Genomic DNA, 114,313 nt, shown 5'->3' with positions numbered 1-114,313 from the left:
TGCGCGATTCGCCGCACGCAGCAGGGCCGATATCCAATTGCAAATCATTCGCATTTGCATTAGAGCTGAACTTGTTGTTTCAACAAGCGATTTCTCAAAAGGAAACGAACATGGCCTCCTTCCGCTTCGCACTTGGTGCTGCCGTTGTGTTGGGAGTAGCTTCCGGAGCTGCGCTGGCGGCAGGCGACCTGTCGAGGCAGACGCCGATCGAGGTGACGGTCGATCTCGGCTCGCCCGGAAAACACGAATTCGCGCCGAAGCAACTGAAATTCGAAACCGGCAAGCTCTACAAGCTGATCCTGCGCAACACGAGCAGCGATCCGCATTACTTCACCTCGCATGCGTTCTCGCAGATGGTGTTCACGCGCAAGGTGCAGGTGACGCAGCAGCAGAACGGCAAGGCCGTGACGCTCGCCGAATTCAAGGGCGCGATCCGCGAGATCGAGGTCTATCCGGGACAATCCGCCGAATGGTGGCTGGTGCCGGTCGCGGCCGGCCGTGCCAGCGACCTGCGCTGCGACATCAAGACCAGCGACGGCAAGACCCACGCCGAGCTCGGCATGACCGGCGAGATCGTGATCGAATAGTGATCAGGGGATTTCATACACCACCATTTTGTCGGCGATACCGCGCAGCGCCGCTTCCTTCTGGATCGGCCTGATCGCCTCTTTTTCCAGAATGGTGGCGACCGCCGGCGAGTCGATCACAGGTCCCGTGATGTGAATCTCCTGCGACGTCGACAGGCTCTGCACCCTTGAAGCGATGTTGACGGTCTGACCGAAATAGTCCTGCCGCTCGTTCAGCATCACCGCCAGGCACGGACCTTCGTGGATGCCGATCTTGACGACCAGATCCTCCCTGCCACGCTCGACATTGAGCTGAGCCATCGCCGCGCGCATGCGCAGGCCCGCCACGATCGCATGTTCCGGCCGGATGAAGGTCGCCATCACGGCGTCGCCGATCGTCTTCACGACCGCGCCCTTCTCGGACGCAATGATTTCGAGCAGCGCATGGAAATGCGCTCGCACCAGATCGAAGGCGGCGAGATCGCCGACCCGCTCATAGAGCGCCGTGGAGCCCTTGAGATCGGTGAACAGGAACGTCAGCGAGGTGATCTTCAGGCGCTGATCGACATTGAGATTATCAGCCTTGAAGACGTCGCGAAAAGTCTGGTTCGACAGCATCCGCTTGGCGGTCAGGATTGGCTTGCGCTTGCCGAGCAGCTCATGAAGCGTGTCGTTGGCGATCCAGACCGCGGGCAGCACCCGGTGGTCGGTCTGGTTTTCGAGTGACAGCCGCAGCGGCCCGGGGCGCATCACGGTGGTGCCGGTCGGCGCGTGCAGCTTGTTGAAGACGATGGAAAACTGCTGGCGCTCGCGGGTCGGTTCACCCTGGATATCCAGAAAATGCGCCGAATGCGTCACCGGCTCGAACACGATCACGAACTGATTGGGCAGTTGCAGCGACAGCACTGCCTTCTCGCCCGCCGGCAGCTCGATGGCTTCGAGCGACACCTCATCGATCAGCCGCGCAATCGATTCTTCGCTCAGGTCCATCCCCGAGCTCCAGAACATCTGGCGGTTATATTCCCAGATCGACAACGTATTGGGATCATGCGCCGCGATCCGCCTGACGCGGGGACTGACGGTGAAAGAAACCTCCACGCGGTCGTCGACGGATGCCTCATAACCCTGAGCGCATAACGCGCAATTGTAGTCGTCGTGCCGAAGGGATTTCAGGGTGTTGTGCGCACCGAGCACGCCACCACAGCCGGGACACAGCACATTCCAGCTGAGATCGAACAGCCCGAGCCGCGCCGAATGCAGGAAGGCCGAAATGACCTTTTCCTCGTCGAGCCCGTTCCGCGCGGAAAAATCCAAAAGGTTGATCCGGTTGAGATCGCGATCCTCGCCCTTCGCGATCAGCTGCGAAATGGCATCCACGACCGCGGGATCGGCGGTCTGCCGCAGAACGGAGAACTGGGCCTGGGTATTGCTCATGGTGGAACCCTGGATGAAATTATCGCGGCGTGATCGCAAACATCGGCGAACGGTCAGGCTGCGTCGTCACCACGCCGATCGGCATCACCGGCTCCTTGTCGACCAGCGTGACGCGAAACGCGCCGATCATCTTCGCCAGCGCCAGCGTTGCCTCGACCAGCGCGAAATGCGCGCCGATGCAGACGCGTGCGCCGACGCCGAACGGCAGATAGGCGAAGCGATCGGGCGGCGTGCCGGTCATGAAACGGGACGGGATGAAGGCGTTCGGATCGCGCCAGAGCTTTTCGTGCCGGTGCAGCAGCCACGGCGCGATCAGGATGACATCCTTCTTCCTGACCGGAAGCCCCGCGATCGTATCCGGCCCGCTGGCTGCACGCGCAATCAGGAACGCCGGCGGATAGAGCCGCATGGTTTCGTCGATCACCGCGCGGGTGAATTTCAGCCGCTCGATATCGAGCGTGCCGTCGATGGTTGCGCCCTGTACCTCGTTAGCGACGTCCTGCTGGACGGCAGGATCGAGCGCCAGCAGGTAGAGCGCCCAGAACAGCGCCGTCGCCGTCGTCTCGTGCCCAGCGAGGATCATGGTCGCGATCTGATCGCCAAGCTGCGCATCGGTGAAGGCCTGGCCGGTTTCCGGATCGCGCGCGTCACCCATCAGGTCGAACAGGTCGCGCGCCGGCGCGCCCTCGTTCTTGCCGGCGGCGCGGCGCTCGGCCATCAGCATGCCGACAAAGGCGGTCCAGCGCTTGCGGAAGCGGGCGCGGGCGAAATCCTGCGGGCTCGGCCAGCCCAGCGGCAGCAGCAGATCGAGAAAATTCGGCCGCGCCAGCCGCTCACCATAATCCATCACGAAATCGCGCAACGCAGCGCCATGGCGATCCATCCCGAACGAGAACATGGTGCGGCCGGCGATTTCCAGTGTCATCCGCTGCATGGCTTCGCGCAGGTCGACGGGCGCGTTGCTGGCCGCGCTCAGCTTGGCGACCGTCTCGTCGGTCGCCGCCAGCATGTGCGGAATGAGCGTCATCACCGCGCGTGGCGTGAACGCCGGCGCCAGCGTCCGGCGCTGATGCTTCCACGCGCGTCCTTCGGCAATCAGCAGGCCTTGGCCCAGTATCGGACGTAACACCCGGAAGCTTACCGGCGTGCGCGTATAGTTTTCGAAATTGTCGACCAGCACATGCCGGATCGCATCGGGCGCGTTGAGAATGAAACTGCTGCGCCCAAAAAAGCGGCCCTCGACGATATTTTCCTCATAGGCCCGCTGGCTCCACATACCGATCGGGCTGATGCGGATCGCCTTCATCCGTCCGAACATCGTCATGTCGTCGGGCGCCCGCGGTGGGCTCGGCGGCACCAGCGGCGCTCGTGCGGCCGGCACGTCGTAGGCTTCGGCTATGCTCATGGTGCCACTTTCGTAGCCCGGATGAGCGCAGCGATATCCGGGATCCTGCCAAAGCCCCGCATATCGCTTCGCTCATGCGGGCTACTGCCAAACTATGCCTTTCGATCCGGGCGCCATAAGGGCGCATCCATCCGAAATAGCTAATAAGTCAATTCGGCAATCGCAATGCGGTTTTCCGAGGCCGGCCAGGCCCGCGCCACGATTCGCTCTGTATTGAACATGGCTGCCACCGGGCGGCCAACTTCTTCCGCGGCAAGCCGCAAGGTCGAGATCGAATCGGCCGGCACGCCGGATTTCACGTCCTTCGGCTCCTTGCCGTCGATCAGCACCACATCCCGCGGCAAGCCGAAATAGCCCCGCGGACGCGACATCAGCACCACGGCACCCGCGCCCGCATCGGCCGGCCCGAGCGGGCGTGCGGCGCGCAGATGCACGATTTCGGAGGAGCGCGGAAACGGCGAGCGGTAGAGATGCGTGGTGGGAGTGCCGGCCGATGTCAGCACGATCTCGAGATACCAGCTCGGCTCGACCTGCGCCGGGCCCCAGCGGCCGTCGGCGCCGGTCTGCGACGAATGGATCGGCCCGGCGATGCGTTCGCCAGTCTCGGGAGAGACGCGATAGATTTCGACCGTCGCGCCGGATACCGGACGGTTGGTTTGAACGCCGCCCGGCGTGCCCGTCACAAGCCCGCTCAGTTTGACTTCCGCTTCCGGCACGATCTCGATGCGCGACGGCTCCCTCCCTGCGATGAATTTGTAGATCTCGCGAAATGCGCGTGGATGAAATGCGACCTCGCGATGATCGAGCGCGCCGAGCACGAGATTGTCCGCGCCCTTCAGCGCAGGGCCGTCCGATGTTACGCCGGTCGGCGTGCCCGGCTTGCCGACGAAGCGCCCGTCGGCTTGCGCATATTTGTCGTTGCCGTCGCTGCGCAAGGTGAGAAACGCCGTGCCCGGCGTCACCTCGCTCTCACCCTCGTTCAGGCCGCGCAGGAACGGACCGCGGCCGTTGAACTCACCGCCGAGCCCCTCGTCCCATTCATAGATGCCATGGTTGGGAACGCCGCATAGCACGGCGTGGCTGATGTCGGCCCCGCCGCCATTCCTGATGTAATTGCGGATCGAATAGCCGCCGCGCGAATTGCCGACGAGGGCGATGCGCGACGCGCCGGTGCGACGCTGCAATTCCTTGACGGCGTCGCCGAGCTGCCGGCGCTGGTCTTCGGTCGAGGAACGGTTTGCCTGCTCCACTTTGTCATCGGTGCGCGCCAAGGGATCGATGAAATTGATCGCCAGCATTCGCTCGCGCGGCACGCCGTTCGATTCCATGCGCCATAATGTGGTGATCCAGAGCGCCGCATGATCGCCATTGCCGTGCACGAACAAGACCGGAGGAACCGCGGCCGGCGCCGTCTGCGCTTGCACCCGCAAACCCAAAAGCGGGAGGCCGAACGAGCCAGCCAGTAAAGGCAGAGCTCCGGCACTTTTCAGGATCGACCGCCGCGACAGCCTCATTTCCAAACCTCCCGTTGCTTTTCAATATCTTAGCTGTGCGATAGCACCGTCGAGCGCCGTTCTGCGACTGGACAGGCCAGGGTTTTCGCAGGCATCACTTTAAGTTCGAATGGAATCAAGCCGGTGACAGAAGGCCAACGGAACCTATCATGACCGACCAGCCGAAACGCCGGGGCTTTGCGACTGACGGCATCGCAGCGCCGCTGCGGCATGCCGTGTTCCGGCGCATCTGGCTCGCCAGCCTCGTTTCCAATCTGGGGATCTTGATCCAGGGCGTTGGAGCTGCCTGGGCGATGACGCAGATGACGTCGTCCGCCGACAAGGTCGCGCTGGTGCAGACCGCGCTGATGCTGCCGATCATGCTGATCTCGATGCCGGCCGGGGCCATCGCCGACATGCACGACCGGCGGATCGTCGCCCTTGTCTCGCTCGGTATCGCGCTTGTCGGCGCAACCGTGCTGACCGTCATGGCGTGGCTCGGCTTCGTCACGCCGAATATCCTGCTGGCGCTATGTTTCGTGGTCGGCAGCGGCATGGCGCTGTTCGGGCCGGCCTGGCAAGCCTCGGTCAGCGAGCAGGTGCCGGCGGAAACGCTGCCGGCGGCGGTCGCGCTCAACGGCATCAGCTACAACATCGCGCGCAGTTTCGGGCCGGCGGTCGGCGGCATTGTGGTTGCGACGTCGGGCGCTGTCGCCGCGTTCGCCGTAAATGCCGTGCTGTATCTGCCGCTGATGGTGGTGCTGTTTCTGTGGAACCGCACCCATGAACCGTCGCGCCTGCCGCGCGAACGCCTCAACCGCGCCATCGTCTCGGGCGTGCGCTACATCGCCAACTCGCCGTCGATCCGCATCGTCCTGATCCGCACACTGGTCACCGGCGTGATCGGCGGCTCGATCTCGGCGCTGATGCCGCTGGTCGCCCGCGACCTCCTGCATGGCGGTGCGCAAACCTACGGCATCATGTTGGGGGCGTTCGGCATGGGTGCGGTGTTCGGTGCGCTGAATATCGGCGAGGTGCGCCGGCGCATGAGCGGCGAGGCCGCGGTGCGCGCCTGTGCGCTATCGCTGGCCGGTGCGATCGCTTCGGTTGCCCTGAGCACGAACGCCATCCTGACGGCGATCGCCCTGGTGCTGGCCGGCGCGGTGTGGATGCTGGCGGTCGCGCTGTTCAACATCGGCGTGCAGCTTTCCGCGCCGCGCTGGGTCGCAGGCCGCTCGCTGGCGGCGTTCCAGGCCGCAATTGCAGGCGGCATTGCGATCGGAAGCTGGGGCTGGGGCAACCTCACCGACATCGCCGGCGTCGAAGTGGCGCTGCTGGCCTCCGCCGGTCTGATGCTGCTTTCGCCGCTGCTCGGGATCTGGCTGCGCATGCCGCCGGTCGGCGCGCGCAATGAGCCGCCCGCCGAGGCGCTGGCCGATCCCGAAGTGCGGCTGTCGCTCACCGGACGCAGCGGACCATTGGTGGTCGAGATCGAGTATCGCGTAGCGCAAGACAACGCCCGCGCGTTTCACAATGTGATGCAGGAAGTGCAGCTCAGCCGCCAGCGCAACGGCGCTTATGGCTGGTCGATCGCGCGCGACATCGCCGACCCCGAATTGTGGACCGAGCGCTATCACTGCCCGACCTGGCTGGACTATCTGCGCCAGCGCAGCCGCGCCACCCAGTCCGAGCGCGCGCTGCACCAGCGCGCGATCGACTTTCATCTCGGGCCCGAACCGATCCGCGTCCGCCGCATGCTGGAGCGGCCGTTCGGCTCGGTACGCTGGAAGGAAGATACCCCCGACCGCGCCGCCAACGAGGTCCTGCCGGTGGTCGCGACGGCGGCAGGCAGCACCTGACCTGACGCGTGCGCCGCAGTCGAGCGGCTGCGCCGTTAACCATTTGGAGCGGCCCGGCAGGCCCCGCCGCGCCATGGGTCGCTGCCCATGCCGCGCCGCAGCTTAACGCCGCATTGGTATAACGTATCCTTGCCAAAGCTCGGGCCCGGCCTCTAAAGTTCGCCTCAATCAACAATGGCCGGCCGACCAAGGACCGGTCCCAACCGGGAGGACGCCCATGACCAAGCCAAGCAAGGACAAGACTTCGACGCGCCGCCGCTTCCTGAAGGTGGCCGCAGCGGGGGCTGCCACGGCAGTTGCCGCGCCGACCGTCGTCAGCGCCCAGGGGCCGATCAGCATGCGCTGGCAGAGCACCTGGCCGTCAAAGGACATTTTCCACGAATACGCCCTCGACTACGCCAAGAAGGTCAACGACATGACCGGCGGCGAATTGAAGATCGAAGTGCTGCCGGCAGGCGCCGTGGTGCCCGCCTTTGGCTTGCTCGATGCGGTATCCAAGGGCGTGCTGGACGGCGGCCATGGCGTGCTGGTCTATCACTACGGCAAGCAGACCGCGCTCGCTTTGTGGGGATCGGGTCCGGGCTTTGCCATGGACGCCAACATGCTGCTGGCCTGGCACAAATACGGCGGCGGCAAGGAGCTGCTCGCCAAACTCTATGAATCGATCGGCGCCAACGTCGTCTCGTTCCCCTACGGGCCGATGCCGACCCAGCCGTTCGGCTGGTTCAAGAAGCCGGTCGCGAAGGTCGAGGACGTCAAGGGCCTGAAATTCCGCACCGTCGGAATCTCCATTGACGTGTATTCGGGGATGGGCGCCGCCGTGAACGCGCTGCCCGGCGGCGAAATCGTAGCTGCAATGGACCGCGGCCTGCTGGACGCGGCCGAGTTCAACAACGCCACCTCCGACCGCGTGCTCGGCTTCCCCGACGTCTCCAAGGTCTGCATGCTGCAGAGCTATCACCAGAACGCCGAGCAGCTCGAGATCATGTTCAACAAGGACAAGTACAACGCGTTGCCGGACAAGATGAAGGCGATCATCGCCAACGCGGTGGATGCGGCTTCGGCGGACATGTCCTGGAAGGCGATCGACCGCTACTCCAAGGACTATGTCGAGCTGCAGACCAAGGACAACGTCAAGTTCTACAAGACGCCGGATGCGATCCTGAAGCGTCAGCTCGAGATCTATGACGACGTGGCGAAGAAGAAGTCGGCGGAGAATCCGCTGTTCAAGGAGATCGTGCAGTCGCAGATCGAATTCGCCAAGCGCGCGACGCAGTGGGAGCAGGACACGGTGGTGAACCGCCGCATGGCCTACGATCACTATTTCGGACCGAACGCCGCGGCGAAGAAGATCTAACGGCGAAATAAAACCGGCAGGGCGCCGTCCGGACCACCCTCCGGACGGTGCCTTGTGCTATGTTGGATCATTTCTCGCGGCGAATTGTATCATATGACCGTACAGAGTTTACTGCACACGATCGACGGCATCTCGACCTGGGTCGGTAAGGCGACCGCCTGGCTGATGATCCTCCTGATGAGCGTCGTCTGTATCGAGGTGTTCAAGCGCTATGCCGTGAACATGCCGACGGCATGGATCTTCGACGCCGAGAACATGCTGTACGGGTCGCTGTTCATGCTGGCCGGCGCCTATACGCTGGCGCAGAACGCCCACGTTCGCGGCGACTTCCTGTATTCCTCGATGCGGCCGCGCACGCAGGCCGCGCTCGACCTCGTCCTTTACTTCGTCTTTTTCATTCCGGGCATTGCCGCGCTGATCTATGCCGGCTATTTCTACGCCGCGGATTCCTGGCACATCAACGAGCATTCGAACGTCACGGCGGAAGGCCCGCCGGTCTATCACTTCAAGACCGTCATCCCGATCGCGGGCGCGCTGATCATGCTGCAGGGGATCGGCGAGATCATCCGCTGCATCGTGTGCCTGAAGACCGGCGAATGGCCGAGCCGGCTTGCCGACGTCGCCGAGACCGACGTCATCGAGGAGCAACTCGCGCACAGCGAATTCGTGGACGAGGAATCGCGCAAGCTCGCCATCGAGGGGGCGCAGCGCATCGATGAAATGGCGCGGCAGCGCGGCATGGGCGGGGACCTGAACACATGAGCGATCCCGCACTCGGCCTGTTGATGCTGACGCTCATCGTCGTCGTCATCATGATGGGCTTTGCCACGGCCTTCACGCTGATGGGCCTCGGCATGTTCTTCGGCTTCATCGCCTTCTACGACCCGTCGCAGAACTGGACGCACAACAGGGTTTTCGAGCTGATGGTTCAGCGCACCTACGGCGCGATGACCAATGACGTCCTGATCTCCATCCCGCTGTTCGTGCTGATGGGCTATGTGATGGAGCGCGGCGCGCTGGTCGACAAGATGTTCTATTCGATCCAGCTTGCTTTCCGCCGCCTGCCCGCCTCGCTCGCGGTCGCGACCCTGATCGTCTGCACGTTCTGGGGCATCGCCTCTGGGCTCGTCGGCGCGGTGGTGGTGCTGATGGGCGTGATCGCCTTCAACCCGATGCTGCGCGCCGGCTATGACGTGAAACTCGCCTCCGGCGTCATCACCGCGGGCGGCACGCTCGGCATTCTGATCCCGCCCTCGGTGATGATCATCGTCTATGCCGCGGTCGCCGGCCAATCCGTGGTCAAGCTCTATGCAGCGGCGATGTTTCCCGGCTTCTTCCTGGCGTTCCTCTACCTCGTCTATGTCATAGGCTGGGCGATGATCAACCCGAAGATCGCGCCGCCGCTGCCGGAGGAGCAGACCCGCGTCCCCGTGCCTGAATGGATCAAGAGGTTCGCGACACTGTATTCGCCGAACTTGTTCGTCGGCTTGTTCAAGGCGTTGTTCGCGCCCAAAAAGGCGAAGACGCTCGAGATCGACGGCAAGCCGATGGGCTATGGCGCGATCGTGCAGAACTTCCTCATTTCGCTGGTGCCGTTCCTGCTGACTGCAATCACGCTCGGCACGGTTTGGTGGTATGTCGTGATCCACCAGCAGGTCGGCGCCGCGGCGGAAGCCGTCGAAGGCCTGCAACAGCTCGGCAGCGCGCCGGTAACGAAGGAATTGTCCCCGTCCGAAAAGGGACCGGACACCCAGTTCTATATCTGGTTCGCGATATCGGCAGCCGTGCTGACGGCGTGGACGGCGCGCTCTTACTTGCGCATGGGCGGCGAGCGCTTCGTAGTGCTGAAGCTGCTGACGTCGTCGGTGATGCCGCTCGGCATCCTCACCGTCGTGGTGCTGGGCGTGATCCTGTTCGGCATCACGACCGCGACCGAATCCGCCGGCGTCGGCGCCGCCGGCGCCTTCATCCTCGCCTTCCACGCCCGCACGCTCGACTGGAAGCGCACCAAGGAAGCAGTGTTCCTGACCGCAAAGACGACCGCGATGGTGTGCTGGCTGTTCGTCGGTTCCGCGCTGTTCTCGGCGGTGTTCGCCATCCTCGGTGGCCAGGCGCTGCTGGAGAGCTGGGTGCTCTCGCTCAACATGTCGCCGGTGCAGTTCATGATCCTGTCACAGGCGATCATCTTCATTCTCGGCTGGCCGCTGGAGTGGACCGAGATCATCATCATCTTCGTGCCGATCTTCCTGCCGATGCTGAAGCATTTCGGCATCGACCCGGTCCTGTGGGGCGTGCTGGTGTTCGTGAACCTGCAGGCCGCGTTCCTGTCGCCGCCGGTCGCGATGTCGGCGTTCTATCTCAAGGGCGTCGCGCCGAAGCACGTCACGCTCAACCAGATTTTTGCGGGCATGATGCCCTACATGCTGATCGTGATCCTGTGCATGGTGATCATGTATCTCTGGCCCGGCATGACGCTGTGGCTGCCGAACTATCTCTACGGCGGCGGATAGAGCGTTTTCCGGCGAAAGCCTGCCCCGGAATTAATCCGGGGTGGAGGCGGGTTCGATCAAATCAAAAATGCAGACCTGGACGGGATTTTTACTGCCCGGCGCTCGTCAGCTTCTGCTGGCAGGCCTTGCTGATCCGTGATCGGTTCTGCTTCAGGCAGGCCAGAATGATCTGATCGCCAGCCTGCATCTGCGCCCGGCAATACCGCGAGACGTCGCGCGCGCACTCGTCATGCCCCTCTTTTTTTTGTGTCTGCGCCGACGCGCTGGAGGCCATCAGGATCAGGGGAATGACGAAAAGGATCTTGGTCATTTGCTATGCCTTTACACGAGAACGCAATCCGCGCGTTCTATATCGTTTTCCGGCGAAAGCCAGCCGGACTCCATCCGGCGGGACACCGGTTCGCGTCGAGAAAACGTGTCAGAACGGGAATCCGGGCATCGAAATTCGGCCGGCAACGCATTTGTGAACGGTGAAATCGCGCAACCGTTCGTTTTGTGCCCCCTGAAACGGAAAAAACGCCTGCGTCGCATCGACGCAAGCGTTTCCGAGCCGTCAGAGACCGCGAAGACCGCGCCGTTATTGCGCGGCGAGCTTGCCGGATTTCTGGGCAGCGAACTCGCGATCCATGACGCCGCGGCAGCCAGCGCTCAGGTCGGCGCGATGCTTGACCATGCAGGCCGTGATCTTCGGAATATTCGGGATTTCCGAACTGCAGAGGCGGAACGCGTCGCCCGTGCACTGCTGCTGCGCTTCCGAACTGAAAGCGAAACTCGCGGTCGAGGAAACGGCGGCGAAGGAGGTGGTCAAGGCCAGCACTAAACTAACCTTGCGAACGGTATTGAAGAACACTGCGGTCATTTTCGGCTCCTGTTGGCCCGGCGAAGCGAGCCCGTTGTTGATGGCAGGAGCATGCGCCTAGCCCGTGGACGCGACTGTGACTGACGTCACTCAGGCATAAAGCCCTCATTTTCTTCGTCTAACCGACGCGTGTTCGGGAGACGTTAAGACATTGTTGGCATTAATGCCCCGTTGCGTGTGTACCCCGAGTATCTGGAAAGAGTAGCGATGCGTAATGCGTTGGGCCTGATGCTGGCCAGTGTAGTGACGGCGGTTTTGATCACCGGCGTCTGGTTCTGGACCTCCGCACCGCGCGCCGACGCGGCCGCACCTCAAACCGTCGCCGCCCGCAAGGCAGAGCCGCTGCCGGCGCCCGCCGCGGCCAGGCCCGCGCTGAAGGACGATGTCGAGATCACCGCTTCTCTCTCGAAGCCGGCCCCCGCCCCCGCGCCAGTTCCCGCAGCCCAGCCGGTGCGATCGGCCTGCGCCAATCCCGATGCGCTCGGCGTCAGCCGCACCGTCGTGATCGACACCACGGGCGGTCCCGGTTTCGGCTTCCTGCAATACAAGCAGTTCGACTTCCTTACCGACAAAGAGGTCGTGCTGACGTTCGACGACGGTCCGTGGCCGACCACGCCGGCGGTGCTCAAGGCTCTTGCCGATGAATGCACGAAAGCTCTGTTCTTCCCGGTCGGCAAGCACACCACCTATCATCCGGAGATTCTCAAGCAGGTCGCGGTGGCCGGCCACACGATCGGCTCGCACACCTGGTCGCACGCCCATCTCGACAGCAAGAAGCTGACCGAAGCGCAGGTCAGGGAAGAAATCGAGAAGGGCTTTAGCGCCGTGAAGATGGCGCTGGGGACTGCGCCCGCGCCGTTCTTCCGCTTCCCGGGCCTCGCGCACACGCAAGGAGCCCTCGGCTATCTCGCCTCGCGCAACATCTCGATGTTTTCAGTTGACGTCGATTCTAACGACTTCAAATCGTCGGGTGCCGACCAGGTCATCCAGAACGTCATGACCAAGCTCGACAAGCAGGGCAAGGGCGTAATTCTGATGCACGATCTGCAGAAGAGCACGGCGCAGGCCTTGCCGACGCTGCTGCGTCGCCTCAAGGCCGGCGGCTACAAGGTCGTGCAGATGAAGGCCAAGGAGCAGCTCGAAACCCTGCCGGAATATGATGCGATGCTGGTGAAGGACCAGAAGGTGCCGGCGGTTGCCAGCCGCCCGATCAGCAGCGTGGTGCAGACGGTTTCGCAGTAAGGATTGGCGGGAAGCCGGTCGACGGCTCCAGCCTTATGCAATGAAAAACGCGCCCTTCGGATTTGAACCCGAGAGGCGCGTTTTGCTTTGGCAATGTTACCAATAGATGCCGTGCCGGTGCAGTGCGCCGATGATGCGAGCCCGGATCCCGTAGCGCATGCGGTGCGATCCCGCTCTCGCCGACATGTACGCCGTTCTCCGGGCCACGGGCCTTCCGGGCCCTGCGCTCATGCGTCCGGCAGCGGGCCGATACGCCCTGGCCGCTCTGGCCGCGCTGGGCCTGGCCGTCTCGGTCCTGGCCGTCTCGGCGTTGGTCGTCTCGGCCTTGCTTTCGGGCTTGGGCTCGACGACCGCGGGCCGCTCGACATATTTCGGTGCTTCCGCAGCCTGCGGGGCTTCGGCGCTTTTCGATGCATCCGTAGCTTTGGCCGGCGCCGGAGCCGCCTTCGTCTCGACGCCTCCAAGCGACAAACTTCGATCACCAGCCTGCGCGGCCGCGGAGACCAAAACAAATCCTGCAATGAGAATGAATTTACGCATGTTTGTATCTCCCCTTGAGGTCGAGGCGGAGACTACGGCGGGCTGCCGGTTCTTGATGTGAGACAGGTCACGCACCGCTGCCGAAGCAGCGGAAGGTCGGCGGATATCAGGACCGCGCCTGATCGGCTCGCCGCAAAATCTCGATACCGTTGATATTGTTGACGGGAATATAGGGTTTGAGCAGCGCGGAAAGTTCGGGATCGGCAGCCACCCAATTGCCCCAGTCGCTGTTCTCATTGTCGATCACAACAACATCCGGCGGCTGCTTCTTGAAATCCTCGACGATGCCGGCGCGTTCACGCGCGATGTAGCCTTCGAGGCGGGCCGCCATCGCCGAATCGATCGTCCCGTGCATCCGGGCCCGGCGAACGATCTCCCGCACCCAGAACGCCTCCTGGCGCGAGACCCATGTGCCCTCAAGCTCGCGCACCATCGGGTGACCAATGACGGCCGCCGCGCTCAGCATCAGGATTTTTGGCCGCGGCCCAAGTCGTGCGACCTGATCCTGGACTTGCCGCATGTCGACGCTTGCATTGAACCACAGGCATGCATTGGCAAAGATCAGCGCGACGACGAACATCGCGCTGGCGCGAAGCCGGTGCGAGCCCGCGCGCTCATCGTCGCCGGTCGAGATTGCCCAGCCTGCCGCCAGCAATCCAAGCGCAACCATGGGATAGGCGTGATAACCCCAGCCCTTGCCCTGAACGAAAAACGAGACCGCGAAGCCGAGCGATCCGGCCAGCATCACCAGCGACGTCGCGTCGGGCTTTCGCCGTCGGCTTTGCAACGCCAGCACGACTATGATCGCCGCCAGCCACAACGCCGTCGCAGACATCAGCAAGATGGCAAGGAACGGCACTTTCAGGAGCAGATAGACGTCGCGCACCAGGGGATAGATGAGCGTGAAATACTCCGGATAAAACACGACGATGCAGATGGCGTGGATCACGACCAGCGCTGCGGCGATCCAGTTCTCCGGCGCGAACAGAACCCGCCAGTCTCGCGCTTGCACTGCTGCTGTCACAATGCAAAAGCCGACCCCGAAGACGAAATACGGCTTGAAGTTCATTGTTGTCGCGGCGCACAGGCCGGCGATCAGGATCGCCGACGGCGCAACCCGCTCGCGATTGGCGCGCAGGACGTGGACGGCAAGCGCCGGTAGCAGCACCACCAGCGCCAGGTGTTCGCGCTGGCCGAAATCATACATCGGCAGGATGGCCAGCACCGCGGTCGCCCATGCGGCAGCCGCGCCACCGGCACGTTCGCGCAACGAGGAGAACCGCAAGGCCCGCCACGTCAGCGCCAGCGATCCCGCGATCAATAGAAAGATCAGCCCGTTGGTCACCACTTCCGGCCGCGCGTGGATCGCGCGTGCGAGGACGACCCCGAACATATAGACCGATCCCGCCATCGGCGGATTGGTCTCAAGGATGTCGACATACAGACGCTGACCGTCGAGCATGCGCTCGCAGACAATCAGCCACCAGCTGACATCGACGTTGAAGGGCAGAACCCCTCGCAGCATGATCGCCACCATGAACACGGCGACGACGGCGTGCAGGGGAGTCACGGTCCAGCTTCCCTGGCGGGCGGCCTTGGTCCCGGGAAGGCTCAGGCCGACATCGAGCGACATGCTAAATCCTGCGGGTGAATGTGCAGGCAAGCTAGAAGGGGCCAGTTAACAAGACATTTCGGAGGGGCGGATAGGTGCGCCAGGCACAGAGTTCGGGCACGCGAGCGGCAGAACAAAAGCGTCCGCAAACAGGAGCCCGTCATTACGCTCTAGATGGTCATCACACACTGGATGGTTGGTAATCTATTGAAACTACGGCAGTTTTACGAAATGCCGACAATTCAATACCTGGAGCTTGCCAGCGGTTCTGCAGGAGTTGCAGTCCGGCGCTTTCGCAGCAGATTTTTTCCTGGCACCTCGATCAGGTGATACGTGACCGATGCCAATCCAATCGTTGCGAAGACGAAGCCCACCAGGAAAAAAACGCTGTGGTAGGGCATCTGAAGGAGCAGCACGACAGATGCCAGATGCACTGCCAGCTGAAGCGGAAAGTGCACGAGATAGATGGAGTAGGAGATCGTGCCGAGATAGACCAGCGGGCGAAGTGTCAAAAACCACTTAACCAGCCGGCCATGGATCACACCGATGATCAGGGCCGGAAAGCATATGACCACGATCGCCAGGTCACGCAGCCCGACCAGCTCACCCCTCGCGCAGTAGTAGAGAAATCCGGAAACCGCCACGATGGCAAGTCCATCGGCGACGCCGCGCTCCAGGCTGATCCGCGACAGCCAGCGCGAATTTACATTGTATAGCGCTATTCCGCAGACGAAGCCGACGATCGTCCGAAAGATGTCGTTTCTGATGCCGAACATCGCATCGCCGATCACACCGTTTTGCAGGATCACCGCAAGTGACACGGCGAATAGCCCAAACAATCCCGCGCGCGCAATCCTGCGCGGGAGAGCGATGGCCGCCAGGAACAGAATGTTGACGACGAATTCTGTCGAGATCGACCATGACGGCCCGTTGAATGAAAACCCGCTCTCAAGCCCTGTTCGATTCAGCAGCAGGAGGTTCAATACGAAATCATAGTTGTCGTTGAACACATATACAAACGGCGGCGAGCTCAGACGATTGACCAGGATCCATTGCATGACGGCCACAGCGCATAGCGTCGCGAAGTGCAACGGATACATTCGGGCAATTCGCTCGCGAACGTTGTTCGCGAACGTCGCGCTGCGCTGGTCGTTCCAATACGCGCGAGCGAGCACAAAGCCGGATAACATGAAAAAGAAGTCAACGAGAAGCTCTCCGTGTCGATAGAAGGGCGCCATGAGATATGGAATCGGAGAAGCGCCGAAATGATTTGTGTAGTGCCATACGACAACGCCAATCGCTGCAAGCGCTCGCAGACTATCCAACTCATGCAGACGATTCAGTTCGCGGCCCCTGGAGATCCCTGGCTTGCGGTCCACATGCTCAATCATCCGGGCCAGTCTCAAGTCGGTGAATCCCTCAGCAAGGTTGCGGGGGCCTGCATGTCGATCTGTAGGAAATGGGCCGGTCTCTACGCCGAGTTCTTCGTTGACGTACGTCCGACGCGGTTCGGCGCTGCGAAACGCAGTTGAGATTTTCCGGGTTCTGGAAGTGTCGCGGAGCCAGCACGCTTGCTGATACCGCGATTCGTCATACGGCCATAGAGGAACGTCCGAAAACGGTTTGCTCAGGATTAACCACTCGTCCTCACTGTGTCAGGGCGGCAAGTTGAGGCCCTCGGCAAGAACGCTGATTAGCGGCCGACGCAACGAAGACGCAGCGACCGTCAACGCAGGTCAGGCAAAAGCGAGATGAGCAAAATTCCCGCCACAGCGTTGCGCGGCGATTTCTTTGGTCCAAGACCGATGGCGATGAAGTAAATCGAGCAGGTAAATATGGTGCCGCAAACAGGACTCGAACCTGTGACCCCGTCATTACGAATGACGTGCTCTACCAACTGAGCTATTGCGGCGGACCAAGCGCAGCGTCCGGGCCTGACCCGAAATCGCCCGCACCTGATATCGGGGACGGCCCCGATTGGCAAGAAAAACGCTGGCTCCCTGCAAAGCGTTTTCAAGCGAAGCATGCCCTCGGACCTGATCCGTGGGTGGGCACCGGTTCGCGTCAACAAAACACGCCAAAACTAGAATCTGGAGCCTAGTTGCCGCCCCAGCGAGACAAAAATCCCCGCCAGCCGCCGGCCTGCGCCTTGGGTGGGCCGATTTGTTCCGCGAATTCATCCGCCGGGCCGTCCTCGTCGATCCCGGGGTCATCCGGCGCCCGGATAAGGGGGATCACGGCCGGAATTGGGGTCGGAACCGCCTTCGGGATATCCTGCCGCGAGCGGAACAGGGGAGCCGGCCGGCTTGGTGCCGGTTCGGCCAGCTTGGGCGGGGGTGGCGCTGGCGCAGTGACCGGCTCGGGGCGGGCCGCTTCGGCCGGGGTCGCTTGGGTCGGGGTCGCTTCCACAGGGGCCGCTTCCGCGGCGGCGGCAGGCGGCGGCGCGTTGTCCTGCTCGGCGGGCGGCGCCGGCGTGACGGATACGACGGGCTCGGCGGCCGATTCGCTCACGTCCTTTGGCTTTGGCGGCTCGAGCACGACGGCCCGGCGCGGGGTCGCCAGCATGGCCTCTTCGAACGGCGAAGATTCGATCGCGCCGCCCTTGTCGGATGGCAGCGCCGCGACCGGTGTCTGCCACTGGAAAGCATCGAGCCTGCCGGTGACCGGCGAGACCGGCCGCCATCGATCGCTGACATAGCCGTCCGCGGTCCAGGCCGGATCGTGCAGCGCACGCACCGCGCGCAAGGTCCATGCCCGCGCCCGGCCGCTGTCGCCATGTTCGGTACGCTCGATCTCCGCCATCAACAGCGCGACGCGTTGCGTCGGCGCGGCGATGAAGGGCGCCAGCGCCTCGCGCGCTTTGGTAAATTCGGACGCGTCGATCGCGGCGCGCGCAATCGCCAGCGCACCCTCGATGTGACCGGGCGCTTTCGCCGCGAGCGTCTCGACCCGCACCAGCCGCTGCCGCGCGGAATCGCCGAGCTTCACATGCGAATAGGCGTCCGCAAGATCGGGATGCGGCTGCGCCAGCCACGCGGCCTCGACCAGGCGCATCGAGCGCCGTACCTGATGCGCCTCGCTTTCGAACTTGCTCGCCAGCACCGCAGCCGGCACCAGGGTCGGCGCCAGCTTGACCGCCTCCATCACGCTCTCGCGCGCCAGATCGCGATCGACCTTTTCGAGTTCGAGCGCGCGCGCCGTCAGCAGCACGCCGCGCTGCCGACGATACGCCGCCTTGTCGATCAGTCCGGCCGATTGATTGTTGTCGAGGATTTTCAGCGCGCCGGCCCAGTCGCCCTTGGCGCAGCAGAAGCCGAGCACCGCATGCGACGCCCATGACGAGGACGGCGACAGCTTTAGCGCTTCCTCGGCGACCATCACCGCCGCGACCGGATCGTCGGCGCGCTGCGCCTCGATGAACAGCCCGCGCAGACCCAACAGCCGCGTGTCCTCGCGCTCGGCCATGGCGCGGAAGGCGCGCTGCGCGCCTTCGCGGTCGCCGTCGAGCTGCGCCGACTGTGCATGCAGCAGCAGCGCCAGCGGATCATGCGCCGCGTGTTTCCGCGCCGCCTCGGCATGGATGCGGGCAGCGGAAGAATCGCCGTGGCCGATCGCCAGCAGCCCTTGCGTGATCGCATGCCGGCCGCGGGCCTGACGCCGCTCGCGCCGGCTGCGCCGCATACGCGCCGGCGCGCTCCACACGCCACGCAGGATCGCCCAAATCATCATCGCCGCAACGACGACGATGCCCAACGCCAGCACGAAGACCGGCAGCGTGGTCTGGGCGCGGTAGCCGCCCCATGACAGCACGACATCGCCGGTCTGCTCGGCAATCCAGGCCGCGCCGGCCGCTCCCAGCGCGATCAACAACAGAAACAGAATGATCCGGACCATTGAAATCCTTGACTTGCGAAATCCTTACTGCGCCGGTTTGGCGAGCGCAGCCATGGCGTCGGTCGCAAATTGACGGGAGGCGGCCAGCGCGGCGTCGCGCGCGTCGGCCCGTTCAATCCAGGACTGCGCCGCGGCGCGATCGGCCGGCTCCAGCGTCTTCAATTCCCGCCGCGCCTCGTTGAAATCATTTCGCAGCGCCGCCGCGGTGATCCGCGCCACCACGGCGCCGCGATCATTGCCGACGGTATCGGTGCGTTCGATCTTGACCAGTTTGGCAGCGCCCGCCTGCAGGCGCTCCACAATGCCTGTACCGGTCGTCGTGGCATTGCTCTGTTGCGCGGCCGGCAACAGTTTTGGCACCAACGTCAACAGTTCGCTGCTCAGCCTGCCGGCATTTGGCACGCCCTTTTCCGCAAACTGATCCAGCGGCTTCAAGGCATCCGGATTGGGCGCCAGCGCTTTGGTCGCGGCGAGCGCGGCCGGATAGGGATCGCCGATCCGGACCAGCACATCGAGCAGCGCCGCCGACACCAGTCGGCGCAGCGGCATGTCGTCGGCAGGTTTTGCGTCGGCCTTGGTATCGGCAAGCTTGCTGCCTTGCTGCGCGATCTCGGCGCCCTGCGTCCGCATCTGGCTTTCGATCTTCGCGATGCGTTGATCGATCCCGGAGAGATCGGGCGAGACGGTGCCGTCGCCGCGCGGGGCGGACTTCACATCGTTGATGGCGGACGCCAGCTTCTCGCCTTGCGCGCGCGTCGCGGCGAGTTCAGTGCGCAGCGCCGCGACGGTTTTTTCCAAGGCCTCGGCACGCGCGGCAGCGGCGGGATCGGCCACGGGCTTGCCCGCTTTCGACTCCAGGCCCGCGATGCGCGTGGTCAGACCGTCGATGGCGGCCGTGTTGATCTGCGCTGCCGACGGCGCTGACGCGGGCTGAATCGCAGGCCAACCCAGCATCCAGCCGACGCCAATCACCAGCGCCGCGGCGGCGGCGCCGGACACCGGCGCAACGATCCAGGGCGAAACCGGTCGGGATGGCTGCTCAGCAACCGGCGGTTCTGCCGTTGAAGCCGCGGCGACCTTGGGCGTTGGCTCAGCCGCAGGCTCAGGCGGCGCTTCGCCGGAACTCTTGGTCTCGCTCGACACTTCGGTCGCCTCAAGGTCGATGGTCGGCGGCTCACGCTTCGGCCGACCCTCGCCGGGCAGCGATCCAGTGTCTTCGGGTCTGTCATCGACCATCACGGCGGTTCCCTTGAATGGTTAGGTTCCGGAACTTAGCAGAATCGGGACGTCTTAGAGCATGATCCGGCAGTGGCGGCACCGGTTTTCCGATTAGACCATGCTCAGACTTAAAGATTAGGGCTCGACCGCGGTTGCAACGCCCGGCCCAGCGCCACGAACAGGGCATTTTCGTCGGGCGAAGCCGCCGCCGTGACTTGGGTCGCGCCGGCGTCCCGCAGGACCGCGGCGACGGCCGCTGAAATGCAGCATTGCGGCAGCGCCAGTGCCGAGATTTCGACGCCGCCGGCGCGCGCCGCCTCCAGAAATGCCCGCGCGCTGCGCCGGGAGTAATGCAGCACGGCCTCGATCTCATGCGCCACGAAAGCGTCATATATGTCCCGCGGCAGGCTGGGCGCGGGCACCATCCGGTAGGTGGTCTGCGTCACCACCGTAAAGCCGCTCTCGCCGAGGTCGCCGGCAAGGTCGCGCGCGAGATCGGCGCCGGCAAGGTACAGGATCGGGCTCGTTTTCTTCAGTTGCTTCGACTTCGCACGCGCCAGCACCAGATCGCGCAATGCGCCGGCACCGCCCTTTGACGCGATCACCTCGCCAAACCCGGCGTCGCGCGCCGCAGCCGCGGTATTTTCGCCGACTGCGAACAAAGGCAATTTCAGGAGCCGGCTATCGGCCAGATGGGGCGCGATGGCACGCACGGCGTTGGCGCTGGTGACGATGATCGCGCCATAATTTGCGTCCGCATCGTCCTGGAACGGCACCGGCTCGAACCGCAGCATCGGCGCGCGCAGGACATCGAACCCCCGCGCGCGCAGCGCCTTGGCCGTCGTCTCATCATCCGGATGCGGGCGCGTGACGAGAACGGCCATATTTCAGATCTCCGCCAACATGATTTCGGTGCACCAGCGCGATTGCACGCCGTCACCTCGTAATGCTACCGGGTTACGGAAGCGTTGTTTTTGGCGATAGCGCAAGGGTTCAAAGGGTTCAAATTGGACAACGACACGCCGATGCTGGTGCTGGGTATCGAGACGACCTGCGATGAAACCGCGGCCGCCGTGGTGGAACGCCAGCGCGACGGCAGCGGCAAGATTCTGTCCAATATCGTGCGCTCGCAGACCTCCGAGCATGCCCGTTTCGGCGGCGTGGTTCCGGAAATCGCGGCGCGCGCCCATGTCGACCTGCTCGATGGCATCGTCGGCCAGGCGATGAAGGACGCCAACACCGGCTTTGCGCAATTGTCGGCGGTGGCGGCGGCCGCCGGGCCCGGCCTGATCGGCGGCGTGATCGTCGGCCTCACCACGGCCAAGGCGATCGCCATGGTGCACGATACGCCATTGATTGCGGTCAATCATCTCGAAGCCCACGCGCTGACGCCGCGGCTGACCTGCGCGCTCGCCTTTCCCTATTGCCTGTTCCTGGCGTCCGGCGGGCACACCCAGATCGTCGCCGTGGTCGGCGTCGGCCAGTATGTCCGGCTCGGCACCACCGTCGACGACGCGATGGGTGAGGCTTTCGACAAGGTCGCCAAAATGCTGTCGCTGCCCTATCCCGGCGGACCGGAGGTCGAACGATCCGCGGCGAGCGGCGACGCCAAACGGTTCGCCTTTCCGCGGCCGATGCTCGGGCGGCCGGATGCGAATTTCTCGCTGTCGGGATTGAAGACGGCGGTTCGCAACGAAGCCAGCCGCTTGATGCCGCTGGAACCGCAGGACGTCAGCGACCTCTGTGCGAGTTTTCAGGCCGCGGTGCTGGAATCGACGGCGGACCGGCTGAGCGTCGGCCTGCGCCTGTTTCACGAACAGTTCGGCCCGCCGCGCGCGCTGGTCGCCGCCGGCGGCGTTGCGGCCAATCACGCCATCCGTGGCGCATTGCAGGACGTTGCCGCAAAGGCGGAGACCACGCTGATCATTCCGCCGCCCGCGCTGTGCACTGATAATGGCGCGATGATCGCATGGGCCGGCGCGGAACGGATGGCGCTGGGGCTAACCGATACGATGGACGCGCCGCCCCGCGCGCGCTGGCTGCTCGACGCCAACGCGACCGCGCCGGCCGGCTACACCAACACGCGCGCGGGATTCTGACATGGCGTCCTTTAATTCCGTCGCAGTGATCGGCGCCGGCGCATATGGCAGCGCGCTGGCCTGCGCCGCGGTGCGCGCCGGCCGTGACGTCGTGCTGTATGCGCGAAGCGCCGAAAACGCCGCGCAGATACAGACGACGCGAAGGAATCCAAAGCTGCCCGGCGTGAGTCTTGATGTGGGCATCGGCGTCACGGCTGACATCGTTGCCGCGGCGCAGGCGGACATCATCCTGCTGGCGACGCCCGCGCAGAATTTGCGCGAAGCCGCGACGACGCTTGCGCCGCATCTCGAACCTGCGACACCCGTCGTCGCCTGCGCCAAGGGCATCGAGCGCGGCACGCATCGCTTCATGACCGAGGTCATCGCTGAGACCATCCCGGGTGCCATCCCGGCGATCCTGTCGGGACCGAATTTCGCCGACGATTTGGCGCGAGGCCTTCCGACCGCCGTAACGCTGGCCGCAAGGGATGAAAGGCTGGCGAGCGACCTGGTGCAGGCGCTGGGCTCGGCAACGTTCCGGCCCTATCACACCACGGATGTCCGCGGCGTCGAGATCGGCGGCGCGGCCAAGAACGTGCTGGCGATCGCCGCCGGCATCGTCGTCGGCCGGCAACTCGGCGCCTCGGCGTTGGCGGCGCTCACCACGCGAGGTTTTAGCGAACTGGCAAGGCTTGGGCGGGCCTGCGGCGCGCGCAGCGAGACGCTCGCGGGTCTTTCCGGCCTCGGCGACCTGATCCTGAGCTGCTCAAGCCTGCAATCGCGCAACTTTGCGTTCGGCATCGCGCTCGGCCGCGGCGAAGCGCCGAACCGCGACAAGCTAGCCGAAGGCGAGTTCACCGCGCCGGTCCTGATCGAACTCGCGGCTTCGCAGAACGTCGATATGCCGGTATCAAATGCAGTCGCGGCGATCCTGAGCGGCAAGGTCACGATCGACGCGGCGATCGAGGGCCTGCTGACGCGGCCGTTCAAGGCGGAGGAATGACGATGGCGTACTGGCTGGTGAAATCCGAACCCTCAAGCTGGTCGTGGGACCAGCAGGTTGCAAAGGGCGCCAAAGGCGAAGCCTGGACCGGCGTGCGCAACTTCACTGCGCGGCAGAATCTCGTGGCCATGAAGAAAGGCGACAAGGCCTTCTTCTATCATTCCAACGAGGGCAAGGAGATCGTCGGCATCGCCGAGATCATCAAGGAAGCCTATCCCGATCCCTCCGACAAAACCGGCAAGTTCGTCTGCGTCGACATCAAGGCGGACAAGCCGCTGAAGACACCGGTGACGATGGCCGCGATCAAGGCCGACAAGAAGCTCGCCGACATGGCGCTGGTGAAATATTCGCGGCTGTCGGTGCAGCCGGTGACGGCGGAAGAGTGGAAGATGGTCTGCAAGATGGGCGGGCTTTAGACGACGCGGGCTTTAGAAGGAAGCTGTCGGGCAATGACCGACCAGTACGATCATATCCGTAGCCTTCAAGGCTTAACTTGGTGGCAGTCAGTCTGGACTCGGCCACGCCCGGAATGGGATCACGACCATTGCTCCGCGTGCTGGGCCAAGTTCTCTGACCTCGATGGCCCCGATATCTTGCGCGAAGGCTACACTACCGGCGACGATTACAAGCACGGCGCTCGTTATGAGTGGGTATGTGACGAGTGCTTCGCGAAGTTAAAGGAAGAACTGAGCTGGTCGATTGGGCCTTCGAACTCACAGGCCGCAAAGCCTTAAGCAGCCGCTGCCGTCACCACCTGTGCCAGCAGCGCCTCGCGCTTGGCTTGTGTGCGATAGCCCTTCATCGTCGCGGCAAAACGTTCGAGGATGCCGTCCTCGAACGCGGTGACGATGGTGTCGTGGACATAGCTCTTGCGGCAGATCGCCGGCGTGTTCGACAGCTCATCCGCGGCGGCGCGCACCGCATCCAGCACCTGCTTCTTGCGGCCGCGCTCGCTTGCTGCGGGCGTAATCCGCGACAGCGATTCCAGCACCACGGCTGACGCCATCAGGGTGCGGAAATCCTTCAGCGAAATCTTGATGCCGGCGATCTCGCGCAGGAACGCATTCACGGTCGTGGTCGAGACCGTGCGAACGTTGCCGGAATTGTCGCGATACTGGAACATGCGCTTGCCCGGCACGGTGCGCAGGATGCCGATGGCGCGCACCAGCTTGGCGGCGTCGCATTCCTTGCGCACGGCCTTGCCGCCTTTGGCCTTGAAGGTCAGGACGAAGCAGTCGTTTTCCAGCGTGACGTTGGACTTCAACATCGTGGTGGCGCCGCGGGTGCCGTTGAGGCGGGCATAGGATTCGTTGCCCGGCCGGATCGCGGTGCGGGCGATCAGTTCGATCACCGCCGAAAGCGCGAACTCGCGCGTCGGCTCGTCGCCGGACAGATAGGCCGAGACCTTGCGACGGATCTTCGGCAAAGCCGCCACCAGCCGCGCCAGGCGATGCGCCTTGCGCTGCTCGCGGACCTTTTCCCAATCTACATGGTAGCGGTACTGCAAGCGGCCGGCCGCATCGATGCCGACGGCCTGCAGATGCGAACTCGGATCGGCCGAATAGCGCACGTCGCGATAGGCCGGCGGCACCGCCATCGAATGTAGGCGGCGGATGGTGCCGGCGTGACGGATCTGCGTGCCGTTGGCGCGATGGAATGAATAGCCCTTGCCGCGCTTGACGCGGCGGATGGTCAGCCCGTTTTGGTCGCCGAGCTTGAGGCCAAGTTCCTCGGCCAGATCTGCGACGGAGGTTTTGACAACGATGTGCGGCTTTGCCGCGGGCGCTTTCAGCGTCGGCTTTGGCAGTTGCCCGAGCGCTTCGGCCAATGCAACGGCGGGATCGGCGGAAACGGGCCGCGCAGCCTCGAAACTCTGCTGATCCATCATGACCGTTATCGCCTTGCTCCGCCTGTCTGCCGGCAATGCCCGTTGTTGTGGCTTGGTTCCGGAGGACCGTCCGGCCCCGGGGAGGCCATTTAGGGGGTAATGAACTGCTTTGCGAGTCCCGATTCCGTCATTAACGGTTATTAGATACCGATCATGGGTGCCATTCCGGCGATAACGTTGATTTCGCCCTGAGCCGGCCCGCGCAAAATGATGCGACTTTGATCCGTAGCAAGGCCGGGAACCGGCTGACCGACCAAGGTCGCACACGTTCCGCCTTGTCCGGGCATCGTCCCGCGACGCATAATCGCTGTAACAATCAGGGCGACTTACGGCCGCCCAAATATCCGGCCGTAACGAGTGGGAGGGAAAGATGTCCGACAAGATCTACGACGTATCCGCCGATTGGGCCAAACGTGCTTATGCCGATGACGCCAAGTACCGCGAAATGTATGCCCGCTCGGTCTCGGACCCCAACGGATTCTGGGCCGAACAGGCCAAGCGGATCGACTGGATCAAGCCCTTCCACAAGGTCGAGAACGCCTCCTTCGCCCCCGGCAACATCTCGATCAAATGGTTCGAGGACGGCGTCCTGAACGCGGCCTGGAACTGCATCGACCGCCATCTCGACAAGCGCGGCCACCAGACCGCGATCATCTGGGAGGGCGACGACCCCTCGCAGTCCAAGCACATCACCTACCGCCAGCTGCACGACGAGGTCTGCAAGATGGCCAACATCCTGCGCACGCGGAACGTCAAGAAAGGCGATCGCGTCACGATCTACCTGCCGATGATCCCGGAAGCGGCCTATGCGATGCTGGCCTGCGCGCGGATCGGCGCCATTCATTCCGTGGTGTTCGCCGGCTTCTCGCCGGACAGCCTCGCCCAGCGCATCACCGACTGCCAGTCCAAGGTCATCATCACCGCCGACGAGGGACTGCGCGGCGGCAAGAAGGTGCCGCTGAAGGCCAATGTCGATGCCGCGATTGCGAAAGCCGGCGGCGTCGATTGGGTCGTCGTGGTCAAGCGAACCGGTGCTGCCGTCGATATGAGTCCTTCGCGCGATTTCTGGTACCACGAAGCGGCCGCGATGGTGACGACGGAATGCCCGGCCGAGCATATGCACGCGGAAGATCCGCTGTTCATCCTCTATACGTCGGGCTCCACCGGCCAGCCCAAGGGCGTGCTGCACACGACCGGCGGCTATCTCGTCTACGCGGCGATGACGCATCAATACGTGTTCGACTATCACGACGGCGACATCTTCTGGTGCACCGCCGACGTCGGCTGGGTCACCGGCCACAGCTACATTATCTATGGGCCGCTGGCGAACGGCGCGACCACGCTGATGTTCGAAGGCGTGCCGAACTATCCCGACAATTCCAGGTTCTGGAACGTCATCGACAAGCACAACGTCAACATCTTCTACACCGCGCCGACCGCGATCCGCGCGCTGATGCAGAGCGGCGACGGACCGGTGCAGAAGACCTCGCGGAAAAGCCTCAAGCTGCTCGGTACGGTCGGCGAGCCGATCAATCCGGAAGCCTGGGAATGGTATCACCGCGTGGTCGGCGACGGCCGCTGCCCGATCGTCGATACCTGGTGGCAGACCGAGACCGGCGGCATCCTGATCACGCCGCTGCCCGGCGCAACCAAACTCAAGCCGGGTTCGGCGACGCGGCCGTTCTTCGGCGTGGTGCCCGAAATCGTCGATGCCGACGGCAAGGTGCTGGAGGGCGAAGCCACAGGCAATCTCTGCCTCGCCAAGTCCTGGCCGGGGATGATGCGCACGGTCTATGGTGACCATGCCCGTTTCGAGCAGACCTATTTCTCGACCTACAAGGGCAAGTATTTCACCGGCGACGGCTGCCGCCGGGATGCCGACGGCTATTACTGGATCACCGGCCGTGTCGACGACGTCATCAACGTGTCAGGCCATCGCATGGGCACCGCCGAGGTGGAGAGCTCGCTCGTCGCACATGCAAAAGTGTCGGAAGCCGCCGTGGTCGGCTATCCCCACGACATCAAGGGCCAGGGCATCTATGCCTATGTGACGCTGATGGCCGGTACCGAACCGACCGAGGAGTTGCGGAAAGAGCTGGTCGCCTGGGTGCGCAAGGACATCGGCCCGATCGCTTCGCCCGACCAGATCCAGTTCGCGCCGGGCCTGCCGAAAACCCGTTCCGGCAAGATCATGCGCCGCATCCTGCGCAAGATCGCCGAGGACGAACCCTCCAGCCTCGGCGACACCTCGACGCTCGCCGACCCCGCCGTGGTCGACGATCTCGTGCAGAACCGGCAGAACAAGAAGGGCGCGCCGGCATAGCTGATCTGCGACCGCGATCTTGGTGCTACTACATCTTCGTCGCGGCCACTGCAGCATTCATTGCCGTGTCCGGCGTGACGTGCTGAAGGCCGGACTGCCATTGAAGTGAATGCGAAACCGAAAGAATCGCCGCCGCATATTTCAGCGTCCGATCGAGGCTCTAACCGGCCGTGATCGGACCATGGGACGCCAGATTCCCGACCACTTCCGCGACCAGTTTTCCGGCAGCCTGCGGAGATGTCTCCTGCAGCAGCCGCCGATCACGGAGAAGGGATGGCAGCAAGGGCCGTTCGATTTCTTGCGTTACGATAGGAATTATCTTCTTGTTGCCAGCAACAGCGGCTCCCAGTTCGAATACTGACGACGGGCTGCTGAGGTAATCCTGACTGACCAAAACGGCGATAACGGGCGTCTGGCGCAGAGCCTCCTCGAGCTTCTCGGACCACCGGTCTCCGATTGCAATCTCTGCCTCGTCAAACCATGCATGCACACCGTGCGCCTCAAGCTCGTGGGCGAATTTTGACGCCCACGTCCTATCCTTGTGCGCATACGAGATGAAAACATCGAAGTTCCGGGAGTCAGCCATTATCGCGCCCTCCATCAACGCGCTCGCGCAATTGATCTAGGTACTGGTCGATCTGATTCAAATGCAGCATATCACGCTTTTTCAAAAACACGGGCGTATTGGGCCGGCTCTGGAAATCCGCAGGCGTGAGCCCCAAAAGCACCACAACAATGGGAATTCCGCGAAGCCACGCAGCGCCAATCTCCGCCCAGACATACGGACGGTCAAGAGACCAAGGGGTAAATAGCACGATCAGCTCATGAGCCTGGTCCAGGAAGCTCCGAATATCGTCCTCAAACTCCGCGCCAATATCTATGTCCGCTTGATCGAGGAACGGTCGCCCACCACAATCGGCGACTTCCCGCGCTATTTGCTTGGCGATCCAGGTGTCCTCGCCGGCATGACTTATGAAGACTAGTCTCTCCGGCATTACCCCACCACCCGCAGACCGTGTGCTTCTCGGCGTTATCCCTCTTCGGATGCTATCAGCAAGCTTCCGGAAAGCTAGCGGGTTTGCGCCGATCTCGGACCACTAACAACGTCTCAGACGGGTAGTCCCCTTGACCCGCATCTTCCCCGCCAAGTGTTGTTTTCAGGTCATTTACTTTAATCCGAACTTTTTCTTTGTTCCGCCCAGCGAAACCCGTCTCGAGGCCGGTTGGAAACCATCCGGTTAACGCCCGCGCTTAAAGATGCGCGGGCGAGACGGTGAGGCGCCAAGGTTTAGGTCGAGAGGCGTGAGCCAAGGCTTGAAAGGACATTTGAGGGCCCTGATTGGCCGGGCGGATTGGAGCTGGGCATGTTGATGAGAATTGCGGTGGCGCTGGCCGCCACCATTGGTATGAGCGTTGTGATGTCGTCAGCCGCGCAAGCGCGGCCGGAACTGGTCGGTATCAACGGCGACTACGCGCCGGGCACGATCGTGGTGAAGACCCATGAGCGGCGTCTCTATCTCGTTCTCGAATCCGGCCGCGCCATGCGCTATCCGGTCGGCGTCGGCAAGGCCGGCAAGCAGTGGGCGGGCACCACCCGTATCGACGGCAAGTACCTCAACCCGGCGTGGTCGCCACCGAGCGAAGTCAGGCGCGACAAGCCCGAGATGCCCGACGTCATTCCCGGCGGCTCGCCGCGCAACCCGATGGGCGTGGCGGCGATGACGCTGGCCGGCGGCGAATACGCCATTCACGGCACCAACGTGCCGGGTTCGGTCGGTGGCTTCGTGTCCTACGGTTGCATCCGCATGCTCAACGACGACATCTCCGATCTCTACCAACGCGTACCGGTCGGAACGATGGTGACTGTCACGCGCTGATTGCTCACGGATCTGAATGCAAAGAGCCGCGCGGTTCGCGCGGCTCTTTTATTTCGCAAACGGTTGACTTGCGTTCGCGCACCAACCGTTGCGATGGCCACCATTGTAGCTGCGCGCATGGCCTGACGCGATCATCGCTGTCGAAAGGCTTGCGGTTCGCCTCGTCGCGACATCAGCCACGACACGGCCCGTGTATTTGTCCGGCCCGATATTGAAGATCGCGACATCGCCCTGCCCGAGCAGCGAGCGAAGAGCGCCGGTCGCAGCCTCGGCCAACTGCAATTCCTGCGGGCAGGACGCCTTTAATTCAGGCGCGTCGATGCCGCGCAGACGCACCCGTGTGTTGAGATCGAGACCCGGCTCCAAGTGAACCCGCGCCTCGAACGTGTCTCCATCAATCGTGCGGATGACGTCGACGGCGTGACGCGCGTCCGCCCTTCCGGCCCGCTTCCAGATGGTCTCGGCATCGCGCGCGGCCTGGCTGTCGGCTGAGCTCGGCAACGACCGCCGCACCCAGTCACGCACCGGCAGCATCGTCCCCGCCGCGACGCCGAGGACGAATAGCCACGGCAGGGCCGCCGAAAACCAGCGACGCCAGGAACCCCGGCGCGTGGGCCGATCTGCATTTATTCTCTCGTATGGGGACATATTCCCCGACTAAGGGCTGAGTCGGGGAATCCGGCAAGGGCCCATTGCGCTGCGCTCCCTTGGGCCTCAAAAATCCGACGCGATCCCTTTGTGCTCCCAATCGCCATAGCGGGTCGGTTCCAGGCCCTTCGGACCCTGAAACTCCTTCTGCTGCGGGGTGGCGCTGGCCGCGGCGGCCTTGCGGCGGGCTTCGGCCTCGGCGAGCGCGCGCTCGGCGGCGGGCGTCAGCTTCTTGCGTTCCGCGGTTTGCGCGGGAAATGAGGGACTGTCGGTCATCGCAATTCTCCCTTAGCACAGGGATGGGCGCACAGATGACATCACATTCGCGAAATTGTCTGTGGCGATTCTTACATTTGGCATATTCGCATGCCAAGCAGGCTTTCATTCCAATGGCATGAGCCAGAACCTTTCCGCTTTCCGAGACATTGCTGATTCATGCCACCTTCCCGATTCGCAGTACCTGCCGAAGTGCCCGGTCTCGCGGCGCGCCGGATCGCGGCTGACATACTCGACGGCGTACTGCACAAGCACCGCACCCTCGACGACCAGCTCGACGGCGCCGGCGCGCATCCCGGCCTGAAGACGCTGGCCGATCGCGACCGCGCCCTGATGCGGCGGCTGGTAGCGACGATCCTGCGGCGGCTCGGCACGCTCGGCCATTTGCTTTCGCGCCTGCTCGATCGCGGCATCCCGACGGATGCGCCGCGCGCGCAAAGCGCGCTGCTGATCGGTGCTGCACAGATTCTCTGGATGGATGTACCCGATCACGCCGCCGTCGATCTCTCGGTGCGGCTGGTGCAATCGGACCGACGCGCGGCGAAATATGCCGGCCTCGTCAACGCGGTGCTGCGCCGCTGCGCCCGCGAGGGGCAACCGCTGATCGACGAAGTCAAATCGCAGAATCTCGACATTCCGCCGTGGCTGCTCGCGCGCTGGATCGGCGCGTATGGCGAGTCCACGGCGCGGCAGATGGCGCTGGCCATCGGCTATGAGCCGTCGCTCGACATCACCGTGAAATCAGACGCGGCACAATGGGCGAGCCGCCTGCACGGCGAGACGTTGCCGACCGGCACCGTGCGCACCTTGCTGCAGGGTTCGGTGACCATGCTGCCCGGCTTCACCGAGGGGCAGTGGTGGGTGCAGGACGCCGCCGCCGCGCTGCCGGCACGGTTGTTCGGCGACGTCGGCGGCAAGACCATTGTCGACCTCTGCGCCGCGCCCGGCGGTAAAACCGCGCAACTGGCGCAAGCCGGCGCGCGCGTCACCGCGGTCGACCGCTCGCCGGCGCGTATGGCGCGGCTGCGCGACAATCTGGCGCGGCTTTCGCTGCAGGCCGACGACGTCGTGACCGATGGTGCCGAGTGGCCCGGTGGCGGCAATGGCGGCTTCGACGGCGTGCTGGTGGACGCGCCCTGCACCTCCACCGGCACCATCCGGCGTCACCCCGACGTGGCCTGGCTGCGTCAGGAAGCCGACATTGCCGCATTGACGGCTTTGCAGAAGCGATTGCTGCAAAGGGCGGTCAGCCTGCTCAAGCCGGGCGGAACGCTGGTCTATTGCACCTGTTCGCTGGAGCCGGAGGAAGGTGAACAGGCGATCGCGTCCCTTTTGGCCGCCGAATCCGGCCTGCGCCGGGCCCCGGTCGAGGCGGGCGAGGTCGCGGGGCTGAGCGAAATCGTGACCGCAAACGGCGATTTACGGACCCTGCCCTGCCATTTGCCCCATACCGACCCCCGGCTCGGCGGGTTCGATGGATTTTACGCGGCGCGCCTGGTCAAATCCTGATTTTAAGCTGGAATTTCCTCGCCCTTCGGGGTGATTCGCCGGTTTTCAAGATGGTGTCATCCCGGCGTTTCCGGATTAAAAGGATTCGCCAGAATACCCCTCCCTCCCTAACCAAGGCACGGCGTGTCGGTCGCTCAACGCAGACGCATCTCGACGCTTATCATGAGCCGCTCGGCGCGGACCGTGATCGCGCGGGCGACCGGCGCTACGGTGGCGATGTCGCGGCTGTGGCCCGGCCGCGCCGACCGGCTGACCATCGCGCCGCACGACCTGCGCACCGCCGACGCCACCCGCGCCGCCGAGATCTATGCCGGCCGCTTCGTGTTCGCCGGCAAGATCGTGACCTGCCATGGCCGCTCGATCTTCGATCTCGAACCGCCCTCGGAAGATTGGGAAGTGGCGCTACTCGGCTTCGGCTGGCTGCGCCACCTGCGCGCCGCCGATACCGCGCTGACCCGCGCCAATGCCCGCTCGCTGGTCGACGACTGGATCTCGAACCCGGGGCGCAAGCGGCCGCTCGAACGCCGCCCCGACGTGCTGGCGCGCCGCGTGATCTCGCTGTTGTCGCAGGCGCCGCTGGTGCTCGGCGACACCGACGGAAAATTCTATCGCAAATATCTGCGCGGGCTGACCCGCGAGATCCGCTATTTGCGCTACGCGATGCTCGACATCGCCGACGGCGTGCCGCGGCTGCAGGTGCTGATCGCGCTGTGCTACGCCTCGCTGTGCCTGGCCAATCAGGCGCGGCACATCCGTTCCGCCACGCGACGGCTTTCCGACGAATTGCAGCGGCAGATCCTGCCCGACGGCGGGCACATCTCGCGCAATCCCGGCGCGCTGGTCGAACTGCTGAGCGACTTGCTGCCGCTGCGGCAGACCTTTGCCGCCCGCAACATTGCGCCGCCGCCGGCGCTTTTGAATGCGATCGACCGCATGATGCCGATGCTGCGCTTCTTCCGTCACGGCGACGGCAGCTTTGCGCTGTTCAACGGCATGAGCAACGCGCCTTCGGATCTGGTGGCCACCCTGCTCGCCTATGACGACACCCACGGCGTACCGATGGCGAACATGCCGTATACCGGCTTCCAGCGCCTCGATGCCGGCGCGACGACCGTCATCGTGGACACCGGCCCGCCGCCGTCGCCGAATGTCAGCCAGGAAGCGCATGCCGGTTGCCTCGCGTTCGAATTGTCTTCCGGACCGAGCCGGATCGTCGTCAATTGCGGCATGCCCTCGACCGGCCGAGACAATTGGCGCAGCTTTGCGCGCAGCACCGCGGCGCATTCGACCCTGACCTATCACGATACGTCCTCGTGCCAGTTCATCGAACTGTCGGCGATGAAGCGCCTGCTGCAGGGCGCGCCCGTCGTCAGCGGCCCGGCCAATGTGGAAAGCTACCGCGAGGCGATGGCCGACGGCGATCTGCTGACCACGTCCCATGACGGGTATCTTGCAAAATTCGGCGTCGTGCACCGCCGCGTGCTGATGATCTCTCAGGACGGCGGCAGGCTCGACGGCGAGGATACCATCTCGCCGGCGCCAGGGGCGCGCATCAAGGGCGCCGAGACCGATTTTGCCCTGCGGTTTCACCTGCATCCCGCGGTGAAGGCAAGCCGCCTCAGCGATGCGCGCGGCGTCATGCTGGTATTGCCCAACCGCGACGTCTGGACCTTCGAGGCGCTCGACGACAAGGTCGACCTCGAGGACAGCGTGTTTCTGGCCGGCAATGACGGCCCCCGCCGCACCGCCCAGATCGTGATCCGCCAGGATTCCCGCCACGCCTCCTCGGTCCGCTGGAGTTTTGTCCGCTCGGCGACGACGGCAGCCGGAACGAACGCCCGCCGCAATGCGCGGCGCGAGCCGGAACTGCCGCTTTAGGGCCGCTGTCGGCCGTGAGATTTCCACACGTGGATTTGGCGGGTTTTTTGCCCGGTTTCACGACCGGCAAAACCGTGCTACCGGGCTGGCTTACAGCCTAGGAACCTCCTTATGACCGACCATCCGCGCCGTGTAACCCGCGCCCTGTTGTCCGTTTCCGACAAGACCGGCCTGATCGAATTTGCCAAGGCGCTTGCAGAACATGGCGTCGAGCTCGTCTCCACCGGCGGCACCGCCAAGGCGATCGCGGCGGCCGGGCTACCGGTCAAGGACGTCTCGGAGCTGACGGGCTTCCCCGAAATGATGGACGGCCGGGTCAAGACCCTACATCCCAAGGTGCATGGCGGCCTGCTCGCGATCCGCGACAACAAGGAACATGCCGATGCGATGAAGGCGCATGGCATCGCGCCGATCGACCTGCTGGTGGTCAGCCTCTACCCGTTCGAGGAAACCGTCGACAAAGGCGCCGCTTTCGAAGACTGCATCGAGAACATCGATATCGGCGGTCCCGCGATGATCCGCGCGGCCGCGAAGAACCACGACGATGTCGCCGTCGTCGTCGAGGCGCAGGATTACCAGGCCGTGCTCGACGAACTCACCGCCAACCAGGGTGCAACGACGCTCGCGCTGCGCCGTCGCCTTGCCGCAAAGGCCTATGCGCGCACCGCAGCCTATGACGCCGCGATCTCGAACTGGTTTACGCTCCAGCTCAAGAACGACGCGCCGGATTTCCGCGCGTTCGGCGGCCGGCTGATCCAGTCGCTGCGTTACGGCGAGAACCCGCACCAGACGGCCGCGTTCTATCGCACGCCTGACAAGCGGCCCGGCGTCGCCACCGCGCGGCAATTGCAGGGCAAGGAACTGTCCTACAACAACATCAATGATACCGACGCGGCGTACGAATGCATCGGCGAATTCGATCCCGCCCGTACCGCGGCCTGCGTGATCGTAAAACATGCGAACCCTTGCGGCGTTGCCGAAGGTCCCGATCTGGTCAGCGCCTATCGCAAGGCGTTTGCCTGCGATACGCAGTCGCCCTATGGCGGCATCATCGCCGTCAATCGGTCGCTCGACGCCGAAGCCGCCCGCGTCATCACGGAAATCCTGACCGAAGTGATCATCGCGCCCGACGCGACGGAAGAAGCCATCGCGATCATCGCGAAGCGGAAGAACCTCCGGCTCCTCCTCGCCGGCAGCCTGCCCGATCCGCGCGCGATGGGCTTGACCGCGAAAACCGTTGCTGGCGGCCTGCTGGTGCAGAGCCGTGACAACGCTGTCGTCGACGACCTCATGCTGAAGACGGTGACCAAACGCGCGCCGACCGACGCCGAGCTGCGCGATCTCAAATTCGCGTTCCGCGTCGCCAAGCACGTCAAGTCCAACACCATCATCTACGCCAAGGATCTCGCCACCGTCGGCATCGGCGCCGGCCAGATGAGCCGGGTCGATTCCGCGCGCATCGCCGCCCGCAAGGCGCAGGATGCCGCGGCCGATGCAAAACTCGCCGAGCCGCTCACCAAAGGCTCGGTCGTCGCTTCCGATGCGTTCTTCCCGTTCGCCGATGGCATGCTGGCCTGCATCGAAGCCGGCGCCACCGCCGTGATCCAGCCCGGCGGTTCGATCCGCGATGACGAAGTCATCAAGGCCGCCGACGAGCACGGCATCGCCATGGTGTTCACGGGCGTGCGGCATTTCAGACATTGAGCGACGATGCCGTAGGGTGGGCAAAGGAGCGAAGCGACGTGCCCACCATCTGCCACCGAGCACGCTGCGAGATGGTGGGCACGTTGCGCTCTGCCTACCCTACGAATTCTCCCTCACCTGCGTCAGCAGAGCCAGGCCTGCAAGGAAAAACACCGCCAGCAGCGCCATGCCGGCCTTCTGGCTCGCCGTGACTGCCGTGATCACACCGATCAGCAGCGGGCCGATGAACGACGTCACCTTGCCGGTCAGCGCGAACAATCCGAAATACTGCGTGATGCGATCCTTTGGCGCGAGGCGTATCAGAAGCGTGCGCGACGCCGCCTGCAGCGGACCGCCGGCGGCGCCGATCAGGCATCCGAGCACGAGATACGCGCGCTCGGCGGCGCCCGAGAACAGCGCGCCGCCTGGTGCGGGTGGCGCGACCTTCACGAACAGAATCGAGTCCTTGTCGACCAGCAGAATCGCACCGCACGCGAACAGCAGGATCAGCAGGCTGCCGGCAATGACGCGCTTGGGTCCGAATTTGTCGTCGAGCTTGCCGCCGAACCACGCCCCGAACGTGCCGGCGATGGCCAGCAGAATTCCAAAACTTCCAATCTGGATCGTATGCCAGCCAAAAGTGCCGGCGGCGTAGATGCCCCCGAACGCAAACAACGACACCAGTCCGTCGGTATAGATCATGTTGGCGAGCAAAAATGTCGCCACCGATTTCTGCTTCGGCAATTCGCCGAGCGTCCGCTTCAGCCCGCTCAGTCCTGCGCGCAACGCCTCGCGGATCGGAAGCTTTGCCGGGTAATCCGGCGTCAACAGGAACATCGGGGTCACGAAAATGACGAACCAGATGCCGGTCAAAGGGCCGGTGATCCGATCGCCCTGGTGGCTGACCGGGTCGAGGCCGAACAGCGGCGCCAGGCCGAAAAGCGTGCGCCCGGTTTCGGGGTTCGCAGCCAGAAAGCCGAGCACCAGGATCAGGCTGAGGATGCCGCCGACATAGCCGGTGGCCCACCCGGTGCCGGACAATCGCCCGATTCGATCCGGCGGCACCAGCGCCGGCATCATCGCGTTGTTGAAGACGGTGGCGAATTCGACGCCGACGCTCGCTATCGCATAGGCGAGCAACAGCGCCGGGATGACACTGGGGTCACCAGGCTTTCCGAACCACATCAGCGAGGCGCCGATTACCAGCAGCGAACCGAAGCCGGCGATCCACGGCTTGCGGCGTCCGCTGGCATCGGCAATCGCGCCCAGAACCGGCGACAACAGCGCGATCATCAGGCCGGCGGCCGCGGTGGCAAATCCCCACAGCGCCTGCCCCTGCGCCGGATCCGGCGCAACAAAACCCGCGAAATAAGGCGCAAATACAAAAGTGGTGATCAGCGTGAAATAAGGCTGCGCGGCCCAATCGAAGAATATCCAGCTGATGACGGCGGCGCGGCGCGGATATTCCCGCGGTATCTCGGCGCCGGCTGCCTCGGAAGCGATCACCGTCATGTGAGAAATTTCCTTCAAAAGTCTCGCGAGCCGTTTTGCCCGTTGAATGCGAACTCATATAGCATGCGTCACCGGCGCTGGGGGCTGTTGCCAAGCGTCACACAGGCTCCAACTGCGGCGGATTTTCGATGGCGGTCTTTTCAATCCGGTGGCGCCGAGTAGCTGCCACATTCGTACTTGCGTTTGCCTTCGGGGCGACAGCCTTTGCCCAGGAACGCCGCTCTTACGCGCCCCCCGATCTCTCCACCGTTCGCGCCATCACGGTCGAGCATGGTCTGGTGGTGGCGCAGGAAAGGCTTGCCGCGCAAGTCGGCGCCGACATCCTCAAGCAAGGCGGCAACGCGGTCGATGCCGCGGTCGCCACCGGCTTTGCGCTTGCCGTCACCTATCCGCGCGCCGGAAACATCGGCGGCGGCGGCTTCATGGTGATTCATTCGGCCGGGCGCAACGAAGATGTCGCCATCGATTATCGCGAGACTGCACCATCAGCGATTACGCGCGATATCTTTCTGGGACCGGACGGCAAACCGGATGCCGACAAGTCGCGCAATTCCGCGCTTGGTATCGGCGTGCCCGGCACGGTAGCCGGGCTGGCAGTGGCGCTGGAGAAATACGGCTCCGGCCGTTTCACACTCGCGCAAATCCTCACACCCGCCATCGAACTGGCGCGCGACGGTTTTGTGGTCGCCGACGATATGGCCGACACGCTGTCCGATATGTACCGCCGAATGGGGCGCTGGCCGAATTCAGCGAAGGCGTTCTCCCGCAGCGACGGCACGCGGCTGCAAGAGGGCGACCGGTTGATCCAGTCCGATCTCGCGGCAACGCTGTCGGCGATTGCCGGACAGGGGCCGCGCGGATTTTATGAGGGGCCGGTCGCCGAACGGCTGGCAAAGGCCGTCCGCGACGGCGGCGGTCTCATGACGGTGGACGATCTCAAATCCTATCAGGCTGTCATTCGCAGCCCGGTGCGCGGCAACTACCGCGGCTACGACGTCGTATCGATGCCGCTGCCCTCCTCCGGCGGCACGGTATTGCTGCAGTCGCTGAACATTCTTGAAGGATTTGCGATGGCCGACATGAAGCAGGGCTCCGCGCCTTCGCTGCACGTCATGATCGAGGCCATGAAGCGCGCCTACGCCGACCGCGCGCGCTATCTCGGCGATCCCGCCTTCGTCAACGCGCCGGTCAATGTGCTGATCACCAAGGATTACGCGGCCCGGCAACGCGCCGGCATTGACCTTGCGCGCGCAACGCCGGCGGCCGATGTGCTGGCAGTGAGCCCGCGCGAGGGCAGCAACACCACGCATTACTCTGTGGTCGACTCCAGCGGCAACGCGGTCAGCAACACCTACACGCTGAATTTTCCCTATGGTGTTGGCCTGGTCGCCGAGGGTACCGGCGTGCTGCTCAACAATGAGCTCGACGATTTCACCGCAGCACCCGGCGCGGCGAACGCCTTTGGCCTGGTCGGTTTCGAAGCCAATCTGCCCGGCCCGGGAAAGCGGCCATTATCGTCGATGTCGCCGACCATCGTGCTGAAGGACGGCAAGCCAGTGCTGGTCACGGGCTCGCCGGGCGGCAGCCGTATCATATCGGCGGTGCTGCAGGTCGTGATCGACGTGCTCGACTACAAGATGGACGTCGCCGCCGCGGTGGCGGCCCCGCGGGTCCATCACCAATGGATGCCCGATGAAGTGCGTGTGGAACGCGGCTTTTCCGACGAGGTATTGGCCGAATTGAGGGCGAAAGGCCACAAGGTGATCGAGCCGCTCGGCCAGACCTCGGCCAATTCGATCGCCGTCACGCCGAACGATCTGCTCGGTGCCCCCGATCCGCGCACAAGAGGCGCGGCAGCGGTGGGCCAATGAGGACGTGCACTTGTGAGGGACGCGCCGTAGTATGCGTCCCCTCTCACAGGAGAGTTTCAGATGACATCCCTCAAAGGCAAGACGCTGTTCGTATCCGGCGCCAGCCGCGGCATCGGACTGGCCATCGCACTCCGCGCCGCGCGTGACGGCGCCAATGTTGCTATTGCGGCGAAGACCGCGGAGCCGCATCCGAAACTGAAGGGCACCATCTACACCGCGGCGGAGGAAATTCGCGCCGCCGGCGGCAAGGCGCTGCCGGTGCTGTGCGATATCCGCGACGAGGCGCAGGTGATCGCGGCGATCGAGCAGACCGTCGCCGAATTCGGCGGCATCGATATCTGCGTCAACAACGCCAGCGCCATCAGCCTGACCAACTCGCAAGCAACCGACATGAAGCGGTTCGATCTGATGATGGGCATTAACACCCGGGGCACCTTCATGGTGTCGAAATATTGCATCCCGCATCTGAAGAAGGCGGCCAATCCACACATCTTGATGCTGTCGCCGCCGCTCGACATGAAGGCAAAATGGTTCGAGCATTCCACCGCCTACACGATGGCGAAGTTCGGCATGAGCATGTGCGTGCTGGGGCTGTCAGGCGAATTGAGATCCGCTGGTGTGGCGGTCAACGCGCTGTGGCCGCGCACCACCATCGCGACCGCCGCGGTCGGCAACCTGCTCGGCGGCGAGGCCGTGATGCGCGCCAGCCGCACGCCCGAGATCATGGGCGATGCCGCGCACGCCATTCTGACAAGACCGGCGCGGGAATTCACCGGGCAGTTCTGCATCGACGACAAAGTACTGTACGCCTCTGGCGTCAGGGACTTCGAGCACTACCGTGTCGATCGCTCGGTGCCGCTGATGTCGGATTTCTTCGTGCCAGATGACGACGTGCCGCCACCCGACGTCACCGTGCAGGCGCTGCCCTCGGTGGGTGCGGCGCCGACGTCGCGATAGAAACGAAAGCGGCCGCCGCGCAACGCCGGAGAACTGCGTGACTTCGTGGAAATGGATCCTCGTCGCTACCGTCGCCGTCGTGTTGGCTGCGCTCACCGGGCTGGGCGTGCACTTCCGGCCCGACCGCACTGTTCGCCTCGCCACGGGCTCCGTCGCGCACATGGTTTGCACGAAGGCCTTTGTTTCCGGCCTCGATCCGCAGGCCGTATTCGCCGAAACGATGGATCGGCCGGGCTTCCGCCGCTTGCGTCATGTCATGAAGTTCGAGGTCGATCGCAAGGCGAGAGCCGTCGAGGCCTCGACGCTCGGCCTGTTCAGGGGCCGCGCATCATTCCATGACGGGCTCGGCTGCGTCGAGCAGCACGGCGCGAAAGAGCCGTATCTGCTGAAGAACGATGTCGAGACGCTGAGGGTGTCGAAGACACCGCCGCTCTTGCCGGAGATTGCCGGGCCCGCCGTAGTCGAACCGACCGATCCCGCGCTGAAGGCCGCGCTCGACCATGCTTTCGAAGAACCTGCCACGCCTCCGTTCCGGCGAACCAAGGCCGTCGTGGTGGTGCATGACGGCAAGGTGATTGCCGAGCGTTATGCGCCCGGCATCGGTGTGGAGACGCCGCTGTTCGGCTTTTCCATGACCAAATCGGTAATCAACGCGTTGATCGGCGTATTGACGCAGCAGGGCCTGGTCACGCCGTCGATGCCCGCACCGATCCCGGAATGGCGCGCCAGTGAGGATCCACGCCGCGAGATTGAGGTCGAGCATCTCATGCGCATGACCTCGGGCCTCGATCTCGACGAGACCAATTCCGGCTTCGATCGATCGAGCCGGATGTTTCTGGAAGACGATACTTCCGCTTATGCCGTCAATACACGGCTGATCGCGCCGATCGGCAAGCGATTTCACTATTCCAGCGCCACCACGCAGATCCTCGCGCGTATCATCAGGGATGCCGCCGGGGGACCCGAGCGGACGCTCGCTTTTGCCTGGCGCGAATTGTTCAGTCCGCTCGGCATGCGCACCGTCACACTCGAGTTCGACGGCGTCGGCACGTTGCAGGGTGCAAACTACATGCTCGCGAGCGCGCGCGACTGGGCAAAATTCGGCCTGCTCTATCTGAACGACGGCGTGGTCGGCGGAAAGCGGATCCTTCACGAAGACTGGGTGGACTTCTGCGCCGCAGCTACATTGGACAGCGATTACGCCGCGGGGTTCTACACCAACCGCAGCGATCATCCCGATGCCAGGGGCCGCGTCCATCTAGGCATGCCCGGCGATTCGTTTTTCGCGTCCGGCCTTCTCGGCCAGCGCATCGTGATCATGCCGTCGCAGCGCCTCGTCGTGGTGCGGCTCGGGGACAGCGTCGATCCGACCGGCGACATGCGCGGCGTTGCCCGGCTGGTGAAGGAAGTCATCGCGGCGGTGCAGCCGTGATCCGATATTGCAGGCGATTGACGAGATCGGCCCTTCTTAGCCGGGCTCGATATGATAGTCGAAGTACAATTCTCCGCCAGTTGATCGCGCTTGAAATGCCGCCCATGGGCGCTTACTAGTTCCGTCAAGCGGCACCATCTTCGTAAAATCGGTATCGGTTTGAAAGACTCGGCCTGAACACTTGTCCAGCAGGGCCTCCCTGATCGATTTCAGCGGATGGTCCCAGCCTACAGTCGGCTGGATAGCCCAAGCTCTCACAGCAGTTATCATGGCGGTAAACTCACTCGAGTGGCCGCCCCGTCCCAGCCAGCTCAAGTTTGGAGTGGCCGAAGATGCGTCTCCGCTCAGCGTCGCATTGTGACTTCCGTGATGACCGGTCTTGTAAAGTACCGTTCGGCCGAGAAGATCGCGTACCTCGACCGTTTCGTTGCCATCCTTGAATGATCCGGCGGCCCATGACGCCCAGTTTCCACGTTGTGCATCGGCCGCGAATAGCAGGACCTTGCCGCCCTTTCCCAGTTCGAACGCCAGGACAAGACTCGCATTGTTGGTGTCATTGCCCATAGCAAGGGCAAGGGTCTCCGCCGATTGCAGCCAGTCATGGTCAATCCTGCGAAAATCCGCATTTGCCGGAACTTCATCCTGCTCGGGATTAAAATGGTTCGACGCCGTTCTTTTGAGACCGTAGTTCTTGTCGAACCAGGACTGCAACTCCAGCTCTTTCGAAAGCTTATCGATCGAAACCGCGTGGCGAGCTGAGAACGGTCCCGCCACGACGGAGCCGGGGGCCGCATTGACCGCAGCGCCGAACGACGCCAATGATGCAGCCATGTGTCGGCCTTGCTGCGGAAAACCTTCACCATCATGAGGGTCGAGATCCTTGAGTGCGGTTTCGTCGTAGGGTGGTCCCAGCGCGAACACCCGCACCGATTCCGCCCCCGGCAATTTAATGATCTCTTTGTGAGGATAGAGGCACTTTACTTCGGATTGCGATAAATCGCGGAAAAGCTTCATCGCGTCCTTGTTGGTCCACGAGCCGGCCGCCGAGAAAGCGTTTGGGATACTGGAGCCTGCGGGCTGCTCGCCGCCAACTGCCAGAGCGATGTACTCGTTCATCTTAAGTGCGAGCGACGGGTTGGTTGCAGCAAGCCTGATGCTAGCGGCAACCAATGTCTTGAGGCGATCACCATAATTTTTTCGCAGACGTTTCGCCAGCTTGTCGTCCTCGCTTTCGGTCCACGCGAACCAGGTCTGGCCGATCGTAAAGCCGTCAAACCTCGACTTTGTGATCGCATTGACGTGGTCTTGATGCTCATGGGTAATAACCGCAACATCGATATGGCCACCAGTGACAGCCTTGATATCTGCGACAACTTTATCGGGCGTGGTGACATCGTTGATGAACTTGGGAGAACCGGGCTTGTATCCGCAATCGATCAGCACAAAGATCGGTTTTTCTTTGCCGCTGAAGGCCAGCAAAAAGCAGTCGCCATGACCAATCCGGTACATTCTAATCGCCACGCCTCCTTTGGGAGGCATCAAGTTTGCTTCCGGCCTGTTGTTTGTCGCTGTTTTCTTGGTTGACCGTTTCGGGGATTTTTTTCCAGCAGTCTTCTTTGGTTGACGGGCCATGTCAGCCTCCGTGCCTGTGCAGGATGGCAAAAGGCTCTTTTGAACGCAGCACGCTCACGGCCGGCGAGTAGGCATTGTTGGGCTCCAGTCCTCCATCCACCAAAAACCGCCGTTGCCGTTCGAGTTCGTTATTATCCGCGATCGTTCCGGCTGTCCTGATGACCCGCCGGACGGTCATGCTCGCGGGATCAATCAGCAAAGTGCAGCCGGCGCGGTATCGGAAGTCGCCTTCCTCATCCTTGGGAATGCTGCGGCGACTATCCATTTCCTTTTGTTTTTGAGGATCGAAGTATCCGCGACGTCGCTGCGTTATCTCGACGACCAGGACATTTGCCGTCGCTCCCTTCGCGGTACGCCGAAGGGCAGTCCGGACCGAATGCACCTCCACCTGAGCAGGCCCTTCGGATGCTTCGACGGGGCGAAACACTGTGGCGGGAACAGGACCATCTCTATTATCAAGGATGATGCCGGCCGCCTTCGCAAACCTTTCGCCTTTGCCCTTGACCAGCCATGCCCACAGCACCCGGGCATTTTCGTCGATGCCCTGCCAAGTCTTGAAACGATCGCTGTCCAGGTGCCAGGGCTTGAGGTGGTCCTTGGGGGACCGGGCCTTCCTCCTTTTTCCAGGAGAGTCTGGCGCATCGGTCTCTTGGAGTTCTTCGAAGAGTGATTTCAATTCCGCGGGATCTATTGGGACGTCCTCGTCCTGCATCGCTTCCTCGCCTGTCGGCCACATCAAGCTTTCGATGGACATGCTCCGCATACCGCGCGGATGGATTCCCCATTGCCGAAAGCTTTCCACGAACGCCAGCCGATACCCGAATTCGTCGTCTGGATTCAGGTCGTAGTCAGCCGTAATGATGCCCCGCAGATAATCGCCGAATGTGATGTCGACCGGTGGGCAGTAGTCGATTGCCCGGATGCACATCTGCAGTATGTACGATGCGATTCGGGCCGCCTCTTCGGCGAGGCGTTTCGCCAGATCCGGATGAATATCACCCTCGCGCAACACGCCGGTGCCTTCTGTCGCGATTCTGAAGAGATCCAACGTGCGCGCCCGATAGACCTTCGAGAAGGCGCCGAATACCGCTGCCACGAGCACAGCTCCGCGATCGTGCGGTTCGGAGATTCTTTCTAGTGCGTTGGCATCGGGCGGTAGCGGCTCCCATTTGCCGGTTTTTTCATTCTTTCTGCCGAGCGCGTCACGCAACGCGCCCCCGCGACCTGCGGCGCGTCCGAATTGCTGGGCCAGTTGGGCGAGCATATTCTCATTGGCAAGATTGCCGCGGGTGCGGGATATCTGGTCGCGCAGCACTCCGGGATAAGCGAAATGCTGGAATAGTGCCACGATATCGGCAAATGCTTCGTGGAAGGCAAGCACGTCCACGTTGACGGGTTCGTTGAAGCGCGGGTGCACTCCGTCGAGCAGCGCATGGGTCGTCTCATGCGCAATGATATCGTGTGAGAGGCACGTGAAGATCATGGTGCCGGGTGCGTTGAATTCGTCTTTGATTTCCACTGGAAAATAGCCGAACAACAACGCTTTCTTCTCGGGACTGTAGTAGGCGTTCCGGTCGCGCAGCGCATGCGGATATATGCGCAGTCTCCGGACGAAGTATTCGTCGTAGCCGCCGTCTGGATAGCGCTTGCGGTGGGCGGACCAGAGGGCGACCCTGCCAAGCGCGCGCTCGAAATGTCCGATGGTGGTCATCGCAACTGCGTAGACCATCTGTTGATGAAATTGGGGATTAGACTCGGAGGGCGCTAAGCCATCCTGTGCAAGCAGCTTGGGATCACTGAGATCGACGGGCCGGTACAAAACTCCGCTGGCGTGATCAACGTCGATAACCTCGATGTACTCCCCGATCGGACCGCGCTGCAGTTCTTCCCACGGAACTTTGATCGTAATTTCTCCGATTCCGGCCATATCGTATTGGCTGGCCAGACCGGGATCGAATGAAAAAATTCTAATGCGTCTTGAAATTGGATCTGGAATGAAATTGGGCGCAGTCACTGGACCCCCCGCTATTTAGTTCCTTCGATTATGTCTTCAGACAGTCGCACCAGCCCGACGCGCTCTTCAACTGGTTGCGCGTCACACAACTTGGAATAGCATATCTCCAGTTCAAACAATTTGGCCAGCATTCTTCGCAAGCAGTTCTTGGGCCATAACGACGCAGAATTGGCGAACGCTTCGGGGAACGCAGTCCGTTTAGATAACCAACCCGGGTCAACGTCGACGGTCATTGATCGCGCTCCTTCACCAGCGCGCCTCTGACGTAGCGCAATTCCAGGTGGTTACCGCCCGATCACATACGGCCCGCCCTTTTCCAGCGCGCGCGCATAGGCCGGCCGGGCGTGAATGCGTTCGAGAAACGCCATCGCCTTGGGATGACCCACCTCCAGCCCGCCACGTGCCGCGGCGGCTTCCAGCGGAAAGCTCATCTGGATGTCGGCGCCGGTGAATTCACTGCCGGCGAACCATTCGCTTTTTGCCAGCTCGCCCTCCCAATAATCCATGTGCTGCTTGAGCTGCGGATTGACCAACGTGGTCAGCGCCGTGTTGGAGACCTTGCGCACCAGCGGCCGCAGCAAGGCCGGCGCGCGCTTCGGCATCAGCGTGAACAGCAGCTTCAGCAGCAGCGGCGACATCGCCGAGCCTTCGGCATAGTGCAGCCAATAGGTGTAGCGCAGCCGCTCCGGCGTGTTCGGCGGCGGGATCAGGCGGCCATTGCCATAGGTGCCGATGATGTATTCGCAGATCGCGCCGGACTCGGCGATGGTGTTGCCATTGTCGGTAATGACGGGCGATTTGCCGAGCGGATGAATGGCGCGCAGCTCCTTCGGCGCCCGCATGTCCGGCTGGCGCTGATAGCGGACGATCTCGTAGGGAACACCGAGCTCTTCGAGCAGCCACAGCACGCGCTGCGAGCGGGAATTGTTGAGATGATGAACCGTCAGCATGGCGTTCCCTTCAATTGGCCGCCGTTGGTGCCAGCCGGGGGACGGAAAGTCGAGACGGCCATTGGCGGCGCCATATATTTACCCGGATGATATTGACAAACAAAATTATCCGGGTAAATATTGGCTACCGAAAATCCAGAGCTACTCCAATGGCTGACAAGACCCGCCCCCATTTCACGGCCTTCATGGGCCCGCAACGCCTGGCGGCGGGTCCGCTCGCCGAGGTCGCCATAGCGGTCGTGCAGGCGTCCCGCCGGCCGGCCGCGCCGCCGATCATCATATTCAGCGACGCGACCGGCTCCCCGATCGATCTCGATCTTCGCGGCACCGAACGCGAGATCATTGCCCGCTTGCCGCAACCCGCCGCGCCTGTGGATGTCGAAACCGAAGAGGCGGCGTCAGCGGAGCCGCGTGGGCGCGGACGGCCGAAGCTCGGCGTTGTCGCGCGCGAGGTGACGTTGTTGCCGCGCCATTGGGAGTGGCTCGGCACGCAGCCCGGCGGCGCGTCGGTGGCGTTGCGAAAGCTGGTGGAAGAAGCGCGCCGCGCCAATGGCGATGCGGATCGCGCCCGCGCGGCAAGGGATGCCGCCTATCGCTTCATGTCTGTCATGGCCGGCAATCTCGCAGGTTTCGAGGAAGCCTCGCGGGCGTTGTTCGCCGATGACCGGCGGCGATTCGTCGGTCTGGTCGCCGGCTGGCCCGACGATATCCGCGACCACGTCGTCAAGCTCGCCTTCAGCGATCGCGCCGAGCCATAGGCGCGCTTCGGACTCTAGCCGAATTTCCAGGGCCTCTCATCCGCCACCGCTCCGGTGCGCGGCAACGATCCGTCACGTCTACAATGGGAATAAACGCCGTGCCGAAATCCCCCTCTCTCTGGAAGACATTCCTCGTCTTCCTCGCGCCCCTGATGCTGAGCAACGCGCTGCAATCGCTGTTCGGCACCGTGAGCAACGCATTACTCGGCCAGATGATCGGGGTCGACGCGCTGGCGGCGGTCTCGGTGTGCTTTCCCGTCATGTTCTTCCTGTTCGCCTTCGTCATGGGCCTCAGCACGGGAGCAACCGTCCTGATCGGACAGGCCTGGGGCGCGGGCGAGCGTGACACGGTGAAGGCGGTCGCCGGCGCGACGCTGGCGGTCGCCCTCCTCCTCGCCATGTCAGTGGCGCTGTTCGGCGGCCTGTTCAGCCGGCAATTGATGGCCGCGCTCGCCACGCCGCCCGATGTCCTCGACCTGGCCAGCGCTTACGCGCGCGTCATGCTGCTGACGATGCCGCTCGGCTTCGTCTTCCTGCTGACGACCGCGATGCTGCGGGGCGTCGGTGACACGCTGACGCCCCTGCTGGCGCTGGCCGTATCGACCGCGATCGGCCTGATCCTGACGCCACTCCTTATCCGCGGCTGGTTCGGATTTCCCGCCACCGGCGTGACGGCCCCGGCATGGGCGTCGGCTATTTCCACCGCGCTGACGCTATTCGTGCTCGGTCTATATCTCCGTCACAAGAAGAGTCCGCTGGCGCCGGACGCCGAATTTCTGCGCAGGCTTCGGCTGGATGGCGCGCTGCTCGGTAAAATCCTCGGCATCGGCATCCCGAGCGCGGTCGGGATGGTGGTGATGGCGATCGCCGAGCTGGTGCTGCTCGGCCTCGTCAACGGCTTCGGTTCTGACGCCACCGCAGCCTATGGCGCCGTCAACCAGATCATGGGCTATGCGCAGTTCACCGCGATATCGATTTCGATCTCGGTTTCGATCCTCGGCGCGCAGGCGATCGGCAGCGGGCATGCCGGCCGGCTGGACGCCATCGTCCGGACCGGCCTGCTCCTCAATCTCGTCCTGACCGGCGGCCTGGTGGCGTTGATCTATCTGTTTCCCCGTGCGGTGCTGGGCGTCTTCATTACCGACACAGCCGTGCTCGAACTCGCGAGAAGACTGCTCATCATCGCTTTGTGGAGTTCGGTGCCGTTCGGCATGGCGACCGTGTTCTCAGGCGCGATGCGCGCAGGCGGCGTGGCCTTGAGCCCCATGCTGCTGTCGATCTTCGCCATCGTCGCCATCGAAATACCCTCTGCCATGATCCTGAGCCGGACCATCGGGCTGGAAGGAATCTGGGCCGCCTATCCGATCGTGTTCTGCGCCATGTTCGTCCTGCAGCTCGGCTATTACACACTGGTCTGGCGTCGCCGCCCGCTTCGGCGGATGGTGTGACGTAGGCAAACCGCGCATTTCCACAATATTACGCTCGTCATAATACTGTGGACGCACCGCCAACCTTGCGCCACAATGCGCCAAAACATAAGGAGACTGCCGTGAGTTCAAATCCGCAATTCCTGTTCGATTTCGGCAGCCCCAACGCTTTCCTCAGCCACGAAGCTATACCGGCGATCGAAAAGCGCGCGAACGTGAAGTTCGAATATGTGCCGATCCTGCTCGGTGGCATTTTCAAGGCCACCAACAACAAGTCGCCCGCCGAAACGCTCGCCGGCATCAAGAACAAGCGCGAATTCCACGCGCTGGAGACCGAGCGCTTCCTGAAGCGGTTTGGGGTCAAGCCTTATGTCTGGAATCCATTTTTTCCGGTCAACACGCTGAACCTGATGCGTGCGGCGGTTGCGGCGCAGTTCGAGGGCGTGTTCGAGAAATATGTCGAGGCCGCCTTTCATCACATGTGGGTCGAGCCGAAGAAAATGGATGACCCTGAAGTGGCGGCCAAGGCGCTGGCCTCGTCCGGCCTCGATGCAGCAAAACTGCTGGCGCGCTCACAGGACGCCGACGTAAAGGCGAAGCTGATCGAGAACACCCAATCCGCCGTCGAGCGTGGTGCGTTCGGCTCGCCGACCTTCTTCGTCGGCAAGGAAATGTTTTTCGGCAAGGAGCAACTTCGCGAAGTCGAAGAAATGGTCTCGGGGAAATAGCCACCCGCCACAAGCCGTTCGGCGGGACATGGTAGGCAGGCGAATAGCGAGTGGCAAATAGCTGACAGTCAGTGGTAATGGTGGCCGGGAGTTTTCCGGCTCGTCATCCGCCAACCTCGCTATTGGGCTCCCGCCAAGACCAACAATAAGGCCGACAACAAAGCCAACAATAAAGGAAGTTGATCCATGCGTATTCTCGTGGTCGGCGCCGGCGCCATCGGCGGCTATTTCGGCGGCAGGCTGCTGCAGGCAGGCAACGACGTGACGTTCCTGGTGCGGCCGAAGCGCGCTTCCGAGCTCGCAAGCGCAGGCCTCGTCATCAGGGGTCCCGCCGGCGACGTGACGCTCAAGAGCCCGCCGACGGTGCAGGCCGACAAGCTCGCCGAGAAATTCGACGTCGTGCTGCTGAGCTGCAAGGCGTTCGACCTGGAAGACGCGATCAAGTCCTTTGCCCCCGCGATCGGGCCGAAAACGGCGATCATCCCGCTGCTCAACGGCATGCTGCACCTTAACGTGCTGGACGAGAAATTCGGAGCCGACCGCGTGCTCGGCGGCCTCTGCGCGATCGCGGTGACGCTCAACGAGGCCCGCGAGGTGGTTCAGCTCGCGCCGATGCAGTCGCTCAATTTCGGCGAACGCGACGGCTCGATGTCGGAGCGGGTGCGCGCGATCGCGAAAGTGTTTGAGGGCGCCAAGGTCGGCGCGGTGGCCAGCGAACACATCATGCAGGATATGTGGGAGAAGTGGGTTTTCCTCGCTTCGCTCGCCGCGTCGACCTGCCTGATGCGCACTTCGGTGGGCAACATCCTGGCGGTCGCCGGCGGCAAGGATTTTCTGCTCGGCATGCTCGACGAATGCAGCGCGATTGCAAAGGCGTCGGGCCACGCGCCGACCGGCCCATTCTTCCAGCGCACCAGCGGCTTGTTGACGACCGAAGGCTCGCCTATGACCGCCTCGATGTTCCGCGACATCAAAGCAGGCCTGCCGGTCGAGGCCGACCATGTGATCGGCGATCTCGTTGCGCGCGCCGACGCCGCCAAGATCCCGGTGCCGAAGCTGCGCATCGCCTACACGCACCTCAAGGCGTATGAGAAGCAGAGGGGCTAGTTGGACCCCGTAGCCCGGAGAAGCCTACGGGTCGCGCGAATGCGCGCCCGATGACAGGCTCCGCGTAATCCGGGGACATTCGTTTGTTCGCGCTGGGCGGGTTATCCCGGGTTGCGCTTCGCTTCACCCGGGACTACGCCACCTACAAATGCGCGAGATAATGCGCGAGCGCTTCGATCTCTTCCTCGCTGAGGGGGAAGGCCACATCCGCCATCGCTGCCATGGCGCCGCCGGCCCGCACGCCCGATTTGTAGTCGCGCAGCGCCTTCACGAGATATTCCTCGCGCTGGCCGGCGACGCGGGCGACCGCCTTGGTGCCGGCGTAGCTATCCATGTGACATGAGGCGCAGCGCCGTCCGGCCGCCGCCTGCGCGCCCTTACTTGAAAGGTCCGGGTTGTCGTCGGGCTTGGGCGTCTTCGGCGGCGGAAGCGAGGCGTAATAGGCGCCGAGGTTGCGGATGTCCTCATTGTTGAGCTGCTCGACGATCGGCTGCATCTGTTCGTTCTTGCGGGTGCCGGCGCGGAAGAACACGAGCTGCCATTGGATGAAGAGATCGGGCTGGGCTGCGAGCGAGGGGGTGTTCTCCATCTGCGAAATGCCGCCCTCGCCGTGGCAGCCGACGCACAGCTCGGCCTTCTCCTTGCCGGCCGCGATATCGGCGGCGCGGACAGGCGAACCGCTGGCGATTGCCAACGCCAGCACGGTCCCGACCAGTGCATTTCGCATGCGAACTCCTCTGCCCCACACCCAAACAACAGGGCTGCGGCCACCCGTTCCCGGATAACCGCAGCCCCTGATCGTTGACGTCCTACTTCTTGTAGCTGATGCGATAGATCGCACCGGCCCAGTCGTCGGCCACCAGGATCGAACCGTCCTTGGCGAGGATGATATCGTTCGGACGACCGAGGTAACCCGTGTCGCCTTCAAGCCAGCCGGAAGCCAAGATCTCCGACTTGGCGTTCTTGCCATCGGCATCGACGATCACGCGCTTGATCCGGGCGCCCTGGTACTTGTACCGGTTCCAGGAGCCGTGTTCGGCGATCAGGATGTTGTTCTTGTACTCAGGCGGAAATTGATCGCCGGTATAGAACTTCATGCCGAGCGGCGCCACGTGCGCGCCGAGATTGACCACGGGCGGCGTGAACTCCGAGCACTTGTGACCCATCGCGAATTTCGGGTCCGGCATATCGCCCTGATGGCAGTAGGGATAGCCGAAATGCTCGCCGATCTTCGAGATCATGTTGAGCTTGTCGCTCGGCATGTCGTCGCTGATCCAGTCGCGCGCGTTCTCGGTGAACCAGTATCGCCCCGAGCGTGGATCGACGTCGCCGCCGACGCTGTTGCGGACACCGAGCGCCCAGATCTCGGCATTGCCGGTCTTGGGATCGACGCGGCGGATCTGCGAGAGGCTGGTGGGCGGGATGCCGATGTTGAAGGGAGGTCCGAACGGCATGTAGAACCAGCCGTCCTTGTCGACGGCGATGTATTTCCAACCATGCGCGACGTAGGACGGCATGTCGTCATACACCACCTTGCCGGCGCCGAGATTGTCGAGATTGGCTTCGGCGTTTTCGTATTTGATCAGCTTGTTGATCGCGACGACGTAGAGCGCGCCATCGAGAAAGGCGAGGCCGGTCGGCATGTTGAGGCCCTTGAGGACAGTCTTGACCTCTCTCTTTCCGCCATTGTCCTTGATCGCATAGACGTTGCCGAGGCTGAAGGAGCCGACGAACAGCGTGCCCTTGTCGCCCCAGGCCATCTGCCGCGCCTCCAGCACGTTGGAGGCATAGACTTCGATACTGAAGCCCTCTGGCAGCTTGATCTTCTTCATCATCGCCGCAAGTTCGGCGTCCGAGGCGCCGGTCGGCGGACCGGATGGTGGCGCCTGGCCCTTCTGAGCCTCGGTCTCGTCGCCGAGGAACCAATCCGGCGGCGGGTTGGTCCAGAAATCCTTGGTGCCGGACTCGTATTTTTTCAGAGGCTTCTGCTGCGCGTTGGCCTGACTGGCCCCCGCGACAACGAGGATGGCTGCGAGCGCAAGAATAGATCGATTGAAGGCCGATTTCATCGCGTCACTCCCTGTGCAGCCTGGCGGCTGCGCCTGTTATTATTTTGAAAAGGTTCTAGAGGCGAGCTTGGTCTGGTGAAGAGAAACAGACCGCAAACTGGTAGCACATCCGCTACGGGAGGTACGCGGCTCCGTCAGACAAAAACAGACTGAAGGGAAAATTCCTCGTCCGGTCTGGTTCTGAGATTTTTTGCGACGGACGCGCTGCATCGCAATATTTGCGCAGAACGCGCAGCGCGAATGAGAAGCGCCCACCGCGTGGGCAAGCTTCCACAGAAAGGTGGATCCACCCAGGTCTGTTCCATTCGATGGGACAGACCCGTCACGCGCCCGCTATCTTGTTCGCTTTACGGTAAGGTATGCAGTGCCGCGATTGTTGCGGTAGAGCAGGTCATGGAGACCCGGCACACCGATCACGGCGTCGTTGACGAAGACGAACAGTTCTTGTTTGCGATTGGGCGCAATCGTGGGCGCGATATTGAACTGGATGATGTCGTCGTAAGGATCAGGCTCGTAGGAGCTCTCTTCGCCGCCGACATGCCCAAAACGCAGCACGATGCGGAACCAATCCTTGGATAGCTCCCGCCGCAAGGGCAGAAACAGGGAGAGATATACACGCTCGTACCAGGCCGGCTGGTCTTTGGCGGAGAAGCCTCCGACCGGAGTGCCGATGCGAGCGACGCCATTGAACCATGGCTCACCCGGCTGGATGGTCACATAGTAGCGCGCGCGATGTTCGAGCAGGATGCCTGTTGCCTTGCACAGTTCCGACGTTTTGAATTCAACACGCTTGCTCTGGTTGATTTCAAGCACTGCGGGCTTTGGATCGGCATCGCCGTGAACGCAGGTGTATCCGGCCACGTCCAGGCCATCGTAGGCGAGATGATTCACCGCTGCAAATCCGAGATAGAAGAACACCACCGCGAAGAACGCCGGTGCGATCGTGCGTTTCAGATGGTCGTGGAAGCCGATGTAAAGCGGGCTGCTGCGGAGACGATAGATCCAGTTGTCGGGCAGGCCTGATGGTGCTTCCGGCGTCTTTCGCCAGATCGAAGCCATCAGATTTGATGTGCGACCTGCAATTCGCGAGGACACATATAGCAAGCCGGAAACCAGGCCAGCCAGAACAAGGAACCAGCCCGGCGCGCGTGCATAGCCGTCGATCCACGTCGATGCAAAGCCTGGAAGAAATCCGCCGACAAAGCGCACAAAGTCCGACACCCAGCGAATCGGGCTTGTATATTCATCATAGCGTTGCGCGCCGCTCACCAGCGGAAACAGCACCAGCCACAACGTCGCGCCGACGGTGGCGAAATAGGTGATGCGGCGCTTCCAGACCTCGTTCCAAACATGCTCCTGCGCCAGCGCACGCTGCGCCGCAGCCGTGCTGGCTTCAAACGGTTCTGTGGCCGACGCGATCCTGAACTTGTCGGGCGATACGATCTCGCCGTCTTCCTTGACGACGCGATAATAGGGCGGAAGGCCAACCGGCGCGTAAGCATGCGCGTGGTTTTCGATGCGCCTGAAGACGCTTTCGTGAATTTTTGCGATTCCGACGCCGACCTCGTCGTCTTCCTGTTTCCTGGTCTCCGGATACAGGAATGGGACCAGTTTGCGCGGCCCGTAGCGGTAGTAGCCGCCGAGACCCTTGCGCGGGTCGTAGAGCCGTCCGTCCTTGTCCCGCTTGGAAATCGCGTTCTTGAACGTGTCGGGATCGGATATCATCAGATCAGGATTGGGCGGCTCGTTTGCATAATCCGATTTGAATTTGAGCCCGCATCGTTTGGCCTCGGTAATCATCCAGACGAAAGGGATGTAGGCGAGCGCATCGTCGGGATACCCGCCGCCGACATTGGTGTGCACGCCGGCAAACCAGACCTGGCTGATACGTTCGTCCTTGATGAAGCGCCGCCCGTTGACGTCGGGCGCAGCGGAGTTGCCATTGATGCCGGCGGTTTCGTCCCAAAGCTGCGGGTGGAACGTGGTCCGCTCCTCGTCGAGCGCCAGCGCCTGACAGGCGCGCATGACACGAGGGGAGAGACGGTTGTTCGGCAGTTCAATCGGCCAGATATACTGATGAATGCCGCGGGTCATCTCGTCGACCGGCATGCCGTAGGCGGCAACCGTGTCCCAGACGCCGACGAACCTGATCTTGACGTTCCTGCGAACCTCTTTCGGAGGATAATGCGGCCCGAACTTGTTGCGGACCCATTGATAGGGCGCTTCAAACTTCAGATGATGGTAGCGATCCCTGCGATAGGCGCGGTAGGCCGCACTCGCCAGGCTGTGGAGTTCGGCTTCATTGTCGGCTTTGATGAGACCCTGGCTGTCGATCAACCCCATCACGATCCGGATCGTGAAGGCACCGCGGCTGAATCCGAAACCGAACAGCTCGTCGTCGGCATCGCGATAGTTGCGGCAGGCGAATTTGTAGAGGGCGATGACGTTGCGCCGCAGGCCGAGACCGAACGCGCCGCCGAGGATCGCCATCGGCTTGAACGACGAGGTACCGACGCCGTCGTCATAGAACGCGATCTGGTCGTTGCCGGAAAGATCCAGCGCCTCGAAGGTGCGCCAGACATTGGTTCGCCAGACTTTTGCTGAAGAATTGCCGGTGCCGTCGGACAGCAGAATGATTTTCCGGCCCATGAAATTGCCCCGCCGAGTGATGAAGAGACCCCACAACCTCTTGCCCGGGAGAATTACACGCGCCGCTCGAGCCAAGGGAGAGCTGAATCACATCACGGCACCAAAAACGACCGTGCCCAAAACGACAAGGCCGCCAAAAGGCGGCCTGTCGATGATCCGGTAATTTGCCATAGAAGAAAATCTGGAGCGGGCGAAGGGGCTCGAACCCTCGACCCCGACCTTGGCAAGGTCGTGCTCTACCACTGAGCTACACCCGCATCCGAGATGGCGGCGAACGCTCGCCGTCAACGGCAGACCTATGCCAAATGCGGACCGTGAATGCAACAGTCCGCGTGCGATCTGTTGGCGCGCGGATCATCCGATTTCATTAACAAATGGGAGCGAATCGGTCCGAAACAACGCCTAAACGGGGTTTGTCGGCCTCGTAAGCCCACGCCGGGAACCCAAGGCCAGGCCGCGGGCGCGATACGGGGCGATTCGAGCCATTTTTTTGAACCAGCCTCCCAACGCTGTCCATTCGTCCCGCACGTCGCAATCGAAGGTATTTGGCCTGCCCAGACGGGGTGTCGACGTTCCGGCAGGGTTCCGACCCTCGATGACGCGGCCGGCGCCTGCCGATTGAATTTTGTGACCAAGCCGCCATCTAGCGGATGAGGAACTTCACCCCTAGCCGTGCTAGAACGGGTCCGAATTCCAAGACATCTTCTAACGCCAAGATTCTAACTCCAAGACATCTTCTCAAGACATCAGGCGAGGATACCGTGACGATAGTTGAGCAGGGCGGCGGCCCGGCGCCGCAGGCAGCACCCGATCTGATCAAGGAGACGACTACCCAGACCTTCGTAAAGGATGTCATCGAGGAATCGAAGCGTCAGCCGGTGCTGATCGACTTCTGGGCGCCTTGGTGCGGCCCGTGCCGCCAGCTCACGCCCGTTCTCGAAAAGGCAGTCCGCGCGGCCAAGGGCAAGGTCAAGCTGGTCAAGATGAATATCGACGAGCATCCGGCCATCCCCGGCCAGATGGGCATTCAGTCAATCCCGGCCGTGATCGCGTTCGTGGGCGGCCAGCCCGCAGACGGCTTCATGGGCGCGGTACCGGAGAGCCAGATCAACGCCTTCATCGACAAGCTCACCAAGGGCATGACGGCGCCGGGCGAGCCGAATATCGCAGAGATCCTGCAGGAGGCCGAGGCCGTGCTGGCGGAAGGCGACCCCGCCGCGGCAGCCCGGATCTATGCCGAGATACTGGGTTTCGATGCCACCAATATCGCGGCCATGGCAGGGCTGGCGAAATGCTATGTGACGACGGGCGCCGTCGAACAGGCCAAGCAGACGTTGGCGATGGTGCCGGAATCGAAGCGCAATGACGCCGCCGTCAAGGCGGTGCAGGCCTCGATCGACCTTGCCGAGCAGGCCCAGTCGGTCGGCCCGGTGACCGAGCTCGAACAGAAGGTCGCCGCAGACCCGCTCGACCATCAGGCGCGCTTCGACCTGGCCACCGCGCTCAACGCGCTCGGCAAGCGCACCGAGGCGACCAACCAGTTGCTGGAAATCGTCAGGCGCGACCGCAAGTGGAACGATGACGGCGCGCGCAAGCAGCTGGTGCAGTTCTTCGAGGCGTGGGGCGGCGCCGACGAAGCGACCGTCGAGGGACGAAAGCGGCTGTCGACGATTCTGTTCTCGTGAGGCGCGTATTCCACCGAACCAACGGGACTGCAAATGCCGATCAATGCCGAATACCGCGGACCCGGCGAGCTTCCCGAAATCGTTCCGGTATTTCCATTGCCGGGCGCGCTGTTGCTGCCGCGCGGCCAGATGCCGCTCAATATTTTCGAGCCGCGCTATCTGGCGATGGTGGATGACGCGCTACGCGATGGTCACCGGCTGATCGGGATGATCCAGCCGGATACTTCCCACAGCAGGGACGAGACAAGGCCGGAGCTGTTCCGGGTCGGCTGCGTCGGCCGCATCACGCAGCTCGCCGAATCCGGTGACGGCCGCTACATCCTGGAACTGACCGGCGTCGCGCGCTTCAAGGTGGTCGAGGAAATCTCAGCGCTGACCGCGTACCGGCAATGCAAGGTGGATTTCTTTCCCTATGCCGACGATTTCGTGGCGCGCAAAGGCGAAGAAGCCGTCGACCGCGCGGCCTTGCTCGATGTGCTGACGGATTTTCTCGAAGCCAACAATCTGAAGGTGGATTGGGAAGGTATCGAGAGCGCGCCGAACGAGGCACTGGTCAACGCGCTCGCCATGATGTCGCCCTATGGTCCGGCGGAGAAGCAGGCGATGCTGGAGGCGCCCGACCTGAAAACCCGCGCCGAAATCCTGATCGCGGTGACCGAAATGGATCTCGCCAAGAAGCGCACCAGCGGCGACACCGGGCTGCAGTAATGCGTCAATACCCCGCCACGGCGAGCACGACGACGGCGCCGAGCGCTTTCCAGCCAAAGCCGCGACCGCGGGACCACCAGGCGTTGGCAGCGGCGGCAAAGGCGTAGACCGCGACGATCGTCACGACGATCCAGTGCCGCGCGCTCTCCGATCCAAACGAGGGCGCGGCAATCAGCAGCACGCCGCCGCCGATCCAGGCCACCGTACCCGCCTGCCATACGAGGCGGATCAGGGTCCGCAGGCTCTCCGGCTGGATGGTGGCTTTGGCAAACACCTTGGTTTCGCCCAGCGCACCGTGAATCAGGGCAACCACTATTCCGGCGACGCCAGCACATTGCAGAATGAGATCGCGCATCGAACGCCTCCATACACTACTGTATTGTTATGCGCCGCATTCTGGCGCCTGTCAATACAGTAGTGTATGGTGCGCATTGCAGGACCGATCATGAACGATCAGCTATCGGCAAAGGACTGGCTCGATCAGGGCCTGAAAGCATTGGCGAGCCGCGGCTTCACCGCGCTGAAGGCGGAACCTTTGGCCAAGGCGATGGGCGTGTCGCGCGGCAGCTTCTACTGGCACTTTGCCGATATCGCCGCCTTTCATGCCGCAATCCTTGCGCGCTGGCACGAGGTTGCGGCCGAGCAGATCATCGCCAATGTCGAGGCGGCCTCGAAGGACGAGAACCCGCTCGCGCTGCTGCTGCGCCGCGTGTTCGGCGAGCGGCTGATGCTGGAACGGGCGGTCCGCACCTGGGCAAGCATCGACCCCGCTGCCCGCGCCGCCGTGCAGGCGATCGATCGGCGTCGGTTGAGCTATGTGGAGGGCCTTCTGGCCCAGTCCGGGTTATCGGCGGAAATTGCACGTGCCCGCGCCCAAATTCTCTATTGGGCGTTTCTCGGCTTTGCGCTATCGGATCAGCCGTTGCCGAAGGCGCGACAACAGGCCGTGGTCGACGAACTGGTGCGGATGTCAGCGTCATGACACCTCGCGATCCTGTATGATATGGACCAGCGCTAGCCGGAGACAGCAAATGAACGCCACGCCCGAACGCCTCGACAGCACCGTCGATCCGAAGCTGCTGGAGATCCTGGTCTGTCCGGTGACCAAGGGCCCGCTCGAGTTCGATTCGACCCGGCAGGAGCTGATCTCCCGCTCGGCCAAGCTCGCTTATCCGATCCGCGACGGCATCCCGATCATGCTGCCGGAAGAGGCGCGTAAGATCGAGTGACGCGTTGGCGAATAGTGAGTAGCGAATGGCGAATAGCAAAACCTCCATTCGCTACTCACTATTCGCCATTCGCCCGTTAAAGCGCCTCGCCCTTCAGCAGCCGCGGCACTTCGCCCGACAGCCCTGCGGCCTGGCGGATGAACAGGCTCTTCAGCGGCGGCGCGCGATCGACGAGGCCAAGCCCGATATCGCGTACGGTGCGCAGCAGCGTCGATTCGTTCGAGAACAGGAAGTTCAGCGAATTGGTGGCAAGCCCCATCGCCATGGTGTCGAAGCGCCGCCAGCGCTGGTAGCGGTCGAGCACGTCGGCCTGCCCGGGATCGATGCCGAGCCGCGCCGCATCGACCACTACTTCGGCCAGCGCCGCGATGTCCTTCAGGCCCATGTTGAGGCCCTGCCCCGCGATCGGATGAATGACGTGCGCGGCGTCGCCGACCAGCGCCAGCCGCTCGGCAATGAATGAGCGGGCGACGAAATAGCCGAGCGGAAACGCGCGCGGCTTGTCGAGCGCCTTGATCTCGCCGAGGTGCAGCCCGAAGCGCTTCTCGAGTTCATCGTGGAATTCGGCTTCGCCGAGCGCGGTAATGCGTGCGGCCTCGGCGCGATCCTCGGTCCACACCAGCGACGAGCGCTTTCCGGTCAGCGGCAGGATCGCGAATGGCCCCGCCGGGAGAAAATGCTCTTCGGCGCGGCCGTGATGATCCCGCTCGTGGCCAACGGTGACGACGATGCCGGATTGATCGTAGTCCCAGCCATGGGTGGCAATGCCGGCGCGCTCGCGTAGTTTTGAGCGCGCGCCGTCAGCGGCGACCAGCAGGCTTGCCTCGATGACATTGCCGTCCGCGAGCGTCACGGTGATGCCATCGGAACGCGAATCGTAGGTCGAAACCGCCGTGGCGCGGAGATCGACGCCTTCAGCCTCGGCGCGGGCCACCAGCGCATCGATCAGCCGGCGGTTTTCGACCATGTGGGCGAAGGGTTCGCCGGGTTCGACATGGCCGGCAAAGGTCAGGAACACCGGACGGGTGGCATCCGCCAGTTTGGAATCGGTGACGACCATGTCGAGGATGGCTTGCGAATCGGCGGCCACCTGGTCCCAGACGCCGAGCGCCTCGAACAGCCGCCGGCACGCGGCCACAATGGCGGTCGCCCGCGGATCGCGGCTCGGCCGGGTGGCAAGCGCCGGATCGGCCACGATAACGGGAATATCCTTGCCAAGGCCCTGACGGAACGCCAGCGCCAGCGCCAGCCCGGCAAAGGCGCCGCCGCAGATGACAATACTTCGCTGTGCCGCCATGCGGTCCTTGCCCGGTTACTTCGTCAGACTACGCTTGCTACCTGATATTAGCTGGGCGAAACAGGGCCGAGAAACAAGGTACTTAAGCTGACCGTCATTCCGGGGCGCGCGCCAGCGCGAACCCGGAATCCAGAGGTTTTGGCACGAGATTCCAGGTTCGCCTCTTCGAGGCGCCCCGGAATGACCCCGAAATTGAAAGCGCACCACCATGTCCAAGGGCCTGATTGACCTGATTTCCATCCTCGATCTCGAACAGCTCGAGGTGAACCTGTTTCGAGGCAACAGCCCGAAGACGAGCTGGCAGCGGGTGTTCGGCGGCCAGGTGATCGGACAGGCGATGGTGGCGGCATGCCGCACCGTCGAGGGCCGCCTGCCGCATTCGATCCATTGCTATTTCATCTTGCCCGGCGATCCGCAGATCCCGATCATCTACCAGGTCGAACGCCTGCGCGACGGCAAGAGCTATTCGACCCGTCGCGTCACCGCGATCCAGCATGGCAACGCGATCTTCTCGATCATGGTGTCGTTCCATGCGGACGAGGAAGGCGCGTTCAACCATCAGGAAAAGATGCCGGATGTCCCGCCGCCGGAAAAACTCACGGCGGAAGAAGTGTCGAAGCAGCCGATGTTCAAGGAGATGCCGGAATTCATCCGCCGCTATTACGAATCCGACCGGCCGATCGAATTGCGCCCGGTCGAACTCGGCCGCTATTTCGGTCAGAAGATCGACGACGGCCGCATCCATGTCTGGATTCGCACCGCGGCCAAGCTGCCCGACGATCCGGCGCTACATCTGTGCGCGCTGGCCTATGCATCGGATTTCTCGCTGCTCGATGCGGTGATGGCGCGCTACGGCCGCACCCTGTTCGACAAGCGCATGATGCCGGCGAGCCTCGATCACGCGATGTGGTTTCACCGGCCGTTCCGCGCCGATGAATGGCTGCTCTACGCGCAGGACTCGCCGAGCGCGCAAGACGGCCGCGGATTGACCCGCGGCCTGATCTTCAAGCCCGACGGCACGCTGGTGGCATCGGTGGCCCAGGAAGGCTCGGTGCGCCAGCGCAAGTGAAGCTTACGCGGTCGCGCCGCGCTCCGCCAAAACGGTCTGTGACGCCAGCCACTGCGACATCCATCGATATACCCAAGGTATCGGGATGATGAAGAAGAAGCCGATCACAGACACGAGCGCGCGCCACAGAAACTCCAATCCGCTGCCGATGAAGAGGACTTCACGCCGCGTGCCCTCGATGTTCCGACAAAACCATCGCAGCCAGGCGACGTAAACCCAGGCCCAGCCGACGATCGTGATGATGGAAATCACGGCCAGAATGGACCAGCCGATATAAGCCCACACCGAACCGGAGAAGCTGAGCCCGAGCGGCTGCCCATTGGACGAAAGGTTCGCGATAAACCATTTCAGGAAAAGCCAGTAGAGAACCAGCTGGCCGATGTTCACCAGATTGCCGAGCCACTCGATGCCGGTCAGGCCAACCCCGATAATGATGACGGCAGCTCCGAAATACCAGGGAACGATCGTCATCGGCTCGCCTGCGAAGCCGAGGTTCGGCCGTCCCGGCACTTGGACGCAGGGAACGAACCATTTTGCGTACCACACCACGACCCATGGTCCCGGGATGATGAAGATGAGGCCGATCACGAGTACGAGGCTGCGCCAGACAAACTCCAGAATTCCGAAATCAATCGACAGCGGGCCCCCGCTATAGCTTCCGGCCATTTGTGGCGGGCCACCGGGCTGCGCGAAAGCGGGCGGGCCGGATCCGCCAGGTACCAGACCGGGGATTTCCCCTGCCCGTTGCCAGCCCGACATCCCCTCGGTCCAGACCAACGTATCCGCGCTGACCGTGCCCCGGGTAATGAGGTCGCGAAGCTGGGCTTCCGGATAAGGGCCCTGTTGCTGGCCGCTGGATGCATAAAACCACGATCGGTTCGACATTATTATTTCCTTGAGCCGTGGAAATGGGAGAGCCGGCGGAGTGGCTGGCGGTGAAACCGTATTTTGGCGGACGATCCTACCGCCTGTACAGTGATTGACGTCACCAGCTGGAAATGTTTTCCCCTTCTACCTGCAACTTTTTTGTGCCATTTGCCCAGAAAGATGCCAGATTTGCGTCGGCAGCGAGCCGCCGCGCGGTCCGTCTGCCGAGTGCTCAAGAAATATCCAGGGAAATAAAGGCCTGACCATGAAACTCGTCGTCGCGATCATCAAACCCTTCAAGCTTGACGAGGTGCGCCAGGCGCTGACGGCCATCGGCGTCCACGGCATGACGGTGACCGAGGTCAAGGGCTACGGCCGCCAGAAGGGCCACACCGAAATCTATCGCGGCGCCGAATATGTCGTGAACTTCCTGCCCAAGCTCCGAATCGAAATCGCGGTCGCCTCCGACGTCGCCGAAAAAGCGGTCGAGGTCATTACCGCGAACGCGCGTACCGGGCAGATCGGCGACGGCAAGATCTTTGTCACGCCGATCGACCACGCCTTACGAATCCGCACCGGCGAGACCGATAGCGACGCACTCTGAGGCTTCACTGAGTTCAAGGCGCGGTGGCAACGACGCCGATCGCGAGAAGCCAAGAAACGACAACAAAACGACAACAGGCCGGGGGAATTCCATGGGGGCACCATCGTATCGTGCAGCGGGGAATGCTGCGCTCATCGCTCTTGCGGCGAGCTCACTCGCGACGCCGGCCTTGGCCGAGACGTCCACGATCAATGCCGCCGACACCGCGTGGATGATCGTTGCCACCGCGCTGGTATTGATGATGACGATACCGGGTCTGGCGCTGTTCTATTCCGGCATGGTGCGCAAGAAGAACGTGCTGGCGACAATGGCGCAGAGCCTCGCTTCCGTTGCGATCATCTCGATTCTCTGGGTGGCGTTCGGCTATTCGCTGGCCTTCGTCGGCGACGGTCCCTGGATCGGCACGCTCGACCGCTGGTTTTTGATCGGAATGACGATGGAGAGCGTCAACCCGGCGGCGAAGACGATACCGGAAGCGCTCTTCATGCTGTATCAGATGACGTTTGCGATCATCACGGTAGCGCTGGTGGCAGGCGCCGTGGCGGACCGGATGCGATTCTCGGCCTATCTCCTGTTCTCCGTCGGCTGGTTCATGTTCGTCTATGTGCCGCTCGCGCACTGGGTGTGGGGTGGCGGATTCCTTGCCACCTGGGGCGTGCTGGATTTCGCCGGCGGCCTCGTCGTTCATCTTTCCGCCGGCATCGGCGGACTGGTTGCGGCGAAGGTGATGGGCCCGCGTCACGGCTATGGCAGCGAGAACCTCGCGCCGTTCGACCTGTCACTTGCCGTGATTGGCACCGGATTGTTGTGGGTCGGCTGGTTCGGCTTCAATGGCGGATCGGCGCTGGGCGCGAACTCGCGCGCGGTGATGGCGATCACAGCAACCCATCTGGCCGCCTGCGCCGGCGCGCTGACCTGGGCCGCGATCGAATGGGGGACACGGCGCAAGCCGTCGGTGCTCGGCATGATATCGGGCGCCGTCGCGGGGCTTGGCACCATCACGCCGGCCTCCGGATTCGTTGCGCCGTGGCACGGCGTCCTGATCGGCGTCGTCGCGGGAACGCTCTGTTTCTGGGCCTGCACCTGGCTCAAGCAGCGCCTCAAATATGACGACTCGCTCGACGTGTTCGGCGTCCACGGCATTGGCGGATTAACCGGCACATTGCTCGCCGGCGTGTTCGCGGTGAACGCGATCGGCGGCACCCCAGGTCTGATCGAGGGCAATGCGCAACAGGTCCTGATCCAGCTCTATGGGATCGCCGCGACGCTGGTGTGGTCCGGCGGCGTTACCTTTGTGCTGCTCAAGTTCGTTGGCGTGTTCGCCCCGCTGCGGGTGTCGATGCAGCAGGAGCTGGAAGGCCTCGATATCTCGCAGCACGGCGAAGCGCTGCAATAGATCCCCACCCCATTACCGTTTTCTTGCCCGGCCGCTGAGCAGGATTGTGATGCCTGTCAGGCCTGCCCGCGATTTGGGCAGGCCTGACTACGCTTTGGGCGCGACGGAATGGCGCAGGAACGTGCAATTCCCGCTAAGGGCGAAAAGGGCCGGATTCATAGTCTGTTAGGAAACGGTCCCGATCTGGCACGGCATTTGATTCTAAGGGTCATGGCTGTGCCCGCGTAGTGAACATCTCCGCGTGGTGAACCTCAGTCGAGAACGCCCGGTCGGTCTGAACCGGGCCCAAGCGGGGATAGGACCCATGAAAATTGTTATGGCGATCATCAAGCCATTCAAGCTCGAAGAAGTTCGTGATGCCCTGACCGCCATTGGCGTTCATGGTCTTACGGTGACGGAAGTCAAAGGGTATGGCCGCCAGAAGGGCCATACGGAAATCTATCGCGGCGCCGAATATGCCGTGAGCTTCCTGCCCAAGATCAAGATCGAGGTCGCTGTCGCCTCGGATCAGGTCGACAAGACCATCGACGCCATCACCTCCGCTGCCAAGACCGGCCAGATCGGCGACGGCAAGATCTTCGTCATCAACCTCGACCATGCGGTGCGCATCCGCACGGGTGAGGCGGATGCTGCGGCCCTCTGATTTCGCGCTCAAACCTTACCACTCAGGAGTAAAACCAAATGACGTTTAAACGTCCCTATAGCGCGGGACTGGCGGCCCTCGCAGTCGGCCTGTTCGCCGCGACCGCGGCCTACGCCGAACCAACCGTCAACAAGGGCGACAACGCCTGGATGCTGACGTCGACAGTGCTGGTGCTGTTGATGACCATTCCCGGCCTGGCGCTGTTCTACGGCGGTCTCGTCCGTTCCAAGAACATGCTCTCGGTCCTGATGCAGGTGTTCTACACCGTCTGCATCGTCGTCCTGCTCTGGTCGCTCTACGGCTACAGCCTCGCCTTCACCGGCGGTTCCGACTTCATCGGCGGCTTCTCCAAGGCCTTCCTGATGGGCGTAACCCTGGAATCGAAAGCCGCAACCTTCAGCGTCGATGCCAACATCACCGAGCTCATCTATATCTGCTTCCAGATGACCTTCGCGGCGATCACGCCTGCCCTCATCGTCGGCGCCTTCGCCGAACGCATGAAGTTCGCGGCGGTTGCCTTGTTCGTTCCGCTCTGGGTGACCCTGATCTATCTGCCGATCGCGCATATGGTCTGGTACTGGCCCGGTCCGGATCTGATCACGGATGCAGCCAAGGCGCTCGCCGCGGCGGCTGACGGTGCGGCGAAGACCGCGGCGCAGGCCAAGCTCGACGAGATCAACGCCGATGCCGGCTGGATCTTCAAGAAGGGCGCAATCGACTTCGCCGGCGGCACCGTGGTGCATATCAACGCCGGTATCGCCGGCCTTGTTGGTGCGCTCCTGATCGGCAAGCGCGTCGGCTACGGCAAGGAGCTGATGGCTCCGCACTCGCTGACCATGACCATGATCGGCGCTTCGCTGCTCTGGGTCGGCTGGTTCGGCTTCAACGCCGGATCGAACCTCGAAGCCTCCGGCGGCGCCGCGCTCGCCATGACCAACTCCTTCGTTGCAACCGCAGCGGCGGCGATGGCCTGGATGTTCGCGGAATGGATCGTCAAGGGTCATCCTTCGGTGCTCGGCGCGTTGTCGGGCGCGGTGGCGGGCCTCGTGGCGGTCACGCCTGCGGCCGGCTATTCCGGTCCGATGGGCGCGATCGTGCTTGGTCTCGTGGTCGGCGTCGTCTGCCTGTTCTTCTGCACCGTGGTGAAGAACTCGCTCGGCTATGACGACTCGCTCGACGTGTTCGGCGTCCACTGCATCGGCGGCATCATCGGCGCGCTCGGCACCGGCATCCTGGTGAATCCGGCCCTCGGCGGTACCGGCGTCATGGATTACGCCGCCGGCAAGATCGCCGACTACGACTTCGTTGCGCAGATGACCTCGCAGCTCTGGGGCGTCTCCACCACGCTGGTGTGGTCGGGCATCGGTTCGGCGATCCTCTACAAGGTGGTCGACGTGATCGTCGGCCTGCGCGTCAACGTCGAAACCGAGCGTGAAGGCCTCGACGTCACCGAGCACACGGAGCGCGCCTACAACATGTAAGTTCTCCCGGGATGCGATCCCCCAAGGGACAACGTAGTCGTTGCCCCGGGGTCGCATCCACAACTCCGGTTCGGGCACATACCCGGCAATGCCCTGACCGTTGAGGGGCTCCAGCGCAAGTTGGAGCCCCTTTCTTTTTGTGCAGCGGATTTGCCGAACCCGGGCCGGAACTAGGTACGCGCGTCGCTTTCCGGCGTGATCAACGTCACGGCCGGAAAGTAAGCAGAGGGCCGCGACGAGCCGCGTCCTCGAGTTGTGCAAGCGACCACTCCCACCAGCCTTCAGTCTGCGTGAAGACGTCCAGCAGGATGTTCGAATCAACGAGCGTCACGGACTAATCCCCGCGCGTGATCGCCATGATTTCATCCGTGGAGGGACCGGGTCCGGCTATACCGACCAGCTTGGCAAGGCGACTGGGTTCCTTTGTCGCTTCGACTTTTTCGATCACGATGCTGCCGTCGGCGGCGCGCCGGAACTCGACCTGGCTACCCGGAGCGATCCCGAGGTGCTCGCGCACCGGCTTTGGAATCGTCACTTGGCCCTTACTTGTGACTGTCGTTGCCAGGGCAGACCCCTGCACCGGTAATACCGACTTTAGATATGGTAATACCGCGCAAATTGTACAGGTCGGTCGATGGTTAATCGCGTCTTAACCTCGCCGTATCTATGGTGGTTTGATGTGTTTCCGGTCGGAGGTTTGGTCCCTCGACCGCTATTGAAAGTGCTGGCGTTTCAGACATGGCGATGACTGCCTCTTCCGGCGTGGCGCAGGGCGCCGGCAGCGTACCTGCCGGTCAGGCCGAGCGTTCGCCCTTTCTGCGCACCACCGAGCTGCTGGCGCCGTACCAGCCCGCCAAGCCATTGATTACGCTGTCATTGGGCGAGCCGCAGCACCCTGTGCCGGATTTTGTCGGGCCGGTTCTGGCGAAGCACATTGCTGATTTCGGCCGCTATCCCCTGGCCAAGGGGATCGAGCCGTTCCGGCGGGCAGCAGCCAATTGGCTTTCGACCAGGTTCCAGCTCCCGCGGCTGATCGATCCCGAGAGCGAAATCCTGGTGCTGAGCGGCAGCCGCGAGGGGCTGTTTTTCGCGGCGATCACCGCCGCCCGTTATGTTGGCCCGCGCAAGGGCAGGCCCGCGATCCTGATGCCCAACCCGTTTTATCCGGCCTATGGCGCGGGCGCCCGCGCCGCCGGTTGCGAACTGATTTACCTGCCGACCACTCTCGCCAACGGATTTTTGCCGGATCTCGACGCGCTCGACGAGGCGACGCTGGCCCGAACCGTGGCGATGTTCATCGCCTCGCCCGCCAATCCGCAAGGTTCGGTCGCCTCGCGCGACTACTTTATGCGCTTGAAGAAGCTCGCCGACCGCCATGGCTTCATGATCCTGAGCGACGAGTGCTATTCGGAAATCTACACAAGGCAGGCGCCGGGCAGCGCGCTGGAATGCGCTGGTCCCGATTTTGCCAACGTGGTTGCGTTCCAGTCGCTGTCGAAGCGCTCGAACCTGCCCGGCATGCGCGTCGGCTTTGCCGCGGGCGACCGAAAGTTTCTCGCGGCCTTTCACGAATTGCGCAATGTCGCGGCACCCCAGGTGCCGGTGCCGCTGCAGCACGTCGCGGTCGCCGCCTATAGCGACGAAATGCACGTCGAAGAAAACCGCAGACTTTACCGTATCAAGTTCGATCTCGCCGACCAGATTCTCGGCAGCCGCTACGGCTATGTGCGACCCGCTGGCGGCTTCTGCGTCTGGCTCGACGTCTCCGAGCGCGGCGGCGACGAGGCTGTGGCGGTCAAACTCTATCGGGACGCGGGCGTCCGCGTGATCCCGGGAAGTTATCTGTCGCGACCGCAGAACGACGGCTTCAATCCCGGCGCAGGCTACATCCGCCTCGCGCTGGTCTCCGACAGCGAATCAACGGCCGAGGCATTGCACCGGCTGGTCGAAATTCTGGATTAATCGCAGGGCCCCCATGAGCATGCCAGCGATCGAACGTGTCATTCCCCTGGTCGGCCATCTGCCGGTCTCGATCCGCGACGCCCTCGCGCGACGGCTGCGCGAGCTTGCAGGCCTCGGCCTGATCGGGCTGTCCGGCGTGGCGGCGGCAGCGTTGATGACGTGGTCGGTGCAGGACCCGAGCCTGAGCCACGCGACTTCACGCCCGATCCGCAACGTTCTCGGCTATCCCGGCGCGATCGGCGCCGATCTCCTGATGCAGATTCTCGGCCTCGGCGCGATCATGCTGATCCTCCCCATCGCGGTGTGGGGCTGGCGCATGCTGACCCATCGCACCTTCGACCGCGAAGCGCTGCGCCTTGGATGCTGGATTCTCTGCACGGTGATCGCGGCGGGCTTTGCAAGCTGCTGGCCGCATGGCGGAACGTGGGCGCTGCCGACCGGCCTTGGCGGCGTCGTCGGCGACGCGCTGGTGCGGGCGCCGGCCGTGGTATTCGGTCCGGCCGGCTTCACCTATCGTCTCGTTCTCGGCATCATCCTGTTCGTGGCGATGTGCGCGGCCTTCCTGTTTGCCAGCGGCTGGGGCTCGCGTCCGAGAGATGAAGAGCTGACACCGATCGAGGACGATGACGCGCCCTTCGAGGAAGAAGGGGATCGCAGTTCGGTTTCGCTCGGATGGGTGTATCACGCGCTGATGAGCGCAAAGGCGCGGCTCGCTTGGCTGATGAGCGCGGCCTATCGATCGCTGGTGTCGAGTTCGCCGCCGCCTCGCACCGCCTCGTTCGAACGTCAGGAACCGAGCCTCAAAGGCCGCGCTGCACCGGCACTGGCCCCGCGGGAAGAGGAATTCGAGGACGAGGAAGAAGAGGAAGACGAGGACGAGGAAGTCCCGGCCGCTCGCGCTCCGCGCAAGAAGGCCGCGCCGCGCACGGCGGCACGCAAATCCGACAAATTCGAACTGCCTTCGGTCTCGGTGCTGACGGCACCAAAGGCATCGGATCGGCAACCGCTCAGCAAGGCCGAGCTGGAGGCCAATTCGCGCGCGCTGGAAGGCGTGCTCGGCGATTTCGGCGTCCGCGGCGAGATCGTCAAGGCCAACCCCGGCCCGGTCGTGACGCTCTACGAACTCGAACCGGCGCCCGGCATCAAATCCTCGCGCGTGATCGGCCTTGCCGACGATATCGCCCGCTCGATGAGCGCGCTCTCGGCCCGCGTCGCCGTGGTCGCCGGCCGCAACGCCATCGGCATCGAACTGCCGAATGTGCATCGCGAAAAGGTTTACCTGCGCGAATTGCTGACCACGAAGGACGAGTCGCACGCGAAACTTCCGCTCTGCCTCGGTAAGAATATCGGCGGCGAATCCATCATCATCGATCTGGCGCGCACGCCGCATATGCTGATCGCCGGTACCACCGGCTCCGGCAAATCAGTCGCGATCAACACCATGATCCTGAGCCTGGTCTACCGCTTGCGGCCGGATCAGTGCCGCCTGATCATGGTCGATCCAAAAATGCTCGAACTCTCCGTCTATGACGGCATCCCGCATCTGCTGACGCCGGTCGTGACCGACCCGAAGAAGGCGGTGGTGGCGCTGAAATGGGCCGTGCGCGAGATGGAAGAGCGCTACAAGAAAATGGCCAAGCTCGGTGTGCGCAACATCGACGGTTATAACCAGCGCCTCGTCGAAGCCAAGGGCAAGGGCGAAGAACTGACGCGCACGGTGCATACCGGCTTCGACAAGGAAACCGGCAAGGCGATCTACGAGGACGAAAAGCTCGACCTCGAACCGCTGCCCTTTATCGTCATCATCGTCGACGAAATGGCCGACCTGATGATGGTGGCCGGCAAGGACATCGAAGGCGCGGTGCAGCGTCTCGCCCAGATGGCGCGCGCCGCCGGCCTGCACGTGATCCTCGCAACCCAGCGTCCCTCGGTCGACGTCATCACCGGCACCATCAAGGCGAACTTCCCGACCCGTATCTCGTTTCAGGTCACCTCGAAAATCGACAGTCGCACCATCCTCGGCGAAATGGGCGCCGAGCAACTGCTCGGCCAGGGCGACATGCTCTATATGGCCGGCGGCGGACGCATCAGCCGCGTGCACGGGCCATTCGTCTCCGACGAGGAAGTCGAGAAGGTCGTGCGTCACCTCAAGACGCAGGGCCAGCCGGAATATCTGGAGGCGGTCACCGCGGAAGAGCCGACCGACGAGGACGGCGCGGTGTTCGATTCCACCGGCATGGGCGGCGATGGCGGCGGCGACCTGTTCTCGCAGGCGGTTGCGATCGTCAAGCGCGACCGCAAGGCCTCGACCTCCTATATTCAGCGCCGGCTGCAGATCGGCTACAACCGCGCCGCGTCGTTGATGGAACGGATGGAACTCGAAGGCATCGTTGGGCAGGCGAATCACGCCGGCAAGCGCGAAATTCTGGTCGCGGAAGAAGAGGGCGGATTCTAGATACCGGCGCCAAACGGGGTTTCGGCGCAACGATTTTCACGGAAAAACGATACCTCCTTTGGTCGAAAGCACGATAAAATGGCCGGCAGCGGGGTGCCTCGTTGAATAGAGATCCGAAATACCTGATGACACAACAACCCACCCATCGCGGGCTGCGCTCCGGACTGGCCCTTTTAATCGCCATATCCATCGCAGGCTTTGCGACGCCTGCGCGCTCGCAGACCGTGCCGGTTCCGAAGCCCGCGCCGAAGGCCAAGGCCCGCGACGGCAGCGTGCAGATGAGCGCACAGGAAAAGGGGCCGACGACCACCGGCGCCACCCAGACGCCGCCGAACCCGGTGATTCCCGACCCAAACCGCAATGTCCCGGCTAATATTTTTGCAACCTTCGACGCCAGCCAGAAGGCGCAGGCTGCCCGGGTCAGTTCCTATCTGTCCTCGCTGCAGACGCTGGTCGGAAATTTCGTCCAGGTCGGCCCCGACGGCAGCAAGACCAAGGGCGATTTCTACATCCAGAAGCCGGGCAAGGTGCGTTTCGAGTACGATGCGCCCAGTCCGATCGCGATCATCGCCGACGGCTCGTCGCTGGCGGTGCGGGATACGAAGCTTGCGACCCAGGACATCTATCCGCTGTCGCAAACGCCGCTGCGCTTCCTGCTGTCGGACCGGATCGACCTGCTGAAGGACACCAATGTCGTCAACGTCACGGCCGATGACATCTACATCAGCGTCACCATCGAGGAGAAGCAGGCCCTGATCGGCACCAGCCGGCTGATGCTGATGGTCGGCGTCAAGGACGGCCAGCTCAAGCAATGGACGGTAACCGACCCGCAGGGTTACGACACCACGATTGCGGTCTACAATCTGGATTCGTCCAAGAAGGTCGATCCCGGCCTCTTCAAGATCGACTTCACCAACTACACTACGCCGGCGAACTGAACGGCGGGCTTTCGCCCCGCCGAAATCGTAGGGTGGGCAAAGCGCAGCGTGCCCACCAACAGTGCCGCAATTCGATAGATGGTGGGCACGTCGCTAGCGCTCCTTTGCCCACCCTACAAAATTGCTGCGAAATTCCAGCTGTGGACAAGCAGGCGACGTCATCACGAACCGTGTTAAGACACGGCCCTCATGCGGTTTTCCCTGACAACGTGGAATATCAATTCGGTGCGCCTGCGCATCGACATCGTCGCCAAATTCCTCAAATCGGCGCGGCCGGACGTGCTGTGCCTGCAGGAAACAAAATGCATCGACGACGCCTTCCCGCTGAAGCGATTCAAGCGTCTCGGCTACGAGCATGTCGCGCTGAACGGACAGAAGGGTTATCACGGCGTCGCCATCGTCTCGAAACTGCCGTTCGAGGCCACCGATATCCGAACCTTCTGCGACAACATCGATTCGCGCCACATCTCGGTGGCGTTCGGCGAGAAGGCGCAGCTTGCGAAACCACTGGTGCTGCACAATTTCTACGTTCCGGCCGGCGGCGACATTCCCGATCCCGCGCTCAATCCGAAGTTCGATCACAAGCTGAAATTTCTCGACGAGATGAAGGCGTGCGAACCGCTGCATCCGCGCGGCGACGACCGGCATATCCTGGTCGGCGACCTCAATGTCGCGCCCCATGAGAACGACGTGTGGTCGCACAAGCAGCTTTTGAAGGTCGTCTCGCACACGCCGATCGAATGCGAGAAGCTGCTGGCGGCGCAGACCCATGGCGAATGGTTCGACGTCGCGCGCGAGCGGATCCCGCTTTCGGAAAAGGTCTATACCTGGTGGAGCTACCGCGCCGCCGACTGGACGGTGGGCGACCGCGGCCGGCGACTCGACCACATCTGGGTCTCGCGCGCGCTGAAAGACGGTGTCAGCGATTTCAAGATTACGCGAGACGCCCGCAGCTGGGAGCGACCGTCCGACCACGTGCCGGTGACGGTGACGCTGGACGTGTAGCTTCGCCTTCCCTCCCTGGAGCGCCCGATGCCCAGGCAAAAAAGCGAAAACAACCCCATGCAAAGTAGAATGAGCACCGGCTCGCGGTACTCATGCCGCGTGCGTCCGGGACACGAGGCGGTCCGTCGTCGCGGCCCAACCTGATCTCATCCTGCGCTAGATACTCAGCTTGGCGCCGGCCATCAAAATATCGCTGGCGAGCTGGCTGGTGCGGGTGGCGAGCTCGTCGCGCAGGCGGCGCGCCGCGCCCGGATCGCTTTCGAGCACGCGTTGAAACAAGCTGCGCGCCACCCGGATGACCGAGGAATGATCAAGCGCGACCGCACTCGACGGCCGCTTCATCGCGACGATAAGCGCCAACTCGCCGATCAGGGCACCGGGGCCCGCAACGACTTCGGCGCCGCCGTCCTCGACGCGGATCGCGCCGCGTTGAACGATATAGCCCGCATCCGCCTCGTCGCCGGCGTTGAACAAATAATCGCCGGGCGAGAAATCGCGCTGCTCCGAGCCGATCGCCAGCATGCGCAAGGCAGCCGTTCCCAACAGGCGCAATGTCGGGACCCGCTCGAGCAGGGCTACATCATCTTCGATCGACATGGACCTGTGACCGGGATGCACGAAAATTACGAAACGTAGCTGCGAATCGTATCACGGCACCAGCTTGTAGCCACCGGCTTCCGTCACCAGGATTTCCGGATTGGCAGCATCCTTCTCGATCTTCTGCCTGAGACGGTAGATATGGGTTTCCAGCGTGTGCGTGGTGACGCCCGAATTGTAGCCCCAGACTTCCTGCAGCAACGTCTCGCGCGAAACCGGTAACTGGCCGGCGCGATACAGGAAACGCAGGATCGCGGTTTCCTTCTCGGTCAGTCGAACTTTTCTGGCATTGGCGGCGGTCAGCATCTTGGAGCCGGGCCGAAAGCTGTAGGGACCGACGGAAAACACCGCGTCCTCGCTGGCCTCGTGCTGGCGGAGCTGCGCCCTGATCCGGGCGAGCAGGACCGCGAACCGGAACGGCTTTGCGACGTAATCATTGGCGCCGGATTCGAGCCCCAAGATGGTGTCTGAGTCAGTGTCGTGGCCGGTCAGCATGATGATCGGCGCCTTGAAGCCCCCCTTGCGGAGGCTGCGCACGACTTCCCGCCCATCGGTATCCGGCAAGCCGACATCCATCAGCACCAGATCGGGGGAATTGGCCTTGGCGGCGCTGGCGCCCTTGGCGCCGGTGTCGACCGCGGAAGCTTCGAACTCCTCGTGCAACGATAGTTGCTCGACCAGTGTGTCGCGCAGATCGGTGTCGTCATCCACGATCAGGATCTTGCGGGCATTGGGCATAGGATACGATCCTCTTGAGGGCAGGCGGCGGACACAAGTGGAAGCGTCTCAAGCCGGGTCTTGGTCGGTGACAACCTGATTCGCAGGCAAACTTCACAAGCAAGCCGGGTCATCAGGGTACTGATTCGTATTGAGGTAAGAGATTGTTACAGATTCTCAAGCCGAACCGCAGTCTATCCCAAATTTGAGGCGCGTTTGGATGAATGTCCTGTAATGGCGTAGGGCAATTGTGGCGGGAAAGGCAACCCCAAGATTCGGGCACAGGCATGGAAAGCAACGCTATTACAATCACTTATAAGACAGCCACGCGTGATCGGCCGCTGACGGCAATCAGGGTCCACCGGGCGGCCGGCGATCCGCGCCGGGGCTGGCTGACGGCCGACGGTTGGACCGTGCCGGTGGCACTTGGCCGCGGCGGCATCCTCGCCAACAAACGGGAGGGCGACGGCGGCACCCCGAAGGGCACGTACCGCCCGCTGCAATTGTGGTGGCGCGCCGACCGCCATCCTCGGCCGCGGACCTATCTTCCGGTGCGGCCGATCCGGCCCGAAGACGCCTGGTGCGAGGACCCGCAGGACCGCCGTTACAATCAGCCGATCCGTCTGGTCCGCGACCAGCCAGGCGACCGGCTGACGCGCGAGGACCACCTCTACGATTTCATCGTCGAAATCGATCACAACGCCGGCCCACGGATAGCCGGCCGCGGCAGCGCCGTGTTCCTGCATCTGGCACGCCCCAATTTCTCGCCGACGGCCGGGTGCATTTCGATGACGAAATCCGCCATGCTGCGACTGTTGCGGCGGATGGGCCCGCAGACCAAGATCATGATCGGCTGATGGGGAATCAAACCAATGCTCGACAAGAACGCGATAGCAGCGGCATCAAAGACGCTGCATGACCACTGGCGCGCCGGCACCAAATTTGCCGGCCTCGACGAAAAGCTGCGGCCACGCGACCGCATCGAAGGCTATGCGATCCAGGCGGGAATCGAGCAATATTCATCCGATAGTTTGTTCGGCTGGAAGATCGCTGCCACCAGCGAGGCCGGACAAAAGCACATCAACGTCGACGGCCCGATGGCCGGGCGTATCCTGGCCGAGACGGTGATATCAGATGGCGGAACGGCTTCGATGGCGGGCAACGAAATGCGCGTCGCTGAGCCGGAATTCGCCTTTCGCATGCGCGTGGATCTGCCGGCGCGTACCACGCCCTATACCGTGCAGCAGGTGCTCGACGCGGTCGACACGCTGCATCCCGCTATCGAGATTCCGGATTCGCGGTTTGCCGATTTCGTCGGCGCCGGTGCCGCGCAGATCATTGCCGACAACGCCTGCGCGCATCTGTTCGTGCTCGGCCCGCCGGCAGTTGTGGACTGGCGCTCGCTCGATCTTGTCGAGGAACGGCCGGTCATCACGATGCGCGGCCAGCAATTCACGGGTCACGGCAAGAATGTGCTCGGCGATCCCAGGATTGCACTGACCTGGCTCGCCAATGAACTGCGCCAGCTTGGCGTGACGTTGAAGGCCGGCCGTGTCGTCACGACCGGCACCTGCCACCCACCGCTGCCGATACAGTCGGGCGATTTTTGCGCGGTTGATTTCGGCGCGCTCGGAAAGGTGTCGGTGGGGTTCAGCTAAGCTCCTTCCACGTCATTGCGCGCGAAGCGAAGCAATCCACTCTTTCTATCCGTGGATAGATGGATTGCTTCGTCGCTTCGCTCCCTTGCGCAAACGCTTCGCGTTTGTCGCAGGCAATGACGGAGAGGCAAGCGCGTTCAGCGGTGCCCGAAAATCGCCGACCCCACGCGCACATGTGTGGCGCCGAGCTGGATCGCTACCGCGAAATCGGCGCTCATGCCCATCGACAGGTTTTTCAGCCCGTTGCGCGCGGCGATCTTGGCCGTCAACGCGAAATGCGGCGCCGGCGCTTCGTCGACCGGCGGGATGCACATCAAGCCGGAAATGACCAGGCCGTATTTGTCACGACAGTTCGCAATGAAGGCATCCGCCTCGCCCGGCGCGACGCCGGCCTTTTGCGGCTCTTCACCAGTGTTCACTTGAACGAACAATTCTGGCCGCTTGTTCTGGGAATTGATTTCCTTGGCTAACGCTTCGCAAATACTGGGACGGTCGACCGAATGGATGGCGTCGAACAGCGCCACGGCCTCCTTCGCCTTGTTGGATTGCAACGGCCCGATCAGATGCAGCGCAATTTCGGGACAGGCCGACACCAGCGCCGGCCATTTCGCCTTGGCTTCCTGCACGCGATTTTCGCCGAACACGCGCTGCCCGGCATCGATGACAGGCGAAATCGCTGTTGCTTCAAATGTCTTCGACACCGCGATCAGCGTCACCGACGCACGCTCGCGGCGCGCTTCCTTGCACGCGCGCGCGATGTCCTGCTCCACCTGAGCCAGGCCGGTTGGTAAAGACTTGGTTAGCGGTGTCGCCATCTCTCTCGCTTCACGTCCTGATTTCGGCCGGAAATTTTACGGCATTTCCTCGAATTTTACCAAGTTCGGGAAAGGCTTTTTGAAACCTTCGCTCTACCCTCCGCTGTGGGGGACAGGATGTCTGGCGTTACTTTCAACCGCAATCGGGTCAAACTCAAGAAGCTTCTGGGAATCCGGGCGCGGCTTGCCATGCTGGCAGTGATGCTGGTGGCGCCCTTGATGCTGGAGCGCGTCCGCTCGCTCGAAGACACCCGCGCCAAGCAGATCGCGATCGCTTCGGAAGAATACGCCAATATCACCCACCACAGCGCCGAGACCCAGCGCGAGGTGATCTCCTCCGTCGAGACGATGCTGAAATCCGCCGCCTATATCCGCGCCTCCAGCGGCATCGGGCGCAGTTGCGAAATCCTGCGCGCCAGCCTGCCCGCCAACCTGCCCTGGATCCGCAGCATCATGCTCGTGAGCAAGGACGGCGTGGTGCAGTGTTCCACCCTGAACATTCAGGTCGGCCTCAACATCGGCGATCGCGACTATTTCAAGAAGGCGCAGGAAACCCGCGATTTCGTTTTCAGCGACTACCTGTTCGGCAAAACCAACAACCGGCCGATCATGATGGCGGCCTATCCGGTCTCCGCGATCAATCCGGACGAAGATTCGGTAGCGGTCGCCGGCATCAATCTCGACTGGCTGTCGAAGATCATGGCCAACCTCGGCGGACGGCCGGGCATTTCATCTCTCCTGATCGATAGCACCGGCGTTGTGCTGGCGGCGCCACCGGACCAGGCCAGCATGATTGGCCGGCCGCTCGACAACGTGCCGCTACTGTCGGCCATCACCTACAAGGCGCTCAGCTCCAACTCCGATACGGGCTCGCTTTCCTTTACCGCTAACGACGGCTCCAAGCGCGCCATCAGTTTCGCGCGCATTCCCGGGACGCAATCGCGCCTGATCGTCAGCGTCGACGAGGCCAAGGTGACGGCCGCAATCAATCGCGACATCCGCACCGCCTATCTTCAATTGGGATTCGTCTGCCTGTTCGTGCTGCTCGGCGCGCTGATCGGGGCAGAGAAGCTCATCATCAATCCGATCGAAGTCATGACCGGCATGGCCAGGCGGTTCGGCGAAGGCGACTGGTCGGCCCGCGTCTCGCGCAGCCGGCTGCCGCTGGAATTCATGCCGCTGGCGCGCGCCTTCAACGCGATGGCGGCGCAACTCAGCCAGCGCGAGCGTGAACTTGTCGCCACCAACGACCGGCTCACCGTGATGGCGTCGATCGACATGCTGTCGGGCCTCGCCAACCGCCGCGGCTTCCAAAGCCGGCTCGATTTCGAATGGTTGAAGGCGCAGCAGTATCATTGCGAGCTGTCGCTGTTGATGATCGATGTCGATCACTTCAAGCTTTACAACGACACCTATGGCCACCCCGAGGGCGACGCCTGCCTCACCCGGCTCGGCGAAGCGCTGGCCGGCATCGCCGCCGACACAATGGGCTTTGCCGGCCGCTATGGCGGCGAGGAATTCTGCCTGCTGCTGCCGAACACGAGCCCGCAGAAGGCGCTGGAGATCGGCGAAACCGTGCGCGCGACCATTCAAGGCCTCGGCCTGCCGCATATCACCTCCAGCCACTGCATCGTCACCGTCAGCGTCGGCGTGGCCGCGACGCTGCCGAGCGACGCCCAAACTCCCGGCGACCTGATCGAAGCGGCGGATGCCGCCCTCTACGCCGCCAAACACCGCGGCCGCAACACCGTGGTCGAGCACGGGTTCGCCAAGCTGGTGGACGAGGCGGGCATAGCGATGGCGGGGTGAGCGGACGCTCCGCGCCTCCGGTCAAATGGCCGTTCCCACCGTCCCAACCCGTTGACCCCGCAGCCGCTTTTGTGGCCTAGTCCGCCGTCCTCTGGACCGGACCGAATCCACAAAAAGCGCTGCGATTTCATGACCTCTGAACGTTACAACGCCCGTGATTCCGAGCCGCGCTGGCAACGCCAGTGGGCAGAAAAGTCGATTTTCGTCTGCAAAAACGACGATCCGCGGCCGAAATATTACGTGCTCGAGATGTTCCCCTACCCGTCCGGGCGCATCCATATCGGGCACGTCCGCAACTATACGCTGGGTGACGTGCTGGCCCGCTACATGCGGGCGAAGGGCCACAATGTGATGCACCCGATGGGTTGGGATGCGTTCGGGCTGCCGGCGGAAAATGCCGCGATCGAGCGCAAGGTCGCGCCCAAGGCTTGGACCTACGACAACATCGCCGCGATGAAGAAGCAGTTGCAGTCGATCGGACTGTCGCTGGACTGGTCGCGCGAATTCGCAACCTGCGACCCTGGCTACTACAAGCATCAGCAAAAACTGTTCAACGACTTCCTGCGCGCCGGTCTCGCCGAGCGCGAGAAGCGCAAGATCAACTGGGATCCGGTCGACATGACCGTGCTCGCCAACGAGCAGGTGATCGACGGCCGCGGCTGGCGCTCCGGCGCTGTTGTCGAGCAGCGCGAGATGAATCAGTGGGTCTTCAAGATCACGAAGTACTCGCAAGAGTTGCTCGACGCGCTTGACACGCTCGACCGCTGGCCCGATCGGGTGCGCGTCATGCAGCGCAACTGGATCGGCCGCAGCGAAGGCATGCTGGTCCGCTTCGCGCTCGATCCTGCGACCGCGCCGAATGGCGATAACGATCTGAAAGTCTTCACCACGCGACACGACACCCTGTTCGGTGCCAAGTTCATGGCGATCGCACCGGATCACCCGCTGGCGCAGGCCGCGGCTGCGAAGAATCCAAAGCTCGCGGAGTTCATTGCCGAAGCAAAGCGTCACGGTACCGCGCAGGAAATCATCGATACCCAGGAGAAGCAGGGTTTTGACACCGGCATTAAAGCGATCCATCCGTTCGACCCGAGCTGGAAGCTGCCGGTCTATGTCGCCAACTTTGTGCTGATGGAATACGGCACCGGCGCGATCTTCGGCTGTCCGGCGCACGACCAGCGCGACCTCGATTTTGTGAACAAATACGGGCTCGGCAACACGCCGGTGGTTTGCCCGGAGGGCCAGGATCCAAAGACCTTCTTCATCACCGATACCGCCTATGACGGCGACGGCCGTATGATCAATTCACGCTTTCTCGATGGCATGACCATCGAAGAGGCCAAGGAAGACGTCGCGAAACGGCTGGAAACTGAAGTTCGCGGCAACCTGCCGGTCGGCGAGCGCAAGATAAACTTCCGTCTGCGCGACTGGGGCGTTTCACGCCAGCGCTATTGGGGTTGTCCAATCCCGGTGATCCACTGCCCGAAGTGTGACGTCGTACCGGTGCCCGATGCGGACCTGCCGGTGGTGCTGCCGGAGGATGTGACCTTCGACAAGCCCGGCAACGCGCTCGACCATCACCCGACCTGGAAACACGTCAGCTGCCCGAAATGCGGCGGCAAGGCGCAACGCGAAACCGACACGATGGATACCTTTGTCGACTCGGCATGGTACTTCGCGCGCTTCACGGATCCGTGGAACGAGACGGCTCCAACCACACGGGCCATCGTCGATCGGTTGATGCCGGTCGATCAGTATATCGGCGGCGTCGAGCATGCGATCTTGCATCTGCTCTACGCGCGCTTCTTCACCCGCGCCATGAAGGCTACCGGTCACATCGCCTATGACGAGCCGTTCGCCGGCCAATATACGCAGGGCATGGTGGTACATGAGACCTATCAAAAAGCTGACGGCGGCTACGTCACGCCGGCCGAGGTCAAGATCGAAGCCGGCGGCAATGGCAAGCGCGCCATCCTGCTGGAAACCGGCGAAGATATCACCATCGGCCCGATCGAGAAGATGTCGAAGTCGAGGAAAAACACCGTCGACCCCGACGACATCATCGCGACCTACGGCGCCGACGTCGCGCGCTGGTTCATGCTGTCGGACTCCCCGCCCGACCGCGACGTGATCTGGAGCGACGAGCGCGTGCAGGGCGCCTCGCGCTTCGTGCAGCGGCTGTGGCGGCTGGTGAACGAATCGGCCGAGATTGCCAAAATGGCCCCGGCCAGCCGGCCGGCTTCGTTCGGCGCGGACGCGCTCGGCTTGCGCAAGGCGGCCCACGGCGCGCTGGACAAGGTGTCGTCCGGAATCGAGCGGCTGCATTTCAACGTCTGCCTTGCCCATATCCGTGAATTCACCAACGCGCTGGCCGAGGTGCTGGGCAGGGGCGGAACACCGTCGCCGGACACCGCCTGGGCGGTTCGGGAGGCCGCAATCATCCTGGTTCAACTTTTCGCGCCGATGATGCCGCATCTGGCCGAGGAATGCTGGCAGGTCCTGGGGCAGTCCGGGCTGATTTCGGAGGCCGATTGGCCCCAAATCGAACGCGATTTGCTGGTTGAAGACACCGTGACGCTGGTGGTCCAGGTTAACGGCAAAAAGCGGGGTGATGTTACCGTGCCACGGGTCGCCCAAAATCCGGAAATTGAGGCTGCCGTTTTGTCGCTCGATGCGGTAAAACTCGCTCTCGGCGGCAAGGCCGTCCGCAAGGTAATCGTTGTTCCCATGAGGATCGTGAATGTCGTTGGCTAGGACCCGGATCGCCGTTCGGCTCATCGCCGTCGCCGCTCTGGCGGCGCTCACGGCCGGCTGTTTCCAGCCGATGTATGCCGAACGCAATGACGGCAAGCCCGGCTTGCGGGAAAAGCTGATGGGCGTGGAAGTCCCGCCGGTGGACAAGCCCAATGCCTCCCGCGAGGCCCGGATCCAGGTGGAGATCCGCAACGCGCTGGCGTTCAAGCTCTACGGCAACGCCACCGGCATGCCGCCGACCCATCGGCTGGTGCTGCGCTTTAACACCTCACGCTCCTCGCTGATGCTCGATCCCGCTACCGCGCTGCCGTCGAGCGAAAACTACGGCATCGATGCGCAGTACAATCTGATCGACCTCGCCACCAACAAGTCGGTCATGACGGGCACGACCTTCTCCCGCGTGTCCTATGACATTCCCGGCCAGCTCCAGCGCTTCGCGCGCCAGCGTGCCTTCCGCGACGCCGAGGATCGTGCCGCCAACGAGATCGCCGAAAACATCCAGACCCGGCTGGCGTCGTTCTTCTACGCCGGCACCTGACATTCCGTCATTCCGGGGCGTGCGAAGCACGAACCCGGAATCTCGCGCAGCAATCTCTGGATTCCGGGTCCACGCGAAGACGCGTGTCCCGGAATGACGTCAGAAAGGTCCGTCGTGGTCGCGCTCCGCGGAAAAGACATCGACGCTTTTCTCGCCCGGCCTGATGCCGGCCGCCCCATCATTCTGCTCTACGGCCCCGATGCCGGTCTGGTCCGCGAGCGTGCTGACGCGCTGATAGCCTCCGCCGTCGACGACCCCAATGATCCCTTCTCGCTGGTGCGGCTGGACGGCGACGAACTGTCGGCCGAGCCGTCGCGGCTGGTCGACGAGGCCATGACGATCCCGATGTTCGGCGGCCGCCGGGCCATTCGTGTGCGCGCCGGCTCCCGCAGTTTTGCCAGCGGCGTCGATACGCTGGCCGATTCTCCGATAAAGGATTGCCGTATAGTGATCGAGGCCGGCGAGCTGCGGCCGGAATCGCCGCTGCGCAAGGCCTGCGAGCGCGCCAAGACCGCGGTCGCCATCGCCTGCTATCCCGACACCGAGCGCGACCTCGCAAGATTGATCGACGAGGAATTGCGCTCCTCCAATTTACGGATCGCCGCTGACGCGCGCGCCGTGCTGATGTCACTGCTGGGCGGCGACCGCCAGGCCTCGCGCAACGAGCTGCGCAAGCTGGCGCTCTATGCCCACGGCAAGGGCGAGATCGCGCTCGACGATGTCATGACCGTCGTCTCCGATGCGTCCGAGCTGAAGCTGGACCCGATCGTGGACGGCGCCTTTGCCGGCAAGCCGGACCTGGTCGAAAGCGAATTTGCCAAAGCGATGGTCGCCGGCACCTATCCCGGCGTGATCATCTCCGCCGCGCAGCGCCAGGCGGCATGGCTGCACAAATCGGCGCTTGCGGTGGCCGAAGGCACCCCCGTCTCCACCCTGCTCGAAAGCGGCTACCCGCGCCTGCATTTCTCGCGCAAGGGCGCCGTCGAAATCGCGCTGCGCAATTTCAACGCGGCGCGGCTCGCCGCCATCATCGATCAGCTCGGAACGGCCGCGCTCGACATGCGCAAACAGGCATCGCTGGCGTCAGCGATCGCCCAGCGCGCGCTGCTCTCGATAGCCGCCAATGCGAAGCGGCGGGGCTAGCTCTTCTCCCTCGCCCCGCTCTTGCGGGGAGAGACGAGCGAAGCTCGCTCTTAGAGGGTTGGGGTGAGGGGTTCTATCCGCTGGCACGGGTGATAGCTGAGGGTCCGGTGCCCCCTCACCCGGCGCTTCGCGCCGACCTCTCCCCGCAAGCGGGGCGAGGTTAGGAAGATCAGCCGCCCTTCTCCAGCCGTCGCATCACCTCATCTAGCTGTTCGAGATTGCGGTAGCTGATCTGGACGGTGCCGCCGGGGTCGCGGTGGTTGACGGTCACGGCAAGACCGAGTGCATCGCTGACGCGCTTCTCCAGCGCGATCGTGTCGGGATCTTTTGTCTTGCCGCCGCCGGCCCGCGCCTTTTGCGGCTTGCGTTCCGGCACGCCCTCTTCATGCGCCAGCGCCTCGGTCTGGCGGACGTTCAGCCCCTCCTCGACAATACGTTTCGCCGCGGCCAGCGGATCGGGCACGCCGATCAGGGCGCGGGCGTGCCCCGCCGACAACTGGCCGTTGGCGATAAAGGCCTGCACCTCCGCCGGCAGCTTCGTCAGCCGCATCATGTTGGCGACATGGCTGCGGCTCTTGCCGACGTCCTTTGCGATCTCTTCCTGGCTGCGTTTGAACTCATCGGCCAGCGCGTGATAGCCCTGTGCCTCTTCCATCGCGTTGAGGTCTTCACGCTGCACGTTCTCGATAATCATGATCTCGAGCGCGTCAGAGTCGCTGACATCCACGGGAACGATCGGGACTTCGTGCAGGCTGGCGAGCTGCGCGGCGCGCCAGCGGCGCTCGCCGGCGATGATCTCGTAGCGATCCTGCGAACCCTTCACCGGCCGCACCACGATCGGCTGGATCACGCCGTGCTGCCTGACCGAATCGGCGAGTTCGCCGAGCTCGGCATCGGAAAAGGTCCGGCGCGGGTTGCGCGGATTCGGCTTCAGGAACTCGATCGGCACCTTGCGCTGGTTGCGCGGCCGGTCGACATGCGCGGCCTCGCCGCCGACATCCCCGATCAGACTTGCGAGACCACGACCCAGTCGCGAACGCGTTTCGTCGGCCATCGCCGCCAACTCCCTAGGATTCACTTCGCTACTCCGGAACTAGAAATTTCGACTCTGTTAAATCGCGGGTGGAAGCGACTTGTCCGCCGTAGCTCAACGAGCGAAGGCGGAAGCGTGCCCACCGATTTTCGCGACAAGTAAGGGCGGGCACGGCAAAGACGCCTTTGCCCACCCTACGCCCGACTAGTGCGTCCTCAGCTCGCGCTCGCGCTGGATCACTTCCGTCGCCAGCTTCAGATAGGCTTCGCTGCCGACGCATTTGAGGTCGTAGACCAGCACCGGCTTGCCGTAGGACGGCGCCTCGGAGATGCGCACGTTGCGCGGGATCATGGTGTCGTAGACCTTGCCGCCCATGAACTGCCGCACGTCGGCGACAACCTGGTTCGACAAATTGTTGCGGGAGTCGAACATGGTCAGCACTATGCCGTGGATCGACAGGTTTGGATTGAGCGTCGAGCGCACCTGCTCCACCGTCTGCAACAATTGCGACAGACCTTCGAGCGCGAAGAACTCGCATTGCAGCGGCACCAGGATCGCATCAGAGGCCGCCATCGCATTGACGGTGAGGAGGTTGAGCGACGGCGGGCAATCGATCAGCACATAGGTGTACTCGGTGTCCGGCGCCGCGTTCTTGTTCAGCGCGGCGATCGCGTCGCGCAGGCGGAAGGCGCGGCCGGGCGTCGTGCCGAGTTCGAGCTCGAGGCCCGACAGATCCATGGTCGAGGAGGCGATGTGCAGCCGCGGCACCGCGGTCGCAACCACCGCTTCGCGCAGCGGCGCTTCACCGATCAGCACGTCATAGGTCGAGCAGTTGCGGTTGCGGCGATCGATGCCGAGACCGGTCGAGGCGTTGCCCTGCGGATCGAGATCGACGATCAGGACGCGCTCGCCAATTGCAGCGAGTGCGGTGCCAAGATTGATCGCCGTGGTCGTCTTGCCGACGCCGCCCTTCTGATTGGCCAGCGACAGGATGCGTGGATGGGGCGGTGGAGTGGGATCTCTATCTTCTTGATATAACTCGTCTAATTCGCTCATGCCCGATCGCCATATGTGATCGCGGAGGGATTGCGCCGCTCGATCCGATCGAGTTCGACGATCCAGCCGTGCCCGCCCGTGCGGCTGGAATGGAGTCGCGGTTCAATATTCCAATATTTAGTGGCCTCGGTCAATTCAGCCTCTACATCTTGGCCCTTGAGAAACAAAGCTTTTGCGCCTTCTTTCACAAACGGTTCCGCAAAACCGACAAGCTGATGTAACGGAGCCAGCGCCCGCGCAGTGACGCAATCAACGCGACTGCCGATTCTATCCACACTATCCCCGATTCCCGCCAAATGCACGGTCGCAGCCGCAGAAGTTACGCGGACCGCCTCACGCAGGAAGGCCGCCTTTTTGGCGTTGCGCTCGACCAAATGGACATTGGCACCAGGCGTCTCTGCCAGGGCGCAGGCCAACACCACGCCAGGGAAACCGCCGCCGCTGCCAAAATCGACCCAGGCCTTCGCTGTCGGAGCCAGACTCAGAAGCTGGAGCGAATCGGCGACGTGTCGGGTCCAGAGGTGCGGAAGCGTCGATGACGCGACGAGATTGGTTTTGGCCTGCCACTCCACGAGGAGGTCAACATAGCGATCGAGCCGCGCCTCTGTTTCACGTGAAACGGGGGTGAGGGCGAGAGCTGCGGCCTTGTCCGCCGTCGAGAAGGGGTGACTTGCCTGTGCAGTAATTTTGACCATTGAAACGCCGTCGCCCTTGGGGCCGTCATTGCGAGCGAAGCGAAGCAATCCATCTCGCCACGAAACAAGCATGGATTGCTTCGTCGCTTGCGCCCCTCGCAATGACGACATCAATCATAGGATGGTGGGGCGAAGCGATACCCATCAGACGACCCGCGCATTGGACGATGGGTATCGCTACGCTCCACCCATCCTACATCAACGTTTCACGTGAAACAGATTTTACGCGCTCGCCTTCGAGGTCTTCCGTCGCGCCTCACGACGCAGATACGCCGCCAGGATACCCAGCGCCGCCGGCGTCAAACCATCGAGCCGGCCCGCCTGCCCTACTGTCCGCGGCCGCGCCGCCTCGAGCTTGGATCGCGCCTCATTGGAAAGTCCGGGCACATCGGCGTAGTCGATATCGGCCAGGACCAGTCCCTCGTCCCGCCGGAACGCATCGACGTCGGCGGTCTGGCGCTTGAGATAGACGTCATACTTGGCGTCGATCTCGAGATGGACTGCGATGGAGGGACCGACGGCCGACAGCTCCGGCCAGATGCCGCGAAGCATCTCCCACTCGATCTCCGGATAGGCCAGCAACTCAAACGCCGAACGCCGATGGCCATCCCGGTTGAGAGCCAGGCCATGTCTGCCCGCTTCGTTGGGAGTCATCGTCAGGGACTTCGCCAACGCCTTGGCCGCCGCCAGCGCGGCCATCTTGTCGCGATGGCGCTCTGAGCGCGCCTGCCCTACGCAGCCCAAGGCGATGCCCTTGTCAGTCAGGCGCTGGTCGGCATTGTCGGCCCGCAGCGTCAAACGATACTCGGCCCGCGACGTGAACATACGGTACGGCTCAGTGATCCCGCGGGTTACGAGATCGTCGATCATCACACCGAGATAGCCATCCGCCCGATCGAACACAATTGGGTTGGCACCGCCGGCTGCCAATGCCGCGTTCAGACCCGCGACGATTCCCTGAGCCGCCGCCTCCTCATATCCGGTCGTGCCGTTGATCTGTCCTGCCAGGAAGAGACCCGGCAGGCGCCTGGTCTGCAGCGTCGGCTGGAGCTCACGAGGGTCGACATGGTCGTATTCGATGGCATAGCCCGGCCGGACCATCTTTACCCGCTCAAGTCCGGGAATGGTCGCAAGGATCGCGAGCTGAACCTCCTCCGGCAGCGAAGTCGAGATGCCGTTGGGATAGACCGTGGAGTCGTCGAGCCCTTCCGGCTCCAGGAAGATCTGGTGACCGTCGCGATCACCGAACCGGACGATCTTGTCCTCGATAGAAGGACAATAGCGCGGACCGCTGCTCTTGATCTGTCCGGAGTACATCGGCGAACGGTGCACGTTGGCCCGGATCACCTCATGGGTCGCCGGCGTCGTCCGGGTGATCCCGCACTGGATCTGCGGCGTCGTGATCCGATCGGTCATGACCGAGAACGGCTCCGGCGGATCGTCACCGGGTTGCATTTCAATGGCGGACCAGTCGATCGTCGTGCCATCGAGCCGCGGCGGTGTGCCGGTCTTCAATCGTCCGAGCGTAAAGCCGATCCTCTCGAAGGACGCCGAGAGCCCCATCGCCGGCGCCTCCCCGACCCGTCCAGCGGGCCAGTTCTTTTCGCCGAGATGGATCAGACCACGCAAAAAGGTACCTGTGGTGATGACCACGGCACCGGCACTCCACTCGCGGCCGTCGCCCAAGCGAATTCCAGTCACCCGGCCATTCGAGACGATCAACTCATCCGCCTCGCCTTCGACCACGCTGAGATTGGCGGTCTCCCGGATCGCGGCCTGCATGGCGGTGGCGTAAAGCTTGCGGTCCGCCTGAGCCCGCGGTCCACGGACTGCCGGACCCTTGCGGCGGTTCAACATCCGAAACTGGATCCCACCGGCATCGGCCACCCGGCCCATCAAACCATCCAGAGCATCGACCTCGCGGACCAGATGGCCCTTGCCGAGACCTCCGATGGCGGGATTGCAGGACATCGCTCCCACGGTCGCAAAGCGGTGCGTCACCAGTGCGGTCTTGGCACCCATCCGCGCAGCTGCACTCGCGGCCTCGCAGCCGGCGTGGCCGCCACCGATAACGATGACGTCGAAGGTGTCTGCTTGGGAAATCATGCGGCGACTTCTATCCCGGAGTTGAAAAACGCGGAAGGGAGAAACTGCCAAGATTGTTTCACGTGAAACAGCACATCCCGGAGCCGGCCGAACGTTTCACGTGAAACAAGTCACCATGGTTAAGGAAGTATTACTTACCTACACAGAACTCGCGGAAGATGACGTCGAGAATGTCCTCGACGTCCACACGCCCGAGCAGCCTTCCCAGGGAGCGTGCCGCCAATCGAAGTTCTTCCGCCGCCAGCTCCTCGCCCTGCCTCACTACTGCGACACTGCGTCGAAGCGAAGTCGCCGTCTCCTCCAAGAGTTTCCGTTGCCGGGTTCGGCTGATCAGTCCGCCCTCGGTGCCGCCAAAGTAGCGCTGGGCGAAATCGACCAATGCCGCGATCAGCTCCGGCACGCCGTCGCCGCGGCTCGCCGAAATCTCGAAACTCCTTAGGCCCGGCGCGCCAGCCTCGGCCAATGGCCGAGCTGCTTCGAGATCGATCTTATTTCGCACTCGCCATATTGGCGCGGGCCCATCGTGATCGAACGCCGCCTGCAAAGAGTCGGCCAGCCACAGCACGAGGTCAGCATCCGCCGCACGCGCCCGGGCACGACGGACGCCCTCCTGCTCGACTGGATCGTCCGTCTCACGAATGCCCGCGGTATCGATCACCGTCACCGGATAGCCGTCGAGATCGAGCTGCACCTCGATGACATCGCGCGTGGTGCCGGCATGCGGCGACACGATCGCGACCTCACGGCGCGCAAGCTGATTCATCAGCGTCGACTTGCCAACATTCGGCGGCCCCGCGATCGCAACGACGAGGCCATCGCGAAGCCGCTCGCTCCGCCCCTGCCCGGCCAGGACTTCCTCGATCTCGACCAGCAGCGCTTTGACCTTCGCGAGCGCCGGCGCGATCAATTCCGCCGGCACGTCGCCCTCGTCCGAAAAATCAATCCCGGCCTCGATCAAGGCAGACGCTTCGATGATCCGCGCGCGCCAATCGCGCGCTCTATCGCCGAGCAGTCCCTTCAACTGGCGCAGCGCCTGGCGCCGCTGCCGATCGGTGTCAGCATGGATGAGATCGTCGAGACCTTCGGCTTCCGTCAGATCGAGCTTGCCGTTCTCGAAAGCGCGCCGGGTAAATTCTCCGGGCTCGGCCGGGCGCACATCTTCGAATTCGGACAGCGCCGCGAACAAAGCCGCCAGCACCGCGCGTCCGCCATGAACATGAAATTCCGCGACGTCTTCTCCTGTCGCGCTGGCCGGACCCGGAAACCACAACACCACCGCATCGTCGATCGGCCGCTGGCCGACATTCCCAAGCAGCGCACGGGTGGCCATTCGCGGCGACGGCAATTTGCCGGCAAGTGCCGTCACGATCTTTCCGGCCTGCGAACCCGAGACGCGCACCAACGCAATCGCGCTCGGTGGCCGGCCCGACGACAATGCAAAAATGGTCTGATCCCGCGGATGCATGGCCTATTTGTGCGGGAGGTTTTGAAAAGGCAACGCGATTCGATTCGGGGCCTGAACGCGCAGGCCATACCGCCGGCGTATTGCGAGACAGGTGCGGCAAGGATGCTGCAAAATCCGACGGGGCGCCCTCCCTTGGCAGCCGGATCAATATAAAATTCAATAGCTTAGATGGTTAATCGATTCCTAGAGCCTTTTCCGTTCCGATGGAATCGGAACGGGGCTCTAGATTTTTGATTTGACGCGTTTTCTTCACGCGAACCGGTCTCCACTTCGCTGGAAAACGCTCTAACGCCGATTTTCCGATCCAGCATTCGCGTCGCAGCGGCGACCGCAGCATGAAAAAGGGCGCTCCGCTTCCCGCGAGGCGCCCTCCTCCAAACCTGGCCTGACGGATCAGGTGTTCATGGAATCGAAGAACTCAGAGTTGTTCTTGGTGTTGCGGAGCTTGTCGAGCAGGAAGTCGATCGCGTCCATGGTGCCCATCGGATTGAGGATCCGGCGCAGCACGTACATTTTCTTCAGGAGCTGCGGATCGGTGATCAGCTCTTCCTTGCGGGTGCCGGAGCGCGAGATGTCGATCGCCGGGAAGGTCCGCTTGTCCGAGACCTTGCGGTCGAGGATCAATTCGGAGTTACCGGTGCCCTTGAATTCTTCGAAGATGACTTCGTCCATGCGGCTGCCGGTATCGACTAGCGCGGTCGCGATGATCGTGAGCGAACCGCCCTCCTCGATGTTGCGCGCGGCGCCGAAGAATCGCTTCGGCCGTTGCAGCGCGTTGGCGTCGACACCGCCGGTCAGCACCTTGCCGGATGACGGCACCACGGTGTTGTAGGCGCGACCGAGACGCGTGATCGAGTCTAGGAGAATCACGACGTCGCGGCCGTGTTCGACCAAGCGCTTCGCTTTCTCGATCACCATCTCGGCGACCTGGACGTGACGCACGGCGGGTTCGTCAAACGTGGATGACACCACCTCGCCCTTCACCGAGCGCTGCATGTCCGTGACTTCTTCCGGACGCTCGTCGATCAGCAGAACGATCAGATAGCATTCCGGATGATTGGCGGTGATGGAGTGCGCGATGTTCTGCATCAGCACCGTCTTGCCGGTGCGCGGCGGCGCCACGATCAAAGCGCGCTGGCCTTTGCCGATCGGCGCGACGATGTCGATCACCCTTGCCGAAAGGTCTTTTCGCGTTGGGTCTTCGAGTTCGAGGCGGAAGCGCTGATCCGGAAACAGCGGGGTCAGATTGTCGAAATTGACCTTGTGCTTGGACTTTTCCGGATCCTCGAAATTGAGGGTGTTGACCTTCAGCAGCGCGAAATAACGTTCGCCTTCTTTCGGGCTGCGGATGTGGCCTTCGATGGTGTCGCCGGTGCGAAGGCCGAAGCGGCGGATCTGCGACGGCGAGACGTAGATGTCGTCGGGGCCGGGCAGGTAGTTGGCATCTGGCGAGCGCAGAAAGCCGAAGCCGTCGGAGAGAACCTCAACGACGCCTTCGCCGATAATATCGATTTCCTGGATCGCGAGCTGCTTGAGAATGGCGAACATCAGCTCCTGCTTGCGCATGGTGCTGGCATTTTCGACCCCGTTCTCTTCCGCGAACGAGACGAGCTCGGCCGGCGTTTTCGATTTGAGGTCCTGGAGTTTCATTTCCCGCATTGGGGTGGTCCTGTGGAGTGTTCTTTAGGGAAGGGGTGCGAGGTGGCTTAAGGAAAAAGCGGACACGAAAAAGGGAAGGTCCGCAGGTCTAAGCAAGGAAAGCGCCGGTGAGGCTTCAAACCTGATGCGGCGGCCGGTCCAATGAAGAAACCGGAACGCAGCCACATCCGCCTGCGTGGGGTGGGATTTCGACAATATAGAAAATCGGCCGGCGCTTCGCAAGCAGGGGAGAAACCGCCGGATCGACGAAAGCTGAGGCTAGAACGGCTTCACGACCACCAGGACGACGATAAAAATCATTAGGACCGTCGGCACCTCATTGATAATGCGATAGAATTTCTGACTTCTGGTATTCCGGTCCGCGGCAAAATCCTTGACCCAGCGGGAAAAAAAGCCGTGGACTGCAGACAGGACCAGCACCAGCGTCAGTTTGGCGTGAAACCAGCCGTGTATGTACCAATCCCCGCTCCAGGCCAGATAGAGCCCGGCCAGCCAGGTGATGATCATCGCGGGATTGATGATCGCCTTCAGCAATCGCCTTTCCATCACCTTGAAGGTCTCGGACTGCTTCGATCCGACCTCGGCCTCGCAATGATAGACGAACAACCGCGGTAGATAGAGCATGCCGGCCATCCAGGAGATGACGGCAATCACATGCAGCGCCATGATCCAGGGATACGCCGTGAGGATGGTCAACTCGTACATTGCAGTCGCCAGGCCTTGCTCGTCTCAGGAACGTTCTGATCACCCCGACGTTGCGAAGAAGCGCTGCCAACGTGGGACGCAAGACATATCCGCAAAGCACCGCTTCTCTAAACTAATAATTTTAGAATCTTAGGTTTGAGTCTAAGTGACCGTGATTATGACTCACACAAAACAATCCCGCATGTTTGCGAGGCTTGTTCACAGTCCTCCCCAATTTCGGCCGGACACTGCGTCATCCTGATAACGCCACGCGCATCAATTGCTTGCGCCGTTTCGTGGTCAGCTTATGAAGAGACAAATCCACACCTTCCCACTATCATGGCGATGAGCCGGCGGACTTGTCCTCTCGCGAGGCCCTGTGAAGAAATGTCCGGGTTATCCCTGACGTGGCGACCCAGGGCCAAATATCTTGGTTAAGCTCCACAGGGATTCACAGGATACACAGGGGTTCTGGTGCCCACGACCGGCAATTATTTTCATCTTCATCTGGTCTCCGACTCGACCGGCGAGACGCTGATCACGGTGGCCCGCGCGGTGGCCGCGCAATACGCTAATGTGACCGCGGTCGAACATGTCTACCCGCTGGTGCGCAGCCAGAAGCAGCTCGACCGCGTGCTCGACGAGATCGAGGAGGCGCCGGGCATCGTGCTCTTCACGCTCTTGGAAAAGGATCTGGTTGGCCGGCTGGAGGCCAAGTGCAGAGACATCAACATCCCGAGCCTGTCGATCATCGGCCCCGTGATGCAATTGTTCGAGGCCTATCTCGGCGCGGCGACGACGGGGAGGGTGGGCGCCCAGCACGTTCTGAACGCGGAATATTTCAAGCGCATCGATGCCTTGAACTACACCATGATCCATGACGACGGCCAACACGTCGAAGGTCTGGAAGATGCCGACGTGGTTCTGGTCGGCGTGTCCCGCACGTCGAAGACGCCGACCTCGATCTATCTTGCCAACCGTGGGGTCCGCACCGCGAACGTGCCGCTGGTGCCGGGCATTCCGCTGCCGCACCAGCTCGAGACATTGAAAAAGCCATTGGTCGTCAGCCTTCATGCGACGCCGGAGCGGTTGATCCAGGTCCGGCAAAACCGGTTGCTGAGCATGGGTGCCGATACCCCCAATGATGATTACATCGATCGTCAGGCGGTGGCCGATGAAGTCGCCTACGCCCGGAAACTGAGTGCCAAATTCAGTTGGGCGCAGCTCGACGTGACGCGCCGCTCAATCGAGGAAACCGCCGCGGCCGTGCTGAAACTGTTCACCGATCGGCAACGGCAGCGGCTTCCGGAATGACGCGGATACGATGACGATCTGGCGCGGAAAAGATCCATTGATCCTGGCGTCGCAAAGCCGCGCGCGGCACATGCTGCTCGGCAATGCCGGCATTCCCTTCGAGGCCGTTCCCGCCGATATCGACGAACGATCCGTCCAGAACAATTCGGGACTTTCCGCGCCGGGTGAAATCGCGGGCCTGCTGGCGCGCGAGAAGGCGTGCTTCGTATCGTCAAAAAATCCCGGCCGTTATGTCGTCGGCGCCGATCAGACGCTGGCTTTGGGAAACCGCCTGTTCAGCAAGCCGGCCGGCCGCGCGCAAGCCGCGGATCAATTGCGCCTGCTTGCCGGCCAAACACACGAACTGCATTCTGCCGTTGCGGTTGCCCGCGACGGCAAGATACTGTTTTCCGAAGTTTCGGTCGCACGCCTGACCATGCGCGCTCTGACCGGGTCGGAGATCAGAGCGTATCTGGACGAGGCTGGCGAAGCTGTGACATCCAGCGTCGGCGCCTATCAGCTCGAAGGGCTGGGCGTGCATCTGTTCGAGCGCATCGAGGGCGACCATTTTACGATCCTCGGCCTGCCGCTGCTGCCATTGCTGGCGTTCCTGCGCGGCGAGGGACTGCTCAATGTCTAGAATCATCTCTTTGGAAACGGCGATCTGATGCGCATTCTCGGTTTGACCGGCTCGATCGGGATGGGAAAATCCACCACCGCAAAGCTGTTCGCCGAGGCGGGCGTGCCAGTTTACGACGCCGATGCGGCCGTTCACAAAATCTATGAAGGCGAGGCGGCACCGGCAATCGAGGCGGCATTTCCCGGCACGACCGTGAATGGCAAGGTCGATCGCGCCAAGCTTTCCGCCAAGGTGGTGCATGATCAGGCGGCGATCAAACAGCTAGAGCAGATCGTTCACCCGATGCTCGGCGCCTCCCGCAAGAAATTCCTCGATGAAGCCGAGGCCTCCGGCGCACCCGTCGTGGTGATGGATATCCCGCTATTGTTCGAAACCGGCGGCGAGAAACGCGTCGATGCTGTCGTTGTGGTCTCAACCGATCCGGCGACGCAGCGCGAGCGGATACTGGCGCGCGGCACCATGACGTCAGAGGCGCTCGACGGCATTCTGGCGCGGCAATTGCCCGATGCTGAAAAGCGCAAGCGCGCGGATTTCGTGGTGGATACGTCGCACGGACTGGACCCGGTGCGCACGGCAATCCGCGACATTCTGGCCGAGGTCGTTAAGATGCCGCAGCGGCGAGCCTGATTCGCCAAGCTCCGGTCCCTGAAATCCATGCGCGAAATCGTTCTCGATACCGAAACCACTGGCCTCGACCCGCTACGCGGTGATCGGCTGGTCGAAATCGGCTGCATCGAAATCTATAACCGCATGCCGACGGGCCAGACCTTCCACCGCTATATCAATCCCGAGCGCGACATGCCGGCGGAAGCGTTTGCCGTGCATGGCCTGTCCAGCGAGTTCCTTTCCAGCAAGCCGCTGTTCACGGAGGTGGTCGAGGAGTTCCTGGAATTCATCGGCGACGCGCCGCTGGTGATTCACAACGCCTCGTTCGACATCAGCTTCATCAACGCCGAGCTCGACCGCATCAAGCGGCAGCCGGTTTCGCGCGATCGCCTGGTCGATACGCTGTTGCTGGCTCGCCGCAAGCATCCGGGCGTGTCGAACCGGCTGGACGATCTCTGCTCGCGTTATGCGATCGACAATTCCCGCCGCACCAAGCACGGCGCGCTGCTCGACGCCGAGCTGTTGGCCGAAGTCTATATCGACCTGATCGGGGCGCGGCAGTCGCAACTGATCCTGGCGTCGGAAACCCGCGTCACGATGAGCAGCGGACCCGGCGAAACGCCGCGCCGGCAGCGCGAGGTGCCACTGGCGCCGCGAATCACCGACGCCGACCGCGAGGCCCATCGCGCATTCATCGCCACTTTGGGCGACAAACCGATCTGGAATGATTTTCTGCCGGCAGCGGTCTAGCGGCTTTTGGCCGCTAGACTGCTCGAATGCGGCTTTAGCTTGGCTTTGCGCCGGAAGCAGCCTGGGCGGCAGCCTGCCGCTCCATGTTCTGGCGGTACAGGCCGACGAAATCGACGGGATCGAGCATCAGCGGCGGGAAACCGCCATCGCGGACCGCGGTGGCAATGATCTCGCGGGCGAACGGGAACAGCAATCGCGGGCATTCGATCATGACCAGCGGATGCAGGTTCTCCTTCGGCACATTGACGATGCGGAACACGCCGGCATAGGCGAGTTCGAAGCTGAACATCACCTTTCCGGCGTTTTCAGCTTTGCCCTCGATCGAAAGCGTCACTTCGAACTCGCTTTCCGAGAGATTGTTCGCGGAAACGTTGATCTGGATGTTGATCGCCGGCTGCTGCTGCTGCGGCGCCAGGGAGGAGGGCGCGTTCGGATTCTCGAACGACAGGTCCTTGGTGTATTGCGCCAGCACGTTGAGCTGGGGAGGGGCCTGCTCTTGGGGCGCGCCATTACCGTTGGTCATGAAACTTTCTCCTGAAGCGCTGCCGAGCGGAGACCGGTTGTCGTCTGAATTTCGCTCGATGGGGTGGGAATGCCTTTTCCGCGCGAGTGGCTATCATAGCCCCGCCTCGTTCCACAAGGATGACGGGCCGGCGGCGGACCCGTGAGAGCCGCGAAATGTGGCGGATATGCCCTAATACGGTCCTGCCGGCCGCCCAATACGTGCCCTAAATAATTGAATATGCGTGATTTCCGGACACGATCGGGTTCCCCCTCGCCTCCAAACGCGCTACAATTCACCCGCGCCAAAACGCGCCATTGGCCGGGCGTAGTTTCATGCCTACATGCTGCAGTCTCAATCGGTGATGCAATCTCTGCCGTTCTCAGGGAAAACTCGTAAGAGAGCTTCTCACCAGGGAACGCTCGACCGCCGGGCCCGTTGCCGGCGTTAGAACCAGAAAGCGAATACGACGTGGATATTTACACCATCATCTTCCTGGCGCTGGCGGTCTTTATCTTCCTGCGCCTGCGCAGCGTCCTCGGACAGCGCACCGGAAGCGAACGGCCGCCTTATGATCGCGCCGCGCCCAACGTCGTGCAGCGAACGCAGGACAATAACGCCGTCCCGATACCAGGTGCGGTGATCGATCAGGCGCCGCTGGCGCCGAGCGCCGATGTCGCGCCGGCCGACCGCTGGAAAGGCATTGCCGAGCCGGGCACGCCGCTTGCCGCAGGCCTCGACGCCATTACCGCCCAGGACTCCTCGTTCGATCCCAGGCACTTCATCTCCGGCGCCCGCGGCGCCTACGAGATGATCGTGCTGGCCTTCGCCAATGGCGACCGCCGCGCGCTGAAGGATCTCCTGTCTAGCGAGGTCTATGAGAGCTTCGAGGCCGTGATCAAGGATCGCGAGAAGCACGAGCAGAAAACCGAAACGCGGTTTGTTTCGATCGACAAGGCCGAGCTGGTGGGTGCGGAAGCCCGCGACCGCGCGGCGCAGCTGACTGTTCGTTTCGTGTCGCAGATGATCTCGGTCACCCGCGACAGGACCGGCGCCATTGTCGATGGCAATCCCGATAAGGTCGCCGATATCACCGATGTCTGGACATTCGCCCGCGACACGAGCTCTCGCGATCCGAACTGGAAGCTGGTTGGCACTGGAAGCGCGGCCTGAGACGCGACGCCTTGCGAGGCTCGCGTTTGGCGTGATCGCTTTGGCGTGTTCGCTGGCTCCGGTGGATGCCCTTGCGGCACGTCATGCGCGTTCGCAAAAGCCTTCGCATCCGCCGTCCGTCCGTCACCTGCCATATCCGCCACTTGAATTGCCGTTTCAGATCAGCGGCGGTCAGTATGCGCCGGTCGCATGGTCCGGGATCGCGGGCTGGAGCGAGGACGATCATCTCGCCGCCTACAAGGCGTTTCGGGTGAGCTGCAGGCCGATATCGGCGCAACGAACGCCGCCGGCCGATCCGAAGGCGCTCGGCACTTCGCTGCGCGATCCCTGCCTCGTCGCGAGAGGCCTGGAACTGTCCGACGGACTGAAGGCAAAAGCTTTCTTCGAGGATCATTTTCTCCCCTTGCGCATTTCGCGGCTTGGCGAAGGCGAGGGTTTTGTCACCGGCTATTACGAGCCCATCGTCGACGGCTCGCGGACGGAGAACGAGGTCTACAAGGTGCCGGTCTATCGCCGGCCGTCCAATCTGTTCGTCCGCGGCACCACACAGAGCTCGGCCGGCTTGCCGAACAAGGGCCAGGTGTTCCGCAAGATCGGCCGCCGCAAGCTGGTGCCCTATTACGATCGGGCTGAGATCGAGGACGGCGCGATTGAAGGCCGCGGCCTCGAAATCTGCTTTCTGAAGGAACAGACCGACCTGCTGTTCTCGCAGATCCAGGGTTCGGCGCGGGTCAGCCTCGACGACGGCTCGACCGTTCGGATCAATTACGATGCCCATAATGGCTATCCCTATACCGCGGTCGGCCGCATCCTGATCGAGCGCAACATCATCCCCAAGGATCAGATGTCGATGCAGAAGATCCGGGAGTGGATGGAGCAGAACCCCAATGAGGCCGACGAGCTGCGGCGGCAGAACAAGTCCTACGTCTTCTTCCGCGAGGTGCAGCTTTCCGACAAGGACGAAGCGGTCGGCGCCCAGGGCGTGCCGTTGACGCCGGGGCGGTCGATCGCGGTCGACAAGTCGCTGCATGTCTATGGCACGCCGTTCTTCATCGAAGGCGAGCTGCCGATCGAAACGGAGCAATCGAAGACACCGTTCCGCCGCCTGATGATTGCGCAGGACACCGGCTCGGCCATCGTCGGTCCGGCGCGCGCCGATCTCTATTTCGGCGCCGGTCTCGACGCCGGCAAGGTTGCCGGCCGTCTCCGCCACAATGCGCGCTTCGTCATCCTGGTGCCGAAGAGCCTCGATCCGGTGGCGCGCGGCCGCAAGATGCCGGTGCCCGACCAGCGGCCGTCGGAGACGATCGCTAAATTGTTCCCGCAAACCGATCCGCCGAAGGACCAGAAGAACGCTGCGAAGCCGCCCGAGGTGACCGCGGCGACCACCGCCAGGCCCGCGGCTCACGCAGCACCGCCGACACCGGCAGTGGCGCCTTCGCAAATCCCGGCCGTGCAGGCTGCCGTGACAAAGCCGGTGCCGCTGCCCGAGCCGCGGCCGAAGCTTGAAGCGGCCTCCGTAAAGCCGCATCAGCGTCATTTGCGCCGATATCGCCATCGTCGATGAAACGCCGGCCGTCGAGTTTGATTCCCGACTTGCCGGAGCCGCCGCGACGCAAGCGCGGCCTGAGCGAAGAGGACCGCGCGCTGTGGGAGAGCGTCGCCAAGCAGGTCAAGCCGTTGCGCAAACGGCACCGCCCTTCGAAGCCGCCGGCCGCCTCGACCGAAGCCGATAGCAAAGTCGCGCCGAAACCCGCCGCTTCGCCGAGGCACGTCGCCCCGGCACGAATCGTTGCTCCTTCAAAGCCGGAACCGCCGCCATTGGCGCCGATCGGCCGCCGGGAGCGGTCGCATCTGTCGCGCGGGCGGAAGGAGATCGACGCCCGGCTCGACCTGCATGGCATGACGCAGACGAGGGCGCATCGCGCGCTGTTCGGCTTCCTGCAGCGCGCCCATCATGACGGGCTGACCTTCGTGCTCATCATCACCGGCAAGGGCAAGATCGGCGCCGAATCCGAGCGCGGCGTGCTCCGCCGCCAGGTGCCGCTATGGCTCGGCCTGCCGGAATTCCGCTCGCTGGTGGTCGGCTTCGAGGAAGCCCATATCGGCCATGGCGGCGAGGGCGCCTTGTACGTCAGGGTGCGGAGATCGAGAACTTAGCTAGACCTGTCAGAACGGCCGCACGATCCCGACTCGCGGAATCAGCGTCACGATCCAGCCGAACACCATTGTCTTCCGGTCATCGCCCGGTATCGGCGGCACTTCTTTTGAAGGCAGCGTCTTCACCGCGTGCAGGATCAGGAACAGGCACACCGCCCAGTTCGAAATCCACCTCGAGTAATCGAAGATCATCGCGAACATGATGAGATAGCCGAGGCTGACGACGACGATTGCGGCCGTGACGATCCAGCGATGTGCTTCTATTGATAACGCTGCGATCAGATTGACGAAATATCGACAGAGCGGCGTGTGCAGCCAGATCAGGAGCGCAAATACGGGAATGCCGAGGAGGTTGTGCGGCAGCCGCTGCCAGGTATCCAGAACTTCCTTCGAGAGTGGCTGGTACCAGATATAGCCAAAGCTCAGCAGCTTGGTTTGCGATGGGTCGGCCATCCGGCTCTGCAGATAGGCGACGAACTCCGCCTCCGGTACCGCCATCGTGCCGTAGAATTGCGCGGCGATGAAGAGCAGGCCTATGGCCGCGAGCGATGCCATGCCAACAGCGGCGTTCTGTCGGCTCACGCCCTGCACGAGGTAATGACGCAACGCCACGATGGCGGCGATCGTCGGTACATACATCAGCAGATGAATGTGATGGATCAGAACAAGCACGATCGAAAACGCCGCGGCAAGCAACACATAGGCAAGCGAACGTGCCGGAACCAGCAGCAGACAGATCGCAAGCAGGCATCCGTAGATGTCGAAGTGCCCGAGCGTGTGCATAAAATTCTTCAGGAAAAACGGCGAGCCCGCCATGAACATGAACAGCGGCAAATGCTTTTGATCAAAACCAAACGTTCGGCGGAATAACTGAACGAACAGCCCTGCCGTCACCAGCCACACCGTGCCGCTGAGCGCAAACACCAGCCACACCGGCACCTTGGTCGTGAACAGCGAGACGATCGCGCCGATCAGGGCGCGCTTGGTGAAGCCGAAATGATAATCGACCAGCAGATGGATGTAGGGGACGTAAGGCGGCAGCGTGATCTTGTGCCAGAAGACCCCGATCAGCACGGCGGCATTGACGGCAAGCATCAAGCGCCAGGGGTTTTCCCATAGCCGCAAATTCAGGTTCATCGTCGTTCCGGCCAAGCGATAGCGCGAGCCGGGACCCATAACCACAGGCCGGCGTCACAGACGGGATAGCGGCCCCAGCGAGAGCGCACAATGAAGATTTGTGGTTGTGAGCGCGTAGCCCGGATGGAGCGCAGCGCAATCCGGGAACGGTGAATCCACTTGCGCAAGGCCCCGGATTTGCGCTGCGCTCCATCCGGGCCACGAAATGCCTACAAAATAAACCGGCTCAAATCGGCGTTCTTGGCGAGGTCGCCGACGTGCTTCTGCACGTAATCGGCGTCGACCTTGATGGTCTCGCCATGCCGGTCCGGCGCGGCGAATGAAATCTCGTCGAGCACCCGCTCCATCACCGTCTGCAGCCGCCGCGCGCCGATATTCTCCACCGTCGAATTGACGGCGACCGCGATATCCGCCAGCGCGTCGATGGCGCTGTCGGTGATGTCGAGCGTGACGCCTTCGGTCTGCAGCAGCGCGACATATTGCTTGATCAGCGAGGCCTCCGGCTCGGTCAGGATGCGGCGCATGTCGTCGCGTGTCAGCGCTTCCAGCTCGACGCGGATCGGTAGCCGCCCCTGCAATTCCGGCAACAGGTCCGAGGGCTTTGAGATATGGAACGCGCCGGAGGCGATGAACAGGACGTGGTCGGTCTTGACCGCGCCGTGCTTGGTCGAGACCGTGGTGCCTTCGATCAGCGGCAACAGGTCGCGCTGCACGCCCTCGCGCGAAACGTCGCCGCCAGTACGGCCGTCGCGCACGCAGATCTTGTCGATCTCGTCGAGAAACACGATGCCGTTGTTCTCGACCGCGTTGATGGCTTCCAGTACCAGCTGATCGCTGTCCAGCAATTTGTCGGATTCCTCGTTGACGAGAATCTCGTGCGAGCTTTCGACCGTCAGGCGGCGGGTCTTGGTTCGCCCGCCCATCTTTCCGAAGATATCGCCGATCGAAATCGCGCCCATCTGCGCGCCCGGCATTCCCGGGATCTCGAACATCGGCATGCCGCCGGAGGATTGCGTCTCGATCTCGATTTCCTTGTCGTTAAGCTCGCCGGCGCGCAGCTTCCTGCGGAAGGAATCGCGGGTGCCGGGGCTCGACGCCGGTCCGACCAGCGCATCCAGCACGCGTTCTTCGGCGGCTTGCTGCGCGCGGGCCTGCACGTCCTTGCGCTTGCGCTCGCGGACCTGCACGATCGCGACCTCGACGAGGTCGCGGATGATCTGCTCGACGTCGCGGCCGACATAGCCGACCTCGGTGAACTTGGTGGCCTCGACCTTGATGAAGGGCGCGTTGGCCAGCTTCGCCAGCCGCCGCGCGATCTCGGTCTTGCCGACGCCGGTCGGCCCGATCATCAGGATGTTTTTCGGCAGCACCTCTTCGCGCAAGCTGCCGGTGAGCTGCAGCCGCCGCCAGCGGTTACGCAGCGCGATCGATACCGCGCGCTTGGCGTCGGCCTGGCCGACAATGAAGCGGTCGAGTTCGGAGACGATTTCACGGGGAGAAAAGTCGGTCATACGTACATTCTTACACGGATAGGGTTGGTTGCGGGAGGCGACGCGTGAGCGTCGATGGTGCCAATTTCAATATCCCGGCCCGAAGTGGCTTCCATCCGGCGCTGAGCAACAGCACGAAAGCACCGAGGGTCAGGATTGTGAGCGGGGTCGTTATGTCGGAAAGGCCCGCCTGGCGGATCAGAGCCCAGAAGGCACCTCCTGCATAGGCGAGGCCGGATACCAGCAGAGCGCGGCGGTCGATCAGGACCGCGACAAGGCTAAGTGCCAGAAACACGGCCACTACGGCAACAGCAGGTTTGGGTTCGAGTTTCGCGCCCACGTCGAACACGCCACCAATTAACGAGTGTACGATGAGCGGCGCAGCAAGCAGATGTAGCCAGAAGGCAATATCGGTTCGGCGTGTCAGCCGTTCCGGATCCGTCATGTCAAACCGCATGGCCAAGCCAAAAATAGCGAGGCCGCAAACGAAAGTCAGGGCGCTGTACGCGCCGTACGGTAGCTGCGGAAAAAGCCCATAAGCTAGTCCCATGACCGTGAGCAGCAACGCGCCGCACCCCGCCGCGATAGTTATGGGCACCCGAAAGCGCCAGTAGTGCAGTGCCGTCAGCAGCACGGTCATAAATGCGGCGCTCGCCAACGTCGCTGGCTCGATCCCGCCAGGTCCGGAAAGCCCCCATGCAGATAGCGGAAAGCTGTATGGCCGGGCGCCCGCCCCGAGAAAGACGGCGCTGGCGGCGAAAGCGGCCCAGGCAAATACGATCAGGAGAACGATGCTTGGTAACGCCATGCGCCGCAGCCGGGTGAAGAATTCGGCGAGCAACCAGGCTGTAACGGCGACCGCTATCCACATACCAACCGGCCCGCTGGATGACAGGGCAAAATAGCCGACCGCGCCAATGAACATGGCAAGGCCAATGGTGACAAAGATGTCGCTGAAGCCGCTGATGAAGCGAAGCTGTTCGTCGTCGGGCGAGGCGGGCAATTCCGGCGGCTCGCCGGCATTTTCCAGCGCGCGCAGGCGTTCGGCCTGTTCGGCCGTGATAATTCCGCGCTCAACGCCTTTCGCCAAAATCTCGCTTGCAATCATCGACACTGGACCTCTGGAGTTAAGTAAGCCGGATCAGGCCTGTCGCAAGCAGCCGACACAATCGTCTCTAGATAATCGGCGGTCCGCCTTGCCAAACCTTGATCGCCTCGAAGGGGTGAATCAGCATGATGATGTTGAGCGTCAGATTGTCGCGAATGTGGAGCGTCATTACGAGTTCGAACAACAGCGCCACCGCCACCGTGATGGCGACCGGAAGCCTTTTTGCCAGAAGGAAGCCGCCGATCATCGCAAGTGAATCGGAGATCGAATTGACAATGGTATCGCCGAAATAATCCAGCGAGATCGTGCCGGCGCGGTAGCGGTTGATGATCCAGTCGGAATTTTCGACCAGTTCCCAGCCGCCTTCCACCAGCATGGCAAGGATCAGGCGGCCCTGCCAGGCGAGGCGAGGGAAGGCGAGGAAGGTTGCGCCGTAGAACAGGATGCCATGCAGGATGTGCGACAGCGTGTACCAGTCGAAGATGTGCTGCGAGTTTTCCGAACTCTGCACCACGCCGTGCCAGAGTTTTACATAGCCGCAGGCGCAGATCGGCAGACGGCCCATCGCATACAGGATCGCGGCTTGAGCTGCGAGGATGCCGGCTGCGATCAACGTCCAATGCCACGTCGAAAGCGCGCGGATGACCGGGGCTTTGTCGATGCTGCTGGTAGAAGTCATGCGTTGCGGACCATCAATAGAGCGGGGCCATCAGGTGTATCGACCATACCCGCTTTTTCAAAGCCCGCTTTCTCGTAGGCGCGAACGGCCCGGGTGTTGGCCGGATCGGGATCGGTGACAATGCGCGGCGCACCATTCCTCAAGCGCTCGTCGACGAAGGCGCGAATGAACGCCGAACCGTGGCCGCGTTCAATCATGCCGGGCTCGCCGATGAACTGGTCGATGCCGCTTGTGCCGCGCGGATGTTCGCCAAAACCCGAATTCCACGCGGTCAGGTCGTAACATTGCAGATAGGCGAAATCGCTGCTTCCTGCCGAGACAATGAACTGGTCCATCGCAGGTTCGTTCAAGTCGCCGCTGACCAGGTCATATTGCTCGGACGGATCGCCCCACCATTGCACGACATGCGGCTCCGCCAGCCAGCGCCGAACCAACGGCAGATCTGCTGATGTCATCGGGCGGAAGACATAGTCCGACGCCATGACCGGGGGCTCCCCTCAGAGCGTTTCGATCGTGACGTTGCGGTTGGTGTAGACGCAGATGTCGGCGGCGATATCGAGCGCGCGGCGCACGATGCTCTCGGCGTCCTTGTCGGTATCGACCAGCGCACGCGCCGCGGCGAGCGCATAATTGCCGCCCGAGCCGATCGCCATCACGCCCGCTTCCGGCTCCAGCACGTCGCCGGTGCCGGTCAGGACCAGCGAGACGTCCTTGTCGGCGACGATCATCATGGCTTCCAGCCGGCGCAGATAGCGGTCGGTCCGCCAGTCCTTGGCAAGTTCGACCGCCGCGCGGGTCAATTGCCCGGGATACTGCTCAAGCTTGCTTTCCAGCCGCTCGAACAGGGTGAAAGCGTCGGCGGTCGCCCCGGCAAAGCCACCGATCACGTCGCCCTTGCCCAGTTTGCGGACCTTTTTGGCGTTCGACTTGATGACGGTCTGGCCGATCGAGACCTGGCCGTCACCGCCGATCACCACCTTGCCGCCCTTGCGGACCGTCAAAATCGTGGTGCCGTGCCAGATCGGCAGGCTGTTTTCAGATGCTTGCATGAATTGCCCTCGTTCCCGTCAGATTTAGGGGCTGGCGGGGAGGGTTACAATCGCGGCCGGGATTCCGGTCACCATAGGCCGAAGTTCAGCCTCCAAAAGCGTCATCCCGCAGTAGCGAAGGCGACATCCGCCTGTTAAAAGGGCCGCGTTTTCGGCCTCCAGGTGGCCAAAGGGAAGCAGTTTTCATGCGCATAGCGTCCATCAAGCGCAAGACCAAGGAAACCGACATCGAGGTCGCGGTAAACCTCGATGGCACGGGCGTGTCCAAGGTATCGACCGGTATCGGCTTTTTCGACCATATGCTCGACCTGCTGGCCCGGCATTCCCGCATCGACATCACCGTAAAGGCCGATGGCGACCTCCATGTCGACCACCACCACACCACCGAGGACGTCGGCATCGCGCTGGGCCAGGCCGTGAAACAGGCGCTCGGCACCATGGCCGGCATCACCCGCTACGCCTCGATCCACATGCCGATGGACGAGACGCTGTCGCGCGTCGTGATCGACATTTCGGGCCGGCCGGTGCTGGTGTTCAAGGTCGATTTTCCGCGCGACAAGGTCGGTCAATTCGATACCGAGCTGGTGCGCGAATGGTTCAACGCCTTCACCATCAACGCCGGCGTGACTTTGCACGTCGAGACCTTATATGGCGAGAACAGCCATCATATCGCCGAATCCTGCTTCAAGGGTCTGGCGAGGGCGCTTCGTGCCGCGATCGCGATTGATCCGAGCGCGGCCGGCGAAGTGCCTTCCACCAAGGGTCAGCTCGGCGGCTGATTTCTTGTTCGCGTTTTTCGTTCGCGGCGGAGAGGTTCGATGCCGGTCTACACAGTGCATGCTCCCGTAGCCAACGGCGCCGATCTCGCGGCGACCGACAAGTTCGTCTTTGTCCGCGACGGCTTCCATTTCTGGGCTGCGGTCGCGAGCGTGATCTGGCTGTTGTGGCATCGGCTGTGGCTGGCGCTGATCGGTTGGATCGTTCTGATGATCGCCGTCCAGTTCGGGATGTCGGCGCTGGGCGCCAGCCGCGGCACGATCTTCGCCGTTGACGTCCTGATTGCCATCCTGATGGGATTCGAAGCGGCGACCTTAAGACGCTGGACCCTGTCGCGGCGCAAATGGCGCCAGCTCGATATCGTGGTCGCTGACGACGAGGAAACGGCCGAACGCCGGTTCTTCGAGCGCTGGACGGCCCGGCAGCGTGGCCTGACCAACGACCAATGGGCGGTCGACCGCGGCGCGCCGCCGCCAACCCGCAACATTCCGGGCCAGCCGTTCTCGAAACCGCCGCCATTGCCGCAAGGCGGGATCATCGGTCTGTTTCCGGAACCGGGAGGGCCGCGATGAGCGTTGCGATCATCGACTACGGCTCGGGTAATCTCCACTCGGCGGCAAAAGCCTTCGAGCGGGCCGCGCGGAGCATGGAAGAGCCGCAGAAGGTCATGGTGACGCGCGATCCGGAAGCCGTGTATCGCGCCGATCGCATCGTGCTGCCCGGCGTCGGCGCCTTCGCCGATTGCCGCCGGGGCCTCGACGCCGTGGACGGCATGCTGGAAGCGATGACCGAGGCGGTGCGCGTCAAGGCGCGGCCGTTCTTCGGCATCTGCGTCGGCATGCAGCTGATGGCCACGCGCGGCAAGGAGCACGTCGTCACCGAGGGCTTCAACTGGATCGAGGGCGAGGTCGAGAAAATTGCGCCGCGCGAGGAAAATTTGAAGATCCCGCACATGGGATGGAACACGCTCGATATGATCCGTGAGCACCCGGTGCTGGAGCGGCTGCCGCTCGGACCGAAGGGACGCCACGCCTATTTCGTGCACTCCTATCATCTCAATGCCTCCAACGAGGCCGATGTGCTGGCGCGCGCCGATTACGGCGGGCCGGTGACCGCGATCGTCGGCAAGGACACCGCGATCGGCACGCAGTTTCACCCCGAAAAGAGCCAGCGCTTCGGCCTGGCCCTGATCTCGAATTTCCTGAAGTGGAAGCCGTGATTCTCTTTCCCGCCGTCGACCTGAAAAGCGGCCAGTGCGTGCGCCTCGAGCAGGGCGACATGGCGCGCGCGACCGTGTTCAACCTCGATCCCGCGGCGCAGGCGCGGTCCTTTGCCGAGCAGGGGTTCGAATATCTGCATGTTGTCGATCTCGACGGCGCCTTTGCCGGCAAGCCGATGAACGCACTCGCGGTCGAGGCGATGCTCAAGACCGTCACCATGCCGGTGCAGCTCGGCGGCGGCATTCGCGATCTCAAGACCGTGGGAGCCTGGCTGGACAAGGGAATTGCCCGCGTCATCATCGGCACGGCCGCAGTGCGCGATCCCGAGCTCGTGAAGAGCGCCGCAAAAAAATTTCCCGGCCGCGTCGCTGTTGGCCTCGATGCGCGCGACGGCAAGGTCGCCGTCGAAGGCTGGGCCGAGACCTCGCAGGTGACCGCGCTCGAAATCGCACAGCGTTTTGAGGATGCCGGCGTCGCCGCCATCATCTTCACCGACATCGCGCGCGACGGCCTTTTGAAGGGCCTAAACCTCGATGCGACGATTGCCCTTGCGGAGCGGATATCGATTCCCGTCATCGCGTCGGGCGGTTTCGCTTCGATCGATGACGTGAAAGCCTTGCTTGAGCCACGTGCCAAAAAGCTTGCGGGTGCGATTGCTGGCCGCGCGCTCTATGACGGCCGGCTCGATCCGACTGCGGCGTTGACGCTGATCCGCAACGCACGCGCCGCGGCCTAGGAGTATCGCCATGTTCAAGGTCCGCGTGATCCCCTGTCTCGATGTGAAAGATGGAAGGGTGGTCAAGGGCGTCAATTTCGTCGACCTGCGCGACGCCGGCGATCCGGTGGAAGCGGCGATTGCGTATGACGCGGCCGGGGCCGACGAATTGTGCTTCCTCGATATCACGGCCACCCATGAAAACCGCGGCACCATGCTGGATGTCGTGCGCCGCACGGCGGAAGCCTGCTTCATGCCGCTGACGGTCGGCGGCGGGGTCCGCACCATCGACGACATCAAGACGCTGCTGCGGTACGGAGCCGACAAGGTCTCGATCAATTCCGCCGCCGTCTCCAACCGCGAGTTCGTCAAGCAGGCGGCCGAAAAATTCGGCGAGCAGTGCATCGTGGTCGCGATCGACGCCAAGCGGGTCAAGCGCGCCGGCGGCGGTGAGCGCTGGGAGATCTTCACCCATGGCGGACGCAACTCCACCGGGATCGATGCCATCGAATACGCGCAGGAAGTGGTATCGCTCGGCGCCGGCGAAATCCTGCTGACGTCAATGGACCGCGACGGCACAAGGCAGGGGTTCGACCTGCCGCTGACGCAGGCCATCGCCGACAGTGTCCCTGTACCGGTCATCGCCTCCGGCGGCGTCGGCAATCTCGACCATCTGGTCGACGGCATCCGCCAGGGCCACGCCACCGCGGTGCTGGCGGCCTCGATATTCCACTTCGGCGAATTTACCATACGCCAAGCCAAGGAGCACATGGTGCGCGCCGGGCTGCCGATGCGGCTCGATCCCTGACGACTCCCCGTCACAAAAGTGCTAAGTCCTGCACTGGGACAGCGCTGCGGCCTTTGGCCAGGCGCGAGTGTTGAGTTCGGTTGATGTCGCGTTTCACGATCCATGATCTGGCCGCCACCATCGATGCACGGGCCGCATCGGGAGGAGAGGCGTCCTACACCCGCAAACTGCTCGACAAGGGTGCGGAGCACTGCGCCAAGAAGCTGGGCGAGGAGGCGGTCGAGACCGTGATCGCGGCGGTCGAGAATGATCGCGACCATTTGATCGCCGAAAGTGCGGATCTGCTGTTTCATCTGCTGGTGCTTTTGAAGGCGCGCGGCGTCAAGCTCGATGAGGTCGAGGCCGCGCTGGCGCAGCGGACGTCGATGTCCGGGCTCGAGGAAAAGGCGTCGCGCAAGCGCGACTGACCGAGAGGGCTGTTCATGGATATCCGCACCCCCGACCAGCAATACAACCCCTACCGTATCTTCACCCGCGAGCAGTGGGCGCGCTTGCGCGACGATACGCCGATGACGCTGGAGCCGGGCGAATTCGAGCGGCTGCGCTCGATGCACGATCGCCTCGACATGCAGGAGGTGGAGGACATCTACCTGCCGCTGTCGCGCCTGTTGTCGATCTATGTCGACGCCACCCATCGTCTCTACCAGGCGCAGCGCCAGTTCCTCGGCATCCGCGACCGCAAGGTACCCTATATCATCGGCGTCGCCGGGTCGGTCGCGGTCGGCAAATCGACCACCGCGCGCGTGCTGCAGGCGCTGTTGGCGCGCTGGTCGCCGCGGCCCAAGGTCGACCTGGTGACGACAGACGGTTTTCTGTTTCCCAATGCCGTGCTTGAGCGGCAGGGGCTGATGCAGAAAAAAGGCTTTCCCGAGAGCTACGACCTGCCGATGCTGCTGTCGTTCCTCTCCGACATCAAGGCCGGCCGCCGGCCAGTGCGCGCGCCGGTCTATTCGCATCTGGTCTACGACATCGTGCCGAACCAGTGGATAGAAGTCGACCGCCCGGACATCCTGATTGTCGAAGGCGTCAACGTGCTGCAGACCGGCCGCCTGCCGCGTGATGGCAAGGCGGTGCCGGTGGTGTCCGACTTCTTCGATTTCTCGGTCTATATCGATGCCGAGGAGCCGGTACTGCGCGAATGGTATGTGCGGCGCTTCCTCGCGCTCAGGGATACCGCGTTCCACGATCCCAAATCGTACTTCCATCGCTACGCAGTCTTGTCGGACGAGGAGGCCACGGCGACCGCGATCGCGATCTGGGAACGCACCAACCTCGCCAATCTCGAGGACAATATTCTGCCGACCCGGCCGCGCGCGACGCTGATCCTGAAAAAGCGCGCCGATCATCTGGTCGAGACGGTGGCGCTACGGCGGCTGTGACATAAGCGTCGGTTTCGCAGGGTGGGCAAAGGCGCGTTTGCGCCGTGCCCACCATCACAACCTCGCGCTAGATGGCGGGCACGCTCCGCTTTGCCCACCCTACAAATTCTTCGCTGTCACCTCACGCCGCGATGTGCCGGGACGCGATGAGGCCGGAGAGCGCCTCGGCGAGTTTCTCGCGGTCGAGCGGCTTGATCAAAAATCCGTCCATGCCGGCTTCGAAGCAGGCATAGCGGTCTTCCACCAGCGTGTTGGCGGTGAGTGCGAGGATCGGCGTCCGGCCTCCCGGCTCGCCGGCCTCTAGGGTGCGAATCCGCTTGGTGGTTTCGATGCCGTTGAGCTGCGGCATCTGGATGTCCATCAGGACCAGATCGTAGGGGGTCCCAGCGGCTTTCGCCGACAGCCAGGATTCCAGCGCCTCGGCGCCGTTGCTGGTGATCACGGCGTGATGGCCGAGCCGGCCGAGCAGCGAGCGGATCAACAGCGCATTGATCTGATTGTCCTCGGCGACCAGGATCGACAGGCCCTTGGCTGACGGCGCGGCTGATGACTCGATCGTGTCGATGGCCGGCTCCAGGCTCGGCGCGGCCACCTCCGGCGCGGTCGTCAGGCGCGCCGCGAGCGAAGCCGCGCGCAACGGCTTGACCAGATAGCCGGTGAGGGCGGAGGTGGCGGATGGCTGCAATTCCTGCCGCGTCGCCGGCGTGAACATCACGATACGCTGCGTGGCATGCAGGCGCGCGGCTTCGCCGAGCCGTTCGATATCGGCCAGCCCCAGCGCGTGATCGATCAGCACGGCGTGCCAGGGCCGCTCGGGCAGCAGGGCCTCGGCGACATCGGCGTCGGAAAGCATGCAGGTCTGTCCGCCCCAGCGCTGCAGCCGCCGCGCAGTCAGCGAGGCCTCGATGCTCTGTGGCGAGACCAGCATGATCGACTGGCCGGAGAGATCGGGCGCCGCGAAGGAGATTTGTTCGCCGTCGGCGGCGGCGAGCGGGATGGACACTTCGAATGTCGCGCCGGCGCCCGGCTGGCTCTCCAGCGTGATGCGGCCGCCCATGCGCTTGACGATGCGGTCGGAGATGCTCAGGCCAAGCCCGGTGCCGCCATAGCTGCGGGCGATCTTGTCGTCGGCCTGTTCGAACTCGCGGAAGATCCGCTCGCGCGCCTCTGGCGCGATGCCGATGCCGGTGTCGCGCACCAGAAAACTGATTTCATTGGGCCAGATGCCTGGCTCGACGATCAGAGCGACGCCGCCGGTCGAGGTGAACTTGATGGCGTTGCCGGCGAGATTGAGCAGCACCTGCCGCAACCGCGCCGCGTCGCCGATCACGTGCATCGGCAGCCGCTCGTCGACATAGGCGGCGATCTCGATTTTCTTGGCCTCCGCGCGCGGCGCCAGCAATTCGGTGATGTCCTCGATCATGCCCGACAGCGCGAACGGACGATGTTCGAGATCAATCTTGCCGGCCTCGATCTTGGAGTAATCCAACAGCTCCTCGATCAGCGAGAGCAGCGCGTCGCCGGAAGTCTTCACCGCCTTGACATAGGTCGCCTGTTCCGGCGTCAGCGGCGTGTCCATCAACAGCCCGCTCATGCCGATGATGCCGTTGAGCGGCGTGCGGATCTCATGGCTCGCCATCGCGAGGAAGCGCGACTTGGCGCGGCTTGCCGCATCGGCCTGGTCGCGGGCCTCGGCCAGCGCGCGCTCGCTTTCGGTGCGATCGGTGACGTCGCGGCCGACGCTTTGCATTTCCGCCGGCCCCCCGGCGTCGTTGCGGACGAGGCCTTCGCGCCATGCGATCCAGCGCGGGCCGAGCGGACCTGATATCTGCTGGTCGTGAACGCGAGTGCCGTTCGGTTCGAGCGCGATGTCGCCCTGTTCGAGAACTTCAAGCGCAAAACGGCTGCCGATCAGCGCGTCGCACGGCATTTGCGCGAGTTCGCAATAGGCATCGTTGGCATAGGTGATGCTGCCCTCGGCGTCGCGCAGCACGATCAGATCGCCCTGCGATTCGAACAAGCGGCGGGCGCGCTGCTCGGCTTCCTGCAATTCCCAGTTCCGGTCGGCCAGCGCTTCATTGTGCAGGGCGACCTTGCGCATCTTCTTGCGCATCAGGCGGAGCCGGACGCTGAAAGTGGCGAGCGCGACGCAGGCGAGAGCAAACAGGAAAGCAACGCCGATCGCAAAGGCATGCGGGTCATAGCCGGAATTTTCCGTCTTGCTTCCGGTAATGAATCCATAGGCGGCGCCGAACACGATCGAGAAGATCATGAAGGAGCGCAGCGTGAAGGTCAGCCAGGGATGCCGGCGACCGAAACGGCGAAAGCGAAGTTTGATCCGGAAAGTCCGTCCCATCGCCAATGACCCTGAGATTGCTGCCTGAACTGAACCGGCCTGCTTCGCCGCCCCTCTGGGCATACGATGCGTTGCCGACGTTGCAAAGTGCTTGAGGCTCCCAGCGCGCAACGGCCGCGATGAGAACAGGGTAAATGAAACCTTAAAGTAACGCCGCTTCGACGCGGCGGCGCTCGCTGCGGGCGCCGACGATCAGGGCTGCGGCATCGAGCAGTGAAAGGCTCTTCGAGGACACGAAGATCCGGTAGTCGGCCGGACCATCCCGCGAAAGATAGATGACGGGATCGGAGGGCGAGGGATTGCGGGAGATCGCGACCAGCCGCGGCGGGGCGTTGCTCTCGCAGGCGCCGGCTTCGGCCGTATCGATGTCGTCGATCACGGTGAAGTCAGCCGTTTCCGCGTCGTCGGAGATCTGGACCCGCACCGTCGCATGGGAGGGGTCGTCGGTGAAGGCGACGTTGTGGTGCGCTTGCCAGGAAAGAGCGGCGATCTGGACGGACGTACCCGCTATCTCGATGCAGGCCCTGGGTCCTGCCAAAAACTCGCCGCGCGCGAACAGGGCGGCAATCGCCAGCGGAACAACCGAGGCCAGGATATTCAAACGCAACATGACACGCTACCCGCTCACCATACGCCCGCGACAGGGGCTTATGGTTGGCAGAGGGTAAAGGAAACTAGTTACTGCGGTGTTGACGCTGGTTGTTTTTTGTTGGTTCGGCATCCTCAGTGCGAGTGGGGCGGAGCGAGCCGAGGTTGCAGCCACAAGGGAGGCCGTCATGCCCCGCGAAGACGGAGTATCCAGGACGCTGCGGCCTATCCGCGTCATTGCGAGCGAAGCGAAGCAATCCATTCTTTCTTTGTGCCGGGGCATGGATTGCTTCGCTTCGCTCGCAATGACGGTTGGATACAGTTTCGCGATCTCGCGGCGCATTGCGTCCGAGGTTTGCATCTTCGTTTGCCCTCTTCGAAATCAGAGGGCGCAGGGAAGACCGGGTGCTTGCTGCACCCGCGGTCTCGCGTGCGATTTGCGCAAACAAAACTGCACACGAGCATACAGGGCAGCGGGAACACTCCGGCCTTCCCTGCGCAATGGCTTTACGGCTTACTTCGTGCTCTTCCCGGAGAACGGCTCTTTTGCCTCCGTCGCCCCCGAGAAGCTTCGCTTCTCTTGGACTTAGCGCCAGCACCGCGGCGCCCGAACCACACGACTTCACCGTACGCGTCAGCCACACACGTCAGTCGCAGCTCTCGCGTCCATCGCATCTCACCGCGCGTTCGTGACGATGGCCAACGCGCCTCATCCGCCGTGAGACGGGCGGAGTTATGGGACTGATTTGGCCTGCGGCGGAAGCAGAATATTTTTGCGCGAAGGGCTGGACGACCCAAATCACCTTGATGCGCCTTGCAAATTTCGGCTGAGCGCGCAGCGCTTAAGCCGCCCGTCTCAAATCCTCGGCCAGCGCGCGATACGACAACGCCTCCGCCAAATGAATCCGGCCGATCTTTTCCGCGCCGTCGAGATCGGCGAGCGTGCGGGCGACGCGCAGCACGCGGTGATAGCCGCGGGCGGTGAGCTTCATGGTCTCGGCGGCGTCGCGCAAAAGCTTTTGCCCCTGCGCATCCGGCTGCGCAATCGCTTCGAGCAGCGAAGCCGGCGCTTCGGCGTTGGTGCGGATATGCGGCAGGCCGGCCGCCGCATAGCGCGCGAGCTGGAGGTCGCGGGCGGCCGCCACGCGGGCGGCGACTTCCGCGGAGCCTTCGGAAGGCGGCGGCAGTATCAGGTCGGCGGCGGTCACCGCCGGCACCTCGATGCGCAGGTCGATGCGGTCCATCAGCGGACCGGAGATCCGCATCTGGTAATCTGCGGTGCAGCGCTCGACCGGGGCGCGCCTGCAGGAATAGCCGGGTTCATAGGCATGGCCGCAGCGGCACGGGTTCATCGCCGCGACTAGCATGAAGCGCGCAGGGTAGGTGACGCGGTGATTGGCGCGGGACACTGAGACTTCGCCGTTCTCCAGCGGTTGGCGCAGCGAGTCCAATACGCGCGCGTCGAATTCCGGCAATTCATCGAGGAACAGCACGCCCTGATGCGAAAGCGAAATCTCGCCGGGCTTGGCGCGCATGCCGCCGCCGGTGAGCGCCGCCATGCTGGCGGAATGATGGGGCGCGCGAAACGGCCGCCGCGCGGTCAGCGCGCCGTCGCGGATTTCGCCGGCGACGGAGGCGATCATCGAGACTTCCAGCAGTTCGGATGGCGACAGCGGCGGCAGGATCGACGGCAGCCGCGCCGCCAGCATCGATTTGCCGGCGCCGGGCGAGCCGATCATCAGCAGATGATGCCCGCCGGCCGCCGCGATCTCCAGCGCGCGTTTGGCGCTTTCCTGGCCCTTGATGTCGCGCAAATCGAGATGCGTCGCCTCCGGCTCGTGCACTTTCGGCTGCGGGCGCGACAGCACCTGCGTTCCTTTAAAATGGTTGGCGATCTGGATCAGCGATTTTGCCGCGATGATCTGGATATCGGGGCTCGCCCAGGCGGCCTCCGTGCCGCACGCCGCCGGACAGATCAAGCCTTCCTCGCGCGCATTCGCCCCGATCGCGGCCGGCAATACACCGGCGACGGGCGCGATCGAGCCATCGAGCCCGAGCTCGCCGAGTACGGTAAAGCCGTTGAGTGCATCCGGCGGGATCGCGCCGATCGCTGCCATCAGGCCGAGCGCGATCGGCAGATCGTAATGGCTACCTTCCTTCGGCAGATCGGCCGGCGCGAGGTTGACGATAATCCGGCGCGCCGGCAGCGCCAGCCCCGAGGCGATCAGCGCCGAGCGCACCCGTTCCCGCGCCTCCGACACCGCCTTGTCCGGAAGACCCACGATCGCAAACGCCGGCAAGCCGGGCGCGACCTGCACCTGCACGTCGACTGCCCGGGCCTCGATCCCCTCAAACGCTACGGTAGAAACCCGCGCAACCATGCCTGCCCCTTGTTCCACAATCGAAGGTAGCGGGGAACCTTGGGGAAAGTCAAGAACATTAAGGGAACATAGGCGCAAAGGCGCGCAAACGCGTCCTGCACCAACAGACCGGCCGCCGGATCGCTGAGGCACCGTCGCCTCGCTCCAGCCTAGCGCTCCGTTCGCATATACGGGTTCTGCTCTGACGCAAGCTTCAGCGCCGGATCATCGGCGAGAATGCGCGCCTCCGGGGTCTCCGCAGGCCTCACGTTCTGCGGGTGACCCCACAAGCTCCACACTCCCAGCCCCACGACGAGCATGCCAGCGCCAATAGCCACGAAGTCTTTGGTCATTTGCTGGGCCTCCATACCGGCTGCCAAGCTGTCGAGACGCGAGCTTCATCCTCGTTCAGGAAAGACCAATTTCGGTGGTCCGCGATTGTTCCTAAGATATGCCCGTTCGATAAATACCTCCGCTCTCCAGGGGCGTTACGGCATGATTCGCTGACCAAGACTTACGCCAGACGGAGGTCGGTCCCTAGCGCTGCAAGGCGGCTTCCGGGGCGGGCCAAACCGGCCGCCCCGGAGTATAGGCGTTGCTTCAGAGCTGCATGTTCATCGGTTCGGGATAATACCGGAAGCCGTCGCCGTTCTTGGCAACGTGGCCGTAGCCCGGCCAGGCGAAGTGATAGGACATCACCGGGATCTTCTGGGCGGCGAGCATGTCCAGCATCTTAACGCGCGAGGCTGCCGCCTGCTTCGGATCGCTGTCGTAGGAGAATTCCATCCGCGGCTTCTCCAACAGCAGCACGGCGTGGTGCGAGAGGTCGCCGAGGAAGCAGAAGGATTTGCCCTTTGAGCTCACCATGAAGATGGTGTGGCCAACGGTGTGGCCGGGGGCCGAGAGCGCGGTGACGCCGGGCAAAAATTCCTGGTTGTCCTTGATGAACACGATGCGGTCGCGCACCGGCATCAGGTTCTTGCGGGCGTGGAGGATGAAGTCCTTCAGCGGGCTGCCGAGCTTGCCCTCATCGGTCCAGAAATCGAAATCGCTCTGGGCGATGTAGACCTGCGCATTCGGGAATAGCGGCTTGTCGTCGGCGCCGACGAGGCCGCCGATGTGGTCGATATGCGCGTGCGAGCACACGACGGCGTCGATGTCGGAGGCCTTGATGCCGGCTGCCGCCATGCTCTTCTG

Annotated in this window: 104 protein-coding genes and 2 tRNA genes (1 of these 106 only partly in view); 54 read left to right on the top strand and 52 right to left on the bottom strand. The window is 62.9% G+C overall.

Annotated features, from left to right (window positions below; all coding sequences use genetic code 11):
- The first annotated feature begins 110 nt into the window (after window positions 1–110).
- Window positions 111–587, top strand: a complete 477-nt coding sequence (locus V1286_RS35085) for a cupredoxin domain-containing protein (RefSeq protein WP_334487888.1) — start codon at window positions 111–113, stop codon at window positions 585–587.
- Window positions 588–590: 3 nt separating this feature from the next.
- On the opposite strand, the gene V1286_RS35080 is transcribed toward V1286_RS35085, so the two are convergent.
- From V1286_RS35080 to V1286_RS35070, 3 genes are all read right to left on the bottom strand, one after another.
- Entirely contained in the window at window positions 591–2,000 is a 1,410-nt protein-coding gene (locus V1286_RS35080) for an adenylate/guanylate cyclase domain-containing protein (protein ID WP_108520229.1), read from the bottom strand.
- A gap of 19 nt (window positions 2,001–2,019) precedes the next feature.
- Window positions 2,020–3,405, bottom strand: a complete 1,386-nt coding sequence (locus V1286_RS35075) for a cytochrome P450 (protein WP_334487883.1) — start codon at window positions 3,403–3,405, stop codon at window positions 2,020–2,022.
- Window positions 3,406–3,545: 140 nt separating this feature from the next.
- Window positions 3,546–4,919, bottom strand: coding sequence for a hydrolase (locus tag V1286_RS35070; protein WP_334487881.1), 1,374 nt, complete (start codon window positions 4,917–4,919; stop codon window positions 3,546–3,548).
- Window positions 4,920–5,068: 149 nt separating this feature from the next.
- Between V1286_RS35070 and V1286_RS35065 the strand changes: the two genes are divergently transcribed.
- The 4 genes from V1286_RS35065 to V1286_RS35050 all read left to right on the top strand — a co-directional run bounded on the left by V1286_RS35065 (window position 5,069) and on the right by V1286_RS35050 (window position 10,624).
- Window positions 5,069–6,757, top strand: a complete 1,689-nt coding sequence (locus V1286_RS35065; protein ID WP_334487879.1) for an MFS transporter — start codon at window positions 5,069–5,071, stop codon at window positions 6,755–6,757.
- Between the two features lie 217 nt (window positions 6,758–6,974).
- A complete protein-coding gene (locus V1286_RS35060; protein WP_334487877.1) occupies window positions 6,975–8,114 on the top strand; it encodes a TRAP transporter substrate-binding protein in 1,140 nt (379 codons plus the stop codon).
- A 93-nt stretch (window positions 8,115–8,207) separates the two neighbouring features.
- The gene (locus tag V1286_RS35055; RefSeq protein WP_334487875.1) at window positions 8,208–8,876 is read left to right on the top strand and encodes a TRAP transporter small permease subunit; all 669 of its coding nucleotides are present in this window, start codon (window positions 8,208–8,210) and stop codon (window positions 8,874–8,876) included.
- Entirely contained in the window at window positions 8,873–10,624 is a 1,752-nt protein-coding gene (locus tag V1286_RS35050) for a TRAP transporter large permease (RefSeq protein WP_334487873.1), read from the top strand. Before V1286_RS35055 ends, V1286_RS35050 begins: the two co-directional genes overlap by 4 nt.
- Window positions 10,625–10,712: 88 nt before the next feature.
- On the opposite strand, the gene V1286_RS35045 is transcribed toward V1286_RS35050, so the two are convergent.
- Together V1286_RS35045 and V1286_RS35040 are read right to left on the bottom strand one after the other, a co-directional pair.
- A complete protein-coding gene (locus tag V1286_RS35045) occupies window positions 10,713–10,934 on the bottom strand; it encodes a hypothetical protein (protein ID WP_334487872.1) in 222 nt (73 codons plus the stop codon).
- 267 nt (window positions 10,935–11,201) lie between these two features.
- On the bottom strand, window positions 11,202–11,483 hold the full coding sequence (locus V1286_RS35040; RefSeq protein ID WP_108520213.1) for a hypothetical protein: 282 nt from the start codon (window positions 11,481–11,483) through the stop codon (window positions 11,202–11,204).
- A 207-nt stretch (window positions 11,484–11,690) separates the two neighbouring features.
- Here V1286_RS35040 and V1286_RS35035 point away from each other — a divergent pair, with 207 nt between their 5' ends.
- Window positions 11,691–12,725: a polysaccharide deacetylase family protein gene (locus tag V1286_RS35035; RefSeq protein WP_334487867.1), complete on the top strand. Its 1,035-nt coding sequence runs from the start codon at window positions 11,691–11,693 to the stop codon at window positions 12,723–12,725.
- A 96-nt stretch (window positions 12,726–12,821) separates the two neighbouring features.
- Here V1286_RS35035 and V1286_RS35030 read toward each other — a convergent pair whose 3' ends face one another.
- The 7 genes from V1286_RS35030 to V1286_RS35000 form a co-directional block, all read right to left on the bottom strand.
- Window positions 12,822–13,265, bottom strand: a complete 444-nt coding sequence (locus V1286_RS35030) for a hypothetical protein (protein WP_334487864.1) — start codon at window positions 13,263–13,265, stop codon at window positions 12,822–12,824.
- A gap of 106 nt (window positions 13,266–13,371) precedes the next feature.
- The gene (locus tag V1286_RS35025; RefSeq protein ID WP_334487861.1) at window positions 13,372–14,898 is read right to left on the bottom strand and encodes a hypothetical protein; all 1,527 of its coding nucleotides are present in this window, start codon (window positions 14,896–14,898) and stop codon (window positions 13,372–13,374) included.
- 221 nt (window positions 14,899–15,119) lie between these two features.
- Window positions 15,120–16,268 (bottom strand): acyltransferase family protein, encoded by a 1,149-nt coding sequence (locus tag V1286_RS35020; protein ID WP_334487858.1) that lies wholly within the window; start codon window positions 16,266–16,268, stop codon window positions 15,120–15,122.
- Between the two features lie 445 nt (window positions 16,269–16,713).
- Window positions 16,714–16,789, bottom strand: a tRNA-Thr gene (locus V1286_RS35015).
- Between the two features lie 185 nt (window positions 16,790–16,974).
- Window positions 16,975–18,771, bottom strand: a complete 1,797-nt coding sequence (locus V1286_RS35010; RefSeq protein WP_334487855.1) for a heme biosynthesis protein HemY — start codon at window positions 18,769–18,771, stop codon at window positions 16,975–16,977.
- A 24-nt stretch (window positions 18,772–18,795) separates the two neighbouring features.
- The gene (locus tag V1286_RS35005; protein WP_334487852.1) at window positions 18,796–20,007 is read right to left on the bottom strand and encodes a COG4223 family protein; all 1,212 of its coding nucleotides are present in this window, start codon (window positions 20,005–20,007) and stop codon (window positions 18,796–18,798) included.
- Between the two features lie 110 nt (window positions 20,008–20,117).
- Entirely contained in the window at window positions 20,118–20,873 is a 756-nt protein-coding gene (locus V1286_RS35000) for a uroporphyrinogen-III synthase (RefSeq protein WP_334487848.1), read from the bottom strand.
- Between the two features lie 141 nt (window positions 20,874–21,014).
- On the opposite strand from V1286_RS35000, the gene tsaD reads away from it, so the two are divergent.
- The 3 genes from tsaD to V1286_RS34985 are packed head-to-tail and all read left to right on the top strand — an operon-like array spanning window position 21,015 to window position 23,486.
- On the top strand, window positions 21,015–22,088 hold the full coding sequence (tsaD, locus tag V1286_RS34995) for a tRNA (adenosine(37)-N6)-threonylcarbamoyltransferase complex transferase subunit TsaD (RefSeq protein ID WP_334490124.1): 1,074 nt from the start codon (window positions 21,015–21,017) through the stop codon (window positions 22,086–22,088).
- 1 nt (window position 22,089) lies between these two features.
- On the top strand, window positions 22,090–23,070 hold the full coding sequence (locus tag V1286_RS34990) for an NAD(P)H-dependent glycerol-3-phosphate dehydrogenase (RefSeq protein ID WP_334487845.1): 981 nt from the start codon (window positions 22,090–22,092) through the stop codon (window positions 23,068–23,070).
- A gap of 2 nt (window positions 23,071–23,072) precedes the next feature.
- Window positions 23,073–23,486 (top strand): EVE domain-containing protein, encoded by a 414-nt coding sequence (locus tag V1286_RS34985; protein ID WP_334487843.1) that lies wholly within the window; start codon window positions 23,073–23,075, stop codon window positions 23,484–23,486.
- Between the two features lie 314 nt (window positions 23,487–23,800).
- Here V1286_RS34985 and V1286_RS34980 read toward each other — a convergent pair whose 3' ends face one another.
- Entirely contained in the window at window positions 23,801–24,958 is a 1,158-nt protein-coding gene (locus tag V1286_RS34980) for a DNA topoisomerase IB (protein WP_334487841.1), read from the bottom strand.
- A 370-nt stretch (window positions 24,959–25,328) separates the two neighbouring features.
- Here V1286_RS34980 and acs point away from each other — a divergent pair, with 370 nt between their 5' ends.
- Window positions 25,329–27,281 carry an acetate--CoA ligase gene (gene acs / locus V1286_RS34975; protein WP_334487839.1) on the top strand — a complete coding sequence of 651 codons (1,953 nt, stop codon included), beginning with the start codon at window positions 25,329–25,331 and terminating at the stop codon, window positions 27,279–27,281.
- A 160-nt stretch (window positions 27,282–27,441) separates the two neighbouring features.
- On the opposite strand, the gene V1286_RS34970 is transcribed toward acs, so the two are convergent.
- Window positions 27,442–27,867 carry a toll/interleukin-1 receptor domain-containing protein gene (locus tag V1286_RS34970; protein WP_334487837.1) on the bottom strand — a complete coding sequence of 142 codons (426 nt, stop codon included), beginning with the start codon at window positions 27,865–27,867 and terminating at the stop codon, window positions 27,442–27,444.
- Complete coding sequence (locus V1286_RS34965; protein ID WP_334487835.1) at window positions 27,860–28,276, bottom strand: toll/interleukin-1 receptor domain-containing protein; 417 nt, start codon at window positions 28,274–28,276, stop codon at window positions 27,860–27,862. Before V1286_RS34965 ends, V1286_RS34970 begins: the two co-directional genes overlap by 8 nt.
- A 369-nt stretch (window positions 28,277–28,645) precedes the next feature.
- On the opposite strand from V1286_RS34965, the gene V1286_RS34960 reads away from it, so the two are divergent.
- Complete coding sequence (locus tag V1286_RS34960; RefSeq protein ID WP_334487832.1) at window positions 28,646–29,158, top strand: L,D-transpeptidase; 513 nt, start codon at window positions 28,646–28,648, stop codon at window positions 29,156–29,158.
- Between the two features lie 48 nt (window positions 29,159–29,206).
- Here V1286_RS34960 and V1286_RS34955 read toward each other — a convergent pair whose 3' ends face one another.
- Together V1286_RS34955 and V1286_RS34950 are read right to left on the bottom strand one after the other, a co-directional pair.
- Entirely contained in the window at window positions 29,207–29,806 is a 600-nt protein-coding gene (locus tag V1286_RS34955; protein ID WP_334487829.1) for a thermonuclease family protein, read from the bottom strand.
- A 66-nt stretch (window positions 29,807–29,872) separates the two neighbouring features.
- Window positions 29,873–30,082, bottom strand: a complete 210-nt coding sequence (locus V1286_RS34950) for a DUF1674 domain-containing protein (RefSeq protein ID WP_334487826.1) — start codon at window positions 30,080–30,082, stop codon at window positions 29,873–29,875.
- Window positions 30,083–30,241: 159 nt separating this feature from the next.
- On the opposite strand from V1286_RS34950, the gene V1286_RS34945 reads away from it, so the two are divergent.
- The 3 genes from V1286_RS34945 (at window position 30,242) to purH (ending at window position 35,173) form a co-directional block, all read left to right on the top strand.
- On the top strand, window positions 30,242–31,591 hold the full coding sequence (locus V1286_RS34945) for an RsmB/NOP family class I SAM-dependent RNA methyltransferase (RefSeq protein ID WP_334487824.1): 1,350 nt from the start codon (window positions 30,242–30,244) through the stop codon (window positions 31,589–31,591).
- Window positions 31,592–31,753: 162 nt separating this feature from the next.
- The gene (locus V1286_RS34940) at window positions 31,754–33,469 is read left to right on the top strand and encodes a heparinase II/III family protein (RefSeq protein WP_334487822.1); all 1,716 of its coding nucleotides are present in this window, start codon (window positions 31,754–31,756) and stop codon (window positions 33,467–33,469) included.
- Window positions 33,470–33,580: 111 nt separating this feature from the next.
- Window positions 33,581–35,173, top strand: a complete 1,593-nt coding sequence (gene purH / locus V1286_RS34935; RefSeq protein WP_334487820.1) for a bifunctional phosphoribosylaminoimidazolecarboxamide formyltransferase/IMP cyclohydrolase — start codon at window positions 33,581–33,583, stop codon at window positions 35,171–35,173.
- 99 nt (window positions 35,174–35,272) lie between these two features.
- Here purH and V1286_RS34930 read toward each other — a convergent pair whose 3' ends face one another.
- Complete coding sequence (locus V1286_RS34930) at window positions 35,273–36,664, bottom strand: MFS transporter (RefSeq protein ID WP_334487818.1); 1,392 nt, start codon at window positions 36,662–36,664, stop codon at window positions 35,273–35,275.
- A gap of 128 nt (window positions 36,665–36,792) precedes the next feature.
- Between V1286_RS34930 and ggt the strand changes: the two genes are divergently transcribed.
- From ggt to V1286_RS34915, 3 genes are read left to right on the top strand one after another with little or no spacing between them, the layout of a single operon-like run.
- Window positions 36,793–38,535 (top strand): gamma-glutamyltransferase, encoded by a 1,743-nt coding sequence (gene ggt / locus V1286_RS34925; protein WP_334487813.1) that lies wholly within the window; start codon window positions 36,793–36,795, stop codon window positions 38,533–38,535.
- A gap of 60 nt (window positions 38,536–38,595) precedes the next feature.
- Window positions 38,596–39,492 carry an SDR family oxidoreductase gene (locus V1286_RS34920; RefSeq protein WP_334487810.1) on the top strand — a complete coding sequence of 299 codons (897 nt, stop codon included), beginning with the start codon at window positions 38,596–38,598 and terminating at the stop codon, window positions 39,490–39,492.
- Window positions 39,493–39,529: 37 nt separating this feature from the next.
- Complete coding sequence (locus V1286_RS34915; protein ID WP_334487807.1) at window positions 39,530–40,924, top strand: serine hydrolase domain-containing protein; 1,395 nt, start codon at window positions 39,530–39,532, stop codon at window positions 40,922–40,924.
- A 36-nt stretch (window positions 40,925–40,960) separates the two neighbouring features.
- On the opposite strand, the gene V1286_RS34910 is transcribed toward V1286_RS34915, so the two are convergent.
- Genes V1286_RS34910 through V1286_RS34895 form a run of 4 tightly spaced genes read right to left on the bottom strand, consistent with a single transcriptional unit; the run spans window position 40,961 to window position 45,520 of the window.
- Entirely contained in the window at window positions 40,961–42,556 is a 1,596-nt protein-coding gene (locus V1286_RS34910) for a ComEC/Rec2 family competence protein (protein ID WP_334487804.1), read from the bottom strand.
- Window position 42,557: 1 nt separating this feature from the next.
- Window positions 42,558–44,570: a gluzincin family metallopeptidase gene (locus tag V1286_RS34905; RefSeq protein WP_334487801.1), complete on the bottom strand. Its 2,013-nt coding sequence runs from the start codon at window positions 44,568–44,570 to the stop codon at window positions 42,558–42,560.
- Window positions 44,571–44,581: 11 nt separating this feature from the next.
- A complete protein-coding gene (locus V1286_RS34900; RefSeq protein ID WP_334487798.1) occupies window positions 44,582–44,803 on the bottom strand; it encodes a hypothetical protein in 222 nt (73 codons plus the stop codon).
- 51 nt (window positions 44,804–44,854) lie between these two features.
- Window positions 44,855–45,520 carry a glutathione S-transferase family protein gene (locus tag V1286_RS34895; protein ID WP_334487795.1) on the bottom strand — a complete coding sequence of 222 codons (666 nt, stop codon included), beginning with the start codon at window positions 45,518–45,520 and terminating at the stop codon, window positions 44,855–44,857.
- A 149-nt stretch (window positions 45,521–45,669) separates the two neighbouring features.
- Here V1286_RS34895 and V1286_RS34890 point away from each other — a divergent pair, with 149 nt between their 5' ends.
- The 4 genes from V1286_RS34890 to panE all read left to right on the top strand — a co-directional run bounded on the left by V1286_RS34890 (window position 45,670) and on the right by panE (window position 49,540).
- A complete protein-coding gene (locus tag V1286_RS34890; RefSeq protein ID WP_334487792.1) occupies window positions 45,670–46,278 on the top strand; it encodes a DUF2239 family protein in 609 nt (202 codons plus the stop codon).
- Window positions 46,279–46,361: 83 nt separating this feature from the next.
- Complete coding sequence (locus V1286_RS34885; RefSeq protein WP_417021216.1) at window positions 46,362–47,726, top strand: MATE family efflux transporter; 1,365 nt, start codon at window positions 46,362–46,364, stop codon at window positions 47,724–47,726.
- Between the two features lie 101 nt (window positions 47,727–47,827).
- Entirely contained in the window at window positions 47,828–48,433 is a 606-nt protein-coding gene (locus V1286_RS34880; protein WP_108520161.1) for a 2-hydroxychromene-2-carboxylate isomerase, read from the top strand.
- A gap of 186 nt (window positions 48,434–48,619) precedes the next feature.
- Complete coding sequence (gene panE, locus V1286_RS34875; RefSeq protein ID WP_334487786.1) at window positions 48,620–49,540, top strand: 2-dehydropantoate 2-reductase; 921 nt, start codon at window positions 48,620–48,622, stop codon at window positions 49,538–49,540.
- Between the two features lie 142 nt (window positions 49,541–49,682).
- Here panE and V1286_RS34870 read toward each other — a convergent pair whose 3' ends face one another.
- From V1286_RS34870 to V1286_RS34855, 4 genes are all read right to left on the bottom strand, one after another.
- Window positions 49,683–50,267: a c-type cytochrome gene (locus V1286_RS34870; RefSeq protein WP_334487783.1), complete on the bottom strand. Its 585-nt coding sequence runs from the start codon at window positions 50,265–50,267 to the stop codon at window positions 49,683–49,685.
- An 82-nt stretch (window positions 50,268–50,349) separates the two neighbouring features.
- A complete protein-coding gene (locus V1286_RS34865; RefSeq protein ID WP_334487780.1) occupies window positions 50,350–51,609 on the bottom strand; it encodes a PQQ-dependent sugar dehydrogenase in 1,260 nt (419 codons plus the stop codon).
- 333 nt (window positions 51,610–51,942) lie between these two features.
- On the bottom strand, window positions 51,943–54,258 hold the full coding sequence (locus tag V1286_RS34860; RefSeq protein ID WP_334487777.1) for a DUF2235 domain-containing protein: 2,316 nt from the start codon (window positions 54,256–54,258) through the stop codon (window positions 51,943–51,945).
- 182 nt (window positions 54,259–54,440) lie between these two features.
- Window positions 54,441–54,515, bottom strand: a tRNA-Gly gene (locus tag V1286_RS34855).
- A gap of 504 nt (window positions 54,516–55,019) precedes the next feature.
- Between V1286_RS34855 and trxA the strand changes: the two genes are divergently transcribed.
- The gene (trxA, locus tag V1286_RS34850) at window positions 55,020–55,943 is read left to right on the top strand and encodes a thioredoxin (RefSeq protein ID WP_334487774.1); all 924 of its coding nucleotides are present in this window, start codon (window positions 55,020–55,022) and stop codon (window positions 55,941–55,943) included.
- A 33-nt stretch (window positions 55,944–55,976) separates the two neighbouring features.
- A complete protein-coding gene (locus V1286_RS34845; protein ID WP_334487771.1) occupies window positions 55,977–56,651 on the top strand; it encodes an LON peptidase substrate-binding domain-containing protein in 675 nt (224 codons plus the stop codon).
- Window positions 56,652–56,655: 4 nt separating this feature from the next.
- Here the strand turns inward: V1286_RS34845 and V1286_RS34840 are convergent, their stop codons facing one another.
- Window positions 56,656–57,006 carry a hypothetical protein gene (locus V1286_RS34840; RefSeq protein WP_334487768.1) on the bottom strand — a complete coding sequence of 117 codons (351 nt, stop codon included), beginning with the start codon at window positions 57,004–57,006 and terminating at the stop codon, window positions 56,656–56,658.
- 90 nt (window positions 57,007–57,096) lie between these two features.
- On the opposite strand from V1286_RS34840, the gene V1286_RS34835 reads away from it, so the two are divergent.
- Both V1286_RS34835 and V1286_RS34830 read left to right on the top strand, forming a co-directional pair.
- A complete protein-coding gene (locus V1286_RS34835; protein ID WP_334487765.1) occupies window positions 57,097–57,633 on the top strand; it encodes a TetR/AcrR family transcriptional regulator in 537 nt (178 codons plus the stop codon).
- A gap of 49 nt (window positions 57,634–57,682) precedes the next feature.
- A complete protein-coding gene (locus V1286_RS34830) occupies window positions 57,683–57,880 on the top strand; it encodes a Trm112 family protein (RefSeq protein ID WP_334487762.1) in 198 nt (65 codons plus the stop codon).
- Between the two features lie 76 nt (window positions 57,881–57,956).
- Here the strand turns inward: V1286_RS34830 and V1286_RS34825 are convergent, their stop codons facing one another.
- Window positions 57,957–59,177 carry a ubiquinone biosynthesis hydroxylase gene (locus V1286_RS34825; protein WP_334487759.1) on the bottom strand — a complete coding sequence of 407 codons (1,221 nt, stop codon included), beginning with the start codon at window positions 59,175–59,177 and terminating at the stop codon, window positions 57,957–57,959.
- A 208-nt stretch (window positions 59,178–59,385) separates the two neighbouring features.
- On the opposite strand from V1286_RS34825, the gene tesB reads away from it, so the two are divergent.
- Complete coding sequence (tesB, locus tag V1286_RS34820) at window positions 59,386–60,246, top strand: acyl-CoA thioesterase II (protein ID WP_334487756.1); 861 nt, start codon at window positions 59,386–59,388, stop codon at window positions 60,244–60,246.
- 3 nt (window positions 60,247–60,249) lie between these two features.
- On the opposite strand, the gene V1286_RS34815 is transcribed toward tesB, so the two are convergent.
- Window positions 60,250–61,131, bottom strand: coding sequence for a DUF4339 domain-containing protein (locus tag V1286_RS34815; protein WP_334487753.1), 882 nt, complete (start codon window positions 61,129–61,131; stop codon window positions 60,250–60,252).
- 247 nt (window positions 61,132–61,378) lie between these two features.
- Here V1286_RS34815 and V1286_RS34810 point away from each other — a divergent pair, with 247 nt between their 5' ends.
- From V1286_RS34810 to V1286_RS34795, 4 genes are all read left to right on the top strand, one after another.
- The gene (locus V1286_RS34810) at window positions 61,379–61,717 is read left to right on the top strand and encodes a P-II family nitrogen regulator (protein ID WP_108520132.1); all 339 of its coding nucleotides are present in this window, start codon (window positions 61,379–61,381) and stop codon (window positions 61,715–61,717) included.
- Window positions 61,718–61,808: 91 nt separating this feature from the next.
- The gene (locus tag V1286_RS34805; protein ID WP_334487751.1) at window positions 61,809–63,113 is read left to right on the top strand and encodes an ammonium transporter; all 1,305 of its coding nucleotides are present in this window, start codon (window positions 61,809–61,811) and stop codon (window positions 63,111–63,113) included.
- Window positions 63,114–63,417: 304 nt separating this feature from the next.
- Window positions 63,418–63,756, top strand: a complete 339-nt coding sequence (locus tag V1286_RS34800; protein ID WP_008142813.1) for a P-II family nitrogen regulator — start codon at window positions 63,418–63,420, stop codon at window positions 63,754–63,756.
- A 38-nt stretch (window positions 63,757–63,794) separates the two neighbouring features.
- A complete protein-coding gene (locus V1286_RS34795; protein WP_334487748.1) occupies window positions 63,795–65,237 on the top strand; it encodes an ammonium transporter in 1,443 nt (480 codons plus the stop codon).
- Between the two features lie 334 nt (window positions 65,238–65,571).
- On the opposite strand, the gene V1286_RS34790 is transcribed toward V1286_RS34795, so the two are convergent.
- On the bottom strand, window positions 65,572–65,802 hold the full coding sequence (locus tag V1286_RS34790; RefSeq protein WP_334490120.1) for an AbrB/MazE/SpoVT family DNA-binding domain-containing protein: 231 nt from the start codon (window positions 65,800–65,802) through the stop codon (window positions 65,572–65,574).
- A gap of 173 nt (window positions 65,803–65,975) precedes the next feature.
- Between V1286_RS34790 and V1286_RS34785 the strand changes: the two genes are divergently transcribed.
- From V1286_RS34785 to V1286_RS34770, 4 genes are all read left to right on the top strand, one after another.
- Complete coding sequence (locus V1286_RS34785) at window positions 65,976–67,199, top strand: aminotransferase class I/II-fold pyridoxal phosphate-dependent enzyme (RefSeq protein ID WP_334487745.1); 1,224 nt, start codon at window positions 65,976–65,978, stop codon at window positions 67,197–67,199.
- A 13-nt stretch (window positions 67,200–67,212) separates the two neighbouring features.
- Window positions 67,213–69,654: a DNA translocase FtsK gene (locus V1286_RS34780; protein ID WP_334487742.1), complete on the top strand. Its 2,442-nt coding sequence runs from the start codon at window positions 67,213–67,215 to the stop codon at window positions 69,652–69,654.
- 125 nt (window positions 69,655–69,779) lie between these two features.
- On the top strand, window positions 69,780–70,592 hold the full coding sequence (locus tag V1286_RS34775) for an outer membrane lipoprotein carrier protein LolA (protein ID WP_334487739.1): 813 nt from the start codon (window positions 69,780–69,782) through the stop codon (window positions 70,590–70,592).
- Between the two features lie 189 nt (window positions 70,593–70,781).
- Complete coding sequence (locus tag V1286_RS34770; RefSeq protein WP_334487737.1) at window positions 70,782–71,597, top strand: exodeoxyribonuclease III; 816 nt, start codon at window positions 70,782–70,784, stop codon at window positions 71,595–71,597.
- A gap of 156 nt (window positions 71,598–71,753) precedes the next feature.
- On the opposite strand, the gene V1286_RS34765 is transcribed toward V1286_RS34770, so the two are convergent.
- A complete protein-coding gene (locus V1286_RS34765; protein ID WP_108520114.1) occupies window positions 71,754–72,194 on the bottom strand; it encodes a cyclic nucleotide-binding domain-containing protein in 441 nt (146 codons plus the stop codon).
- A gap of 51 nt (window positions 72,195–72,245) precedes the next feature.
- Window positions 72,246–72,932 (bottom strand): response regulator transcription factor, encoded by a 687-nt coding sequence (locus V1286_RS34760; RefSeq protein WP_028348340.1) that lies wholly within the window; start codon window positions 72,930–72,932, stop codon window positions 72,246–72,248.
- A gap of 266 nt (window positions 72,933–73,198) precedes the next feature.
- Here V1286_RS34760 and V1286_RS34755 point away from each other — a divergent pair, with 266 nt between their 5' ends.
- Both V1286_RS34755 and V1286_RS34750 read left to right on the top strand, forming a co-directional pair.
- Window positions 73,199–73,768: a L,D-transpeptidase family protein gene (locus V1286_RS34755; protein WP_334487734.1), complete on the top strand. Its 570-nt coding sequence runs from the start codon at window positions 73,199–73,201 to the stop codon at window positions 73,766–73,768.
- Between the two features lie 15 nt (window positions 73,769–73,783).
- Window positions 73,784–74,569, top strand: a complete 786-nt coding sequence (locus V1286_RS34750) for a 2-keto-4-pentenoate hydratase (RefSeq protein WP_334487731.1) — start codon at window positions 73,784–73,786, stop codon at window positions 74,567–74,569.
- Between the two features lie 137 nt (window positions 74,570–74,706).
- On the opposite strand, the gene V1286_RS34745 is transcribed toward V1286_RS34750, so the two are convergent.
- Window positions 74,707–75,384 (bottom strand): YggS family pyridoxal phosphate-dependent enzyme, encoded by a 678-nt coding sequence (locus V1286_RS34745; RefSeq protein WP_334487728.1) that lies wholly within the window; start codon window positions 75,382–75,384, stop codon window positions 74,707–74,709.
- A gap of 117 nt (window positions 75,385–75,501) precedes the next feature.
- Here V1286_RS34745 and V1286_RS34740 point away from each other — a divergent pair, with 117 nt between their 5' ends.
- The 4 genes from V1286_RS34740 to holA all read left to right on the top strand — a co-directional run bounded on the left by V1286_RS34740 (window position 75,502) and on the right by holA (window position 81,628).
- Complete coding sequence (locus V1286_RS34740; protein ID WP_334487725.1) at window positions 75,502–77,193, top strand: sensor domain-containing diguanylate cyclase; 1,692 nt, start codon at window positions 75,502–75,504, stop codon at window positions 77,191–77,193.
- A gap of 129 nt (window positions 77,194–77,322) precedes the next feature.
- A complete protein-coding gene (gene leuS, locus V1286_RS34735) occupies window positions 77,323–79,947 on the top strand; it encodes a leucine--tRNA ligase (protein WP_334487722.1) in 2,625 nt (874 codons plus the stop codon).
- Complete coding sequence (gene lptE, locus V1286_RS34730; protein WP_108520101.1) at window positions 79,934–80,485, top strand: LPS assembly lipoprotein LptE; 552 nt, start codon at window positions 79,934–79,936, stop codon at window positions 80,483–80,485. Before leuS ends, lptE begins: the two co-directional genes overlap by 14 nt.
- A 114-nt stretch (window positions 80,486–80,599) precedes the next feature.
- Window positions 80,600–81,628: a DNA polymerase III subunit delta gene (holA, locus tag V1286_RS34725; protein ID WP_334490117.1), complete on the top strand. Its 1,029-nt coding sequence runs from the start codon at window positions 80,600–80,602 to the stop codon at window positions 81,626–81,628.
- A 169-nt stretch (window positions 81,629–81,797) separates the two neighbouring features.
- On the opposite strand, the gene V1286_RS34720 is transcribed toward holA, so the two are convergent.
- From V1286_RS34720 to hemJ, 7 genes are all read right to left on the bottom strand, one after another.
- A complete protein-coding gene (locus V1286_RS34720) occupies window positions 81,798–82,682 on the bottom strand; it encodes a ParB/RepB/Spo0J family partition protein (RefSeq protein WP_334487717.1) in 885 nt (294 codons plus the stop codon).
- Between the two features lie 183 nt (window positions 82,683–82,865).
- The gene (locus V1286_RS34715; protein WP_334487715.1) at window positions 82,866–83,717 is read right to left on the bottom strand and encodes a ParA family protein; all 852 of its coding nucleotides are present in this window, start codon (window positions 83,715–83,717) and stop codon (window positions 82,866–82,868) included.
- Window positions 83,714–84,412, bottom strand: coding sequence for a 16S rRNA (guanine(527)-N(7))-methyltransferase RsmG (gene rsmG, locus V1286_RS34710; protein ID WP_334490114.1), 699 nt, complete (start codon window positions 84,410–84,412; stop codon window positions 83,714–83,716). The genes V1286_RS34715 and rsmG overlap by 4 nt, the downstream gene beginning before the upstream one ends.
- A gap of 222 nt (window positions 84,413–84,634) precedes the next feature.
- On the bottom strand, window positions 84,635–86,518 hold the full coding sequence (gene mnmG, locus V1286_RS34705; RefSeq protein WP_334487712.1) for a tRNA uridine-5-carboxymethylaminomethyl(34) synthesis enzyme MnmG: 1,884 nt from the start codon (window positions 86,516–86,518) through the stop codon (window positions 84,635–84,637).
- Window positions 86,519–86,648: 130 nt separating this feature from the next.
- Window positions 86,649–87,983, bottom strand: a complete 1,335-nt coding sequence (gene mnmE, locus V1286_RS34700) for a tRNA uridine-5-carboxymethylaminomethyl(34) synthesis GTPase MnmE (protein WP_334487709.1) — start codon at window positions 87,981–87,983, stop codon at window positions 86,649–86,651.
- A 393-nt stretch (window positions 87,984–88,376) separates the two neighbouring features.
- Window positions 88,377–89,642 carry a transcription termination factor Rho gene (gene rho, locus V1286_RS34695; RefSeq protein ID WP_108520089.1) on the bottom strand — a complete coding sequence of 422 codons (1,266 nt, stop codon included), beginning with the start codon at window positions 89,640–89,642 and terminating at the stop codon, window positions 88,377–88,379.
- A gap of 258 nt (window positions 89,643–89,900) precedes the next feature.
- Window positions 89,901–90,347: a protoporphyrinogen oxidase HemJ gene (hemJ, locus tag V1286_RS34690; RefSeq protein ID WP_334487707.1), complete on the bottom strand. Its 447-nt coding sequence runs from the start codon at window positions 90,345–90,347 to the stop codon at window positions 89,901–89,903.
- Between the two features lie 453 nt (window positions 90,348–90,800).
- Here hemJ and V1286_RS34685 point away from each other — a divergent pair, with 453 nt between their 5' ends.
- From V1286_RS34685 to dnaQ, 4 genes are read left to right on the top strand one after another with little or no spacing between them, the layout of a single operon-like run.
- Window positions 90,801–91,640: a pyruvate, water dikinase regulatory protein gene (locus tag V1286_RS34685; RefSeq protein WP_108520084.1), complete on the top strand. Its 840-nt coding sequence runs from the start codon at window positions 90,801–90,803 to the stop codon at window positions 91,638–91,640.
- Window positions 91,641–91,650: 10 nt separating this feature from the next.
- Window positions 91,651–92,259 carry a Maf family protein gene (locus V1286_RS34680; protein WP_334487703.1) on the top strand — a complete coding sequence of 203 codons (609 nt, stop codon included), beginning with the start codon at window positions 91,651–91,653 and terminating at the stop codon, window positions 92,257–92,259.
- Window positions 92,260–92,286: 27 nt separating this feature from the next.
- The gene (gene coaE / locus V1286_RS34675; RefSeq protein WP_334487700.1) at window positions 92,287–92,886 is read left to right on the top strand and encodes a dephospho-CoA kinase; all 600 of its coding nucleotides are present in this window, start codon (window positions 92,287–92,289) and stop codon (window positions 92,884–92,886) included.
- 18 nt (window positions 92,887–92,904) lie between these two features.
- A complete protein-coding gene (gene dnaQ / locus V1286_RS34670) occupies window positions 92,905–93,615 on the top strand; it encodes a DNA polymerase III subunit epsilon (protein WP_334490112.1) in 711 nt (236 codons plus the stop codon).
- Window positions 93,616–93,649: 34 nt separating this feature from the next.
- On the opposite strand, the gene secB is transcribed toward dnaQ, so the two are convergent.
- Window positions 93,650–94,138, bottom strand: coding sequence for a protein-export chaperone SecB (gene secB, locus V1286_RS34665; RefSeq protein WP_247833602.1), 489 nt, complete (start codon window positions 94,136–94,138; stop codon window positions 93,650–93,652).
- A 450-nt stretch (window positions 94,139–94,588) separates the two neighbouring features.
- Here secB and V1286_RS34660 point away from each other — a divergent pair, with 450 nt between their 5' ends.
- From V1286_RS34660 to V1286_RS34650, 3 genes are read left to right on the top strand one after another with little or no spacing between them, the layout of a single operon-like run.
- The gene (locus tag V1286_RS34660; protein WP_334487695.1) at window positions 94,589–95,290 is read left to right on the top strand and encodes a Tim44/TimA family putative adaptor protein; all 702 of its coding nucleotides are present in this window, start codon (window positions 94,589–94,591) and stop codon (window positions 95,288–95,290) included.
- Window positions 95,268–96,857 carry a murein transglycosylase A gene (mltA, locus tag V1286_RS34655; protein ID WP_334487693.1) on the top strand — a complete coding sequence of 530 codons (1,590 nt, stop codon included), beginning with the start codon at window positions 95,268–95,270 and terminating at the stop codon, window positions 96,855–96,857. Before V1286_RS34660 ends, mltA begins: the two co-directional genes overlap by 23 nt.
- Complete coding sequence (locus V1286_RS34650; RefSeq protein ID WP_334487691.1) at window positions 96,854–97,450, top strand: Smr/MutS family protein; 597 nt, start codon at window positions 96,854–96,856, stop codon at window positions 97,448–97,450. The genes mltA and V1286_RS34650 overlap by 4 nt, the downstream gene beginning before the upstream one ends.
- Window positions 97,451–97,459: 9 nt before the next feature.
- Here the strand turns inward: V1286_RS34650 and V1286_RS34645 are convergent, their stop codons facing one another.
- From V1286_RS34645 to hslV, 6 genes are all read right to left on the bottom strand, one after another.
- The gene (locus V1286_RS34645) at window positions 97,460–98,581 is read right to left on the bottom strand and encodes a hypothetical protein (protein WP_334490110.1); all 1,122 of its coding nucleotides are present in this window, start codon (window positions 98,579–98,581) and stop codon (window positions 97,460–97,462) included.
- A gap of 215 nt (window positions 98,582–98,796) precedes the next feature.
- A complete protein-coding gene (gene hslU / locus V1286_RS34640) occupies window positions 98,797–100,098 on the bottom strand; it encodes an ATP-dependent protease ATPase subunit HslU (protein WP_334487689.1) in 1,302 nt (433 codons plus the stop codon).
- A 10-nt stretch (window positions 100,099–100,108) separates the two neighbouring features.
- A complete protein-coding gene (locus V1286_RS34635; RefSeq protein ID WP_334490108.1) occupies window positions 100,109–101,185 on the bottom strand; it encodes a hypothetical protein in 1,077 nt (358 codons plus the stop codon).
- A gap of 67 nt (window positions 101,186–101,252) precedes the next feature.
- The gene (locus V1286_RS34630; RefSeq protein WP_334487686.1) at window positions 101,253–101,864 is read right to left on the bottom strand and encodes a DUF2585 domain-containing protein; all 612 of its coding nucleotides are present in this window, start codon (window positions 101,862–101,864) and stop codon (window positions 101,253–101,255) included.
- Window positions 101,861–102,346 carry a GNAT family N-acetyltransferase gene (locus tag V1286_RS34625; RefSeq protein ID WP_334487683.1) on the bottom strand — a complete coding sequence of 162 codons (486 nt, stop codon included), beginning with the start codon at window positions 102,344–102,346 and terminating at the stop codon, window positions 101,861–101,863. Before V1286_RS34625 ends, V1286_RS34630 begins: the two co-directional genes overlap by 4 nt.
- Before the next feature lie 15 nt (window positions 102,347–102,361).
- Complete coding sequence (gene hslV, locus V1286_RS34620) at window positions 102,362–102,913, bottom strand: ATP-dependent protease subunit HslV (RefSeq protein WP_334487680.1); 552 nt, start codon at window positions 102,911–102,913, stop codon at window positions 102,362–102,364.
- A 185-nt stretch (window positions 102,914–103,098) separates the two neighbouring features.
- Here hslV and hisB point away from each other — a divergent pair, with 185 nt between their 5' ends.
- The 7 genes from hisB to coaA all read left to right on the top strand — a co-directional run bounded on the left by hisB (window position 103,099) and on the right by coaA (window position 107,812).
- A complete protein-coding gene (hisB, locus tag V1286_RS34615; RefSeq protein WP_334487677.1) occupies window positions 103,099–103,692 on the top strand; it encodes an imidazoleglycerol-phosphate dehydratase HisB in 594 nt (197 codons plus the stop codon).
- A 39-nt stretch (window positions 103,693–103,731) separates the two neighbouring features.
- Window positions 103,732–104,262, top strand: a complete 531-nt coding sequence (locus tag V1286_RS34610) for a DUF2628 domain-containing protein (protein ID WP_334487675.1) — start codon at window positions 103,732–103,734, stop codon at window positions 104,260–104,262.
- The gene (gene hisH, locus V1286_RS34605) at window positions 104,259–104,909 is read left to right on the top strand and encodes an imidazole glycerol phosphate synthase subunit HisH (RefSeq protein ID WP_334487672.1); all 651 of its coding nucleotides are present in this window, start codon (window positions 104,259–104,261) and stop codon (window positions 104,907–104,909) included. Before V1286_RS34610 ends, hisH begins: the two co-directional genes overlap by 4 nt.
- Window positions 104,897–105,646, top strand: a complete 750-nt coding sequence (gene hisA, locus V1286_RS34600) for a 1-(5-phosphoribosyl)-5-[(5-phosphoribosylamino)methylideneamino]imidazole-4-carboxamide isomerase (protein WP_334487669.1) — start codon at window positions 104,897–104,899, stop codon at window positions 105,644–105,646. The genes hisH and hisA overlap by 13 nt, the downstream gene beginning before the upstream one ends.
- 10 nt (window positions 105,647–105,656) lie before the next feature.
- Window positions 105,657–106,433, top strand: a complete 777-nt coding sequence (hisF, locus tag V1286_RS34595; RefSeq protein ID WP_108520051.1) for an imidazole glycerol phosphate synthase subunit HisF — start codon at window positions 105,657–105,659, stop codon at window positions 106,431–106,433.
- 83 nt (window positions 106,434–106,516) lie between these two features.
- Window positions 106,517–106,840, top strand: coding sequence for a phosphoribosyl-ATP diphosphatase (locus V1286_RS34590; protein WP_214488182.1), 324 nt, complete (start codon window positions 106,517–106,519; stop codon window positions 106,838–106,840).
- Between the two features lie 15 nt (window positions 106,841–106,855).
- Window positions 106,856–107,812: a type I pantothenate kinase gene (gene coaA, locus V1286_RS34585; protein ID WP_334487667.1), complete on the top strand. Its 957-nt coding sequence runs from the start codon at window positions 106,856–106,858 to the stop codon at window positions 107,810–107,812.
- Between the two features lie 121 nt (window positions 107,813–107,933).
- On the opposite strand, the gene V1286_RS34580 is transcribed toward coaA, so the two are convergent.
- The 5 genes from V1286_RS34580 to V1286_RS34560 all read right to left on the bottom strand — a co-directional run.
- Window positions 107,934–110,168 (bottom strand): PAS domain-containing hybrid sensor histidine kinase/response regulator, encoded by a 2,235-nt coding sequence (locus tag V1286_RS34580; protein ID WP_334487664.1) that lies wholly within the window; start codon window positions 110,166–110,168, stop codon window positions 107,934–107,936.
- Window positions 110,169–110,310: 142 nt separating this feature from the next.
- Window positions 110,311–110,778 carry a hypothetical protein gene (locus V1286_RS34575; protein WP_334487661.1) on the bottom strand — a complete coding sequence of 156 codons (468 nt, stop codon included), beginning with the start codon at window positions 110,776–110,778 and terminating at the stop codon, window positions 110,311–110,313.
- 820 nt (window positions 110,779–111,598) lie between these two features.
- Window positions 111,599–113,137 (bottom strand): YifB family Mg chelatase-like AAA ATPase, encoded by a 1,539-nt coding sequence (locus V1286_RS34570; protein WP_334487658.1) that lies wholly within the window; start codon window positions 113,135–113,137, stop codon window positions 111,599–111,601.
- A 149-nt stretch (window positions 113,138–113,286) separates the two neighbouring features.
- Window positions 113,287–113,469: a hypothetical protein gene (locus V1286_RS34565; protein WP_334487656.1), complete on the bottom strand. Its 183-nt coding sequence runs from the start codon at window positions 113,467–113,469 to the stop codon at window positions 113,287–113,289.
- 247 nt (window positions 113,470–113,716) lie between these two features.
- On the bottom strand, window positions 113,717–114,313 hold the 3' portion of the coding sequence (locus tag V1286_RS34560) for an MBL fold metallo-hydrolase (protein ID WP_334487653.1). It continues 387 nt past the right edge of the window; 597 of the gene's 984 nt are visible here — the last part of the coding sequence; the start codon falls outside the window, past its right edge; the stop codon is at window positions 113,717–113,719.

The sequence above is a fragment of the Bradyrhizobium algeriense genome (assembly GCF_036924595.1).
In the GTDB taxonomy this organism is placed as follows: Bacteria; Pseudomonadota; Alphaproteobacteria; order Rhizobiales; family Xanthobacteraceae; genus Bradyrhizobium; species Bradyrhizobium algeriense.
This window is presented reverse-complemented; position numbering and strand designations above follow the sequence as displayed.

Coding starts and splice junctions, on each gene's coding strand:
- V1286_RS35025 (WP_334487861.1), bottom strand. CDS start 14,898: ATGTCGCTCGATGTCGGCCTGAGCCTTCCCGGGACCAAGGCCGCCCGC.
- V1286_RS35030 (WP_334487864.1), bottom strand. CDS start 13,265: ATGCGTAAATTCATTCTCATTGCAGGATTTGTTTTGGTCTCCGCGGCC.
- ggt (WP_334487813.1), top strand. CDS start 36,793: ATGGCGGTCTTTTCAATCCGGTGGCGCCGAGTAGCTGCCACATTCGTA.
- V1286_RS35075 (WP_334487883.1), bottom strand. CDS start 3,405: ATGAGCATAGCCGAAGCCTACGACGTGCCGGCCGCACGAGCGCCGCTG.
- mnmE (WP_334487709.1), bottom strand. CDS start 87,983: ATGCATCCGCGGGATCAGACCATTTTTGCATTGTCGTCGGGCCGGCCA.
- V1286_RS34860 (WP_334487777.1), bottom strand. CDS start 54,258: ATGGGCCGGAAAATCATTCTGCTGTCCGACGGCACCGGCAATTCTTCA.
- V1286_RS34865 (WP_334487780.1), bottom strand. CDS start 51,609: ATGAAATCGGCCTTCAATCGATCTATTCTTGCGCTCGCAGCCATCCTC.
- V1286_RS34565 (WP_334487656.1), bottom strand. CDS start 113,469: ATGACCAAAGACTTCGTGGCTATTGGCGCTGGCATGCTCGTCGTGGGG.
- lptE (WP_108520101.1), top strand. CDS start 79,934: ATGTCGTTGGCTAGGACCCGGATCGCCGTTCGGCTCATCGCCGTCGCC.
- V1286_RS34590 (WP_214488182.1), top strand. CDS start 106,517: ATGTCGCGTTTCACGATCCATGATCTGGCCGCCACCATCGATGCACGG.
- rho (WP_108520089.1), bottom strand. CDS start 89,642: ATGCGGGAAATGAAACTCCAGGACCTCAAATCGAAAACGCCGGCCGAG.
- leuS (WP_334487722.1), top strand. CDS start 77,323: ATGACCTCTGAACGTTACAACGCCCGTGATTCCGAGCCGCGCTGGCAA.
- V1286_RS34630 (WP_334487686.1), bottom strand. CDS start 101,864: ATGACTTCTACCAGCAGCATCGACAAAGCCCCGGTCATCCGCGCGCTT.
- V1286_RS35020 (WP_334487858.1), bottom strand. CDS start 16,268: ATGATTGAGCATGTGGACCGCAAGCCAGGGATCTCCAGGGGCCGCGAA.
- V1286_RS34910 (WP_334487804.1), bottom strand. CDS start 42,556: ATGGCCCGTCAACCAAAGAAGACTGCTGGAAAAAAATCCCCGAAACGG.
- panE (WP_334487786.1), top strand. CDS start 48,620: ATGCGTATTCTCGTGGTCGGCGCCGGCGCCATCGGCGGCTATTTCGGC.
- V1286_RS35035 (WP_334487867.1), top strand. CDS start 11,691: ATGCGTAATGCGTTGGGCCTGATGCTGGCCAGTGTAGTGACGGCGGTT.
- V1286_RS34810 (WP_108520132.1), top strand. CDS start 61,379: ATGAAACTCGTCGTCGCGATCATCAAACCCTTCAAGCTTGACGAGGTG.
- V1286_RS34815 (WP_334487753.1), bottom strand. CDS start 61,131: ATGTCGAACCGATCGTGGTTTTATGCATCCAGCGGCCAGCAACAGGGC.
- V1286_RS34800 (WP_008142813.1), top strand. CDS start 63,418: ATGAAAATTGTTATGGCGATCATCAAGCCATTCAAGCTCGAAGAAGTT.
- V1286_RS34990 (WP_334487845.1), top strand. CDS start 22,090: ATGGCGTCCTTTAATTCCGTCGCAGTGATCGGCGCCGGCGCATATGGC.
- V1286_RS35065 (WP_334487879.1), top strand. CDS start 5,069: ATGACCGACCAGCCGAAACGCCGGGGCTTTGCGACTGACGGCATCGCA.
- V1286_RS34570 (WP_334487658.1), bottom strand. CDS start 113,137: ATGGTTGCGCGGGTTTCTACCGTAGCGTTTGAGGGGATCGAGGCCCGG.
- V1286_RS35045 (WP_334487872.1), bottom strand. CDS start 10,934: ATGACCAAGATCCTTTTCGTCATTCCCCTGATCCTGATGGCCTCCAGC.
- V1286_RS34940 (WP_334487822.1), top strand. CDS start 31,754: ATGAGCCGCTCGGCGCGGACCGTGATCGCGCGGGCGACCGGCGCTACG.
- V1286_RS34575 (WP_334487661.1), bottom strand. CDS start 110,778: ATGTTGCGTTTGAATATCCTGGCCTCGGTTGTTCCGCTGGCGATTGCC.
- acs (WP_334487839.1), top strand. CDS start 25,329: ATGTCCGACAAGATCTACGACGTATCCGCCGATTGGGCCAAACGTGCT.
- V1286_RS34960 (WP_334487832.1), top strand. CDS start 28,646: ATGTTGATGAGAATTGCGGTGGCGCTGGCCGCCACCATTGGTATGAGC.
- V1286_RS34845 (WP_334487771.1), top strand. CDS start 55,977: ATGCCGATCAATGCCGAATACCGCGGACCCGGCGAGCTTCCCGAAATC.
- V1286_RS34825 (WP_334487759.1), bottom strand. CDS start 59,177: ATGGCGGCACAGCGAAGTATTGTCATCTGCGGCGGCGCCTTTGCCGGG.
- V1286_RS34765 (WP_108520114.1), bottom strand. CDS start 72,194: ATGTCGATCGAAGATGATGTAGCCCTGCTCGAGCGGGTCCCGACATTG.
- V1286_RS34900 (WP_334487798.1), bottom strand. CDS start 44,803: ATGACCGTCGACGTTGACCCGGGTTGGTTATCTAAACGGACTGCGTTC.
- V1286_RS34750 (WP_334487731.1), top strand. CDS start 73,784: ATGCTCGACAAGAACGCGATAGCAGCGGCATCAAAGACGCTGCATGAC.
- V1286_RS34780 (WP_334487742.1), top strand. CDS start 67,213: ATGAGCATGCCAGCGATCGAACGTGTCATTCCCCTGGTCGGCCATCTG.
- V1286_RS35085 (WP_334487888.1), top strand. CDS start 111: ATGGCCTCCTTCCGCTTCGCACTTGGTGCTGCCGTTGTGTTGGGAGTA.
- V1286_RS34625 (WP_334487683.1), bottom strand. CDS start 102,346: ATGGCGTCGGACTATGTCTTCCGCCCGATGACATCAGCAGATCTGCCG.
- V1286_RS34980 (WP_334487841.1), bottom strand. CDS start 24,958: ATGATGGATCAGCAGAGTTTCGAGGCTGCGCGGCCCGTTTCCGCCGAT.
- V1286_RS34805 (WP_334487751.1), top strand. CDS start 61,809: ATGGGGGCACCATCGTATCGTGCAGCGGGGAATGCTGCGCTCATCGCT.
- V1286_RS34970 (WP_334487837.1), bottom strand. CDS start 27,867: ATGGCTGACTCCCGGAACTTCGATGTTTTCATCTCGTATGCGCACAAG.
- V1286_RS34755 (WP_334487734.1), top strand. CDS start 73,199: ATGGAAAGCAACGCTATTACAATCACTTATAAGACAGCCACGCGTGAT.
- V1286_RS35000 (WP_334487848.1), bottom strand. CDS start 20,873: ATGGCCGTTCTCGTCACGCGCCCGCATCCGGATGATGAGACGACGGCC.
- coaE (WP_334487700.1), top strand. CDS start 92,287: ATGCGCATTCTCGGTTTGACCGGCTCGATCGGGATGGGAAAATCCACC.
- V1286_RS34720 (WP_334487717.1), bottom strand. CDS start 82,682: ATGGCCGACGAAACGCGTTCGCGACTGGGTCGTGGTCTCGCAAGTCTG.
- V1286_RS35060 (WP_334487877.1), top strand. CDS start 6,975: ATGACCAAGCCAAGCAAGGACAAGACTTCGACGCGCCGCCGCTTCCTG.
- V1286_RS35050 (WP_334487873.1), top strand. CDS start 8,873: ATGAGCGATCCCGCACTCGGCCTGTTGATGCTGACGCTCATCGTCGTC.
- V1286_RS34715 (WP_334487715.1), bottom strand. CDS start 83,717: ATGAGCGAATTAGACGAGTTATATCAAGAAGATAGAGATCCCACTCCA.
- V1286_RS34830 (WP_334487762.1), top strand. CDS start 57,683: ATGAACGCCACGCCCGAACGCCTCGACAGCACCGTCGATCCGAAGCTG.
- V1286_RS35055 (WP_334487875.1), top strand. CDS start 8,208: ATGACCGTACAGAGTTTACTGCACACGATCGACGGCATCTCGACCTGG.
- V1286_RS35010 (WP_334487855.1), bottom strand. CDS start 18,771: ATGGTCCGGATCATTCTGTTTCTGTTGTTGATCGCGCTGGGAGCGGCC.
- hemJ (WP_334487707.1), bottom strand. CDS start 90,347: ATGTACGAGTTGACCATCCTCACGGCGTATCCCTGGATCATGGCGCTG.
- V1286_RS34950 (WP_334487826.1), bottom strand. CDS start 30,082: ATGACCGACAGTCCCTCATTTCCCGCGCAAACCGCGGAACGCAAGAAG.
- V1286_RS34985 (WP_334487843.1), top strand. CDS start 23,073: ATGGCGTACTGGCTGGTGAAATCCGAACCCTCAAGCTGGTCGTGGGAC.
- purH (WP_334487820.1), top strand. CDS start 33,581: ATGACCGACCATCCGCGCCGTGTAACCCGCGCCCTGTTGTCCGTTTCC.
- rsmG (WP_334490114.1), bottom strand. CDS start 84,412: ATGGTCAAAATTACTGCACAGGCAAGTCACCCCTTCTCGACGGCGGAC.
- V1286_RS34635 (WP_334490108.1), bottom strand. CDS start 101,185: ATGATTGCAAGCGAGATTTTGGCGAAAGGCGTTGAGCGCGGAATTATC.
- V1286_RS34885 (WP_417021216.1), top strand. CDS start 46,362: ATGGGAATAAACGCCGTGCCGAAATCCCCCTCTCTCTGGAAGACATTC.
- V1286_RS35080 (WP_108520229.1), bottom strand. CDS start 2,000: ATGAGCAATACCCAGGCCCAGTTCTCCGTTCTGCGGCAGACCGCCGAT.
- V1286_RS34955 (WP_334487829.1), bottom strand. CDS start 29,806: ATGTCCCCATACGAGAGAATAAATGCAGATCGGCCCACGCGCCGGGGT.
- V1286_RS34785 (WP_334487745.1), top strand. CDS start 65,976: ATGGCGATGACTGCCTCTTCCGGCGTGGCGCAGGGCGCCGGCAGCGTA.
- V1286_RS34775 (WP_334487739.1), top strand. CDS start 69,780: ATGACACAACAACCCACCCATCGCGGGCTGCGCTCCGGACTGGCCCTT.
- V1286_RS34580 (WP_334487664.1), bottom strand. CDS start 110,168: ATGGGACGGACTTTCCGGATCAAACTTCGCTTTCGCCGTTTCGGTCGC.
- coaA (WP_334487667.1), top strand. CDS start 106,856: ATGGATATCCGCACCCCCGACCAGCAATACAACCCCTACCGTATCTTC.
- V1286_RS34930 (WP_334487818.1), bottom strand. CDS start 36,664: ATGACGGTGATCGCTTCCGAGGCAGCCGGCGCCGAGATACCGCGGGAA.
- V1286_RS34890 (WP_334487792.1), top strand. CDS start 45,670: ATGGCTGACAAGACCCGCCCCCATTTCACGGCCTTCATGGGCCCGCAA.
- V1286_RS35005 (WP_334487852.1), bottom strand. CDS start 20,007: ATGGTCGATGACAGACCCGAAGACACTGGATCGCTGCCCGGCGAGGGT.
- V1286_RS34920 (WP_334487810.1), top strand. CDS start 38,596: ATGACATCCCTCAAAGGCAAGACGCTGTTCGTATCCGGCGCCAGCCGC.
- V1286_RS34680 (WP_334487703.1), top strand. CDS start 91,651: ATGACGATCTGGCGCGGAAAAGATCCATTGATCCTGGCGTCGCAAAGC.
- V1286_RS35070 (WP_334487881.1), bottom strand. CDS start 4,919: ATGAGGCTGTCGCGGCGGTCGATCCTGAAAAGTGCCGGAGCTCTGCCT.
- hslU (WP_334487689.1), bottom strand. CDS start 100,098: ATGACCGACTTTTCTCCCCGTGAAATCGTCTCCGAACTCGACCGCTTC.
- V1286_RS34795 (WP_334487748.1), top strand. CDS start 63,795: ATGACGTTTAAACGTCCCTATAGCGCGGGACTGGCGGCCCTCGCAGTC.
- V1286_RS34965 (WP_334487835.1), bottom strand. CDS start 28,276: ATGCCGGAGAGACTAGTCTTCATAAGTCATGCCGGCGAGGACACCTGG.
- V1286_RS34870 (WP_334487783.1), bottom strand. CDS start 50,267: ATGCGAAATGCACTGGTCGGGACCGTGCTGGCGTTGGCAATCGCCAGC.
- V1286_RS34745 (WP_334487728.1), bottom strand. CDS start 75,384: ATGGCGACACCGCTAACCAAGTCTTTACCAACCGGCCTGGCTCAGGTG.
- V1286_RS35040 (WP_108520213.1), bottom strand. CDS start 11,483: ATGACCGCAGTGTTCTTCAATACCGTTCGCAAGGTTAGTTTAGTGCTG.
- V1286_RS34835 (WP_334487765.1), top strand. CDS start 57,097: ATGAACGATCAGCTATCGGCAAAGGACTGGCTCGATCAGGGCCTGAAA.
- V1286_RS34610 (WP_334487675.1), top strand. CDS start 103,732: ATGCCGGTCTACACAGTGCATGCTCCCGTAGCCAACGGCGCCGATCTC.
- V1286_RS34895 (WP_334487795.1), bottom strand. CDS start 45,520: ATGCTGACGGTTCATCATCTCAACAATTCCCGCTCGCAGCGCGTGCTG.
- V1286_RS34740 (WP_334487725.1), top strand. CDS start 75,502: ATGTCTGGCGTTACTTTCAACCGCAATCGGGTCAAACTCAAGAAGCTT.
- V1286_RS34840 (WP_334487768.1), bottom strand. CDS start 57,006: ATGCGCGATCTCATTCTGCAATGTGCTGGCGTCGCCGGAATAGTGGTT.
- mnmG (WP_334487712.1), bottom strand. CDS start 86,518: ATGATTTCCCAAGCAGACACCTTCGACGTCATCGTTATCGGTGGCGGC.
- hisB (WP_334487677.1), top strand. CDS start 103,099: ATGCGCATAGCGTCCATCAAGCGCAAGACCAAGGAAACCGACATCGAG.
- secB (WP_247833602.1), bottom strand. CDS start 94,138: ATGACCAACGGTAATGGCGCGCCCCAAGAGCAGGCCCCTCCCCAGCTC.
- hisF (WP_108520051.1), top strand. CDS start 105,657: ATGTTCAAGGTCCGCGTGATCCCCTGTCTCGATGTGAAAGATGGAAGG.
- V1286_RS34945 (WP_334487824.1), top strand. CDS start 30,242: ATGCCACCTTCCCGATTCGCAGTACCTGCCGAAGTGCCCGGTCTCGCG.
- V1286_RS34760 (WP_028348340.1), bottom strand. CDS start 72,932: ATGCCCAATGCCCGCAAGATCCTGATCGTGGATGACGACACCGATCTG.
- hisH (WP_334487672.1), top strand. CDS start 104,259: ATGAGCGTTGCGATCATCGACTACGGCTCGGGTAATCTCCACTCGGCG.
- V1286_RS34650 (WP_334487691.1), top strand. CDS start 96,854: ATGAAACGCCGGCCGTCGAGTTTGATTCCCGACTTGCCGGAGCCGCCG.
- tesB (WP_334487756.1), top strand. CDS start 59,386: ATGTCCAAGGGCCTGATTGACCTGATTTCCATCCTCGATCTCGAACAG.
- V1286_RS34770 (WP_334487737.1), top strand. CDS start 70,782: ATGCGGTTTTCCCTGACAACGTGGAATATCAATTCGGTGCGCCTGCGC.
- hslV (WP_334487680.1), bottom strand. CDS start 102,913: ATGCAAGCATCTGAAAACAGCCTGCCGATCTGGCACGGCACCACGATT.
- tsaD (WP_334490124.1), top strand. CDS start 21,015: ATGCTGGTGCTGGGTATCGAGACGACCTGCGATGAAACCGCGGCCGCC.